Origin of the sequence: Microbacterium sp. Gd 4-13, assembly GCF_003095395.1 — a bacterium.
Lineage (GTDB): Bacteria > Actinomycetota > Actinomycetes > Actinomycetales > Microbacteriaceae > Microbacterium.
Genome location: NZ_QEIJ01000001.1, coordinates 115,344 through 229,757, shown reverse-complemented (window position 1 = coordinate 229,757; position 114,414 = coordinate 115,344). Strand labels below are relative to the sequence as shown.

Genomic DNA, 114,414 nt, shown 5'->3' with positions numbered 1-114,414 from the left:
TACGCGCTCAGATCCTGCGGCTCCTCGCCGAACTGCGCGCCACCGCGGGGCTCACACTCCTCCTGGTCTCCCACGACCTCGGCGTCGTGCAGAACCTGTGCGACGACGTCGTCGTGATGAAGGACGCACGCATCGTCGAGCGTGGACGCACCGCGTCGGTGCTGCAGCATCCGACCACCACGTACACGCGGTCGCTGCTCGACGCCATCCCGACACTCCCCCAGCCGTAGTCCTCACGACACGGAGGTGTCGGAACCGGCGGTTAGTGTTCGGGCATGTCCCCCGCGATCATCCCCCCGTTCCTGCTCGATCGGCTCGCCGAGACCGACCATCCCCGCTTCGCCCGCGCCGCGGCCGCCGCGCGTGCGACCCTCGCGGTCGGTCGTCCCGACCGGCCCGTCCGGGCGCGCCTGCGACTGTCGATCGACGAATCCGGAACCCTGGTCGCCGAGACCGCGCCGGGTCCCGATCGCATCGTGTTCGACGCCGGCAACACCGAGCGGCTGCCGGGGGCGATCGTGCGGTCCGAAGACGATGCGGCCACCGGCGACGCCGCGGCCGACGAAGCCTTCGACGGCCTCGGCGCCACCTTCGACTTCTTCTGGGATGCGTTCTCGAGAGACGGGATCGACGCCGCGGGCGGCGCGCTGCTGGCAACGGTGCACTTCGGCGAAGACTACGACAACGCGTTCTGGAACGGCGAGCGCATGGTCTTCGGCGACGGCGACGGCGAGGTGTTCATCGGCTTCACGCGGTCGCTCAGCGTCATCGCGCACGAGCTCGCGCACGGGGTGACCGAGGCGGAGGGCGGCCTCGAATACCAGGGACAGTCGGGGGCGATCAACGAATCGCTGTCCGACGTGTTCGGCGTGCTCGCCGAACAGCACCATCTCGGGCAGACGGCCGACAGCGCGACCTGGCTCGTCGGCGAGGGCATCTTCAGCGACGAGGTTCAGGGTCACGCCCTGCGTTCCTTGAAAGCGCCCGGCACGGCGTACGACGACGACGTGCTCGGGAAGGATCCGCAGCCCGGCCACATGCGCGACTACGTCGAGACGACCGACGACAACGGCGGGGTGCACATCAACTCGGGCATCCCGAACAAGGCCTTCTACCTCGCGGCGACCGCTCTCGGCGGCCGCGCATGGGAGCGCGCGGGACGGGTGTGGTACCGCACTCTCACGGGCGGCGCCCTCTCGCCCACCGCCGACTTCGTCGAGTTCGCAGCGGCGACCATCGCTGCGGCGACGGCGGAGTACGGTGAGGAGTCGGAGGAGGTCGCCGCCGTCCGCGCCGGGTGGGCCGGAGTCGGCGTCATCGAGGATGCAGCGAGCCACTGAGCCGACGAGGGTGGTCGTCACCGTCGTCCGATCCGGCGGGATCGCCGGGATGCGGCGCGAGTGGCGGGCAGAACCGGCACCCGACGCGGTGGCTCGGTGGACCGCGCTGATCGACGGGTGCCCGTGGGACGACCCGCCCGCCGTGAAGCACGGAGCTGATCGATACCAGTGGAGCATCCGCGCACGCAGAGACGACGCCCCCGTGCGCGAAGTCCGACTCGGAGACGACAGCCTGGCCGGGCCGTGGCGCACGCTCGTCGACGAGGTGCGCGCGCAGTCCCGCCCCCGTCGACCCGATCGCGCAGGCTGACGCGGCGCGTCAGCCGAAGAGGCGCTTCTTCTTCAGCTTCGGCACACTCAGCTGCAGGTAGACCACGCCCAGCCATCGGCCGAATTTGAAACCGACCCGCCCCATGCGGCCGACCTCGACAAAACCGAGCTTCTGGTGCAGGGCGATCGACGACTCCGCACCCCGGTCGCTGATGGCCGCGACGATCTCACGGATCCCGGCTTCCTGAGCGGCGGCGATGACGGCCTCCATTAGCGCCCGCCCGAGCCCCTTGCCCGCGGCCGCCTGCCCGAGGTAGATCGAGTTCTCCACCGTGTAGCGATAGGCGGACTTGCTCTTCCACGGCTGCAGTAGCGCGTAACCGAGGATCTGGCCCGAGGGTGACTGCGCGACCAGGAACGGCATGCCGAGCTTCTGCAGGTGCGCGTATTTCTCCCGCCACTGCGCGAGGGTCCAGCGCTTCTCGTCGAACGTCACCATCGAGTTCGTCACGTAGTAGTTGTAGATCTCGCGGATGTCGGGGATGTCGCCCTCGCGCACCGGCCGGATCTCGTACGTGAAGGGACGCTCGGGCTCGGGCGTGCGGCGCAGATGCCACGGAAGACGCCGACGGCTCTTGTCGTATTCGTCTTCCAGCATGCCCGCCATTTTATGTGGTCTTCCGGGCGAGCTCGGGCTGCGCGTGGTACCCGGCGGGCTGCGCGTCGTGCCCGGCGGTGACGCATGCCCGAGGCGCCGGCCTTCGGCCGTCGTCTCCCGCCAGTCCCGATGCCAGCGTCTCCGCCCGGCACGACACTCCGCCCGCACCATCGCCCACCCGGCGGTGACGCATGCCCGAGGCGCCGGCCCTCGGCCGTCGTCTCCCGCCAGTCCCGATGCCAGCGTCTCCGCCCGGCACGACGCTCCGCCCGCACCATCCCCCGGCCAGCGGTGACGCATGCCCGAGGCGCAGCCGCGGATCAGGCGGGCAGGCGCCAGTCCACCGGCGTCGCTCCCTGCTGCTCGAGCAGCGCGTTCGCCGTCGAGAACGGCTGGGAGCCGAAGAAGCCGCGCCGCGCCGACAGCGGGGAGGGATGAGCGGAGGCGACGATCGGCGTGTCGCCGAGGAGAGGGCGGAGGTTCGCCGCATCCTTCCCCCACAGGATCGCCACGAGCGGTGCGTCACGTTCGACCAGGCTGCGGATCGCGAGCTCGGTGACCTTCTCCCACCCCCAGCCTCGGTGCGAGCCCGCCTCGCCGGGCGCGACGGTCAGCACGCGGTTGAGCAGCATGACGCCCTGGTCGCTCCAGGCCGAGAGGTCGCCGTGCGGCGCGGGCGGGATGGCGAGATCGGACTCGAGCTCCGCGTAGATGTTCGACAGGCTCCGCGGGATCGGCCGCACATGCCGGTCGACGGCGAACGACAGCCCGATCGGGTTGCCCGGCGTCGGGTACGGGTCCTGCCCGACGATCAGCACCTTCACGTCATCGCGCGGCCGAGCGAAGGCGCGCAGCACGTTCTCCCCCGCGGGCAGGTAGGAGCGACCCGCCGCCACCTCGGCCCGGAGCCTCTCGCCGAGCGCGGCGATGTCGCCGGCGACGGGTTCGAGCGCGTCGGCCCACCCGTCGTCGAGGAGCCCGGCAGAAGATAGCTCGGGCAGCGTCATCGCCACGGTGTCAGGCCTCGTCCTCTTCGACGACGGTCCCCTGTGCCGACCATGGGAAGTCGATCCACAGCGACGTCTCCTTCCAGGAGTAGTCGGGCTGGATGATCGTCGTCGGCTTCGTGTAGATGACGACCGAGCGCATGTCGGCACCGCGCTCGCGCAGCATCGCCACCGCGAGGGCGAGCGTGCGCCCGCTGTCGGCGACGTCGTCGACGAGCAGCACCTTGCGACCACCGAGATACTCGGTATCGAGCGCCGGGCGCAGCACCTCGGGGGCGTCGAGCACGGTGCCGATGCCGGTGTAGAACTCGACGTTCAGCGCGCCGCAGTTCTTGACCCCCAACCCGTACGCGATCGCACCCGCCGGCAGCAGACCGCCGCGGGCGATCGCCACCACGACCTCGGGGACGAACCCGTCACCGAGGATCTCGCGGGCGAGGTCTCGGGATGCGGCGCCGAACCCGTCCCACGTCAGTGTCTCGCGCTCTTCGCTCATGGCCATGGGGTCCTCCTCGGGGACGGTTCGCTCCAGCCTAGGCATCCGGCCAGCCGTGCCCGTCTCCCGCCCTACGCCCGGTGTACTCTCGGGCCCATGTCACGCGCATCGTCCGCCGCTGAACGCCTGCGCGGGTCCTCGTTCGGCATCACCGCCGGGCTCATCGGCTGGTTCGTCGTCGTCGAGCTCACCAGCGGCATCCTGCAGGGCTACTACGTGCCTCTGCTCAGCGACATCGTGGTGCATCTCGGGGTCACCGACGCCGACGTCAACTGGTTCGAGGCGGCGCAGCTGCTGCTCTCGGCACTCGTTCTGCCGATCCTCGCCAAGCTCGGCGACATGTACGGGCACAAGAAGGTGCTCCTCGCCTCGGCGATCCTCACGGCCGGCGCGAGCTGGTGGCTCGTCTTCGCCGATTCGTTCACGACGTTCCTCATCGCGTGGGCGCTGCAGGGCTTCTACGTGGTGTGGCTGCCCCTCGAGATCGCGCTCGTGTTCGAGCGTGGGCGCCGCCAGGCCCGGGGCGTGTCGCAGACGCGGCGCGCTGCCGGCCTGCTCGTCGTGGGCCTCCAGGCCGGCGCGATTCTCGGCGCCCTCGCCGCCGGGCGCCTCTTCGCGGCGACGAGCGAGAACCTGCAGCTGACGCTCATGGTGCCGGCGGTGGCGGTCACGCTCGTCTGCGTGGTCATCTGGCTCGGCGTGCCCGAGTCCGAACCCGTGCCCGGGCGTCGTCTGGACATCGGCGGTTTCGTGCTCCTGGCTTTCGCGCTGCTGCTCGTCACCGGCGCCCTGTCGTTCCTCCGGGTGCCCGACGGGCCCGGCGCGGGTGTCGTCGTCGCCCTGCTCGTCGCCGGTCTCGCGGCCTTGGCCGTCTTCGTCTGGTACGAGCTGCGTCAGACCGACCCCGCGGTCGATATCCGCGTGCTCGCGCGTCCCGAGATGTGGCCGGTACAGGCGACCGCGTTCCTCGTGGGCATCAGCCTGCTCGGCGCGCAGGGTCCGCTGGCCACGTACGCCGGCACGGACGCATCGCTCGGGTACGGCCTCGGACTCGACGCGACAGACCGCTCCAACGTGATCGGCGTCTACCTCGTGTCGCTCATCGTCGGAGCCGTCCTCTTCGCGGTGTTCTCGCGCCGGGGCAATCCACGCCTCATCCTGATCGGCGCCTCGGCGCTCGTGGGTATCGGCTACGCGCTCTTCGTCCCGTTCCACGTCGAGCTGTGGCAGGTGCTGGCGAACCTGTCGATCGCGGGCATCGGCTCGGGGGCACTCGTGGCGGCCCTGCCCGCCGCCGCCGCCGCGGCTGCGCCCCGCGGCCAGACGGGCATCGCCTCCGCTCTGACGAACACGACGAAGACCATCGGCGGCACGTTCGCCTCGGCCGTCTTCGGTGTGGTGCTCGCCGCCGGCGTCGGAGCCGCGGTCGCCAGCACCGCCGCACCCCTGGTCGGCTACCTGACCGTGTGGACCGTCTGCGCGGTCGGTGGGTTCCTCGCCGCGGCGCTGCTCTTGTTCGTCCCGAAGGTCGCGTTCAGCGACGCCGACGCGGCGGATGCGGCCGCCGGACAGACACAGGTGATCTAGTCCTGACGCACCCGCAGCGGTCCGCGGGCGAGCGCGTGCTGCGCGGACTGCGCGACCGGACGCATCGTGACCAGGTCGAGGTTGACGTGGCCCGGAGCCTCCAACGCGTAGGCGATGACACCGGCGACGTCGTCGCCGGTGAGCGGGTTCTCGACATCCTCGTAGACGCGGTCGGCGGCATTCTGGTCGCCGCGCAGACGATTGAGCGAGAATTCCTCCGTGGCGACCATGCCCGGCGCGATCTCGATCACGCGCAGGGGCTCGCCGTTCAGCTCGAGGCGCAGCGCGTGCACGAGCATCGCCTCCGCGGCCTTCGCCGCGTTGTAGCCCGCACCGCCCGGATAAGCGGTCTGGGCGGCGGTGGAGGTCACGAAGACGGTGTCGGCATGGCCGTCGGATGCTGCGGCGTCGCGCAGCAACGGAAGCAGCGCGGCGACGAGCCGCTGGGTCGAGACGACGTTGACCTCGAACATCCACTGCCAGTCGACCGGATCGCCGTGCTCGACGAGGTCGGTGCCCCGAGCTCCCCCCGCCACCTGCACGAGCGCGTGCACGGGGCCGGTCTCGGCGAGCCATTCGGCGAGCGCGTCGATGTCCTCGCCGCGCGTGAGGTCGGCCGCGTACGCCACGATGCCGGTCTCGGCCTCGAGCGCTTCGAGGCGCTCGGCCCGCCGGGCCACCCCCACCACGTCCCATCCCAGGGAGCGCAGCATCCGAGCCGTCGCCTCACCGATTCCGGAACTTGCACCCGTCACCACAACACGTCGCGTCATTAGAGCAACGCTACCCGCGCCCGGCTCCCCCGACGGCTGTTACGCCGCGTGTCCGAAGCGGTGGCGTGTCCGATGCGACGTCCGTAGTCTCACAGCAGGTCACCGCACCCGCCTGACCCAATCCGACTGCAGGAGCCCGATCATGTCCGCACCCGAGAACTGGCGATTCGAGACCAAGCAGATCCACTCGGGCGCCCAGCCCGACCCGGTGACCAAGGCGCGGGCCACTCCGATCTACCAGACGACCTCTTACGTCTTCGACAACGCCGACCACGCCGCGAACCTCTTCTCGCTGGCCGAGTTCGGCAACATCTACACGCGCATCCAGAACCCGACCCAGGCGGTCGTGGAGGAGCGCGTGGCTGCTCTCGAGGGCGGTACGGGCGCGCTCCTCGTCGCCAGCGGTCAAGCCGCCGAGACCTTCGCGGTGCTCAACATCGCCGAGGCCGGCGACCACATCGTGTCGTCGTCGTCGATCTACGGCGGCACCTACAACCTCTTCAAGTACACGCTGAAGAAGCTCGGCATCGACGTGACGTTCGTGGAGAACCAGGACGACGCCGACGAATGGCGCGCCGCGGTGCGCCCGAACACCAAGCTGTTCTTCGCCGAGACGATCGGCAACCCCAAGATCAACGTGCTCGACATCCGCACGGTCGCCGACGTCGCGCACGCCGCCGGCGTGCCGCTGATCGTCGACAACACGATCGCGACGCCGTACCTCATCCGTCCGTTCGAGCACGGCGCCGACATCGTCGTGCACTCGGCGACGAAGTTCCTCGGCGGGCACGGCACGGTCATCGGCGGCGTCATCGTCGACGGTGGCTCGTTCAAGTGGTCGGAGAACGTCGAGCGCTTCCCCGGCCTCACCGAGCCCGACCCCTCGTACCACGGCGCGAGCTACACCGCAGCGGTCGGCGACGGTCTGGCCTACGTCATCAAGGCCCGCGTGCAGCTGCTGCGCGACCTCGGTGCGGCCATCTCGCCGCAGAGCGCGTGGCTGCTCATCCAGGGCATCGAGACGCTGTCGCTGCGCATCGAGCGCCACGTGCAGAACGCTCAGGAGATCGCCGAGTGGCTCGAGGGCCAGCCCGATGTCGCCACGGTCAACTACTCGGGCCTGCCCACCTCCCCGTGGTACGCCGCCGCCAACACCTACGCGCCCAAGGGTGTCGGCGCGGTGCTGTCGTTCGAGCTCAAGGGAGGGGTCGACGCCGGGCGGGAGTTCGTGAACTCGCTCACCCTCTTCAGCCACCTCGCCAACATCGGCGACGTGCGATCCCTGGTGATCCACCCCGCCTCGACCACCCACTCGCAGCTGACCCCCGAGCAGCAGCTCACCACCGGCGTGACGCCCGGCCTCGTGCGGCTGTCGCTGGGGCTCGAGAACATCGACGACCTCAAGGCCGATCTCTCGCAGGCACTCGCCGCGGCTCGCCGCAGTGTGGACGCCGCACGCGTCTGACCCGCAGCATCCGGATGCCCCGGCCGCCCTCACGGGCGCCGGGGCATCCGTCGTTCTTCCCGCGCGGGTGCGAGATCACCCGCGATCGGATGCTGGCGAGGTCATGCCCGCACCTTCGGGCGGAGGTGCCCGAGTCCTCCATCGATGCCGAGCACCTGGCCCGTGATCCAGTCGTTCGCCGGGTCGAGGAGGAACTGCACGCCGCGCGCGACATCGTCGGGGTCGCCGAGACGGCCGAGCGCGTGCATCGACTCTGACACCTTGCGAGACCCTTCGCTCGCGGTGAGCGCAGACGTCAGCGGCGTGCGGGTCAGGCCCGGCGCGACCGCGTTGATGCGGAGCCCCTGCGAGGCATAGCTCGCCGCCGACGAGAGCATCAGCCCGATGACGCCGGCCTTCGCCGCCGCGATCGCATCGTGGTTCGGCAAGCCCGCCATCGCGGCCGCCGAGGAGACCAGCACGACCGCGCCGCCCGACCGCAGCTGCCGGCCGGCGGCCCGGACGGTCGCGAACGCGGTCGTCAACGACGCGGCGACGATGCCGTCGTACTGTGCGCGCGAGGTGAGGTGAGCGGGTTTGAGCAGCATGGATCCCGCGAAGCACGCCACACCGTCCAGCGGCCCGGCCTCGACGAAAGCCTGCTCGACGGCCTCGAAGTCGGTCGCGTCGAGCACGATGTCGGGATCGCCGTTCCCGGCCTCACGAGCCGTCGTCACCACCTCGTGGCCCGCCGAGCGCAAGAGCTCGCACGTCGCCGCGCCGATACCGCTGGATGCGGCGATGATCAGATATCGCGCCATGGAGTACCTCCCCCGTCATTGTCTCCTCACCCGGGCCGCCCGCGGCGTACCGGCGCGATCGCACCCATACCGATCGTCGGTGTAACAGTTGGCGGGCCGGCGGGTCGGACCGCCTAGCCTGGAGGGGCGCGAAAGGTGGTGCCGATGGACTGGCAGACGTCGGAAGACACGGTGCCGTCGGCACCGATCACGGAGGCCGACGCGCGCATGCTCCTGGGGCGTCCACCGACCACGGGCGCCTGGCGCGACGGCGACCCCGTCGGCGACCGGCGGTTCGCGAGCTTCACCGGCTTCCGCACGGAGGGCGGCGAGGAGCTGCCCTCGTGGCGGCTGTCGTACGAGACCTGGGGTGAACTCTCCCCCGCCCGCGACAACGCCGTGCTGGTGCTCCACGCCCTCACCGGGGACAGCCACCTGCGCGGCCCCGCCGGCCCGGGGCACCCCACGGCCGGCTGGTGGGAGGACCTCGTCGGCCCCGGTGCGCCCATCGACACCGACGAGTGGTTCGTGGTGGCGCCCAACATGCTCGGCGGCTGTCAGGGGTCGACGGGCCCGGCGAGCGTGGCACCTGACGGCTACGAGTGGGCGGCGCGCTTCCCGTACCTCACCATCCGCGACCAGGTGAGCGCGCAGGCCCGTCTCGCCGACGCGCTCGGCATCGACGTGTGGGCGGGCGTCATCGGCGGCTCGATGGGCGGCATGCACGCACTCGAGTGGGCGATCGGCCATCCTGCGCGCGTCGAGCGTGCGGCCATCCTGTCGGCGCCTCCGGTGACCACCGCCGACCAGATCGCGCTGAACTCGGTGCAGCTCGAGGCCATCCGCATCGACCCACGCTTCGCGGGCGGGGAGTACTACGACGCGGGCGACGGCGACGGCCCGCACCGCGGCCTCGCGCTCGCCCGCAGGATGGCGTTGCTGAACTACCGCAGTCCCACCGAGCTCAACCAGCGCTTCCAGCGTTCCTGGCAGTCGGGGGTCAGTCCGCTCGGTCGCGGGGGGCGGTTCGCGGTGGCGTCGTACCTCGACTTCCACGGCAACAAGTTCACGCGCCGCTTCGACGCGAACAGCTACCTGACACTCGTCGACGCGATGAACTCCCACGACGTCGGGCGCGACCGCGACGGCATCGAAGATGCCCTCAAGCGCGTGACCGCGACGACGCTCGTGCTCGGGATCGACAGCGACCGCCTGTTCCCCATCGACGGACAGCATCGCATCGCCCGCAGCATCCCGAACACTCTCGACGGGCGCGAAGCGGTGACGATCTCGAGCGACTTCGGCCACGACGGCTTCCTCATCGAGACCGACGAGGTCGGCCGCCACCTGCGGCGCCTGCTTGCCGTCTAGACCGCGACGGGCTCCGCGGCCCGCGACTTCTCGACGCGGAAGCTCCAGACCGCGACGAACAGACCGCCGATCGCGAGCGCCGTCCCCACCCACGCGGGCGCGGCGAACCCGAGGCCGAGCGCGATGACGACACCGCCGAGGAACGCGCCGAGACTGTTGCCGATGTTGAGCGCGGAGTGGTTGAGCGCCGCGGCGATCGACTGGTTGTCGCCCGCGACGTCCATGAGCCGCGTCTGGATGGCGGGGCTCAGCGCCGATCCCACGAAGCTGACCGCGAAGGCGAAGAGGGCGAGGGTCACGACCCACCCCGCCGTCAGGGCGAGCAGTGCCGAGGCGGCCGCCATCGCGAGGAGGCCGATCAGCAGCCATTTCTTCAGGTTCACGTCGGCGAGGTGCCCGCCGACGATGTTGCCGATCGTCATGCCGATGCCCACGATGACGAGCACGATCGACACCGCCCACTCGGGCGATCCGGCGAGTTCGGTGACCATGGGGGCGATGTAGCTGTACATCGCGAAGAATCCTCCGAAGCCGACGGCCCCGATGCCGAGTGCGAACCAGACCTGACCGACCCGGAACACTCTCAGTTCGTCGCGCAGTCGTCGCCCGGGATCGCCGGGGTGCTCGGGAACGAAGAGCACGATCGCGAGGGTCGCGAGGGCGAACACTCCGCCGACGACGAGGAACGCGAGCCGCCACCCGAAGTTCTGGCCGAGCAGGGTTCCCAACGGGACGCCGACCACGTTCGCGACCGTCAGACCGGTGAGGACGAACGCGACGCCCTTCGCGCGGTTGCCGGGACCGAGCACGTCGGCGGCGACGAGAGCTCCGATGCCGAAGTAGGCGCCGTGCGGGAGGCCGGCGAGAAGACGGGATGCGGCGACCAGCTCGTACGTCGGAGCGATCACCGTGAGCAGGTTGAACACCGTCAGCGCGAGCGCCAGCACGATCATCACACGATGCCGGGGGAAGCGCGCGACGGAGCCCGCGATCGTGGGGGCCCCGATGACGACGCCGAGGGCGTAGAGGGAGATGAGCCAGCCGGCTTGAGCGATCGCGTCGTCGGGGTTCGCGGCCCAGGCGGTGGGCAGCAATTCCGCCGCGACGTTCGGGAGCAGGCCCATCATCACGAACTCGGTCATGCCGATGCCGAAGCTGCCTATGGCGAGCGAGAGGAGCGCCCGCATCGCCGCCCCCCTCGAGAGGATCGAGGAGGTCATTCCTCGATGCTAGACCCGCCCGCGTCGGTATGACGAATCGATTCGATGGCGCTTTCGAGCCGCTCGATCTTTCCGTCGATCTCACCCGTGCGTCCGGGGCGGATGTCGGCTTTCAGCACGAGCGACACCCGCGAGCCGAAGGGCATCACGGCCTCGGTCGCGCGGCGCACGACATCGAACACCTCGTCCCACTCCCCCTCGATCTCGGTGAACATCGAGGTCGTGCGGTTCGGCAGGCCCGACGCGCGGACGACCTCGACCGCCGCGGCCACGGCGTCGTGCACCGAGCCGTCGGCGTTGCCTGATCCGGACGGGGCAACAGAGAAGGCGATGAGCATGGGGTCAGCCTTTCACGGCGGCGGGCCGCCGGGAGCGAACGGATGCCGCGTGGGGGCGCGTCCGCACCCGGGCGAGCCGGTAGACGGTCCACGCGAACAGCACCACGAGGAGCACGTTGCGGAGGTTCACCAGGAGGACGGCGCCGATCTGCGCGACGAGGAGTCCGTCGTAGGCGAGCGGATACACGCCCTGCGTGAGTCCCGCGATGGCCAGCATGAGGATCGCGGGCTTGGCCCAGTGGGCACGATCGATGACGAGCCCGACGATCACGGGCGTCACGAGCCACACGATGTACTGGGGCGACCCGACCTTGTTGAACACGATGAACCCGAGCACGAGACCGAGGGTGAGTGCGGGGAAGACCGCCGCGAAACTCGCGCCCCGCAAGGATTTCACCGCTCCGATCACGAACACCGAGCCCATCGCCAGCAGCATGAGCGGAGTCATGGCGGCGATGACGGCGTCGACGTTCGGGCCCGTCACCTGGAAGGTGAGGATGTTGGGCTCGTAGTAGACGCTCGCGCCCTCGACGCCGAGCGAAGCCAGGAGCATGTAGAAGCCGCTCACCGGAGCCTCGATCTGCAAGCCCCGATTGGTCTGCTCCGTCACGAACGCGAACGCGTACGACCCGCCCCCGGCGAGGAACACGATCGCCAGAGTGACGGCCGAGACGACGAGAGCCCCGCCGACCACGGTGAAGCGCCGTCGCAGCGTCACGACGGCCGCGGCGAGCACGGCGGCCGGCCACACCTTGATCCACGTCGCCACGGCGAGCAGGATCGCGCCCAACCAGGGGCGACCGACGAGCCACAGCGAACCGGCGATGGCCAGCGGCACGGTCACCCCGTCGAGACGGTACATCCCGACCGGACCGAGGAGGAGGATCGCCGCGAGCCAGAACCACGCACCGGTGACACGGCCGCGCGAGCGCGCCGTGCCCACCAGCATCCGGAACACGACCGCATCGATGAGCGTGACGAAGACCGCCCACCCGGCGGTGTACGTGAGGAAGCCGAAAGCCCAGGCGAGCACGAGAGGAACGAGGGCCAGCTGCGGGTAGACCCACGGCTCGGTGATGCCGACGATGCCTTCGCCGGTCAGCGCCCGTGCCGACCAGGGTTCGTAGACGAGGTAGACATCGCCCATCGGCCCACTGGGCAGGATGTACCCGGCGACGGCGACGGCGACGTGGACCAGCACGAAGGCGACCCACAACACACCCCGCCTCGACACGGCGTCCATCCTAAGCGCGACGACCGGAGCGCCCGCATCGTGCGACGCGGGACGACTCTTCAGCTCATGCGGTGCGCGAGCACCGCGGCGACGGTTCCGGGGAGCTCCTCGGTGATGTCGAGGGCGGTGATCGGCCCTCCGGCCTCTCCGTACCGGTCGGCGGCCGCCGTCGCCGCCCGGCCGTGCAGCCACGCACCCGTGGCGGCGAGCGCGCCCAGGCTCTCCGCGTCGGTCACCGGCTCGACCGAGGCGGCTGCCACGACCGCGCCGATGATCCCGCCGAGCACGTCGCCCGTGCCGGCGGTCGCGAGCCACGGCGTGCCGGACGTCACGCGCGCCACCCATCCGCCGGGCGTGGCGACGATCGTGCGCGCACCCTTCAACAGCACCGTGGCACCGAGTGCGCGGGCCGTCTCGAGCGCCCCTCGCTGCCGCTCGGCATCGTCGGCGTCGCCCCCGACCGGCGCGAGTCCGATGCTCTCGCGAAGGCGGTCGTGCTCGCGCCCGTGCGGGGTCACGATGCGCGGCGCGGACCCGACGCCCGCGAGATCGAGAGCGCCCGCGTCGACGATGACCGGGGGGCCGGAGTCGAGGATGCGGCGCAGCGCCGCGTCTTCCGACGCCGGCCGGTCGGCAGCATCCGTCCCCGACCCGATGAGCCAGGCCTGCACCCGGCCGTCGGCGGTGACCGTCTCGGGGCGACGGGCGAGGATGAGGTCCTGCGCGCGCTCGGGGCCCAGATAGCGCACCATGCCGAGGCCCGTACGCCACGCGGCTTCGACGCCGAGCACGGCGGCACCCGGGTAGCGGGTCGAGCCGGTTCGAACCCCGAGCACCCCGCGGGAATACTTGTCGTCAGACGCCGTTGGCACCCGCAGGACACGCGACGCGCGCTCCACGGTCCACTCGCCGACCGTGGGATCGATCGCGGCTTCGAGCCCCTCACCAGACATGGCCCACACCCTACGCGCCGGAGGCACCATGAGCATCCTCTTCTCCCCCCTCACGATCGGTGCGACGACGTTCCGCAACCGGCTGTGGGTGGCCCCCATGTGCCAGTACAGCGCCACCGACGGCATGCCCGGCGAATGGCACCACGTGCACCTCGCCCAGTTCGCCTCCGGCGGTGCGGGCCTGGTCGTCTCCGAAGCGGCCGCGGTCTCGCCGGAGGGACGCATCTCGCCCGAGGACGTCGGCATCTGGAACGACGCGCAGCAGGCCGCCTGGGCCCCGATCGTCGCCGCGATCCGCTCCCGCGGCGCCGTCGCCGGCATCCAGCTCGCCCACGCCGGGCGCAAGGCCTCGACGTGGTCGCCGTTCGCCGGCGAGCGCGGAACCGTGCCGTCCGACCGGGGCGGCTGGCAGAGCGTCGCGCCGTCGGCCGTCGCCTTCGAGGGGTACGCGGCGCCCGCGGAACTCGATCACACGGGTATCGATCACGTCGTGGCGAACTTCGCCTCCGCCGCCCGCCGCGCGGTGGCCGCCGGCTTCGAGGTGCTCGAGATCCACGCCGCCCACGGATACCTGCTCCACCAGTTCCTCTCGCCGCTGTCGAACCTGCGCACCGACGAGTACGGCGGATCGTTCGAGAACCGCACGAGGCTGCTGCGCCGGGTGGTCACCGCGGTGAAGGATGCCGCGCCCGCGGCGGTCGTCGCCGTGCGGTTCTCCGCGACCGACTGGGCGGAGGGCGGCTGGGACGTCGAGGACACCGTGCGCGCAGCCGCGGTCGCAGAAGACCTCGGCGCAGAGCTCATCGACGTCTCCAGCGGCGGGCTCGTCGCCCACCAGCAGATCACCACCGGACCGGGCTACCAGGTCGCCTTCGCCGCGGCCGTCCGCGCGCGGGTCGCCATCGCGGTGAACGCCGTCGGCATGATCGACACGGGCGCGCTCGCCGAGGAGGTGCTCGCCCGCGGCGACGCCGACGCGATCATGTCGGCGCGCGAGTGGCTCCGCGACCCGCACTTCGCCCTCCGCGCCGCCGGCGAGCTGGGCGCCGATGTCACGTGGCCCCCGCAGTACGAGCGGGCCCGCCGCCGCTGACGCCCCGCAGCATCCGCCACCGCTCCCGCGGCGTTCTCCCTCGCAGGAAACGTCCTCCCTCGCAGGAATGTGACGCATTCCGGCGACTGACCCCACGAATTCGCAGGGTCAGTCGCCGGAAGGTGTGGCGATCACGCGAATCGCGCCACCGCGCGTCGCCTCAGCGTCGACGCGCGGTGGCGTCCTGCACCTCGCCGACGAGCTCTTCGATGATGTCTTCCAGGAACAGCACCGCCGTCGTCTCGCCCGATTCGTTGCGCACCTGAGCGAGGTGGCGGCCCGCGCGCCGCATGAGCGCGAGGGCGTCTTCGAGGTCGGTCGACTCCATCACCGGAACCATGTGGTGGATCCGCTTCGACGGCAGCGGACGGGCGACGTCGGTCACCGCTCCCTCCACCTCCGCGGCGCGCAGCACGTCTTTCAGGTGCACGTAGCCGACCGGCATGTTCTCGGCATCCACGATCACGTAGCGCGAGTACCCGTGCTTGGCGACGGCCCGCTCGATCTCGTCGGGCGTGGTCGTCTCGGGGAGGGTCACCAGGTCGGCCAGCGGCACCGCCACGTCGCGACTCTTCTTGTCGGTGAACTCCACGACCGCCGCCACCGTGCCGGCCAGGTCGTCGAGCACGCCCTCTCGGCGCGACTGGTTCACGATCGTCGCGACCTCATCGAGGGTGAAGGTGGATGCTGCCTCGTCCTTGGGCTCGACACGGAACAGGCGCAGCACGTGGTTGGCGATCCAGTTCAGCGTGACGATGATCGGGCGGAAGACCTTCGACACCGCCACCAGCGGCGGCGCCAGCATCAACACGGCCCGGTCGGGCAACGAGAACGCCAGGTTCTTCGGCACCATCTCACCGAACACGACGTGCAGATACGACACGATCAGCAGGGCGACGACGAACGCGGTCACGTCAACGGCGACCTCGCCCATGCCGGTCAGACCCAGAGGTTCGGCCAGCAGGTGGTGGATGGCCGGCTCCGACACGTTCAGGATCAGCAGCGAGCAGATCGTGATGCCCAGCTGGCAGGTCGCGAGCATGAGAGTAGCGTGCTCCATCGCCCACAGCGCGGTCTTGGCGGCGCGCGATCCGCGCTCCGCCAGCGGTTCGATCTGCGAGCGACGGGCCGAGATGACGGCGAATTCGGCACCGACGAAGAAGGCGTTGGCGACCAGAAGCACGACGAGCCAGGCGATTCCTGCCCAATCGTTCATCGTTGGTCACCCCCTTTCGCGGCGCGCACGAGGTCGCCGACGTTCTCCTCCACGGGCTTCGGGGTGAACGCCACGCGGTCGATGCGGCGGCCGTCCATCCGGATGACGGTGAGAGTGCCGTCCTCGACGGGCACGCTGTCGCCGACGACCGGGATGCGTTCGAGCTCGGCCATCATGAACCCACCCACGGTGTCGTAGACGTCACCCTCGGGAACGCGGACGCCCGCGCGGTCGAGCACCTCGTCGGGTCTCAGGTCGCCCGGAATGTTGATCGACCCCCCGGTGCGCACCACGCCGGCGCGCGAGCGGTCGTGCTCGTCGAGCACCTCGCCCACGATCTCCTCGACGAGGTCTTCGAGGGTGACGACGCCGGCGGTGCCGCCGTACTCGTCGACGACGACGGCCATCTGATACCCCCGGGCACGCAGCTCGGCCACGAGTGCGTCGAGGTGCACGGTCTCGGGAACGCGCAGCGGCTCGGTCGCCAGTGCCGCGGCGGGAACGTCGGCCCGGCGGTCGCGCGGAACGCCGATCGCGGCCTTCAGGTGCACAATGCCGACGATGTCGTCCATCGAGTCCTGGTAGACGGGGAACCGACTGTGCCCGGTGCGTCGGGCCAGCTGCACCACGTCGTCGGCGGAGTCGTCCGCCGACAGGGCGTGCACGCTCGGACGCGGCGTCATCACGTCGGCGGCGCTCAGCCGCGCGAACGTCAGGCTCCGGTCGAGCAGCGACGCGGTGTCTTCCTCGAGCATCCCCGCGCTCGCCGAGCGGCGTACGAGGCTCGAGAGCTCCTCGGCCGTGCGGGCGCCCGAGAGCTCCTCCTTCGGCTCCACGCCCATCGCCCGGAGGATGCCGTTCGCGCTGCCGTTGAGCACCGCGATCGCGGGACGGAAGACGGCGGTGAACGCGACCTGGAAGGGGATGACGAGCTTCGCCGTCTGCCGCGGGATCGCGAGGGCGAAGTTCTTCGGCACGAGCTCGCCCAGGATCATCGACAGGACGGTCGCGACCGACACGCCGAGGATCGCCGAGAACGGCGTGACGAATCCGTCGGGCCATCCCCACGAGGAGAAGATCGGGCGCACCAGACTTGAGATGGCCGGCTCCATCGTGTAACCGGTCAGCAGCGTCGTCAGCGTGATACCCAGCTGCGCGCTCGAGAGGTGGGTCGAGGTGATGCGCAGAGCCGCGATCGTCAACGACAGTCGCGACTCACCCGCATCCTGTCGCTTCTCGAGATCGGCGCGATCCAGATTGACCAGCGCGAACTCGCTCGCAACGAACAGACCCGTTCCGACCGTGAGCACAAGCCCCACGCCCAGCATGACGAATTCCATCACGCACCACCTCCGCTCGGGGCGGAGAGAGGACAGTGGGGCAAGGATCTACAACTGGGAGGGTCGTCCATCGTCCCGCCATTCTATCCCGAGCATTCCTGGCCCGGAGGGTCTTCTCGGGATCTGTCCCTTGCCGGAATGTGGCTCGTTCCGGCGAGTGATACCGCAGGTTCGCACCGTCATTCGCCGGACAATGGCGCAGTCGTATGCGAAGACCCACCGCGTGCTCTCCTCCACAGGCGTCGGCGCGGCGCCGTCTGTCCGCACCCCCGCTGTATCTGACGGGCGGATGCTGCGGCTGCACCACGCTCGACGGATGACATGGATGGACCACCCGCCCATCTCCGCCGTCTTCCGGCGGCGCGAACATGCGGAGGTGAACGAGCGCCGACTCCGCCGCATCGTGGACAGCGGCGAAGCCGTGCGGATCGCCCCCGGCTCGTACGCATGGAGGGATGCGTGGGACGCGGCCGACCCACTGCGAAAGCACGCGCAGCGGGTCTGGGAAGCCGCCGCACGCCTCCAGCCCGGCGCAGTATTCGTCCGTCACGCCGCAGCTGCGCTCTGGTCGATAGACACCCTCGGCCCGTGGCCCGGCCGCGTCGACGTCGCCGTCGACGACTCCGGCGGTGGCCGATCGACCGGTCTCATCGTGCGGCATTCACGGCGCGTTCCGGTGGACGGCATCGTTGCGTGGGGCGACCACTTCGTGACGACGCCCGCTCAGACGGTCGTCGACATCGCGGCCTCCCACCCGTTCACGATCGGGGTCGCCGCGGCAGACCAGGCACTCTGGGAACGCCGGATCGGCGGCGCACTCCTGAGCGCCGACGAGCTGGGGGATGCCGTTCACGCGTTCATCGGGCGCGGCAACGTGCGTGTCGATCGCGTCGCGCGGTTCGCCGATGCGCGGGCGGCGAACGTGCGGGAATCGCAGAGCCGGGTCTTGATCCACACCCTGGGGTTCCCCGCCCCCGAGCTGCAGCAGCGATTCGACCTACCCGGCGGAGGAGTCGCCTACTCCGACTTCTGGTGGCCGAAGTGGCGCGTGATCGGCGAGCTCGACGGCCTCACGAAGTACCTCGACGAACGGATGCGGGCGGGCCGCTCGCCCTCGCAGGTGCTCTCCGACGAGAAGGACCGTGAGGACGAGCTGCGACGGCTCGTCCATCGCGTGGCGAGGTGGCGCGTCAGCGCCCTCGACTCCCCCCGCGCCCTCTGGGACATTCTCACCGCCGCGGGCCTTCCCACCTCGATGCGTCGCCCCGGCTATTAGGGCGACTGCGACAGCATCCTGCTTCTGACGCTACGAATCGCTGGCGTCAGTTGCAGGAATGCGCCACAATCCGGCACATACCGATGCGGGGGTGCACCCGGCAGCGGCAGGGGCAGCGGTGGGGGTCACCAGGAGACGGGGAGCGCCTTGCCCTCCTCGTAGCCGGCGGCCGACTGCAGGCCGACGCGGGCCCGGTCGCGGAACTCGGCCACGGTGGCCGCGCCGGCGTAGGTGAACGACGAGCGCACGCCCGAGGTGATCATGTCGAGCAGGTCTTCCAGGCCCGGACGAAGCGGGTCGAGGTAGATGCGCGACGACGAGATGCCCTCGGCGAACAGCTCCTTTCGCGCCAGCTCGTACGGGTCGAGGCGCCCGAACCGCTCATGGACGGCCTTGGTCGAGGCCATGCCCCAGGACTCCTTGTAGATGCGCCCGTCGGCGTCGGTCAGCAGCTCGCCGGGCGCCTCGATGGTGCCCGCGAACCACGAGCCGATCATGACGGATGCGGCGCCCGCCGCGAGTGCGAGGGCGACGTCGCGCGGGTAGCGCACTCCCCCGTCGGCCCAGACGTGCGCGCCGCGCGCGCGAGCGGCCTCGGCGGTCTCGAGCACGGCCGAGAACTGCGGACGCCCGACGGCCGTCATCATGCGCGTGGTGCACATCGCCCCCGGCCCGACCCCGACCTTGAGGACCGTCGCACCGGCGTCGACCAGGTCGTCCACGCCGTCGGCGGTGACGATGTTCCCCGCGACGATCGGCAGTCCGAGCCCGAGCGACGCCACCTCGCGCAGGGCGCGCAGCATCCCGTCCTGGTGCCCGTGTGCGGTGTCGAGCACGAGCACGTCGACGCCGGCCGCGGCGAGAGCGCGCGCCTTGGCCGCGGCGTCGCCGTTGATGCCCACCGCGGCGGCGACGATCAGACGCCCGGAGGCGTCGACGGCCGGGGCGTAGAGCGTGGAGCGGAGGGCGCTGCGCCGCGACAGCGTGCCGACGAGATATCCGTGCTCGAGCACGCAGACCGTATCGGCGTCGGCGGCCACGATGAGGTCGAAGGCGTGCCGCGCGGTCTCCACGTCGTGGGCGTCGATCGCCGGCGGGCGTCCCCGCACGAGGTCGCCCAATCGCGCGTCGGGCAGGGCCGTGCCCAGCCGGGTGGCAGAGACCGTGCCCACCACATCGTCGATGTGCACCCGCTCGGCGTTCTCGGCCACGACGATTCCGTGCCCCTGCGTCGGCGGCAGGAGGCGCGCGGCGTCGGCGACCGTCGCATCGGGCGGGAGGACGAGGGCGCTGTCCCACCGCACCGGCTGGGCCTTCACCCATCGGATGGCGGCGTCGAGATCCTGCAGCGGAAGATCCTGCGGCAGCACTCCGAGCCCGCCCCTGCGGGCGAGGGTGGCGGCGAGTCGTCGACCGGTGACGGAGTTCATGTTCGCCGAGACCAGCGGGATGCGCGCGCCGGATCCGTCACCGGGCGAGAGGTCGACGTCGAGCCGGCTCGTGACCGCCGAACGGCGCGGAACGAGAAACACGTCGGAATAGGTCAGATCGACCTCGGGCCGCTCTCCGTAGAACTCCATGCCCCCTACGCTACGCGCGGGTCGGCCGCCGCGTGTTGCGCCCCGCCCCGAGGAGACCCCTCTGTCAACTGGGCTACGCTTGTGGGGCGGCGTGCAACAGGCAGCATCGACGCGCCGCCTCCATCTTCATCGAGGAAAGCAGGCGATCGACCGTGTCGAGCCAGGTGACGGGCGTCGGTACTTCGAACGAGGGCGAATTCGGCGCCAATGAATGGCTTGTCGACGAGCTCTACGAACAGTTCAAGTCCGACCGGAATTCCGTAGACAAGGCCTGGTGGCCGGTTCTCGAGGCCTACCACCCTGTCGTCGACGAGGCGAACCCGACGGGAGCAGCTCCCTCCGAGCCGAAGCCCGTGACGGCTCCGATCCCGGTGATCGGCGCCCCGCCGGTCGCACGCACGACGGCCAAGCCCGCCAAGCCGCAGCCCATCCCCGCGCAGGCGCCGAAGGCAGCGCCCGTCGAGGCGAAGCCCGAGGTCGAGCCGGAGGCCGACAAGGTCACCCCGCTCCGGGGTATGCCGAAGACCCTCGCCGCCAACATGGACGAGTCGCTGACCGTTCCGACGGCGACCAGCGTGCGAACCGTGCCCGCGAAGCTGATGATCGACAACCGCATCGTCATCAACAACCACATGGCGCGCACGCGCGGCGGCAAGGTCAGCTTCACGCACCTCATCGGGTGGGCGCTCGTCCAGGCGCTCAAGGAGTTCCCGAGCCAGAACGTGTTCTACGCGGAGGTCGACGGCAAGCCCTCGGTCGTCGCACCGGCCCACGTCAACCTCGGCATCGCGATCGACCTCCCCAAGCCCGACGGCACGCGTGCGCTGCTCGTCCCGAGCATCAAGCGCGCCGACACGCTGACGTTCGACGAGTTCCTCTCCTCCTACGAAGACCTCGTCAAGCGGGCGCGCAACAACAAGCTCACCGCGGCCGACTTCCAGGGCACGACCCTCTCGCTGACCAACCCCGGCGGTATCGGCACCGTGCACTCGGTGCCGCGCCTCATGAAGGGGCAGGGATGCATCATCGGCGCCGGCGCCCTCGAGTACCCCGCCGAGTTCCAGGGTTCGAGCGACACGATCCTGAACGAGCTCGCCGTCGGCAAGACGATCACCCTCACCAGCACCTACGACCACCGGGTCATCCAGGGCGCAGGGTCCGGCGAGTTCCTCAAGCGCGTGCACGAGCTGCTCACGGGTGAGCGCGGCTTCTACGACGACCTGTTCGCGGCGCTGCGCATTCCGTACTCCCCCATCCGCTGGGGCAAGGACATCCACGTCGACCTGTCCGAGCGCATCGACAAGGCAGCCCGGGTCCACGAACTCATCAACGCGTTCCGCGTACGCGGCCACCTCATGGCCGACATCGACCCGCTCGAGTACGTGCAGCGCACCCACCCCGACCTCGAGATCGAGTCGCACGGTCTGACCTTCTGGGACCTCGATCGCGAATTCGTCACCGCCGGCTTCGGCGGCAAGCGAGTGATGAAGCTGCGCGACGTGCTCGGCGTGCTCCGCGACTCCTACTGCCGCACCATCGGCCTGGAGTACATGCACATCCAGGATCCCGTGCAGCGCAAGTGGTTCCAGAACAACGTCGAGGTCAAGTACACCAAGCCCGGCCACGACGAGCAGCTGCGCATCCTGTCGAAGCTCAACGAGGCGGAGGCGTTCGAGACGTTCCTGCAGACGAAGTTCGTCGGACAGAAGCGCTTCAGCCTCGAGGGCGGCGAGTCGCTCATCCCCCTCCTCGACGAGATCCTGCGGGGCGCAGCATCCGCCGGTCTCGACGGGGCAGCCATCGGCATGGCCCACCGCGGTCGCCTCAACGTGCTGACCAACATCGCGGGCAAGACCTACGGTCAGGTCTTCCGCGAGTTCGAGGGATCGGTCGCTCTCGGAAACGAGCGCGGCTCGGGAGACGTGAAGTACCACCTCGGCACCGAGGGCACCTTCGCGACGGAGACGGGCACGGAGCTGCCGGTCTACCTCGCGGCCAACCCGTCTCACCTCGAAACCGTCGACGGCGTGCTCGAGGGCATCGTCCGCGCCAAGCAGGACCGCAAGCCGATCGGGAGCTTCTCGTGGCTTCCCGTCCTGGTGCACGGCGACGCGGCGTTCGCCGGACAGGGCGTCGTCGTCGAGACGCTGCAGATGTCGCTGTTGCGCGGATTCCGCACCGGCGGAACGATCCACGTCGTGGTCAACAACCAGGTCGGCTTCACCACGCAGCCCTCCGACGCACGATCGTCGGTCTACGCCACCGATGTGGCGAAGACCATCCAGGCGCCGATCTTCCACGTGAACGGCGATGACCCCGAGGCCGTCGTCCGCGTCGCGCAGCTCGCGTTCATGTACCGCGAAGAATTCCACCGCGACGTCGTCATCGACCTCGTCTGCTACCGCCGCCGCGGGCACAACGAGGGCGACGACCCCTCGATGACCCAGCCCCTGATGACGAACCTCATCGAGGCGAAGCGGTCGGTGCGTCGCCTCTACACCGAGTCGCTCATCGGTCGCGGTGACATCACGCAGGAGGAGTACGAGCAGGCCAAGGCCGACTTCCAGGGTCGGCTCGAGGTCGCCTTCGCCGAGACGCATGCCGCCGAGACCGGTGCGCTGCCCATCGCCGACCCGGATGCTTCGGACGAACCCGTCGCGGGCGAGCCCGAGACGACCGGTGTGTCGATCGAGGTCGTCCAGTCGATCGGTGACGCCTTCGTCAACAAGCCCGAGGGCTTCACCGTCCACACGAAGCTGCAGCAGCTGCTCGACAAGCGCCTCGAGATGAGCCGCAGCGGCAACATCGACTGGGGCTTCGGCGAACTGCTGGCCTTCGGCTCGCTGCTCCTGGAGGGCACGTCCGTGCGCCTCGAGGGTCAGGACTCCCGCCGCGGCACCTTCGTGCAGCGTCACTCCGTCCTCCACGACCGCGCCAACGGGCAGGAGTGGATCCCGCTGTCGAACCTCAGCCAAAACCAGGGACGGTTCTGGGTCTACGACTCGCTGCTGAGCGAGTACGCGGCCATGGCGTTCGAGTACGGCTACTCCGTGGAACGGGCCGATGCGCTCGTGCTCTGGGAGGCGCAGTTCGGCGACTTCGGCAACGGTGCGCAGTCGGTCATCGACGAGTTCATCTCGTCGGCCGACCAGAAGTGGGGCCAGCAGTCGAGCGTCGTGCTGCTGCTCCCCCACGGCTACGAAGGCCAGGGGCCCGATCACTCGTCGGCGCGCATCGAGCGCTATCTGCAGCTGTGCGCGCAGGACAACATGACCGTCGCGCGTCCGTCGACCCCGGCGTCGTACTTCCACCTGCTGCGTCGCCAGGCGTACCAGCGGCCGCGTCGTCCGCTCGTGGTGTTCACGCCGAAGGCCATGCTTCGTCTGCGCGGGGCGACGAGCCCGGTGGAGAACTTCACCACTGGCAGGTTCGAGCCCGTGCTCGACGACGATCGCGGCATCGACGCCTCGAAGGTGACCCGTGTCCTGCTACACGCGGGCAAGATCCATTGGGACCTCCGCGGCGAGCTCGAGAAGAACCCGCGCCCGGAGATCGCCCTGGTGCGCCTCGAGCAGTTCTACCCGTCACCGATCGCCGAGCTCAACACGGTGCTCGACCGCTACCCGAACGCCGAACTGGTGTGGGTGCAGGACGAGCCCGAGAACCAGGGCGCCTGGCCGTTCATCGCTCTCGAGCTGGTGAAGCACCTGCACGGTCGCACGATCCGCCGGATCTCGCGTTCCGCGGCCGCTTCTCCCGCGACCGGTTCGCCCAAGGTGCACGCTCGCGAGTCCGCGGCCATCCTCGCGGAGGCCGTCGCCCCGTAAGCGCACCACGAAGAAGGCCCCGCACGGTTCGCCGTGCGGGGCCTTCTTCGTGGTGCGGTGCGGCGCTCGCGGGCGTGCCGCACCGACCCGCGATGCTCAGCGAGCCGTGGCGGCCGCCGAGGGGTCAGCGACTGGTCTGCGCGGCGGCGAGGCGTGCGAGAACGAGGTCGCGCAGGTCTTCGGGCGCCGACTCCTTGCACGCACGGGCCACCACTTCTGTGAGGGTGCGCGCGACCAGGGCCTCGTCCTGACAGCCGGGACAACCCTCGAGATGCTGCTCGATGTCGTGGTGCGAGGTCTTGCAGACCTCGTGGCGGAGGTACTCCTCCAGGTCGCGTCGGGCCTTGTCGCAGCCGCAGTCGCTCATTTCTCTACTCCCGACGCGGCAGTGAAGCCGCGCTCCTTCGCGTAGCCGGCCAGCAGTTCACGCAGCATTCGCCTGCCTCGGTGCAGGCGGCTCATGACCGTGCCGATCGGAGTCTTCATGATGTCGGCGATCTCCTGGTAGGCGAAGCCCTCGACGTCGGCGAGGTACACCGCCAAACGGAAATCTTCGGGAATCGACTGGAGGGCGTCCTTCACGACGGATGCGGGCATCCTGTCGATCGCCTCCGCCTCGGCCGAGCGCGAACTCGTGGCCGTGGTCGATTCGGCTCCCCCGAGTTGCCAGTCTTCGAGGTCGTCGATGGTGCCCTGGTAGGGCTCGCGCTGCTTCTTGCGATACGTGTTGATGTAGGTGTTCGTCAGGATGCGGTAGAGCCACGCTTTGAGGTTGGTCCCCTGCGTGAACGACGACCACGACGAGAAAGCCTTCACGAACGTCTCTTGCACGAGGTCTGCCGCGTCGGCCGGATTGCGCGTCATACGCATGCCAGCCGCGTACAGCTGATCCATGAAGGGGAGCGCCTGCTCCTCGAACTGCGCGCGCGTTTCCGCTGCCGCGTCGACCTCGTCGTTCATCACCGGCCAGTCTATGTCGGGCCACGACGCAGACACCGGCACGGTCGCCTGCGGCGATCGTACGTACTCTCGTTCCAAGATTGCAGGCATCAGGCTCCTTTCGCCTTCAGTAGAGTTGAAACCGATGACCGCCGACGGCTATTCCCCGACCACCACGAACGCGACAGCTCCCCGTGGGGAGTGGACCGCGCCCGTCGCCGAGGGCGCCATCCGAGCGTCGCTGTCGGTGCCCGGTTCGAAATCGCTCACGAACCGCGAGCTGATCCTCGCGGCGATCGCCGACGGACCGGGGATGCTGCATTCCCCGCTTCACTCCGACGACTCGGCGCGCATGATCGACGCTCTGCGTGAACTGGGCGTCGGGATCGAGGCGGTCGCCACCTCGGGATCGTTCGGACCCGACCTCATGGTCACCCCCGTCGCCCCCTTCCGCGGCGGCACCTCGATCGATTGCGGGCAGGCCGGTACCGTCATGCGGTTCGTCGCCGGGCTCGCCGGACTCGCCGCGGGCGAAGTCGTCCTCACCGCTCACGAGAGCGCGTTGCACCGCCCGATGGGCGCGATGATCACGGCGCTCCGCGACGTGGGCGTCGACATCGACGACGGCGGCCGGTGGGCGCTCCCCTTCGCCGTTCGCGGCCACGGGCACGTCCGCGGCGGCGAGGTCGAGATCGACGCGAGCGCGTCGAGCCAGTTCGTCTCGGGCCTTCTGCTCGCCGCGCCGCGCTTCGACGTGGGCCTGCGGCTCCGACACGTGGGCGGCAGGCTCCCCAGCATCCCCCACATCGACATGACGGTCGAGGCGCTCGGTCATCGCGGCATCCACGTCGAGCAGCCCGCGCCCGGCGAGTGGCTCGTGCCGGCGGGTTCGGTACGCGCCAAAGACGTGACGATCGAACCCGACCTGTCGAACGCGGCCCCGTTCCTCGCGGCCGCGATGCTCACCGGGGGCAGTGTCTCCGTCGCCGGGTGGCCCCTGCACTCGACCCAGCCCGGGGCCCTGCTCACCGACATCCTGACGGAGATGGGCGGCCGGGCCTCGCGTCGCGGCGGCAGCCTCACCGTGACGGCGGGAGAGTCGATCGTCGGCGTCGATCTCGACCTCTCCGCGGCGGGAGAGCTCGCCCCCACCCTCTTCGGTCTCGCCGCGTTCGCCGACGCGCCCACCACGCTCTACGGCATCGGACACATCCGAGGTCACGAGACCGATCGCATCGCCGCCCTCGTCGGCAACCTCCGCGCGCTCGGCGGCGAGGCGGAGGAGCTCGAGGACGGCATCCGGATCGTTCCCCGCCCGCTCACCGGTGGCGTGTGGCGTGCGCACCACGACCACCGTCTCGCCACGACCGGCGCCCTCATCGGACTGCGCGTGCCCGGTGTGGTGGTCGACGACATCGGCACGACCGCCAAGACCATGCCCCAGTTCGCGCACTTGTGGCAGCGGATGCTCGACGGGTCTTCCGCGGATGCGGGATCCTGACCCCGTGACGGCCCGATGAGCTGGATCGACGACTCCGACGACGACGAGCCGGAGTTCGACGAGTCCGACTTCCGCGCCCGTCCCAACCCGCGGGCGAACCGGCCGCGGACGAAGCGGCGTCCGGCCCACGCCGACGCGACCATCGCGCGGGTGTTGGGGGTCGATCGCGGCCGTTACACGGTTCTCGTCGACGAGAACACCCCGGAGGAGCGACGCGTGACCACCACGCGGGCGCGGGAGCTGCGCCGCGAGCGGATCGTCACCGGCGATCTCGCCCGCGTCGTCGGCGACACCTCCGCGACCGAGGGCACGCTCGCACGGATCGTCGGGCTGGAACCGCGCACGTCCCTCCTCCGACGCAGCGCCGACGACACCGATCAGGTCGAGCGGATCATCGTCGCCAACGCCGACCAGATGCTCATCGTCGTGGCCGCAGCCGACCCCGAGCCGCGCGAGCGCCTCGTCGACCGCTATCTCGTGGCAGCACTCGACGCCGGGGTCCGCCCCCTTCTCGTCGTCACGAAGACCGACCTCGCCGATCCTGCGCGCTTCCTCTCGCACTTCGACGGCCTCGATCTCGAGGTGTTCACGAGCGGGCGCGACGAGATGCCGCTGGAACGCATCGGCGCCGCTCTGATCGATCACTCCACGGTCTTCGTCGGGCACTCCGGCGTCGGCAAGTCCACGCTCGTCAACGCCCTCACCGGCTCCGATCGGGCGACCGGGCACGTGAACGAGGTCACCGGCCGTGGACGGCACACCTCCTCCTCGACCGTGTCGCTGCGGTACCGCGGCGAGCGCGGGTCGGGCTGGGTCATCGACACGCCCGGCGTCCGCTCGTTCGGGTTGGGTCACGTCGACCCCGCGAACATCCTCGGCGCCTTCACCGAGCTGGCGCTGGTCGCCGAGGACTGCCCTCGCGGGTGTACGCATCTCCCCGATGCGCCCGACTGCGCGATCGTGGAGGCCGTGGGCGAAGGCCGACTGGCCCCGGAGGGCGCGGCCCGCTTGGATTCGCTGCAGCGGCTGTTGGCCACCTTCGCCGGATCGTAGGCTGGTCGGGTGACCCATCTCGAACCCGGCTCCGTTGCGCCCGACTTCACCCTCCTCGACCAGGACGAGCGACCGGTGTCGCTCTCGGACTTCCGCGGGCGTCGCGTCATCCTGTACTTCTACCCCGCCGCGATGACCCCCGGCTGCACGACGCAGGCCTGCGACTTCCGCGACAGCATGGCGTCGCTGCAGGGTGCGGGCTACACCGTGCTCGGCCTCTCGCGCGACGAACCCGCCAAGCTGCGCCAGTTCCGCGAGAACGACGGCATCACCTTCCCCCTGCTCAGCGACCCCGACCACGCCGTGCACGAGGCGTACGGGGCGTGGGGCGAGAAGCAGAACTACGGCAAGACGATCACCGGGGTGCTGAGGTCGACGTTCGTGCTCGACGAAGACGGTGTCGTGCGCGAAGCCCTGTACAACGTGAAGGCCACGGGACACGTCGCGCGCCTGCGCAAGACCCTCGGCGTCGACGCCGCCTGACGGTCGGCGTCTTCGTCACTCTCCGTCGGGGCGTTGCGGCGCGGCCCGCCTGACGGCCCCGACGAGGAGCACGAGACCGATCACGCCCGGCGCGGCGATCGCGAGCGCCGTCAGGGGATCGGCGCCGACCCCCGTGAGCGCACCCAGCGCAACGGCGAGGATGAGGATCTGCACCACGATCCCGCCCGAGCGCCCCCACGACTGGTCGCGCGCCGTGGCGACGGCGAACGCGGCCAAGGCACCGGCGGCGACCACAGTGAGCACGATCAGCGCGAGAGCGGTCGTGAGGAACACGGTGTCACCCTCAAAGAGGGCGACGATCTGCCACACCACGAGCGCGAGCGCACCCGCGGCTTCGAGGGCCAGCATGGCTGCAGCGAGAACGCGCACGGGCACGATGCGTCCTTTCGGGAACCGGATGCGGGCGGTAACTCCCTGGAAACCTGCCGGTTACCTCTTGATCGTCCGGGAGCGCTGTGGGAGCATGGTCGAAGCCGTGTGCTCCCACAGCGAAGTGGGGCGGGCCTCTGCCCGCATCTCCCACCAGGGTACCCGACACCCGAATACGGGATCCGAACCCATTCCGACTTACGTCACAAGGAGCACCACCATGGATTGGCGCGACAAATCCGCCTGCCTCACCGTCGACCCCGAGCTGTTCTTCCCCGTGGGGAACACCGGCCCGGCCGTCGACCAGATCGAGAAGGCGAAGTCCGTCTGCGCCCGGTGCACCGTCACCGAGGTGTGCCTGCAGTACGCGCTCGAGTCCGGACAGGACTCCGGTGTCTGGGGCGGCCTGTCAGAAGATGAGCGTCGCGCGCTGAAGCGACGCGCCGCGCGCGCCCGTCGCGCTTCCTGAGCGTCCACCGCCTGCGTCACACGCCCACGACCGGGCACACGACGCAGACCTGGTGAAGCCACTCGCGCGGTGAGCAACCGCAACTGAGCGGGGAGCGTCTTCGGATGCTCCCCGCTCAGGCGCGAGAGCGGTCGATGTAGCGCATGGGGATGTCGATCGTCACTTCGGTGCCGCTACCGACGAGAGTGTGCCAGTCGATCGTGCCGCCCAGTTCGCCCTGGATCAGGGTGCGGACGATCTGCGTTCCGAGTCCCTGGCCGACGTGCCCCTCCGGCATGCCGACACCGGAGTCGCGAACCCGCACCTCCAGTCTCTCGTCTGAGCGCTCGGCGGTGATCTCCACCTCGCCCTCGCGTCCGGCGAGTCCGTGCTCGACCGCGTTGGTGACGAGCTCGGTGAGAGCGAGCGCCAGCGGCGTCGCGTACTCGCTCGGCAGGGTTCCGAAACGGCCGGTGGAACGCGTACGTGCGCGGGTGTTGGGCGCGGCGGCGACCTCCGCGACCAGCTTCAGCACGCGGTCGAACACGTCATCGAAATCGACGTTCTGGGCGAGCCCCTCCGAGAGGGTGTCGTGCACCACGGCGATGGCCGACACGCGTCGCATGGCCTGGCTGAGAGCGTCCCGGGCTTCGTCGGAATGGGTGCGTCGCGCCTGGATCCGCAGCAGGGACGCGACGGTCTGCAGGTTGTTCTTGACCCGGTGATGGATCTCGCGGATCGTCGCATCCTTCGTGATGAGTTCCTGCTCCTGGTGGCGGATCTCGGTCACGTCACGGCACAGCACGATCGCACCGGTGCGCACCCCGTGATCGCGGAGCGGGATGGTGCGGAGAGACACCTGCACGCCACGGGCCTCGATGTCGGCCCGCCACGGAGCACGCCCGGTCACGACCACGGGCAGCGACTCGTCGACCTCGCGGTCGGCGGGGAGGATGCGGGTGGTGACGTCGACGAGCGCCTCGCCCTCGAGCTCGTCGTCGAAGCCCATGCGATTGAACGCCGAGAGGGCGTTCGGGCTGGCGAAGGTGGTGATCCCGTCGACGTCGAGTCGGATGAGGCCGTCGGAGGCCCGCGGCGCGCCGCGGCGAGGCGCGATCGGAGCCGCGAGATCGGGGAACTCCCCCGATGCGACCATCCCGAAGACGTCGTCGGCGCAGTCGTTGAAGGTGATCTGCTGACGCGAAGGGATGCGTGCTTCGCCGAGGTTCGTATGACGGGTGAGCACGCCGACCGTGACCGGTGCCTGACCGGCCTGCGTCGAGGTGCGGACGATCGGCACGGCGCGCACGCGCGTGGGAGTCTCCTCGAACCAGTCGGGCGACGCCGAATCGACGATGCGGCCGCTCTGGAAGGCCTCGAGCACCTGCGTGCGCCACTGCGGCCGCACGCGGTCACCGACGATGTCGCGGTAGAACAGGGTGGCGGCGCCGCCCGGGCGGGTGTGCGCGACGGCGACGAACGAGTCGTCGGCGGTCGGCACCCAGATCACGACGTCTGCGAACGCGAGGTCGGCGAGCAGCTGCCCGTCCCCGGCGAGACGATGGAGCCACTCGACGTCCGGTTCCGTGAATCGGCCCTGGGCATAGACGAGGTCGCTGAGCGTGGACACCCCCCTAGCGTACGGGGAGCCTCCCCCGTCCACCGACGCTCACGCGGTACGCGCCACGCGTCGCCCGACCGCGCGCCGGCGCGTTCGAGCAACCGCTGAGGCGGCCGCCGCGGGAGCGACCGCCTCACCGACGACACGACGCACGGCAGCGGCGAGGGGGGAGCGGGGAGACGTCTCTGCCACCGGTCGAGCCGCCAGCACCGCCGCGTCGGCCGAGCGGGGATCGAGGGGGACGAACCAGACGTCCTCGATCCCGGCGAAGCGCTCGAGTGTCCGACGCACCTGCCCTCGGGCATCCACCCCGAGAGTGCCCGGGCGCATCCTGTTCGCAACGACGACGACGCGCGTCGCCCCCACCGCCGCACGCAACTCGGCGTGCGCGCGAAGGAAGCGCGATACGCCCACGGGATCGGCCGACAGCACGGCGACGATCATGTCGGCCTCCTGCAGCACGCCGAGTGTCGCAGCGTTGCGTCGTGGCCCGTCGAGGTCGCTGACGATCTCCTCGTCGGTCTCGAGAGAGGCCGCGACGTCGACCACCACGTGGTCGGCCCAGCCCCGGCAGGCACGCAGCGCTCCTGTCACGCGTTCATGCGTCAGCTCGGGCCACCTCCCGGGACGGTTGATGCCCGTCAACACGTCGACGGCACCTGCGCCGGCCCCGATGGGCACGCTGATCCGGCTCAGCTCTTCATCGTCGAGCTCGGCGAGATCGACCTGGCGGCACGCCGCGGCGAACCCCGGCCCCTCGTCGGCGAGCCCGAGCATCACCGCGAGCGCGGGCGCGTGCGTGTCGGCGTCGACCAACGCGACCCTCGCGGCGCTGCGTCGCAGCTCGACCGCGAGCTCGATGGCGAGGGTCGAGCGGCCGGGCGCGCCGTGGGGGCCCCATACGGCGATCACCCCGTTCCCTCTCGGCGGCGCCGGTGCGGCGGCGAACGCCGCGGCGGGGCTGGCGAGAGCGTCGGCGAGCACCCACCCCTCGACGTCCAGCGGGAGCGGCCGTCCCAGTCCGAGCAGCCCTGCGTCGCGCCGGGCCGACGGGTCGTCACCGAGCACGACGACCCTGATTGCACGCCGATGGCACTCCTCCACGAGCATCCGCGACAGGCCTCGAGGAGACGACTGCACCACGAGCACGTCGGCACCCGCGGCGAGGATGTCGCGCGGCGTGCGCGCCGCAGCATCCGCGTCGACGACCGCGACGACGGTCAGACCTTCGCCGCGGAGCTCGGATGCGAGGCGGGAGCCCCGGGCCCCGTCGACCGCGACGACGACGGTCATCGCGTCGCTCCGGCGATCGGGACCACCGACAGCACCGAGCCGTCGGACTGCGCCCCGAGGATCGTTGCGACGTCGGCTCTCGCGATCACGAGCTCGAGCGTCGCGGTCGGGCGTCCGACCATCGCGTCGTCGCGGCTGACGCGGGCCACCGTGGCGTCGGCGACGAGGATGCGCGGCGCCTCGAAGGTGTCGCGATCGAGAGGGGGTGCGTACCAGACCTCCACACGCGTACCCACCCCGATCGCCTCGGAGACGTCGGTCGTCGAGCGGACGACGACGCTGGTCGTCCGGGCGTCGCCGGCACCGCCGACGGCGTCGACCGGCACCAGCTCTCCCTCCCCGATCGTCCTGGTCGCCACGAGTGCGTCTTCGAGCGCCGAAGCCGAGAGATAGGACCGGCGCGCCGGGCCGAGAGCGACGTCGACGACCCGGAGATCGGAAGGGGCCACCGCCTCCCCCGGCACGATCGTGCGCGTCGCAGCGTAGACCGGTTCGGTCTGCCGGGCCGCGGCCACGACGAACCAGACGCCGGCGATGGAGATCGCGATGAAGACGATCCCGACCAGGAATCGGGCGTCGGCCCAGAACGTTCGAGGTCGCCGGCGAGGAGAGTCGATGGCCGTCATGGCGACCATGGTGCAACGAACCGCGCCGTCGCGGTGGCGATTATCCACAACGGCGCGGGTCGAAGCGGAGCCGGCGTGGCGACGCTCATAATGAAGACATGCCAGATGTCCCCCCGACCGGCGCGCGGATGCTCGCGCCGTCGCAGGTGGCCGAACTGCTCGATGTGACCGTCGAGGAGGTCATCGCGCTCGTCCACGACGGACGCCTTCGAGGCGCCCGCGTCGGCACGCCCGCGAGATGGCGAGTCGACGAGGACAGCGTCGGGGGGTACCTCGACGATCAGGCGGAGGAGGCGCGGCGGATGGCGCTCTGGCGCCAATCGAACGCCGCCAGCTTCCCCGAGCTCTGGGGCCGAGGAAGCGTGCGCAACCCCGACTGACCGAGTCCCCTCGCTCACACCGCGATCGGCGCGACGATGCCGATCCAGGCGACCGAGGCGAAGGGGATGATCCGGTACGCCGAGACGTCCGCGCGACGGCGCGGCGAGCCCGGGTCGTGCAGTGCGAGATCGAGGTGGTCGGCGCCCGCCCGGTCGATCGTCCCCGAGAACACGCGCGCGGACGTCGCGTGGATGCTGACCCCCGCCCGGCGGCGCACGAGATCGCGCACCGCGAATCCGAACGTCGCGCGGCGGGAGACGGGCGCCTTCGCGGTCGCGCCGACGGGCCGCGCGGTGCGCAAAAGCTCGGCGTGAGACATGCGCACAGCTGTCACGGAGGCCAGCGGGACGAGCGCGGCTCCGGCACGGGTCTGCCAGGGAGACACGAGCAGCCAGTCCGCTCCGAGAGCGGTGACGGGGGCATCGAGCACGGTGCCGTCGACGAGTTCGAGCGCCGCGGAGGCGTCGGCGCCGACCATCGCGGCGACACGTTCGTGGAGGGTCAGCTTCGACAGCCGCAGGCGCTCCGCTTCGCTGTCGAGAGCGGCGCGCTCGGCCTCCCACTCCGACTCCAGCTGATCTTCGATGTCTTCGAAGAAACGGTCCCATCGCATGACGCCGACGTTAGGGCAGCCTCGAAGCAGCCCCGGCCTCTTATCCACATCCCGAAAAAGTTCGGCAGCCGTAGGAGATGTTGTGCTGTACTGAGCACAAAGTTCCCCGCTGGACTCAACGACACCCCCCGGTCGAGATAGGCGCACTGATGGCACCGATGTCTACGAGCACTGCCCGCGCATTCCCCCTCACGGTTCGATCGCTGGAGATCGACGAGTACTTCGCTCCCCAGCCCACTCGCTCCAGCGATCTGCCCGCCCCCGCACCGCTGCTGCGCAACCTCACGCTGGGCGTCCTCGAGGTGCTGGCCGGCGTTCGTGAGATCGAGCAGCTCTCGCGCTGGCTCACCGAAGACGCCTACCGCAGCCTCCTGACGCGCGCCAACCTCGCCACGCGGGCCCGCAGCGCACGCGGGGTGCCCGCCGCGCGCCCGGTTCACCGGATCCTGTCCGTGCGCGAGTGCGTGCCCGCCGACGGAGTCGTCGAGGCGGTCGTGATCGTCGCGGGCCCGGCGCGCACCCGCGCCGTGGCCATCCGGCTGGAGGGGATGGACCGTCGCTGGAGGGCGACGTCGCTCGCCCTCCTGTGACGCTAGGGGCGGTAGGAGGAGAGGAAGTTGCCGAGCCGCTCGATCGCGTCGGTCAGGACCCGCGCCTCCGGCAGCGTCACGATGCGGACGTGATCGGGCGTCGGCCAGTTGAACCCCGTGCCCTGCACGAGGAGCACGTGCTCGGCGATGAGGAAGTCGTGGACGAACTTTCCGTCGTCGGGGATCTCGTAGACCTCCGGGTCGAACCGCGGGAAGGCGTAGAGCGCTCCCTGCGGCATCACGCAGGAGACACCGGGGATCGCCTCGAGGCCCTGCCACGCCGCATCCCGCTGCTCATGGAGCCGACCCGTCGGGGCGATGAGCGCGTCGATCGACTGCACCCCCGAGAGCGCCGCCTGGACGGCGTACTGCGCCGGCACGTTCGGACACAGACGGGTCGAGGCGAGGAGGGTGATTCCCTCGATGAACCCCTTGGCGTGGTCCTTCGGTCCGGTGATGACGAGCCAGCCCGACCGGAACCCCGCCACCCGATAGGTCTTCGACAACCCGTTGAAGGTGAGGCACAGCAGGTCGGGCGCGACGGTCGCGAGCGGGATGTGCTGCGCGTCGTCGAAGAGGATGCGGTCGTAGATCTCGTCGGCGAGGAGCAGCAGCGAATGCTCGCGTGCGACGGCAGCGATCCCCTCCAGCACCTCCCGCGAGTAGACCGCACCCGTCGGGTTGTTCGGGTTGATGATGACGATCGCCTTGGTGCGCGGGGTGATCTTCGACCGGATGTCGTCGAGATCGGGCTGCCACCCGTCGAGCTCGTCGCAGATGTAGTGCACCGGCGTGCCGCCGCCGAGGCTCGTCATCGCCGTCCAGAGCGGGTAGTCGGGTGCTGGGATGAGCACCTCATCGCCCTCGTCGAGAAGCGCCTGCATGACCATCGTGATCAACTCGGACACACCGTTGCCGAGGTACACGTCATCGGGATCGAACAGCGGGAATCCGGGCACCTGCTCGTACCGCGAGACGACCGCGCGGCGCGCCGACATGATGCCCTTGCTGTCGCTGTAGCCGTGGGCATGCGGAACGGCGTCGATCATGTCGCGCACGATCTGGAAGGGTGCTTCGAAGCCGAACACGGCCGGGTTGCCGGTGTTCAGCTTGAGGATGCGGTGCCCCTCGCTCTCGAGCCGGTCGGCCTCGATGAGCGCCGAACCACGGATCTCGTAGAGGACGTCTTTCAGCTTCGACGACTGGTCGAGCGAGCGCGGCGAGGTCATCCAGTCAGAATAAACCCGCCCCGAACCGGCCAATGCTCATCGCGTGGACCGGTCCGGGGCCGCGGTCACTTCTTCTTCGGGGCGGCCCGCCGCTCCGCACGGTTCTGCGGGGCAGCCGACGGAGCACCCTGGCCGCCGTCGGTGCGCTGTCCGAAGGCACCGCGCGGCGCCTCGGCGACGGGGGCTGCGGCCGGGACGGATGCCGCGGCCGCTGCCTGACGCACGCGGTTCGTCGCCGCCTGCTGCACCTGCCCGCGGTCGTTGCGCACCTCTACCTCGCCGGCGTCGTTCGCGGCGGAGTACTCCAGGCGCTGACCCTCCACCGGCGGCGCGGCGAGACCCTTGGCCTCGACCTCGGCCTCGTCGCCTTCGGCGCGACGCACCTCGACCTCGAGGTTGTAGAGGTATCCGACGGACTCCTCCTTGATCTGGTCCATCATCGACTGGAACATCTGGTACCCCTCGCGCTGGTACTCGATGAGCGGGTCGCGCTGTGCCATCGCGCGCAGGCCGATGCCGTCCTTGAGGTAGTCCATCTCGTAGAGGTGGTCGCGCCAACGGCGGTCGAGCACCTGGAGCACGACGCGACGCTCGAGCTCGCGCATGGCGGGCGCGCCCAGTGTCTCCTCGCGGTTCTTGTACGCGATCATCGCGTCGGAGAGGATCTCGCGCTTGAGACCGGCCGCCGTCACCCGGCCCTTGTTGCCGGCTTCGGCGACGACCTCGTCGATGGTGACCGAGACGGGGTACATCGTCTTCAGCTCGGTCCAGAGCGCGTCGAAGTCCCAGCTCTCGGTGTGGCCGCTGCCGGTGTGGTCGTCGATCACCGTGCTGATGGCGTCTTCGATGAAGTGCTCGACGCGCCCGGCGATGTCGTCGCCGTGCAGCATCTGGCGACGATCGGCGTAGATCGCCTCACGCTGGCGGTTGAGGACGTCGTCGTACTTCAGCACGTTCTTGCGCACCTCGGCGTTGCGCGCCTCGACCTGGGTCTGAGCGCTGCGGATCGCGCGCGAGACCATGGTCGATTCGATCGCGACGTCGTCGGGGAAGTTCGTACGGGCGAGGATCGCCTCCGCCGCACCCGACTGGAACAGGCGCATGAGGTCGTCGGTCAGAGAGAGGTAGAAGCGGCTCTCGCCGGGGTCGCCCTGACGGCCCGAGCGACCGCGCAGCTGGTTGTCGATGCGGCGCGACTCGTGCCGCTCGGTACCGAGCACGTAGAGACCCCCGGCCTCGACGACCTTGGCGGCCTCCTCCGAGACCACGTCCTTCGTGCCCTGGTAGACCGTGTCCCACTCCGACTCGTACGCCTCGGGGGTCTCGACGGGGTCGAGGCCCTTGGCCTTCATCTCCTGCACGGCGAGGAACTCGGCGTTGCCGCCGAGCATGATGTCGGTACCGCGACCGGCCATGTTCGTGGCGACCGTGACCGCGCCCAGACGCCCGGCACGAGCGACGATCTCGGCCTCGCGCGCGTGGTTCTTCGCGTTGAGCACCTCGTGCTTGATGCCCTTCTTCGCCAGCAGCCGCGAGAGGTACTCGCTCTTCTCGACGCTGGTGGTTCCGACGAGCACCGGCTGGCCGGTCTCGTGGCGCTCCGCGATGTCTTCGACCACCTGGGCGAACTTGGCCGTCTCGTTCTTGTAGACGAGGTCGGACTGGTCCTTGCGGACCATCGGCTTGTTCGTCGGGATGGGCACCACGCCGAGCTTGTAGGTCGACATGAACTCCGCGGCCTCGGTCTCGGCCGTACCGGTCATGCCCGCGAGCTTGTCGTAGAGACGGAAGTAGTTCTGCAGCGTCACCGTGGCGAGGGTCTGGTTCTCGGCCTTGACCGGCACGTTCTCCTTGGCCTCGATGGCCTGGTGGATGCCCTCGTTGTACCGGCGACCCACGAGGATGCGGCCGGTGTGCTCGTCGACGATCATGACCTCGTCGTTCATCACGACGTAGTCGCTGTCGCGCTTGAACAGCGCGAGCGCCTTGATCGAGTTGTTGAGGAACGAGATGAGCGGGGTGTTGGCCGACTCGTAGAGGTTGTCGATGCCGAGGTAGTCCTCGACCTTCTCGATACCGGGCTCGAGCACACCGATCGTGCGCTTCTTCTCGTCGACCTCGTAGTCGACACCGACCTCGAGAGTGCGAGAGATCTTCGCGAACTCGGCGAACCAGCGGTTGGCCTCGCCCGACGAAGGACCGGAGATGATCAGCGGGGTGCGCGCCTCGTCGATGAGGATCGAGTCGACCTCGTCGACGATCGCGAAGAAGTGCTCGCGCTGCACGAGGTCTTCCTTGCGCCACGCCATGTTGTCGCGGAGGTAGTCGAACCCGAACTCGTTGTTCGTGCCGTACGTGATGTCGGCCGCGTACTGCTCGCGGCGCACCTGCGGCGTCTGACCGGCGACGATGACGCCCGTGGTCATGCCCAGCGCGCGGTAGACGCGGCCCATGAGCTCGGACTGGTAGCTCGCCAGGAAGTCGTTGACCGTGATGACGTGGACGCCCTTGCCAGCGATCGCGTTGAGGTAGACCGCGAACGTCGCCGTCAGGGTCTTGCCCTCACCGGTCTTCATCTCGGCGATGTTGCCGAGGTGCAGGGCCGCGCCGCCCATGATCTGCACGTCGTAGGGACGCTGGCCGAGGGTGCGCTTGGCCGCCTCGCGGATCGCGGCGAACGCCTCCGGCATGAGCTGGTCGAGCGTCTCGCCCGCTTCGTGACGCGATCGCAGCTCCGCGGTCTCGCCGCGCAGTTCGTCATCGGTCAGCTGCGCGTAGTCGTCTTCGAGTGCGTTGACCGCTTTGACCACCTGCTGGAGCCGGCGGAGGATGCGCCCCTCTCCGGCGCGGAGCAGTTTCTCGAGAGGATTGGCCACGGAGGATCTCCATCTGTCGGGTGCGGCGCGAAGGCCCGCCTGCGAACAGGCATATGACGCCCATGTTATCCGTTCGTGACCTCGGAGGAACCAGGGTGCGCACGTCCACTGCGCGCCCACGGCGAACAGTCGGCTTCGACACCGCACCGGGATCGTAGGATCGGAACATGGCCGGGTTCTGGGGAAAACGCAAGCGCGAAGAGCAGGATGCGGCGGATGCCGACCTGATGCGGCGAGCCGAGATGGCGATCGTCGCGGCCGATGAGCGGGTGCGCCTGACCGCGGATGAGCTCGACTTCGCGGTCGCCGAACTCGGCGAGTCGGCCACCGCAGACCTGCGCAACGCCCTTGACTCCGTGAAGACCCACCTGAGTGAGGCGTTCCACCTCCACCAGCTCAATCACGATGAGATCCCCGACACCCCGGAGGAGCTCCGCACCCGCAACGCCCGCATCATCCAGCTCTCCGAGTGGGCCGAAGACCTGCTCGAGGAGCGCACCGCGGTGCTGCAGGGCGCGATCGAGAAAGTGCGTCGCGCGCCCGAGGTGCTCGAACGTGTGCGCGCCGACCGCGAACGCCTCTCACTGCGCGTGCCCGCCGCCCGGGATGCCGTGCAGCGCCTGTCGACCAGATACAGCCCCGCAGCGCTGCAGCAGATCTCGGGCAACCCCGAGGAGATCGAGCAGCTGCTCAGCTTCGCCGGTCACACCGCCGACGTGTCGGAGCGCCGTCGCGAGGCCGGCCAGCGCGAGCAGGCCGGGGTCGCCCTCGAGGCGGCGACGGAGTCGATACGCCGTGCCGAGTCGCTGCTCGACGCCATCGACTCCTACGAGATCGAGGCCCTGCGCGCCGAGTCGACGCTCGCCGCCGTGGTCGAGGACTCCCGTGGCGACCTGGTCGATGCGCGCAGCGGTCCGCAGACCCCGGCCGTCCGCGAAGCGATGGTGGCGCTTGAGAGGGCCCTGGCCGAGCTCCCGGCCGGCGGAGTGCGCGACGACCCGTTCGGCGCGCTCTCGCGACTGCGTCAGGCGAACACCGAGCTCGACGCCGCCCGCGAGCGCGCCTCGCGGCCGGTCATCCCCCAGACCCACGTGACCCACGCCGTCGACGACGCCGATCGACAGCTCACGGTGGCCCGCAGCATCATCTCCGGCCACCGCGGCTGGATCGGAGCAGACGCGCGCACGCGCTTCGCGGAGGCCGAGCGCCTCCGCGCGGAGATCCCCCTCGGCCCGATCGACGAGGAGGCGCGCGAGCGCACGATCGCGCAGGCCCGCCGGGTGGCCGCCCTGGCGTCGGAGGCCCTCCAGCTCGCGCAGAACGACATCGACTCCTCGCGCCCGAACGACTGGGGCGGCGACGGGTGGGGCGGAGGCCGCGGCGGTGGACGCGGCGGCGGCATGGGCGGCGGCAACATGGTCGGCGGCATGCTCGGCGGCCTCGTCATCGGGTCGCTGCTCGGCGACATGTTCGACGGCTGATCGGCTCGTCGCAGCATCCGCTCGCCCACAGACCGCGAGACCCGATCCCCGCGGCGAGACCCTGACAGAAAGCCAGGGTCTCGCCGGTCGGATCGGGTCTCGCGGTCTTCGTCAGGGGGACGTCAGGATGCTGCGCGTGCCTCCGGAGCGGCCTGCGTCTCGAGGGAGATCACGCCGTAGTCCCAGCCCTTGCGGCGGTAGACGACACTCGGGTGATCGGAGCGGGCGTCGACGAAGAGGAAGAAGTCGTGTCCGACGAGCTCCATCCGGTCGACGGCCTCCTCGACCGTCATCCACTCGGCGTCGAACTGCTTCGTTCGGATGACGACCGGCGTGTAGTCGGCCTCGTCGTCCACCTGGACGACGGGCACCTCACCCGTCGCGACGGCGTGCAGCAGCTCGGCGGAAGCGGGCTCGATGTCGATGCCCGCGAGCGATCCGCTCTCCTTCTCGAACTTCGCACCCCGGGGGTGGTTGCGCGCGTCGACGCGCTTGTCTTTGGCTCGACGCAACTGCTCGGCCATCTTGTCGACGGCGAGATCGAGGGCGGTGAACTTGTCGCCGTCCGTTGCTTCGGCCCGTACGACCGGACCCTTACCGCCGAGGGTGAGCTCGACGGTCTCGTCTTCCATCCGCCCGTTGTGATAGGCGCGATGGGTGACTTTCACTTCGAGGCCCTGCGCGCGCGGCGCGAGGGTTTCGATGCGTGAGGCCTTCTCTTCGACGACTGTTCGGAATCGTTCCGTGATCCCTACTCCCACGCCGACGATGTTGGTGTCCATCCGTGACCTCCTTGTTCCGGGTTCGCCCAATCGGCTTGTTCGGTGCCAAGGGCGAACGGTCCGTCGCCTTGCTAGTCCCCCCACCGTAGTCGTGACGACCGGGCCTGTCACGCACGAAACTCGGATGCGATGAACCTCATCGGATTCGCCTAGCGAAGGCCCTCGCGACGCCTCGGCGTCGCCGCGGCCGTCGCCGCTCCCACCACGTCGGCTCCTGCCGCGCGCAGGGCCCGGACGGCCTCGCCGAGGGTCGCGCCGGTCGTGACGACGTCGTCCACCACGATCACCCGGCGGCCCGCGACGCCCCGCGCGACCAGACTGTGCTCGACATTCGCTCGGCGCTCGTCGATGCCCAGCGCGCGCTGGTCGCCCGTGGCCCTCACGATGCGCAGAGCCCTGTCGACGGGAACCCCCGCTCGGCGCAGCAGCAGCTCGGGCACGCGGTATCCGCGTCGTCGCATCGACGCGGTCGAGGTCGGAACCGGAACGAACGCGGCGCCCGCGGGGAGGACGGCGAGCGCCGCGCCGAGAGCCGCCCCGAGCGGGCGTGCGAGGGCCGTGCGCCCCTCCTCCTTCAGCGTGCGCACGACGCGGGCAGCTCTGCCCTCGAAGCGCACACCGCTCCAGACCTCCACGCCGTCGATCACGCGGCTATGCGGCTCGGGCTCGAGCGCGGCGAGGCACTCGGCGCACAGGGCCAGGTCTTCGGCCCCGCACCCGGCGCACTCGACGGGGAGGACGAAGGCGAGCGCGTCGGCGAGCGCGCGCCGGATGACAGCGGAGTCCATCGCGTCATCGTCGCGCGTCCAGCGTGCGCGGGAGCGCCCCGGACACGCAGGCGAGAACGGATGCTGCCTCCCGCCCGCCTGGGGAGGAGACGGGTTACTCCGCCGAGCCCTGCTGAACGCCGAGTACAGCGATGTCGCCGGCTGCTTCCTCCCAGTTCGCGCCGCGCTGGATGAGCAGCGCTCCGTCGAAGGTCCGCAGGCGGACGCTGGAGTTGCCGCCCGAGATGCTCACGGCGTCGGACGTCACCGCGTTGGACGACCCTCGCCCGCCCACCGGCTGCAGCAGCACGGTCGATCCCTGCTCCGAGGCGAGGAGCACCCCCACGCTGACGTCGTCGAGCCAGGCAAGGTCGAGTCCCAGCGACGACGTGGTGGCGAGCACCTGCGGTTCGCCGACGGCGACGGGCACCCCGCCTTCGCGCGTGATGGCGGCGACCCACACCTCGGTGCGGTCACTGGTGAGCACCAGGGCGGCGAGCCGCGTCCCGTCGCGCGAGACCTGGAACGCCGCGATCTCGACGGCGCTCGTCCAGAGAGAGGCCGACACCGCGACGGGCTCGCCCTCCAGGGGGTACACCGTGAAGGCGTCGGGGTTGCTCGCCGATGCCGACCACACCGCTCCCTGCGTGTCGAGCGACGGCACGACGAGGTCGACGGAGCTGCCGTCGAGAACCTCGTACGTGCCGTCCGCGAACGCACGCAGGATCGCGCCGTCCGTGTTCTGGACGGCAGCGGTGCGACGGTCGGCGGCGAGGACGACGGATGCGGCGTCGATCTCGCGCACGGCACCGGAGATGCCGGGGACGGCCTCTACGGTGTTCGAGCTGAGGAACCCGAACTCACCCCCGGCGATCTCGACGAGGGGGTTGGAGTTCACGCGGGTGGAGCGCACGGCGACGGCCTGCGCCGTGACGGGCGTCGTGCCGACGTTCATCTGCACCTCGGCGACGCCGACCGTCTCGAGGCTCTTCTCGAGCTGGGTCTGCATGCGATTGAGGGTGAGATCGTCGAGCGCGAGGACGGCCGGGGTGAACTCGACCTGCGCGGTGGTGCCGCCGTCTTCGAGCGGCACGGCGCTGCTGGCGAGGGTCACGTTCTCGGGGAAGGCGTTGGCGATGCCCCGCGCCAGCCACTCGCTCGGCGGGCCGTCGACGAGGGCCTGGGCGACCCTCGCCGCGATGAGGGTGTTCGGGAACCACCGCTCATCGGGCACGAGGTAGGTGTAGGTCGGATCGAAGTACATGATCGACGCCGGCCGGAAGACGCTCGCGAAGACCTCTTGGTAGAGCACGATGCCGTTCGGGGCGCGGTCGATGCGCCAGCCCTCGTCGGTCTGCACCAGGTGGAATGCCAGCGAGATCGGTCTGCCGTCGGCGGGTGTGTACTCCCCCGTCTCCGAGACGAACGCCTCCGCGGTCACGCGCTGGGTGATCTCGACGGAGTCGGACCCTTGCGACGGCGTCGGGGACGGCGATGAGGGCGCGGCGGCCCGCTCGCTGAGTCGGTCGATCGTCACCGACCTCGGCTGCCATTGGGGCGCGAAGTCCGTCGTGAGGTATTCGCGAGCGGTCTTCCAGTCGTTCTGCGCGCCGACGCCGGCACGGAGGAACCCGTCGACGATCTGCTGGGGCGACGCGCCGGCCTGCGGCGGATCGGGGACGAGGTCGAACGGCGGCGAGTCGTCGGCCTCGCGGGGAAGGAGTCCCGGCTGCACCGGCCCCGAGGTCGGCAGTCCCGTGCAGCCGGCCAGGAGCAGCAGCATCCCCACCGCGAGCGCGGCGATGACGCGCCTCACGAGGCACCGTCCGAGACGTGGATGGGCTGGGTGAGCCCCAGCGCACCGAACGGGGCGGCCTCGCCCTCCCGCGGCGCGAGCGGAATGGGCGAGCCCTCCACGTGCGAGCCGTCGCGCGGCAGCGTCAGCACGAAGTGCGATCCCCGGCCCGGCTCCGACCACACCGCCAGGGTGCCGCCGTGCAGACGCGCGTCGCCCAGGGCGATCGAGAGCCCGAGACCGGTGCCGCCGATCGTGCGTTTGCGAGAGGGGTCGGCGCGCCAGAACCGGTCGAAGACGCGCTCGGCGTCGGCCGGTAGCATCCCCATACCGTAGTCGAGCACGCCGAGGGCGACGGTGCGCTGATCGCTGTCGACCGTGATCACGATCGGTCGTCCCTCACCGTGCTCGATGGCGTTGCCGAGCAGGTTGCGCACGATGCGTCGAATGCGACGCGGGTCCATCTCGACCGGCGAGTAGCCGCCGGGTGCCACGAGCCGGACGTCCGATCCGTGCTGCTGGGCGAGCTGCGACATCGAGGCGATGACGTCTTCGGCGAGGTGGGCCAGGCTCGTGGGCTCGAGCTCGAGCTGCACCGACCCGGCGTCGTACCGGCTGATCTCGAGGAGGTCTGTCAGCAGCGTCTCGAAGCGCTGCACCTGGGCGTGGAGCAGCTCGGCCGCCCGCGCCGTCGCGGGGTCGAAGTCGTCACGGCGATCGTTGAGCATGTCGGCTGCGAGACGGATCGTCGTCAGCGGGGTACGCAACTCGTGCGAGACGTCGGAGACGAATCGCTGCTGCACGAGCGAGAGGTCGGCGAGCTCCTTGATCTGCGATTGGATGCTGTCGGCCATCGCATTGAACGAACGCCCGAGTGTGGCCAGCTCGTCGTCGCCCCGGACGTCCAGTCGCACCCCGAGGTCGCCCGACGCGAGCTTCGCGCTCGTGTCGGCGGCCTCGCCGATGGGGGTCGTCACCGAGCGCAGCACGTACCAGGCGATGCCGCCGATGAGGATGAGCAGCACGATGCCGACCATCCACAGCACGAACTGCACGAACGAGAGGGTCTGAGCGGGACTGGCGAAGTCGTAGGCGAGGTAGAGCTCGTAGGGCCCGACGTCGGGGATCTCGAGCTGCTGGCCGACCACGATGCCGGGAACCGTGCCGCCGCCCGACGTCGGAAGGGGCACCGACTGCCACCACTGCGAGCCGCTGTCGCCGTTCTGCACCTGCTCGCGGAGCCCCGACGACAGGATGCTCTCGTCGAACCCGCGAGACGTCTGGTTCTGGGGCGCGAGCGGTGAGATGTCGGTGCCGATGCGGTAGAAGGCGAACACGTCGCTCGAGGCCTGCTGCAGCAGAGGCTGCTGGATGCTGGTCAGGAGGTTCTGCCTCGCCACCGCGCTCTCACCGGTGTCCACGGTCGATTCGAGCGTCTTCTGCGCCGCGATCGTGGCGTTCTGGGAGCTCTCGAGCACCTGGTTCAGCCGCGATTGGAAGAGGTCGTTCTGGATCGCGAGGGCCATGCCGACGCACGCCACGAGGATGGCGAGAGCCGTCAGTCCTACCGTCAGCAGCACCGTGCGGAATCGCAGCGAACGACGCCACAGCGTCGCCAGTCGCGTCGGCCACGCCCGCCAGTCGCGGATGACGCGCACCGTCGAGGTGATGACCGGGCCGGTCATCAGGGCCTCACACGACCGCCCCGGCGCGGTATCCGACGCCGCGCACGGTGGTGACGATGCGCGGGTTGTCGGGGTCGTTCTCGACCTTGGCGCGGAGGCGCTGCACGTGGACGTTCACCAGGCGGGTGTCGGCCTTGTAGTGGTAGCCCCACACCTGCTCCAGGAGCATCTCGCGGGAGAACACCTGCTGCGGTTTCGACGCCAGCGCGACGAGGAGTTCGAACTCGAGCGGGGTCAGTCCGATCGGGGCGTCGCCGCGGCGCACCTCGTGCGCTGCGACGTCGACGGTGAGATCGCCGATGCGGAGGGTCTCGCTGCTCGGCTGGCCTGCGGGGCGCAGACGCGTGCGGATGCGCGCGACGAGCTCTTTCGGGTTGAAGGGCTTCATGATGTAGTCGTCGGCGCCCGACTCGAGCCCCTTCACCACGTCGGCGGTGTCGGTGCGGGCGGTCAGCATGATGATGGGCACGCCCGATTCCGCACGCACGCGGGTGCAGATCTCGATGCCGTCCATCCCGGGGAGCATGAGGTCGAGCAGGATCAGATCGGGCCGCTCGCGCCGCCAGGCGTCGACGGCCTGCGCTCCGTCCGCGCAGAAGGCCGTCTCGAATCCCTCGGTGCTCAGCACGATGCCGATCATCTCGGCGAGTGCGGTGTCGTCGTCGACCACCAGGATCCGTGAAGTCATATGCGCTTCGCCCTCCCGCGTCCGGCCCAGGCGCCATGGGCCCGCGCATCAGCCTCCCCGTGCGCTCCCCACAGAGTAGTCGACGTGTCGGAGAGGTAGCCGCATCCGCCGCGTGGCGTATGACACGATGGGATGACCGCCGCAGCACGAGGAGGCACCGACCGTGACCGCGTATCCGGCCTGGAGCCCCGCCCCGAGACCGGGCATCGTCCCGCTGCACCCCTTCGGCTTCGGCACGATCCTCGGCCGCTCGTTCGTGGCACTCCGGCAGAACCCGAAGGTGCTTCTGGGCTTCGCGCTGTGCGTGCAGGTCGTCTCCTACATCGTGCTCATCGTCGCCACGGGCGGGGTGGCGTTCGCGTCGTTCTCGCGTCTGGAGACCATCCCGTCGGGAACCGACGACTACGACGCCGTGATGATCGGATCGATCGCCGCGACGGGCATCACCGGCTTCGTCCTCGGTCTCGCCACCGCCGCCCTCGGAGTCATCGTTCAGGGTGTCGTGGTGAGCGAGGTCGCCTCGGCCGTCGTGGCCGAGAAGCCCACCCTCGGCGAGATCTGGCGACGCGTGAAGCCGGTCGCGTGGCGCCTCATCGGCTACACCTTCCTCGTGACGCTGGCGGCTCTGATCGCCATCGCGGTCGTCGGCGGGCTGCTGTTCGCGGTCGGTGTCGCGGTGCTCCCGCTGGCGATCCTGGGCGGCATCCTCGCCGTCCTCGGAGCGATCCCGCTGTCGCTCTGGCTCACCACGAAACTTCTGCTGGTGCCGGCGGTCATCATCCTCGAGCACGCGAGCATCCGCACGGCGATCGTCCGGTCGTGGCGGCTCACCCGCGGGCGGTTCTGGCCGACCCTCGGCATCGTGGTGATCATCTCGTTCACCTTCGGCGCGATCGCACAGCTCATCAGCATCCCGACCTCCTTCATCTCCCTGGGGTTCACCACCGCTCTGACGCCCACGGGCGATCCTGAGCCGACAGCGATCATCGGCTACATCGCGTCCACCCTGCTCACGCAGGTGCTCACCCTCTTCGTCCAGTGCGTGGCCGTCATCGTGCAGTCCACCGCGACCGCTCTCATCTACGTCGACTGCCGCATGCGGCACGAGGGACTCGACCTCGACCTGCAGACCTACGTCGAGCGCAGGGACGCCGGCGGAACCGGTCTGCCCGATCCCTACCGCGAGAACATCGGGCGCACCGTGGGCCCGCGACCTGCGCAGTACCCCTACCCGCCGCAGGGGTACGCTCCGCCGCAGGGGTACGCGCCCCCGCCGGGGTACGACCGCCCCGCGCCCGCGCAAGCCGGGCCGAACGAGGCCGCGCCCCCCGCTCCCCCGGCTCCGACCGCGCCCGCCGACCCCTCGCCGACCCGCTGGTCCGCGCCGGGCGACGGCTCGTGACGGCCCCCGCGATCCTGACCCACGTGCTCGCCGCGGCTCCGCTCTCGCCCGACCGCGATGCCGCACGCGAGTGGGCTGAGCGCGAGCTCTCCGACCCGCGATACGCCGCGGCGGAGCCGAACCTCCTCGATCGAGCCGCGCGCGCCGTGGTCGAGTTCGTCGGCGGCCTGTTCAACGGACAGCTCACGGGCGACTGGGGGCCGGTGGCCGCGATCGTCGTCGCCGTGATCGTCGCGGTGCTCATCGTGGCCGGACTCCTCGTCTGGGGTCGGCCGCGGCGCAGCGCCCGCCTCCCCGCCCTCACGACGCCGCTGTTCGGCGACGCCGATGCACGGACGGCGGCCGACCTGCGTCGAGACGCTGCCGCCGCCGCATCGGCCGGCGAGTGGAACGACGCCATCGTGCTGCGCTTCCGCGCGCTCGCCCGCGGGCTCGCCGAGCGCACCCTCGTCGAGGTGTCGGCCGGCACGACCGTGCACGGTTTCGCACGACGGGCAGCGCTCGTCTTCCCCGCCGAGTCTCAGCGGATGGAGGCGGCGGCCGCCGCCTTCGACGACGTGCGGTACCTGCGGCGCCCCGGAAGCGAGACCGCCTACCGCGCGATCAGCGCCCTCGACGACGATCTCGCTCGCGCGCGTCCGGCCCTGGCGGGCGTCTCATGACCGTCACGACCGAGCGCACCCGCGTCGCCGCCCCACCGAGCCGCCTCCGACGCGCCCTGCTCGGGTGGGGGGCGATCGTCGCGGCGGTGGTCGCGCTGGCCCTGATCGGCACGGTGCTGGCCGGCGACGGGTGGGCCGAGCGCGACGCCCTCGATCCGGAATCCGCGGGCCCTGCGGGCACCGGCGCACTCGCACGCATCCTCGTCGACCAGGGCATCGACGTGCGCGTGACCCGCGATCGCGCCTCGGCGCTGGCCGCCCTCGACGGCGAGGCGACACTGGTCATGCCCGACGCGCCCGCACTCTCGGACGAGGCGATCGCCGAGCTCGCATCGGCGGCCGGTGAGGTCGTCATGCTCGAACCGCGCAGCAGGACCCTCCGCCTCCTCCTTCCCGGCGCACAGCTCGCGGGATCGGCCGGCACCGACGAACTCGCCCCCGCCTGCGACCTCGCGGTGGCCCAACGCGCGGGAGGGGTGATCGGCGGCTCGCTCATGACCCCCGGCGACGGCATCACCGGCTGCTATCCGTCCGACGAGGGGTTCGCCCTGCTCGTCGGCGAGACGGGGCCGACGCGCGTGACGGCGGTGGACGGACGGGCGATGTTCGCGAACGACGTGCTCGCCGAGGCCGGAAACGCCGCTCTGGCCCTCGGCATCGTCGGAGCGCATCCGCGCGTCGTCTGGTACGTGCCTTCGCTCGCCGACTCCGACATGTCCACCGCCGCGCCCACTCTCGGAGAGTTGACGCCGCGCTGGGTGACACCGGCATTGGTGCTGCTCCTGCTCGCCGCCGTCGCCGCGGGGTTCTGGCGCGGGCGCCGATTCGGTCCGCTCGTGGTCGAGAACCTGCCCGTCATGGTGCGGGCCTCGGAGACGACGGCCGGGCGCGCTCGCCTGTACGCCCGTGCGCACGATCCGGGGCACGCTCTCGACCAGCTGCGACTCGGTGCGCTCGAACGCCTCGCGCGCACGCTCGGTCTGTCCGTCACCGCGCGTCCCGAGAGCATCGTCGACGCCGTCGCCGCGCGCCTGGGCAGCGACCGCGCGTCGGTGCGCAGCATCCTCATCGACACCACCCCGCGTAGCGACGGCGACCTCGTCGAGTGGGCCGCCCGCCTGCGCGACCTCGAGGCGCGCGTCCACGCCGCCGTTCGACCCGAAAGGAACACCCCATGAGCCACGAAGAGACGGTCGGATCCGACGACGCCGCCCTCCGCGAGGGGATGCACCGCGTGCGGCTCGAGGTGGGCAAGGCCGTGGTCGGCCAGGACGGCACCGTGACCGGGCTGCTCATCGCCCTGCTGGCGGGTGGCCACGTGCTGCTGGAGGGCGTGCCGGGCGTGGCGAAGACACTGCTCGTCCGCTCGTTCAGCCGCGCACTCGGGCTCGACACGAAGCGCATCCAGTTCACGCCCGACCTGATGCCCGGCGACGTGTCGGGATCGCTCGTGTACGACGCGCGCACCGGCGAATTCGAGTTCCGCGCCGGGCCGGTCTTCACCAACGTCGTGCTGGCCGACGAGATCAACCGCACCCCGCCCAAGACGCAGGCCGCGCTTCTGGAGGCCATGGAGGAGCGGCAGGTCTCCACCGACGGCATCACGCGCCCCCTCCCCGAGCCGTTCCTCGTCGCCGCCACCCAGAATCCGGTCGAGCACGAGGGCACCTACACCCTTCCCGAGGCGCAGCTCGACCGCTTCCTGCTCAAGCTCGTCGTGGGAATGCCCGATCGCGATGCGGAGGTCGCCGTGCTCCGCCGTCACGCCAACGGCTTCGACCCGCGCGAACTCGGCGACGCCGGAGTGCAGGCGGCCGTCACGCCGGCGCAGATCCTCGCCGCCCGCCAGGCCGCCGCATCCGTCGCCGTCGCCGACGACGTGCTCGCCTACGTCGTGGACCTCGCCCGGGCGACCCGCGAGAGCCCCTCCGTCGAACTGGGGGTGAGCCCGCGCGCCTCGACGGGCCTCCTCGCGGCGGCGAAGGCATGGGCGTGGCTCGGCGGGTACCCCGCGATCACCCCCGACCACGTGCAGACGATGCTCGTACCGACGTGGCGCCACCGCATCCGGCTGCGTCCGGAGGCCGAGATCGAAGGAGTGTCGGTCGACGCGATCCTGTCGTCCGTCGTCCAGCAGACCCGCGTCCCCATCTGATCGCGCGCATGTTCGTCACCGGTCGTCTCGCTCTTCTCGTCGCCCTCGGCGTCGTGCCCGTCGTGGTGCTCTCCGTCGCAGGGGTGAGCCCGTGGGCCGCCACCGGCGTGTGGGTGCTGCTCGCGGTCGCGGCGATGGGGGCGGATGCTGCGGCTGCGGCCGATCCGCGTCGTGTGTCGGTCGAACGGCGCGTCCCCTCGCGCGTGCTGCGCGACGAGCCGCTCGCCACCGAGCTGCTCCTGACGAACGCCGGCGACCGCCGGCTGCGCGGCCGGGTACGCGACGCGTGGCAGCCGACGGCCGGTGCATCGGCCGCTCGCCCCACCGTCGACCTCCCGCCGGGCGAGCGCCGATCGGTGCCGATCGCCCTCCGGCCGCGGCGTCGCGGCGAGCTCGGCACCGACGGAGTGGCCGTGCGCTCGAACGGACCGCTCGGTCTTGCGGGCCGTCAGGCGTGGATCGACGCCCCCGGCCACGTTCGCGTGCTCCCGCCGTTCACGTCGCGACGCCACCTGCCGTCGCGCCTCGCGCGCCTGCGCGAACTCGACGGCAACACGAGCGTGCAGGTGCGCGGCCAGGGAACGGAGTTCGACTCCCTGCGCGAGTACGTCCGCGGCGACGACGTGCGTGCGATCGATTGGCGTGCCACCGCCCGGGCGGGCACGACCATGCTGCGCACGTGGCGTCCCGAACGCGACCGCCACATCGTGATCGTGATCGACACCGGGCGCACGGCCGCCGCCCGCGTGGGAGACGGCGTGCGCCTCGACGCCGCGATGGAGTCGGCCCTGCTGCTCGCCGCCCTCGCCGTGCGCGCCGGCGACCACGTCCATCTCCTGCTGTTCGATCGCGCGGTACGAGGGCGGGTGACCCGTCTCGACGGCCCAGCGCTGCTGCCGGCGATGGTCGACGCCATGGCACCGGTCGAGCCGCAGCTCATCGACACCGACTGGGATGCCGCGTTCGCGCAGGTGCGCCGACTCACGGGTCGCCCGTCGCTGGTCGTGCTGCTCACCGCCCACGACGAGCCGCTCGCCGCCCGCGGGTTCCTCGCCAGTCTCTCCGGGCTCACCGATCGCACCCGCGTCCTCGTGGCCACCGCCACCGACGCCGATGCGTCGGACCCGACCTTCCACGACGCCTCCGACGTCTACACCGCCGCCGCGGTGGAGCGCGCACGGCGCGATGCCGGGCGCGTCGCGGGCGCCGTCCGCCGCGCCGGGGGCGAGGCTCTCGTGGCCGACGCCGAGGCCCTTCCGCCGCTCGTCGCCGACCGATATCTGGCGCTGAAGGCGGCCGGGCGTCTGTGATCCCTCCCTGGGGAGATTCCGCAAGAGGCGAATGCATACGCCCTCCGTCATACGGAGCGGATTAGGGTTGCAAGGATGTGGCCGCGAGCTCGCGCACACGCAGTGCCCCGCCCCGTCGACCGCCGTCACTACCGGAGATCTCTTGCACGGAAACGCCACGACCCGATTCGATGATGTCGCCCTCATCTCGGTCGCCAGCCAGCTACCCGGACGCGTCACCTCGTCCGACGATATCGAGCGCCGCCTCGCCTCGGCCCTGTCCCGGATGCACCTGAAGCCCGGACTCCTGCGTCGCGTCGCCGGCGTGCTCGAGCGGCGCAACTGGGCCGAGGGCGAATCCGCCGACACCTCGACCGTCATCGCCGCCCAACGCGCTCTCGCCGAGGCCGGCGTCGACCCCGGCGAGGTCGGGCTGATCATCAACACCTCCGTGACACGGAAGCACCTCGAGCCCTCGGTCGCGGTGCGTCTGCACCACGAGCTGGGCCTGCCGAGCTCGGCCGTGAACTTCGACGTCGCCAACGCCTGCCTGGGCTTCATCAACGGGATGAGCCTGGCGGCGGGCATGATCCAGTCGGGCCAGGTGCGCTACGCCCTCATCGTGAACGGTGAGGATGCGGACGACGTGCAGGTGAACACCGTCGCGCGCCTTCTGGGCAGCGACATCGACCGCGACTCCTTCATGAGCGAGTTCGCCACCCTCACGCTGGGCTCGGGATCGGCTGCCGCCGTGCTCGGGCGCGCCAGCGAGCACCCGGAGGGACACCGCATCCTCGGCGGCGTCACCCGCGCCGCGACCCAGTTCCACGAGCTCTGCGTCGGCAGCGTCGACGGCATGTTCACCGATGCCAAGGCACTGCTCAAGGGCGGCATGGAGCTCGTCATGTCTGCGTGGAAAGAGGCTCGGACGGACTGGTCGTGGTCGGACATGGACCGCTACATCACCCACCAGGTCTCGGCGGTGCACACCAACGCGATCGTCAAGGCGATCGGCCTCGACCGCAAGCGCGTACCCGTGACCTACCCGCATCTCGGCAACGTCGGGCCTGCCTCCATCCCGATCACCCTCGACGCGGAGAAGGCGACGTTGCGCTCGGGCGACCGGGTACTGCTCATGGGAGTCGGATCGGGTCTGAACACCGGCATGCTCGAGCTGGCCTGGTGAGTCGAGAGACCGGTCTCTCGGCGACCCTCCCGCCGGAGGGGCTGCCGGGCCTGGACCCCGATCTCTCCCGGGTCGTCGCCGTGCCGGGATTCGGCGTCGACGTCGGCCGCTCCCCGCGGTGGCACGTGCTCGACACCGGCGACGCACTGCGCCGCCTCGGGGCGGAGCCGCTCGGCACGATCATCGCCGTGCACGGCAACCCCACGTGGTCGTATCTCTGGCGCGACCTGCTCGCCGCGTCGCTGCGCCAGGCGGCCGACGGCGGCGACGCCTGGCGCATCATCGCGGTCGACCAGCTGGAGATGGGGTACTCCGAGCGCACCCCGCGATCCCGCGGGCTCGCGCAGCGCATCGGCGATCTCGCCGCGCTCGTGCGATCCCTCGCCCCCGAGGGGCCGATCGTCACCCTGGGGCACGACTGGGGCGGTCCGATCTCGCTCGGCTGGGCCGTCGAGAATCCGGCGAGACTGGCCGGCGCGATCGTTCTCAACACCGCCGTGCACCACCCGTCCGACGAGCGCATCCCGTTCCCGCTCCGCGTCGCCGGGGCCCGAGGCGTGCTCGGTGCCGCCACCACGGTCACCACGGCGTTCCTCGATACAACGCTGTCCCTCGCCGATCCGAAGCTCGACCCGGCCGTGTCGGCGGCCTACCGCTCGCCCTACGCGACCACCGCGCGCCGGCGAGGGATCGGCGAGTTCGTCGCCGACATCCCCGCGACCCCCGACCATCGCAGCACGCCCGCGCTCGAGCGGGTCTCGGGCGCACTGAGCGGGATCGGTGTGCCCGCTCTGCTGCTGCGGGGCCCGAAAGACCCGGTCTTCCTCGAGAAGCACCTCGAAGATCTCACGCGGCGGATGCCGTGGGCCGACGTGCATCGGTTCGAAGGCGCCGGCCACCTGCTCGTCGAAGAGCGGCCGTACGCCCAGACGGTGCTCGCCTGGCTGTCCGACCGTGTCGCCCCGACCCTCGGCTCCACCGGCGAGGCACCCCCCGACGCGCCGGTCGCCGCATCCGCCCCGTCCGACGTGTCGACTCCCCTGTGGGATCGGCTGTTCGCCCGCCGCGACGACGACGGCACCGCCGTCATCGACATGACCGCCGGCAGCGACGGCGCCGCGCTGCGCGTCAGCTGGCGCCAGCTCGCCGATCGCGTCGAGCAGCTCGCCGCCGGGTTCCACCGCATGGGCCTGCGACGCGGCGATCGCGTCTCGCTGCTCGTGCAGCCCGGGCCGACGCTGACGGCCGTGCTGTACGCCTGCCTGCGCATCGGTGCGGTCGTGGTCGTGGCCGATCGCGGGCTCGGCATCCGCGGCCTCTCCCGCGCCGTCCGCGGTGCGAGCCCTCGGTTCGTCGTCGGAGAGGTCGCCGGCCTCGCCGCCGCACGTGCCCTCGGCTGGTCGGGCACGCGGATCTCGGCCGCTCGGCTTCCGTCGGCCACAGCACGGCTGCTCGGGGTCTCGCACAGCCTCGCCGACGTCGCCGCCCGCGGCGCGTCGGGTGTGCTCCCCGAGCCCCCCGCATCGAGCGACGATGCGGCGGTGCTCTTCACCTCCGGTTCGACCGGGCCGGCGAAGGGCGTCGTCTACACGCACGGACAGCTCTCGGCCCTCCGCGACGCGCTCGGCGATCATTTCGACGTCCACGAGGATTCCGGTCTCGTGACGGGCTTCGCGCCCTTCGCGCTACTCGGTCCGGCGCTCGGCACCCGCTCAGCGACCCCCGAGATGGACGTCTCCGCGCCGCGCACGCTCACCGCCACCGCGGTCGCCCGCGCCGTGCGGGAGTCGGCGGCGAAGATCGTCTTCCTCTCCCCCGCCGCGGTCACCAACGTCGTGGCCACCTCCGGCGATCTCGACGACGCCGATCGCGCGGCCCTCGCCGACGTGCGCACGTTCCTCTCCACCGGTGCCCCCGTGAGCCTCGAGCTGCTCCGCGCCGCGCAGCAGCTCATGCCCCACGCGGTCGCGCACACGCCGTACGGCATGACCGAGTGCCTCTTGGTCACCGACATCACCCTGCCCGACGTCGAGGACGCCGCAGCATCCGGACAGCAGGGCGTGTGCGTCGGAGCCCCGATCGGGTCGGGCCGCGTGCGCATCATCCCGCTCGACGAGGTCGGCCGGGCGACCGGCGCTCTCACGATCGACCCCGGGGTCACGGGCGAGGTCGTCATCTCGGCACCGCACCTCAAGCGCGGCTACCACCGCCTCTGGGCGACCGACCGCGAGGCGGCCCGCGGCGTCGCATCCGATCCCTCCGCCCGATGGCACCGCACCGGCGACGTCGGGCATCTCGACGAGAAGGGAAGGCTCTGGATCGAGGGCCGCATGCCGCACGTCATCGCGACGAGCGACGGACCCGTCACCCCGGTCGGCGCCGAGCAGAGCATCGAGCGGGTGCACGGTGTCGCGCGAGCTGCGGTGGTCGGTGTCGGACCCGAGGGGCAGCGACAGTGCGTCGCGGTGATCGAGACCACCGCGGGTGCCCGACGGGCAGCCCTCGCCGACCCCGAGTTGACCACAGCGATCCGCGAGAGCACCGATCTGCCCATCGCGGCCGTGCTTCAGGTGCGGGCGCTCCCGACAGACGTGCGTCACAATTCCAAGATCGACCGCTCGCGCCTCTCGGCGTGGGCCGACGGCGTGCTGTCGGGCCGCACACCGAGCGCGCCGTGATCGTCCTCGCCACCGGTACGTCCGGTTTCCTCGGGCGTGCGGTCGCCTCAGCGCTCGTCGAGGCCGGGCACGAGGTCCGCTCGCTGCAGCGCCGGCCCTCGGGGGTTCCGGGCGTGACCGACGTGCTCGGGTCGGTCACGGACCGCGGCGTCGTCGACGGCGCCGCGCGAGATGTCGACGCCATCGTGCACCTCGCCGCGAAGGTCTCCCTCGCCGGCTCGCCCGCCGACTTCCGCGCGGTGAACGTCGACGGAACGCGGATGCTGCTCGACGCCGCAGAGGCGCACGGCATCGCCCGTTTCGTGCACGTCTCCTCCCCGTCGGTCGCGCACGCGGGAAGCGCCCTCGCGGGGGTCGGGGCGCAGCCCGCCGACCCGGTGGGCGCGCGCGGCGAATACGCGCGGACCAAGGCCGAGGCCGAGATCCTCGCGCTCTCGCGCAACCGCGACGGTCTCGCCGTGGTCGCCGTGCGGCCGCATCTGGTGTGGGGCCCGGGCGATACTCAGCTCGTCGAGCGCATCATCGACCGCGCCCGGCGCGGGCGACTGCCGCTGCTCAACGGGGGAACAGCGCTCATCGACTCGACGTACGTCGACAACGCCGCATCCGGCATCGTCGCCGCTCTTCATCGCGCGCCCGACGTCGGCGGACGGGCGTACGTGCTGACGAACGGCGAGCCGCGCCCGGTCGGCGACCTCCTCGCCGGCATGTGCCGCGCCGCCGGCGTGTCCGTTCCTCGCGTCAGCGTGCCCGCGCCCCTCGCCCGCGCCGCGGGCGGGCTGATCGAGCGCGTGTGGGCCGTGCGCCCGGGCTCGGACGAACCGCCGATGACCCGGTTCCTCGCCGAGCAGCTCTCCACCGCGCACTGGTTCGAGCAGCACAGCATCCGTCACGACCTCCGCTGGTCGCCCGCGGTGTCCCTCGACGCCGGCCTCGCCCGCCTCGCCTCCCACTACGCCCGCTGAGCCGCGCCCGCCCGGGCTGCGTGCGGGTGTGCGCTGCTCGCGCCGCACGCGGGCTTCCGGCCCACACGCGGGCAATCCACACCCCAAAGCCCGCGCCCCGACCGATCCCCCGCGTCTCGGGGACGGATGCAGCGACGCGGCCCGCCCCGGAGGGACGAGCCGCGTCGTGGTGAGTCTCAGACCAGGTCGAAGCGGTCGAGCTCGGTGACCTTCTGCCAGGCGGCGACGAAGTCGGCGACGAACTTTTCACGGGCGTCGTCGGAGGCGTAGACCTCGGCGAGGGCACGCAGCTCGGAGTTCGAGCCGAACACCAGGTCGGCGCGGGTGCCGATCCATGTCGCCTCACCGGTGGCGTCGTCGTGCGCCTGGAACGCGTGCGACCCGGGGTCGAGCGGCTTCCACGTGGTGCCGAGTTCGAGCAGGTTCACGAAGAAGTCGTTCGTGAGCGCGCCCGGCGTCTGGGTGAGCACACCGAACGACGAGCCGTCCCAGGTGGCACCGATCGCGCGGAGTCCGCCGACGAGCACCGTGGTCTCGGGCGCGGTCAGCGTGAGCTGGGCGGCCTTGTCGATCAGGTGGTACTCGGCGGGGAGCGACGCCGACCGGCTCTGGTAGTTGCGGAAGCCGTCGGCGACGGGCTCCAGCCACTCGAACGACTTCTCGTCGGTCTGCTCGGGGGTCGCGTCGACGCGTCCGGCGCGGAAAGGCACCTCGACCTCGACGCCGGCAGCACGGGCCGCCTCCTCGACGCCGGCGTTGCCCGCCAGCACGATGAGGTCGGCGATCGACACGCGCTTGCCTGTGGTCTGCGCCGCATCGAACGCGCTCTTGACGCCCTCGAGCGCCTCGAGCACGGTCGCGAGCTGGACGGGGTTGTTGACTTCCCAGTCCTTCTGCGGAGCCAGACGGATGCGCGCACCGTTGACGCCGCCGCGCTTGTCGCCGCCGCGGAACGTGGATGCTGCGGCCCACGCGGTCGACACGAGCTGAGCGGGCGTGAGGCCCGACTCGAGGATGCGGCGCTTGAGCTCCGCAGCATCCGACGCGTCGATCGGCTCGGATTCGGCCGCCGGGAGCGGGTCCTGCCAGATGAGGTCTTCCGCCGGGACCTCGGGTCCGAGGTAGCGCACCTTCGGACCGAGATCGCGGTGCGTGAGCTTGAACCAGGCACGGGCGAACGCGTCGGCGAACTCGTCGGGGTTCTCGAAGAACCGGCGCGAGATCTCACCGTACGACGGGTCGAACCGCAGGGCGAGGTCGGTGGTCAGCATCCGCGGTTCGCGGCGCGCCGAGGGGTCGTGAGCCAGCGGCACGAGGTCGGAGCCGGCGCCGTCCTTCGGACGCCACTGCCAGGCGCCCGCCGGGCTCTTGAACAGCTCCCACTCGTACGAGAAGAGGATGTGGAAGAACTCGTTGTCCCAGCGCGTCGGGTGGTAGGTCCAGGTGACCTCGAGCCCGCTCGTGATCTGGTCGTCGCCCTTGCCGGTGCCGTGGTTGTTCTTCCAACCCAGGCCCTGCTGCTCCATGCCCGCGGCTTCGACGTCGCCCTCGAGGTTCGAGTCGGGCGCCGCACCGTGCGTCTTGCCGAAGGTGTGGCCACCGGCGATCAGCGCGACGGTCTCTTCGTCGTTCATGGCCATGCGGCCGAACGTCTCACGGATGTCGTGCGCGGCGGCGACCGGGTCGGGGTTGCCGCCCGGGCCCTCGGGGTTCACGTAGATGAGTCCGAGGTGGGTCGCCGCGAGCGGCTTCTCGAGGTTCTTCGCCTCGCGGCCACCGGGGAAGCGCTTCTCGTCGCCGAGCCACTGGGTCTCCGAGCCCCAGTAGACGTTCTCGGGCTCCCAGACGTCCTTGCGGCCGCCGGCGTAGCCGAAGGTCTGGAAGCCCATCGACTCCAGTGCGACGTTGCCCGCGAGGATGAAGAGGTCGGCCCACGAGAGGCTCTGCCCGTACTTCTTCTTCAGCGGCCAGAGGATGCGGCGCCCCTTGTCGAGACCGACGTTGTCGGGCCAGCTGTTCAGCGGCGCGAAACGCTGCTGACCGCTTCCGGCACCGCCGCGGCCGTCCCACACCCGGTAGGTGCCGGCGCTGTGCCAGGCGAGACGGATCATGAGCGGGCCGTAGTGGCCGAAGTCGGCGGGCCACCAGGGCTGCGACGTCGTCAGCACCTCGAGGATCTCGGCCTTCACCGCGGCGAGGTCGAGGCCCTGGAAAGCGGCTGCGTAGTCGAACTCGGCGCCGAGGGGGTTGCGCTCGGCCGGGTTGAACGCCAGGAGGTCGATGTTGAGCTTGTTCGGCCACCACGTGTGGTTCGGGTCACCCGCGGTCGGACGAGGAAGGTCTTCGTGCAGCACGGGGCAGCTCGCGCCGGCGGCGGGCGACTCCTCGCCGGTGGTCGTGGTCGATTCGGTCTCCTCGTCGGTGACGACGGGGGTTTCGCTGTCGGTCATTCGGTTCCTTCCGCAAGGTGGGTGAGGGCAGAGGTCGAGTCGATGGGGGCGGATGCCGCGGCGCCGCTGCAGGGTCGGCACAGACCCCAGAACGTCACCTCCGCCGAGAAGACGGTGAAACCGTGGGTGTCGCCCGGCACGAGGCAGGGCGCCGCCCCGACCGTGCAGTCGACGTCTTCGATGCGACCGCAGGACGCGCACACGAGGTGATGATGGTTGTCGTCGACCCGCAGCTCGAAGAGTCCGGGGTGACCCGCCGGCTCGATCCGACGAACCAGGCCCGCCGCCGTGAGGTCGCCGAGCGCGTTGTACACCGACTGCAGGCTGGTGTGAGCGAGCGTGGGGCGCACCCGTTCGAAGACGTCATCGGCCCGCGCGTGGGGCAGGTCTCGCAGGGCGTCGAAGACCGCGACGCGCGTGCCCGTGACGCGGAGACCAGATCGGCGGATCACGCCTTCGGTCTCGGAGGTCGCGGGAAGATCGGGCACGACTCCAACCTAGCCGCTTCTTTTGATCTGCTCAAAAGAAGCAGGTCACCGGGCGTGTCAGCCGGCAACGAGGCGGGGCGTGCCCGCCTCGTACTCGGTGAGATCGCCCGACTCGCCCTCCTGGGCGGCGCGGCGCCCGAGCACGAGCATGTAGACGAGGAACACCGCGAGTGCTCCGGCGCCGATCGTGAGCTTGACCTGCCACGGCCACGCCTGCGGCGTGACGAACCCCTCGACCAGGCCCGACAACGCCAGGACGAACACGAGGCCCACCGCGATCGTGCCGAGCGAACGCCCCGCCGCGGCGAGGGCCTCCCCGCGCGATCGACGACCCGGCGCGATCCACGCCCAGAAGATGCCGAGGCCCGCCGCTGCCGCGACGAAGATCGCCGTGAGCTCGAGCAGCCCGTGCGGGAGGATGAACTGGAAGAAGATGTCGCCCCGGCCGAAAGCGAACATGATGGCGGCGGCCTGACCCACGCCCACGGCGTTCTGCATGACGACCATGACGGGCCAGAAGCCCGTGATGCCGAAGATCACGCACTGAGCGGCGATCCAGGCGTTGTTCGTCCACACGGTGCCGGCGAACACCGCCGCCGGGTTCTCGGTGTAGTAGCCGGTGAACTGGTCGTCGGCGTAGGCCTGCAGATCGACCTGCTCGCCCAGGGAGGCAAGAGCCGCAGCATCCGACGAGATCCATGATCCGACCAGGCTCGCCACCACGAGGAAGGCCACCGCGACGGCCAGGGTCGACCACCGCACGCGGTACAGCGCCGCGGGCAGCTGACGCACGAAGAAGCGGGGAACCTGACGCAGCACGTTCTCGCGCGCACCGGTCAGGCGCAGCCGCGTGCGGGCCAGCAGGGTCGAGACGTGGTCGCCCTGCGGGGTGCGACCCGCCGAGGTCTTGATGTCGGCGAGATCGGCGGATGCTGCGCGGTAGCGCGTGACCAGCTCGTCGACGTCGGCGCCGCTGAGACGGCGGCGGCGACCGAGTTCGTCCAGGCGCGCCCATTCCTCGCGTCGCGCGGCGGTGAGGGCATCGAGGTCCACTGGTTAACTGTATCCATGACGCAGGCGCCCGCCCCGGTACGGATCCCTCAGGAGGAGACCCTCACCGGCGAGGCCGTCGCCCTCGACGTGCAGCCCGTGGGGTTCTTCCTCCGCGGGGTCGGCCTCCTGATCGACATGGTCGTCTCGATCGTGGTGCTCGTGCTGTTCGCGCTCGCGACCTTCGCCCTCATCGACGCCGGGGCCCTGAGCGCGGAGGTGCTGCCGATCGTCGCGATCGTCGTGTTGGTGCTCGTCGCCGTCGTGCTGCCGACGACCGTCGAGACCATCACCCGCGGGCGGAGCCTGGGCAAGCTGGCCGTGGGCGGCCGGGTCGTCCGCGCCGACGGCGGAGCGGCGGGGTTCCGGCACGCGCTGCTGCGCGCCCTGGCGGGGGTGCTCGAGATCTGGCTCACCGTCGGCTCGGTCGCCGCCCTCGTCGGCGCGTTCACGCCGCGCGCACAGCGGCTGGGCGATCTGCTCGCCGGCACATACTCCGAGCGCACGCGCACGAAGCGCCTTCCACCGCCTGCCCCCGGGGTTCCCGATGCGCTCGTCGACTGGGCGCGCACCGCGGATGTCGACCGGCTTCCCGACCGGCTCTCGTCGCGCATCGCCCAGTTCGTGCGGCAGGCGTCCGATCTGCAGCCCGCACCCCGCGCCCGGCTCGCCGCGTCGCTCGCCGACGAGGCGCGTCGGCATGTCGCCCCCATCCCTCCGGTCGACGCCGAGACGCTGCTGCGGGGCGTGGCGGCGGTGCGTCGCGATCGTGAGTGGCGCGCGCTGAACCGTCAGAACCAGCGGGTGGACGCACTCCTCGCGGGCACGGGCGACGCGCTGCGCTGAGTCGTCGAACCCGGGGTCAGACCTGGAGGGTCTCGTGTCGCACGACGATCCACCCGCGCGGCACGGAGAGGCGCTCGGTATGGATGGCGCAGAGATCGTGTGCGTGCGGATCGTCGGCGCGCCCCAGTGGTCCGATCGCGGCCATCTGATCGCCGTAGTCGTACGTCAACGTCGACACGGCCTCACGGGCGCACGCCACCTTGGAACACAGTCTCTCGCGCATTGTCCCGAGCGTAGTCCGGGCCTCCCCCACGCCCGCGACGCCACCCCGCGCACCGCCGAACGCCGGGCCGCCGCCGCGTAGGATGGGCCGCATGGCGTGGCGACGGGTTCGAGAGACCGCGGCACCGCGTCCGTCTCGCCACGGGCGCCACGGGCGCGAGAATCGCAGCCCGGTGGTGCGCCCTCCGCTCCCGCCGCTCGATACGCGCGCGGAGCGTTTCGAGCTCACCGTCGGCACAGCGGCCGAGTTCCTCCGGTCGGCGTGGGACGAACTGCGCGACGTCTCGTTCGAGATCGGCATCATGCCGCCGCTCGCCGAGGACGCCGGCATCCCCCGGTGGCGGGTGCTGCGCGAGGAGAAGCGCATCATCCTGTTCCGCGTACCGATCGAGCGGCTCAGTCACCTGCACCGGGACGACGAGCTGCACCGTCGCATGGTGATCGAGGGGTGCGTGTTCCGCGCCGCCGCAGAATACCTCGACCGCGACCCGTGGGACCTCGGCCCCGAGCGCTTCCGCTTCTTCTGAGGCGCGCGTGAGGTCGATCGGCCCGACACGATGCGACGGGGCGCTCGCTGTGCCGGTCGTGGCCGATGACGGCGGCCGCGTCGATCAGGGGTAGACGGTGAGCGCGGGAGCCGCAGCATCCGCTGCCCACACGACGAACGAGGCGATCGCGCTCTCGGACGCGAAGTCGACACCGGCACGCACCGGCGCGGAGGGCTCGAGCCGGTAGACGCTGCCGGGCGAGACGGGGGCAGTGGTCGAACCGCCGGCCGCGACGGAGAGGGTGGTGGAGCCGCCGACGGTGGTGTCGACCAGCGTGACGGTCGCGGCCTCGGTCGCCGCGTTCGCGATCGTCAGGGCGGCACCGGCGCCGTCGGGCACCGCGAAGACGCTCGCGGTCGAGATCTCGGGGGCCGACGTGTACCAGGCGAAGTCGTCGCCCTCGCCGAAACCCGTCGCCTGGAAGGTGCCGGCGACGACGGGCACGGATGCGTCGACCGTGACCGTGTAACGCCCGGGCTCGAGATCGTCGTAGGCGAGCGAGGAGGGTAGCCCCGCCGCCAGAGGAACCGTCGAGGTGCGCGCAGGCGCGGAGCCGTCGACCGACGCGATCGTGACCGTCGCCTCGGCATCGCCCACCGGCGCGAGCAGGCGCACGATCGTCGCCGAGTTCGCGCCGTCGGGCTCGGACACCACTGATACGCCGGGCATCACCTGACGTGGTGAGGCGGCGGCGAGCGCGCCGACCTGGTCGACGCCGCCGGGCGTCAGCGCGCGGGCAAGACTCGCCTGGAGCGACGCGCGCACGGGCGCACCGCTGGAGGTGACCCGCACCACCGGGCTCTCCTCGCCGAGGAGGAGGCCGGCCAGCGGGATCACGACCTGCGATCCGGCTGCGACGACGCGGTTGCTGCCCCCGGGAGGCAGCTGCGGACCGTCGACGCCGTAGACGGTCAGCTGCACGGTCGCGGCGACGTCGCCCGGGTTGGACACGACGACGAGATCGTTCGAACCGGTGGTGGTCGCTCCCCCGACGAGCCACGACTCCATCAGCGGCGTCGTGCACGACGAGGCGGCGAATCCGGCGAGGTCGGCGTCGGCGAGCGACGCCGAGCCCGACGCCGCCAACTCTGCTCGGACTCCGCCCGACGGATCGGCCGAGAGCGCGACGGGTTCGGCTCCTGCGGGCCCCGTGACGCTCGCCGTCTCCGCGGCGGTGGTCGACGGCCCCGACACGACGGACTGCCCCGCGGCGATGCTGATCGCCGAGGAGTCCTCGATGGTGCGGCCCAGAGCGAGGATGGGGCCGTCGCAGACGACCGTGGCGGCCGACGGCGTCGGCGTCGCCGAGACCGTGACCGGTTCGGCCGACAGGCTCGGCCAGGGGGCGGCGATCCCGGCCCCGACCGCGACGACGGCGGCCGCGGCGATGCCCGTTCCCGCCACGAGACGTGCGCTCGTGGTGGCCCAGCGGCGTGCGCGTGAATCGGTCATCGGGTCTCCCCGGGGGTCGGCCCGACGATGCGCGGGGATCGGCGCGCCGTTCCTCGGCTGGCGGTCGTGGGGATGGCGAGCAGCAGGGCGATGACGACGACACCGATCTGCACGCCGGCGATGAGGAGCGCTGTGTCCCGCGTCATCCGCGAGGGTTCGGCGCGCGGGGCGATCGCCTCGGTCACGCGCCACAGCGTGCCGCGAGAGGTTTCACCGACCGTGTCGAGCCCGCCGAGCTGGTCGAGCGCGGTCGATGCCGACAGCTGCAGCGTCGCGGCCGCGTCGGCCGTGGCCGGATCACCCGGAGTCAACAGCACGAACGCGATCCCGCGCGTCGCGAGGCCTGAGACCGCGTCGCCCGCCGACGACGTGACGAGGCTCGCGGCGAGATCGGCCACCTCCCGATCCGACGCGTCGACGACGTCGCGCGTCGAGATGACGGTGCTCTGACCGCCCAAGGTCTCGCTGCCGCCCCACACCACGCGCACGTGGAGTCCGGTGTCGTCGGGGTCGAGCACGAGCGTGCCCAGCCGCGCGTCGTCGCGACCCTCGGCGGCGACGTAGGCCGGAAGGGTCGAGGCGGGGCCGTTGGTCAGCGCCAGCTCGTTGCGGAACGAGAGGGTGAGCACCGGGACCGCAGCGACCGCCAGCGCCGCCAGGGCGAGCACCGCGGCGACCGGGCGGACCACGCGCATGCGGTTCACCACACCCGCATCGAGGGTGACCATGGCGGCACCGATCGCGCCGAGCCACGCCAGGCTGAGAGCCGCACCGGGCCAGATCGCGACGGCGGTGGCATCGACGAACGACACCGCCACCCCGATCGCGGCGAACGCCGTCGCGAGCCCCGCGCCGGCGATGACGAGCAGCGCCGCGCCGCTGACCCATCGCGGGGTCAGCACCGCGAGAAGCGCGAGCACGGCGATCGGGGCGGCGAGCAGCGGCACCCACCATGTCGGAGCGCCCGCGAGCAACGACGACCATCCGCCCGGGTCGGAGAGCGGGAAACCCGTCGCGAGGAAGAAACGTCCGACCGCGTCGGCCGCGACCGTGCCGCCCGCGTAAGGCACACCCGGGTCGGCCAACAGAGCCCACGGGTTGCCGACGCGCACCTGATGCCAGACCAGGGGTGCGAAGGCGACCACCGAGGGCACGAAGAGCCAGACGATCTGTCCGAGTCCGCGACCGCGCGTGACGAGGGCGGCCAGGAGCAGCGTCGCCGACCACAGCAGCACGAACGCCGGAGCCAGCGACGGCGAGCACGCGATCACGGCGACCAGGAGCAGGGATGCTGCGCCCGCGGCAGCCCACGAGCGATGCGCCACGCTCGCGGTGTAGAAGAGCCACGGCAGGAGCAGGTGCACGAGCACGCCCGCCGCGCGACCCTCCGAGAGCGCCGCGAGGAACGTCGGGGCGAGCGCCCACGCGACGGCGGCGGTGAGCCGGAGCGAGGAGCGTTCGGTGACGCGCGTGCTCGCGAACCACGCGCCGAGCACGGCGAGAGGCAGCGCCGCGAGCCAGAGGAGCACCATCGCGCGGGCGGGCGCGAAGGGCCACAAGGTGCCCAGGAGCGCGATGACGGCGGAGAAGGGGTCGGCCGGACCGATCTCGGCGAGTCCGACGGAGCGCTGCCCGAAGCCGGCGTCGGCCCAGAGGCGGGCGACGGTGTCCTGCATCGGGGCGAGCGCGCCGCCCCCGAGAGCCGGCCACGCCAGCAGCGTGGGGAAGGCGGCGACCGACACGAGGATCGCGCCGAGCACCACCCAGGCCGCGCCGCCGGTGAAGAAGCGGAGGTCGGAGCGCACGGGCGCGGTGGGCTCGGCGTCGCCGTCGAGGCGCAGCCGCAACTGGGTGCGGCTCACGCGCAGCGAGGCCAGACGCGGCCAGCCGACGCGGCGCACCGCGCGGATCCGCCCGCGCGCGCGAGCGACGTGATCGAGGCGCACCAGAACGCGGAGCGTCGCGAGCCACTCCGGCCAGACGCGCCCCGGCTCCTTCGAGACCAGATGCATGATCGTGCGCCAGATCGCAAGGGGAAGCAGCGACAGCCAGTGCAGCGGCACCGCGAAGCCCGGGGCGTAGCTCAGACGACGATGGAGCTCGGCCGTACGCACCGCGAACGCGCGACGCGAGGCACGGTGACCTTCGGGGAGGGATGCGACGCCGTCTCCGGCGACGGCGACCCGCGCGCTGGGGACGACGGTGACGAGGTCGCCGGCGAGTCGCGCGCGGACTCCGAGGTCGAGGCCTTCGTCGGCACCCGCCAGCGCGGGGTCGAGCCCGCCCAGCACGCGCCAGTCCTCGCGTCGCACGAGCACGCCGCGGATATCGGAACCGAGCACGTCCGCCGCAGCGTCGTGCTGGCCCTGATCGAGTTCGTCGGCGGCCAGTTCGACGGAGCGGCCGAAGCCGCTCATGCTCACACCCAGCGAAACGATCTCGGTGCGGTCGTCCCAGCGGACGAGCTTGGGCGCGACCATCGCGAGCGACGGTGCGAGTTCGAGGGCGCCGGCCAACCGCGTCAGCGCCTGGGGCTCGGGCGCCGTGTCCTGGGCGAGCAGCCATACGGCGTCGCCGGTGAGCCGCGGCGTCGCGAGGGCGGTCGCCGCGGCGAAGCCCGTCGAGTGCGGGGCGGTGATGACGCCCTCGGCACCGGATGCTGCGGCGATCTCGGTCAGTGCGGCGTCGCCACCGCAGAGCACGATCGTCAGTGCGTCGACCGGCTGGGTCTGCGCACGGAGCGCGTCGATCGTGCGCTTCAGGTGCGCCGCAGCGGGCGTACGTCCCTCGGGACGCACGACGAGGATGGCATGGACTCGCGAGGGCATGGCGCGATCAGCCTAAGCGGGGCGGCGGCGAGGGCGAGCCGCACGCGCCGAAGCCGACGGGATCGACGATCAGCTGGCGCGACGCTTGAGCTTGCGTCGTTCGCGCTCGCTGAGGCCGCCCCAGATGCCGAAACGCTCGTCGTTCTGCAGCGCGTACTCGAGGCATTCCGTGCGGACGTCGCAGGTGGTGCAGACGCGCTTGGCGTCTCGCGTCGAACCGCCCTTCTCGGGGAAGAACGCTTCGGGGTCGGTCTGCGAGCAGAGCGCGTCGGTCTGCCAGGCGAGGGCGTTGTCTTCGACGTCGGCTTCGCGGCGGACACCGGGGACGCCGAGTTGCACCGGATCGACGAACCAGTTCTCGGGTGCACCGGAACGGTAATCTGACGCCATTTCGTCCCTTTCGCGATCCCCCGCGTGTCGGTCACGCGCTCATAATTACACCGGTGTTATTCGAGGAAATCAAGTCGCGGATACTAAAGCCTCAATCGCGCATTGAACCTTTACCCGGATTCATCGGCGTGTCGCGGGGGTGAATCCGGCAGGTCAGTCGTCGCCGGGCATGGCGATGAAGAGCTCGCCCGAGCCCGCGACCACGAGCGGCGCCTCGTCGACCGTCGCGAGAGCCGCCTGACCGGGCGAGAGCTCGATGCTCTCCCCCGACGCGCCCGTCACGCGAACCGTGCCCCGCGTCGCGAGGGCGATGGCGGTGCCCCGCAGCGCGGCATGGATCGGGGCGTCGGCCGCCTCGACGTGCAGCAGCGCGAAGTCGGGCACACCCGCGTCGAAGAGCTTCACACCGGCCTCGAGCTCGACCGGCGTGAGCGTCGGCGGCGGAGAGGGCGCAGCATCCACCAGCGAGAGCAGCTCGTCGACGTCGATGTGCTTCGGGGTCAGACCGCCCCGCAGAACGTTGTCGCTCGCAGCCATGAGCTCGACCCCCAGCCCAGCGACGTAGGCGTGCAGCACGCCGGCCGGCACGAAGACGGCCTCGCCCGGCCGCAGCGACACGAGGTTCATCAGCAGCGCGACGACCACCCCGGGGTCGCCGGGGTAGGCCTGCGCGAGGCGGGCCGCGAGCGCGACCTCGTCGGCGAACTCGTCCGACGATGCCGACGCGGCGGCGTCGATGATCCGGTCGACGTCGGCCTGCGCGTCGCCGCCGAGCAGCCAGCCGATCGTCGAGCGGAGGGCCTCTTCGGCATCCGTTCCGTCGAGATGCGCGCGCAGCGACACCGCGTCGGCTCCGAGGACGTCGACCAGGCGCCGCGTCGTGTCGAGGTCGCGCAGCCCTGCCAGAGCGACGAACGGGTCGCTCAGCGCGACGATGACCTCGGGCTTGTGATTGTCGTCGCGATAGTTCCGCTCGCCCGCGTCGCGCGGGACCCCCGCGGCCTCTTCCCGGGCGAACCCGGCCTCGGCCTGCGCCTTCGACGGATGCACCTGGATCGACAGCGGCGCACCGGCCGCGAGCAGCTTGAGCAGGTACGGCAGCTTCGCCGGAGAGTCGTCGGCGGCGGCCTCCGCCGGAAGCCAGTCGTCGAGCGTGCGACCGGTGCCGTCATGCACCTCGGAGGGCGAGCCAGGGTGATCGCCGAACCACACCTCGGCCTCGGGCCGGCCGCTCGGGGCGCGTCCCTCCAGCTCGGCGATCAGGGTGGTGGAACCCCAGGCGTAGTCGCGCGGTGTGTTCGAGATGCGGGTCAGCACGCTCCCATCGTAGGGCGGGGCGGCAGACGGCATCGCCTCTCGGAGCGGGAGCCCTGCTACCCGATGGGGATGCCGGGGATCGACGCGAGGGCGTCGCGCATCGCGGGCGTCAAGCTCGCCGCGTAGGTGGCGGAGAGGTGGCTCTGATCCAGGTACACCGCCACGTTGCCGATGACCGCGTGGCACGTCTCCTCGGGGCACAGGAAGTCGAGGAGATCCACGGCATGGACGCCCTGGCGAGAACCCAGCTCCGCAGCGGGATTGGTCTCGGCCGAGACGTCGACCCGAGCGCGGGTGCACTCGGCGGCCTCTCGCCCGTTGTCCTCGATGCAGCGATACATGTTGGTCTCGTACCGCGGATTGTCTCGAATGAGGAGCACGTCGGATCCGGATGCGACGATCTGATCCACTCGCTCCGCGATCCCGAGCGGCAGACGCTCGTCCGGCGACTCCGCGACGGCGCGGCTGCCGATCAGCACCACGAGATCTGCGGGGAAATCCTCCGCGTAGGACGCCGCCGCCCGTTCCCAGTCCTCGCATTCCGCGTCGACCTGGGCGGCCTCGCCCGGGGCGAAGAAGCACCCGCCTTTGAGGAGGGCGACGGCGTTCCAGCCCTCGTCCTGCAGGATCGGCACCAACGCCCCCGACCACTGCTGCGCGTGGGAGTCGCCGATGATGAGAGCGGTCTGCGCGGCGCCTTCCGCGCTCAGGGTCTCGAGGCAGGTCGCAGCCAGCGAACGATCACGGGGCACCCTGTCCCCCGTGCACCTCGAATCGAACTCCACCCAGTCGGTGTCGACCGCGGTGCCGACCGGAACGATGTCGGCGTCGGCGATGACGTTGGCGGCGTTCCGCGGGAGGAGGACGGCAGCACCGGGGTTCGCCTGCGGGTCGGCCATCGCAGACCGGACCCTGTCGGCGGCCTGCCACCCCGTGAGCGGCACGAGCACGATGAGCAGCCACCCGACGGTGACGCCGACGCTCGTGCGCACAGAGGAGGACGACACCTTCTCGGTCCGACGCTCCACGAGGCGATTGAGGGTCATCGCCAACGCCAGCGAGCCGGCGACGACCGCGAGCCCGCCGACGAACGAGACCGAGGGCGAATCGGTGACCACGAGGTACGCCACCAGCACGGGCCAGTGGACCAGGTAGAGGCTGTAGGCGATGGTCCCGAGCCTGACCATCCAGGGGGAGCCGAGGAATCGCACGGGGGCGCTCGTCGCCTCGGCCTGTCCCGCCAGGATGAGGAAGGCTGCGCTCAGCGTGGGCCACAGCGCCGCTGCTCCGGGGAACCCCGACTCGACGTCCAGGACGATCCCGCACAGCAGCACCCCGGCGATGCCGATCCACGCCAGGATCGCGCCGGAGCGGGCGCGGATGTGCAACGACGGCGCGACGATCGCGAGCAACGACCCGAGGGCGAACTCCCAGAGCCGCGACCACGTGTCGAAGTACGCCAGCTGCTGATCGGCGGCGGTGTAGATGATGGAGCGGATGAAGGATGCGGCGAAGACCGCGCCGAACACGATCAGCAGCACCCGTCGCGGGTCGAGGCGCAGCCTGCGGGCCGCCCAGAGACCCCCCGCGATGATCACCGGCCACAGAAGGAAGACCTGGCCCTGGATGGACAGCGACCAGAAGTGCAGGAGCGGCGACGGGAAGGCCTCGGTGCGTGCGTAGTAGTCCACCGACTCGGCCGACAACTGCCAGTTCTGCGCGTAGAAGAGCGATGCGAACGATTGCGACCAGATCGTGTTCCATGACGACGTGGGGAACACCGCCGCAGCCAGCAGCAGCACCCCGAGCACCGTGACAGCGGCGGCGGGGATCAAGCGGGCGAATCTGCGCAGCCAGAACCGCCCGAGATAGGGAGCATCGACGCTGTCGGCGCGGCGGAGGAACGACGAGGTCAAGAAGTACGCCGAGACCATCAGGAAGACGTCGACGCCGCCCGAGACCCGCCCGACCCAGACGTGGTAGATGACGACGAGAGCGATCGCGAACGCTCTCAGGCCGTCGATGTCGGCTCTGCGCTCTGCGGACCGCGACACGGTCCTCGTCGTCGTCCGGAGCCCGGAGAGTGCTCCGGAGGCAGAGCTCGCCCGACTCATCCTGGCCGCAGCGAGGTGAGGGAGAGACGACCGCACATCCATCTAGCGTAGGGTCGCTGCCGCACTACCCTGGAAGGCACGATGGCGATCTCGACGAAGCATCCCGCGTCCGCTCCCCCGGAGGCACCGGCGCGCGAGACGACCGGCCACCTACTGCTGCGCGGGTGGTGCGTGTTCGTCATCGTCGCAGCACTCATCGGGTCGGGCTGGGTGTTCGCCCTCGGCCCCGTCGGCACGGGCGTGTTCGTGGCGGCGACCGTGATCGTCACGATCGTGCTGTGGGTCACGATCCGGCCTCCGCTCCAGTGGCGTCGGCTTCCGTGGGTCGCGCTCGCCTTCCTTTTCTGGGCCGCGGTGCCGATGGTCTGGAGTCCCCGACCCGCAGAGGCAGCGGTGGTGTGGCTGCTGCTGGCGGCCGCCGCGGTGCACGCGATGTTCATCGCCGCCGCCCTCACCTGGCGCGATGTCGTGCGCACCGTCGCGTCAGCGCTGAAGTGGCTGATCGGGCTCTCCATCGTCTTCGAACTCGCGGTCGGCGTCTTCGTGGGCGGGCCGCTCCTCCCGGGATTCGTCGTCGCCTCGGCCGACTCCGACCCCGCGACGTTCTGGTCCAGCGGCGACTTCTTCGGCGCCAGTCCTCTCGAGGGTCTCGTCGGCGACCCCGGCGTGCTCGGAGCCCTCATGGTGCTCGCCATGGTCGTCTTCGTCATCCGCTTCGCTGCCCGGGCTCCGCGGCGCCCCGCCCTGCTCGGTTGGATCGTGATCGCGGCGTTCATCCTCATCCGCTCAGGATCGACCGTGTCGCTCCTCGCTCTGGCCGGGGTGACCCTCGTCCTCACGACCGTGCTCCTCATGCGCACCGCCACCCACCCCGGCGAGCGCACCCGCTACTACCTCCTGTACGCCACGGCGGGTCTCGCCGGCGGCGCGGTCGTCTGGATCGCCTTCGGCGCCGAGCTCTCGCGTGCCGAGGGCGCGTGGGCCCAGGTCTTCGCGCACCTCGGCCCGGTCGGGGTGGTGCTCCTGGCTCTCACCCTGCTCGCCTTCATCTGGCGCGCCTGGTTCTTCGCGATCGATCGTCCCCGCTTCGACCTGCGCGCCGACCGCCCCTACTCCCCCCTTTCGCTCCTCCCGACTCTGCTGGCGGCGCTCCTTCTCGTGGAGGGGGTGGCCGAACCGGGAGTGCTCCTCCTCTGGGGATGGATGCTGCTCGTGCTGCTCGGCGCGAAGATCAAGCAGGCGCCCCTGATCGGGGTCGGACCCGCCGAGCAGAGCATGGCGATCGAACGCGGAGAGGCGCCCGGACAGGTCTCCTGAGGTCCCTCGGATAGGATCGAGCACGATATGAACGCCTCCTCCCGCTCGTCCGTGCCCGAGTCCGAAGCGTTCGATCCGTCGTCCGTGACGATCGCGATCGTCACCTACAACCGCTCGCACCTGCTCACCCGGCTTCTCGAGAGCATCGGGCGGATGGAGCCCAAGCCGGGTCACGTCGTCGTCATCGACAATGCGTCCACCGACGACACGACCGAGGTCGTCGAGTCCCTGCGCGCCCAGCTCGGCACGGAGCTCGTCTACCGTCGGCTCGACACCAACACCGGCGGGTCCGGCGGATTCAGCGAGGGCATGCGCGTCGCCTACGAGCTGGGATCCGAGTGGATGTGGCTCATGGACGACGACGTCGAGGTCATCTCCGACGGCCTCGCCCGCATGGGCGGATGGACGCCCCGCTTCCGCAGCATCCAGGGCCGGCGTTACGACTACGACGGCAGCGCGTTCTACTGGCAGTACCGCGTGGCGGAGTCGATGGCGATCCCGATCCCGTTCGCGCCCGCGGGGTTCGACGCATCCGGATTCAAGGAGATGAACTCCGGATGCTTCGAGGGGATGTTCATCCACCGCGACATCGTGCGCGAGATCGGGCTGCCCGATCCCCGGTTCTTCATCTACTGGGACGACCAGATGTACGGCTGGCTGGCGTCCCGAGTGACGACGTCCGTGATCGTCGACGACTTCGTGCTGCGCCGCACGCGCGAGATCAAGCAGCACGACTTCGGCGTGCGGCACATGAACGCGTCGAGCAACGCTTACCGGTACTACATCATGCGCAACCGCGCCTACCTGAAGCAGTACTACCGAGCGCACAGCGCGTACAAACCTCTGCCGTTCGCCGCCGGCACCGCACTCACGCTCGCCAAGGAGCTGATCCGTCTCGTGCTGGTCGAGAGAACGATCCGCGGCACGAGTCATCTGGCGCGAGGTCTGCGCGACGGGCGCAAGATCGCGCGCGATCGGTCGTGGCGGCCGATGCCTCCTCTCGCCGACGCCGTCGAGTCTTCCGCCTGATCGCCCGTCAGGTGCCGGGCGCGCGATCCACGGCGCTTTCGAACCGGTCGGCAAGCATGCGCGAGTAGCGCCGGCTCACGTGGTCGGCGTCGTAGTACACCGGTTCTCCACCGATCACGGCGAAGCACGACCGGTCGTCGCAGAACGCATCCGTGAGGTCGATCAGGCGCACCTCCGGCCTGTCCGCTTTCTCGACGGCCAGCGGAAGCGGATCGCCCGGAGGCAGTGCCACCGCGCGGGGCCGAGCGCACTCGAGCGGATGCTGCGGATTGAGCAGAACGCAGTCGGGATCGCGGACGTCGCCGTTGAGCGGCGGATCGACGATGGCGAAGACGCGCGACCCCGCGTCGGCCCAGGCGTCCCAATCCGCGACGAGGCCGTCGGCGAACCGCTCCTGGGCGAGTTCGGGTGAAAGGTCGCCCTCGAGCAGCTCGAGACGGCCCGCCATGGATGTGAACACCAGATCGGGGCGGCTCTCCACGACCGCCGCCGACACATCCCTCGACCAGGTGCGGCAGACCGCGACCTCCGGCGGCCCCCAGGGCGTCCGGAACCCCGCGAAGGGTACGTCCGCGGGTGGACAGCCGCCGAAGTGGCTGATCGTCAGGCGCCATCCTCGCTTCTCTGCGATGTCGAGGAGAGGACCTTGCCACTGCTCGGCGTGCGAGTCGCCGACGAGCCAGACGTCGGTGGCGTCGCTCCCCCCGCGCGAGAAGTCGCACAGCGTCGTCGTCGCGCGGTCGTCGTAGACCATCCAGTCGAGAGGCCGGCAGACCTCGGGAGCCCACCAGTAGACGTGCGCGCCGGTGATGACGGCCGACTCCGGGGGTCCGAACGCATCGGGGCAGGACGCCGCATCCGCGATCGCCGCCGGTCCTACGCACGCTCCCGCCCGGAGCGGGCCGTCGGGCAGATCGTACGAGCTCTGCTGGGCGTAGGCGGCGTGCAACGAGCCCGCGGCGGCGAGAACCACGATCATCCCCACCACCATCCCGGCGAACGCCCGGCGGGTCGACGTCGACCACCACCGCCACCGCTGAGCGGGTCGTTCCACGAGACGATGCGTCACCCAGGCGAGCAACAGCGAGATGACGAGCACGCCGATCTTCGACACCGTCGACAGGGGGCCCGCGAGCACGAACGGCGCCACGACGATGAGGGGCCAGTGCCAGAGGTAGAGCGAGTACGAGACGTCGCCCACCCACTGCACGGGCCTCGCCCCCGTGACCGCGGAATGGACGAGCCGATCGTGGCCGGTCCCCGCCACGATCACGGCGACGGTCGAGAGCACCGGGAGGAGAGCCGTCCATCCCGGGAACGGAGTCTCGGGGCCGAAGAGCACGACGGAGACCAGGATGCCCGCGAATCCCACCAGCGACAACAGGTCGGCAGCCCTCCGCGGTAGGCGGATGCGCGAAGCGGAGACCGCGACCAGCCCGCCCAGCGCGAACTCCCACATTCTGGTGAAGGTGACGAAGTAGGCCGCGCTCGGCGCCAGCTGCGTGTAGACGACGCTCGCCGCGAAGGACGCGACCGCGATGACGCAGATCAGCAGGAGCGCCCGGCGACGGCGGTCGCCCGCGCGGCGAACACCCCACCCGGCGAGCGCCAGCAGCAGCACGGGCCAGACGACGTAGAACTGCTCCTCCACCGACAGCGACCAGTAGTGCTGCACCGCGCTGGCCGCCTCGTTCGCGGCGGAATAGTTCACGGAGAAGCCCGTCAGCACCCAGTTCTCGACATAGAGCGCCGCCGCGGCGATCTCGGCCGCATTACGCTCCCACCGCGGATACGGCAGGAAGACGTACACGAGCGCGGCGGCGGCGGCGAGCACCAGGAGGGCTGCCGGGAGGAGACGGCGGACGCGGCGGGCATAGAACCGGCCGAGGCGCACGCGCCCCGTGCGGTCGATCTCCGCGAGGAGATGCCCGGTGATGAGAAAGCCGGAGATCACGAAGAAGACATCGACCCCGACGTAACCGCCGGTGAAGCGCAGCGGCCAGAGGTGGTTGAGCACGACCCCCGCGATGGCGAGGGCGCGAAGCGCTTGGATATCGGTGCGGAAGATCCGGGTGCGCTCAGCGGGCTCGTTCGACGGCGCTTCGACGGCCGGTGTCGCCATGCTCGATCCCTCTACTCCGAAGGCGGCGTTCCGCCTCGGAAGAGGCTAGCCTGCCGCGACACGCGGCCGCCGCAGGCGCCCGTGCCTCACTTCGTGGTGGTCACGTCTCCCGCGAAGATCGACCGCCACTGCTCGGGAGACGTGATCTTCGGCGCCTCCCGACCGTACTCCTCGGCGAGCCGCGCCCAACGACGGGCCAACCGCATGTTCAGGCGAACGCTGTCGAAGAGGAACCGTCGCATCGCGGAACGGTCGCGCTGGTACCAGGCGACGCCCACTCCGTCCGGCGAGGTGACGAGGGCGGAGTCGATGTCGGCGAACCGCCACCAGGTGATGTCCGGCGCAGCGATGATGCGCTCCGGGTTGCGATGGCTGCCCTCCGATTCGCGGATGAAGAGCTGCCTCACCGCCACGCGCAGGGCGAGGACGACCGCCGCGACGGGGTTGGTCGGGCGGCGGACGGCGCCCAGCATGACCCGTGACGAACGGCGTACGGGTGGCAGGGTCGAGAAATCCTCGACGACGGTCGCGTCGACGTAGTCTGCGCGAAGTCGTCGCGCGTCGCCCTGCTTGGTCGCGAGCCAACCCGGCAAGGCATCCGGGCCCGCGAACGCGTCGCGCAGCGCCTGGTGACGCAGCCGCACGGTCGAGTACTGCAGCATGAACAGAAGCTTGACGTCACCGAGGAACGAATGCAGCGGCAGGTAGCCGCCGCGCGGCACCGGCGAGCGGAGCAGGCCGGTGATGACGCGGTTGCGGTGGATGAAGTACTCCTCCCACGTCCTGGTCGGGTCCTTGTCGTGCCAGGCCATGTGCCACACGGCGACGCCGGGTAGACAGACGGTCGGGTAGCCGCTCTGTGCCGCCCGCAGGGAGTATTCGATGTCGTCGAACTTCAGGAACACGGGCAGGGAGAGGCCGATGTCGCGCAGGATATGCGTCGGGATCAGGCACATCCACCAGCCGTTGAAGTCGGCCGCGAGACGACGGTGGAGCTCGGGTGTCTCGCGAAGGGTGTCTTCGGCGAAGTCGTGGTCGTATTCGCTCTCGCCCGAGGCCGACATCCACGACTTGCGGGTGTCCCAGACCTCTCCCTGGGTGTAGAGGACAGACCGCTCGTCGAGGTGGAGCATTCCCCCTCCCACGATCGTCGGCACCGTCGCGAAGTCGGCGAAGCGCACCGCCCTCATGATCGCTTCGGGCTCGGAGATCGCGTCGTCGTCGAGCAGGAGGACGTAGTCGCTGCGGCCCTCCGTCAGCGTCTCGAGCATCGCTCGCGAGAACCCGCCGGACCCGCCCAGGTTGGCCTGGCGCAGCACCGACAGGTGCTCACCGAGCTGCTCGGCGGCCTCGCCGAAACGGGGCTGATCCTCGACGAGATCGGTTCCTTGATCGATCACGTACACGGTGTCGAGGACGCCCGCGATGTCGGTGTCGGCACCGATCGTAAGGAGCTGGTTCAGGCAGTACGAGGGCCGGTTGTACGTCGTGATGCCCACCGAAACAGTGCCGGGCGCCTTCGCCTCGGGGGCGGCCACCTGCCATTCGGCACTCTCGAGGGTCGCCTCGGACTGCGCACACGCGATGTCGAACCAGTAGTTCCCACCATCGACGAACGAGAGCACCGGGAGATCGAATGACACGGTCTCGTCGTCGAACTGCTGCGAAGCGACGGCGGAGGCTCGACCGCGCGCGCTCGACTTGTACACGGAGAGGAGTCCCTGACCGCGAAGCGTCACGATCAGCCGAACAGACCGGACGCTCGTCCAGCGCTGCCAGTAGCTGGCGGGGAAAGCGTTGAAGTAGGTGCTCAGTGAGATCCGGCGGTGGGCGTACACCGTGATCGACCGTCGCCCGTTGATCTCGTAGTCGGCGCCCGGCTGCGACCCGTCGCCCGCCCCCGTATCGACGTAGAGCGCCGAGACCTCCGCGACCCCCTCAGTGGGGAACACGACGCGATTGACGGTGACATAGTTCTCTGCGATGTCCATCGATGCTCTCCCCGGCTTCACGCCAGCGTGTTGTTCCACATCGACAGCGCTGACCCGATCGCCATGTGCATGTCGAGGTACTGATAAGTGCCGAGGCGCCCGCCGAAGTGGACGTCCTTCTCCCCCTGGGTGAGTTCACGGTAGGCGAGCACACCGGTGCGGTCTTCAGGAGTGTTGACCGGGTAGTACGGCTCGTCCTCGCGAGTAGCGAAACGCGAGAACTCCTTCATGATGACGGTCTTGTCCGTCGGGTAACGGTCGGCCCGCTCCGGGTGGAAGTGCTTGAACTCGTGGATTCGGGTGTAGGGCACGTCGGCATCGGCGTAGTTCATCACGCTCGTTCCCTGGAAGTCGCCGACCGGCAGCACTTCTTCCTCGAAATCGAGGGTTCGCCAGTTGAGCTCCCCCGCCGTGTAGTCGAAGTAGCGGTCGACGGGGCCCGTGTAGACGATCGGGAGCTGCCCGACAGTCGCTCGCTTGTTCAACGGCTGCGACTCGTCGAAGAAGTCCACATTGAGCTTGACGTCGATGTTCGGGTGGTCGGCCATGCGCTCCAGCCACGCGGTGTAGCCGTCGACGGGGAGGCCCTCCCACGTGTCGTTGAAGTACCGGTTGTCATAGGTGTATCGCACCGGGAGACGCGAGATCACCTCGGCGGGCAGATTGCTCGGGTCGGTCTGCCACTGCTTCGCCGTGTAATCGCGGATGAACGCTTCATACAGAGGACGACCGATCAGACCGATACCCCGTTGCTCGAGGTTCTGGGCAGCTTTGGGGTCGAACTCCCCCGCCTGCTCCGCCACGAGCGCGCGCGCCTCACTGGGTGAATATGCCGCGTTGAAGAACTGGTTGATCGTGCCGAGGCTGATCGGCAGCGGGAACACGACGTTCTTGTGGTTCGTGTAGACGCGGTGCACGTAGCTTGTGAACTCGGTGAACCTGTTGACGTACTCCCACACCGTCGGATTCGACGTGTGGAACAGGTGCGCACCGTAACGGTGCACCTCGATGCCCGTCTCGGGCTCGTTCTCGCTGAAGGCATTTCCGCCGATGTGGTGGCGGCGATCGATGACCGTCACCTTTCGACCGGAGGCGGCGGCTCGTTCGGCGATCGTGAGGCCGAAGAAGCCGGAGCCGACGATGAGAAGATCCATGCAGTGCACTTTCGTCGAGATGGGGAACGGATTGAGTCTATCGGGGACACCTTCCGTAGCCTGGAGGAGCCATGACTCTAGAAATCTTCGTGCCGTTCTGGGGCGACCCCGCGCTGCTTCGCCTCACGGTCGGCTCGGTGCTCGCCCAGCGCAACCCCGACTGGACCTTGACGGTCCTCGACGATCAGTACCCGGACGACAGTGTCGCGGGGTGGTTCGCCGAGCTCGACGACCCCCGCGTCCTCTATCTTCGCAACGAGAAGAACCTCGGAATCACGGGGAACTACCGCGAGGCGGTGCGGCGGACGAGCGAATCGCACGTCACATTGCTGGGGTGCGATGACCTCCTACACCCCAACTACGTCGATGTCGTCCTTCGTGCAATTGCTCAGGCTCCCGATGCGGACGTCATTCAGCCGAAGGTCGAGGTCATCGACGAGTCGGGCAAGGTGGTCCACCCCCTCGTAGACCGGGTGAAGCAGGGATTGTTGACGCCCAAGAGCGGACGCGGTCTGACTCTGCTGCGCGGGGAGCGGATGGCGACGAGTCTCATCCGCGGCAACTGGCTGTACTGGCCCGCCCTGACTTTCCGCTCGGAGACGCTCAAGCGCACCGATTTCCGCGACGGGCTGCCGATCATTCAGGATCTCGCGCTCCTGATGGACATCGCGTTCGACGGCGGGTCCCTCGCCTATACCCCGGAGCTAGCGTTCTCTTACAGACGCCACAGCGGCTCCGCATCCCAGAAGACCCTTCTCAACGGCCAGCGGTTCCGCGACGAGCGTGCGTACTACGCGCAGGCCCGTGCGATTGCACGCGGGAAGGGGTGGACGCGCACGGCACGGGCCGCCGCGCTACGCCTGCTGTCCCGACTTCATGCCGTGGCAGAGCTCCCGGCTGTGATCCGGCGTGGAACGAAGGCGGGGATAAGATCGACGCTGGCTCATATCTTCGTGTGAGGGCCGGAACCGAAGACCAACCGGCTGCGGAGGTATCGCCGATGACCGAACATGTCCTGATCACTGGCGGGGCCGGCTTCATCGGCTCGCGGCTTGCCGCGCGGATGCACTCCGCCGGCCACCGGGTGACCGTCCTCGACGCTCTGATCCCCCAGGTCCACGGGACCGACCCGGAGACCACCTCCCCGCTGCTCCGTGCCACCCGCGAGGCAGCTCAGGTTCTGCGCGGCTCTGTCACCGAGGCCGAAGATATACGGGGCGCTCTTTCGGGAGTAACCGTCATCGTGCACCTCGCTGCCGAAACCGGCACTGGTCAGTCGATGTACGAGATCGACAGATACACCGAGGCGAACATCGGCGGGACCGCCAAGCTGCTCGACGTTCTCGCGAATGAAACCCATTCGGTGCGACGTATTGTTGTCGCTTCCTCGCGCTCGATCTACGGCGAAGGCGCCTACCGCACCCAGGACGGATCGACCCTCTACCCTCCGCACCGGAGCGACGAAGACATGGCGGCCGGTGATTTCGAGGTTCATGTACCAGGTGCGGGCCCCCTGGAGCTCATCCCCACCGATGAGGATGCGAAGCTGCACCCGTCGAGTGTCTACGGGATCACCAAACAGATGCAGGAGGCCCTCGTGATGACCGTGGCGCCGACCATCGGAGTCGAAGCTGTCGCACTGCGTTATCAGAACGTCTATGGGCCCGGACAGTCGCTGAAGAATCCGTACACCGGCATCCTCTCGATCTTCTCAACTCTCATCCGGCAGAACAAAGAGATCGACGTGTTCGAAGATGGCGAGGAGTCGCGTGACTTCGTTTTCATCGACGATGTGGTCGAGGCCACGTATCTCGCTTCGACTCGAGCAGAGGCCGCCGGGAACATCTTGAATGTCGGATCCGGAGTCGCCACGACCGTCACGGAGGTCGTCGACGCGCTCGCGGCGGCCTTCGGCGTCGAGGTCGCACGCAAGGTGTCCGGACGGTACCGGCTCGGCGACATTCGGCACAACGTCGCAGACACGCGTCGACTCGTCGATGTGTTGGGCTACCGCCCGCGCGTGCCGTTCGCCGAAGGCGTCGCACAGTTCGTCGACTGGGTGCGCACCCAGCCGTTGGAAGAGGACGGTTATAAGCGTTCCCTCGAAGAGATGGCCGCCCGAAACCTCTTGAAATGAGGTGGAACCCGAAGGGGAGCGCCTACCCCTACCGTAAGAACAGCCTGAACCTCGTCCGGCTTCTCCTGGCCGTCGTGGTCCTGGTCACACACGCCTTTTACATCGCGGGGGTTCCGGGAGCTCCCGGATTCAACGGCGAGAATTTGGCCGGATGGGCGGTCTGCGGATTCTTCGTCGTGAGTGGTTTCCTCATCACCCGCAGCAGGTTCCGCACCTCGGCAGGCGACTACCTCCTGCACCGTGCCGCGCGAATCTTCCCGGCGTTTCTCGTCTGCCTTGTTGTCACGGCAGTGGTGTTCGGCCCGCTTTCGCTGATCATGCAAGGAAAAGGTGTCGACGGGTATCTGTCGACGCCGCCCGCTCCCCTGCAATATATCTGGACCAACCTCTCCCTCTACATCCGTCAATACTCCATTGGGGAAACGCTCGCTAGCGTGCCCTATCCCGGGGCATGGAACGGATCGTTGTGGACGCTGTATTTCGAGTTCGTCTGCTACGTGGTTACCTGGGTTCTCGGCGCATTCGCTATCTACCGGCGCTCCATTGCTGCCATCGCCGCAGTGTGGGCGATCAGCGTGGGCGCGAGGTTCCTCACCACGATGGGCGTAACCGGCGGATTGGACGGAGACTTCCTGCAGCTGGTGCGACTGTTTGGGTTCTTTGCCGGCGGGGCGCTTGTGTATGCGATCGTGGACCGGTTCGGGCTTCAGACGGTGATCGGTGTCGCGTGTGTTCCGATCGCAGGTGCTCTGATGGCATTCGTCCCCGACGTCGGGGGTCAGCTCGCCGCACCGTTCTTGGGCTACGCGCTGATCTTCCTGGCGACGGTGGTGCCTCAACCGACGTGGATATCCCGGAACGACGTCTCGTACGGCTTCTACATCTATGCGTGGCCAGTGCAACAACTGACGATCCTCGCCGGGGGCATGGCACTCGGATTCCCCGGCTACGTCGCCCTCACCGTTGCGATCACCTTCGTTCTTGCATGGGCGAGCTGGGTTGCCGTCGAACGACCCGTCATGCGACGGGTACGAGAGCGCCCCTCGCCCGTCGTGCCTGTCGTGGAGGGCCAGCGAGCCTGACCGCCATCTCGCGATGGACGCCGATGCTCCGGGTGCTTCTCACGCCCGCAGATCGGGATCCTCTTCGCGTGAAGGGGGCACCTCGCCCGCGTCGAGACGGTCCACGCGCGCACTGAGGATGGCCACTTCTTCGGCGAGTCGTCGCGACTCGTCCTCGCTCAGGGACAGCTCCCACGACAGATGCAGCGAGACCCCTAGAAGCACTGCGATCGCCGTCGCGAAAAGAAGATTGACGGGCAACTGCACTCCGAGAGCAACAGTGGCCGCCTCCAGGAGCCCGGGAAAGATCCCCAGGACGAGCACAACAGCACCCAGGATCAGCCAAAGAACCGCATACTTCTCGCGAATACGTCGAAGGATGAGCAGCCTGATGACGATCACCAAGATGATCAAGGAGAGCGCTACGCCGGCGAAGACGATCATGCCTGCCCGCCTCTCCCCGCCCGAACGGAACGCGGGTGCGGACGCACGAGAGCCAATGTGAGTGCGAATACCGAGCGCACCAGATAGATCGCCGATCCGACGGGACTCGTGCTCGGCGTACCGTGCTGACGCGGCCTCATCGCCACCGGCACTTGACAGACGCTCAGGCCGCTGTGGACCGCCGCGACGAGCGAATCGATCGTGTCACCGAGGTACTCCGCCGGGTAGTAACGGACGTACTGATCGATCGCCCGGGGACCGGCCGCCCGAAAACCGCTGGTGACGTCAGTAAGACGCACCCGCGCGACCCGCGAGAGGACAGCTGCCAGCGCGACCATGGCCCATCGTCGCGGGCCGCGCACGGAGTAGTCACCGACCTCCGCGAATCGGGCACCGATCGAGATGTCCGCCCTATCGAGCCCGGCGAGCACAGTCTCGATGTCTCGTGGATTGTGCTGACCATCCGCATCGACCTGAATCGCACGACGATAACCTTGCCGCTGGGCGTACGTGAAGCCGGTTCGCATCGCGCCGCCTACTCCCAGGTTGAATGCCAGCGGCAGAACCAGCGCACCGGCCTGGCGTGCGACCGCCTGAGTGGCATCTGCGGACCCGTCATCGACCACGATGACGTCGTACAGGTCACTGGCCGAACGTATCTCCCGGATAGTGGTTGCAATGCCCTCGGCTTCGTTCCAGGCGGGTACCAGGACCGCCACGCGGTCCCCTGCAACGACCCTCACTCCTTCAGCTCGCGCAGATATGAGTGCAGGCGCGTGGCCCAGTCGCTCGGCTCGAATCCCGTCGCGATGACCTTACTCAGATCCAAGACGCTGTTGAGCGGGCGCGGCGCCACCGGATCAGCCCTGGCGGAGAAATAGTCTTCGGTCGTGACGCCGCGGACGCGTCCGCTGTCATGTCCGCTGAGCCGGAACGTCTCACGAGCGATGTCCGCCCATGTGGCCGGCTCGCCCGCGCTCGTAACGTTGTAGACCCCGTAGGGGGCGTGGGTGGAGAGCAGGTGACGAACCGCTCGCGCCAAGTCGTCCGTAAAGGTAAGACGGCCGGTCTGATCGTCGACCACCGCTGGATCGATGCCTCTGGCCGCCAGCGACGCCATCGTCCGAACGAAATTATTGCCCTCACCGATGACCCAGCTGGTACGCAGAATGTAGCAGTGCGGCACTGTGCTCACCACAGCATCACCGGCGGCTTTGGTCTGCCCGTACACACCGAGAGGGGCAACGGGATCGTCTTCGAGGTAGGCCATCGCCTTGTGGCCGTCGAAGACGTAATCACTGGAGATGTGCACCAGCGTGAGCCTGTGACGAGACGCGATTGCCGCAAGCTTGGCCACACCCGTCACGTTCGCCGCCCACGCCATGCTGCGCCCGTCGTCGACCTCCGCGAGATCGACAGATGTGTAGGCGGCAGCATTGATGATGGTGCCGTAATCGTGCCAATCGCGCGCTTGCTCGAGGTCAGCGTCCGCGAGATCAAGCGTGCCACGGTCCGCGTACTCGACCTCGGAATCGTCGCCGAATTCACGGCGCAGCGCTCTCCCGAGCTGCCCATTGGACCCGATTACCAGCGTCTTCCTAGGCGGGATAGGAACGACGTCACCGAGGCGTGGATGGTTCTGATCCTTCTCGCTGATCTCTACTTCATTGAGCGGTATCGGCCAGTCGATGGCGACGGTCTCGTCGGCGAGATTGAGGAAGGAGTATTGCGCCTCAGGCGACCAATGGTCATTGACGAGGTAGGTATATGCGGTATTGGCCTCGAGGGTCTGGTATGAGTTGCCGACACCGCGCGGTACGAAAATGGCCTGCGCGGGGCCGAGTTCGGTTGTGTACACCTGACCGAACGTCGGACCGCCGCGCAGGTCGACCCACGCCCCGAAGATACGACCCGTCGCAACCGATACGTACTTGTCCCACGGCTCGGCGTGTATTCCTCGCGTCGTACCGATCGAGTCGTTGAAAGAGATGTTGTTCTGCACCGGGCCGAAGTCCGCCAGGCCTAGCGAAACCATCTTCTCTCGCTGCCAGTTCTCTTTGAACCATCCGCGGGAGTCACCGTGTACGGGCAGATCAAGGACGACGAGACCCGGGATCGGCGTCTGTCGCAGAGAGAGTGGTTTTCCGAATTCTGCAGACACCGTCACTGGCCCTTCGAGGCGTAGAACGCCTCTACACCGTCCTTGGACGGCGCCCACCACGCTTCGTTCGCTCGGTACCAGTCCACGGCGGCGGACAGGCCCGCTTCGAAGTCAACGTACTTCGGGGCCCACCCGAGCTCCGTGCGGAGCTTGGTCGAATCAATCGCGTAGCGCAGGTCGTGTCCCGGGCGGTCCTTCACGTGGTCGTACGCGCCAGCATCCTGTCCCATCAGCGTCAGGATGAGTTCGATCACCGTCTTGTTGTCCTTCTCGCCATCCGCACCGATGAGATATGTCTCACCCATGACGCCGCGGTCGAGAATCGTCAAGACCGCGGCCGAGTGATCCTCGGCGTGTATCCAGTCGCGGACGTTCTCGCCCGTCCCGTAGAGCTTGGGCCTGATGCCGCGGATGACGTTGGTGATCTGACGAGGAATGAACTTCTCGATGTGCTGATACGGCCCGTAGTTGTTGGAACAGTTCGAGATGGTCGCCTCCACCCCGAACGAACGCACCCACGCTCGCACGAGCAGATCGGACCCGGCTTTGGTAGAGCTATACGGCGACGACGGATTGTAAGGAGTTGTCTCCGTGAACCGAGCTGGATCGTCCAACTCGAGATCGCCGTACACCTCGTCGGTCGATATGTGGTGGAATCGCCGACCGTGTCGGCGTGCTGCCTCGAGAAGCGTGTAGGTTCCGACGATGTTGGTGTCGAGGAACGGGCGAGGATTGTCGAGGCTGTTGTCGTTGTGGGACTCGGCTGCGTAGTGCACAACCGCGTCGACGTTCTCGAACAGCTCGTCGACAAGCGGAGCGTCCGTGATATCGCCGACGACGAGCTCCACCCGGCCGGTCGGACATCCTTCCAGCGAAGCCTTGTTGCTGGCGTACGTGAGTTTGTCGAGCACGACGACGTGATCATCCGTGTGCTCCATCACGTGGTGCACGAAGTTCGAACCAATGAAACCGGCGCCACCGGTGACGAGAAGCCTCCGTGCCATCACTTGCCCCTCTCGATCAGGTCCCTCAGATACAGTCCATAACCCGACTTGGCCAGAGCGTGTGCCCGCGCTTCGAGATCGGCGTCCTGGAGGAATCCCTGCCGCCACGCCACCTCTTCCGGCACGCCGATGCGCATCCCGGTGCGACGCTCGATCGTGCGAACGTACTCGCCTGCATCGAGCATCTGGTCGAACGTGCCGGTGTCCAACCATGCCGTGCCACGGGGCAGCACTTCGACCTGCAGTTTCCCCGCTTCCAGGTACGCCTTGTTGATGTCGGTGATCTCGTACTCACCCCGGGCTGACGGGCGCAGCTCTTTCGCGATCTCTACGACATCGTTGTCGTAGAAATACAGCCCCGGGACCGCGTAGTTGCTCTTCGGCCGCGAGGGCTTCTCCTCAAGGGAAACCGCACGCCCCGCCTCGTCGAACTCGACGACACCGTAGGCAGATGGCTCGGCGACCCAATACGCGAACACCGCACCGCCGTCCACATCGGTGTACCGCTTCAGCTGAGAGCCCAGTCCCGGCCCGTAGAGCAAGTTGTCCCCCAGTACCAGCGCCACCTTGTCGGCCCCGATGTGCTTCTCACCGATGGTGAAAGCCTGAGCCAACCCATCCGGAGATGGCTGTCGCGCGAAGGTGATCGATATGCCGAACTGCGAACCATCCCCGAGGAGGGCTTCGAAGTGTGGAGCGTCGTGGGGCGTGGTGATGACGAGCACATCGTCGATGCCCGCCAACATGAGCGTGGAAAGCGGGTAGTAGACCATCGGCTTGTCGTAAACCGGGATGAGCTGCTTCGATACGCCCAAAGTGATGGGGTGCAGTCGCGTACCCGACCCGCCGGCGAGAATGATGCCCTTCATCCTTCAATCGTGCCACACGCAATCTCGTCTACCGGACCCTCCAGCTCGCCTGACGATCAGGGGGCGCAGGCCACGATCCGGTAGAGGCGAGCGTCACCCTCCTTATCGGCCAACTCCACCGCACCCGAGCTCTCGAGGTCGGCGAAACCGGGGAACTCGTGCCGTCCCCAGTTGACCTCCTGATCACCGAAGTCCAGGACGTACCGTGTCCCTGTCTCCAGGATCGCATCGCAGACTGCCGGCTCCTCATCGGCGACATCCAGGTCGTCGTTGATGAGATCGGTCTCCTCGCTGGTGTCCGTCAAGGTGTGCCTCATGAGCACTTTCCGATCTGCGATCGCGTACGCGAGGGCGGCGCCCGTCCACGGGCTCCCGGCGACGGTATCGCCCTCGGCGACTTCGTCGGGGAGGCGTTGAAGGAGCGCCATCTCGTCGGCGGTGAGGAGCGGCGAGTCGCCGTCCAAGGCGAAGGCGCGATGCGCGGAGGAGATGGCCTGTCGCATGCTCGTGACCTGCGGCACGACGACGAGGACGAGGAGCGAAACTACCGCGAACCCCACGACACGGCGGCGAATACCGTGAGTCCAGTGCCGCTGGATCAGCCGCCAGAGCGTCTCGCCACCCAAAGCTGCAAGGGGCACCCAGACCAGAGGCATGATCGCGGCGAGACGTGGCGTGTTGTTGTACCAGGCGCCCGTCACGACGTCGCGAAGCACCGGGTACGGGAGGCCGGCAGCGACGACGTACAGAGCGGCCGCCGCCGCGAACATAGCCAGGGCGATCCAGTGGTTGCGCGTGCGGACCCGTATCGCCGCGACGATGCCCACCGCCACGACGACGGCCATCACTACGTTGACCGGTGCTGAATTGACCGACAGCGTCAGGACTTCTCCTATCGCTTGTCCGGCCGTCTCCACCGGCAACCAACTCCGCGCCAGCTCAGGGGGCCTGAGGAGATACCAAGCGATGCCCACGACGACGAGATATGCCGCGATGGCCCCGACCATCCACACGCGATGGAGTGGCGTCGACAGCGAGCGCCAAACCCTGGGCATCTGAACGACCAGTGCAGCCGTCGTCAGCACGACGAGGGCGATGAATGCGCCGGGGTGGCTGACGACAAGTCCTGGCAAAGCGCCCACGAAAAGCACCAGCAGCCCGAAGCGCTCACGAGGCGGGCAGTCGCTCGACGTCGCGGCGACAACCGCGGCGACCGCCGCCGGAACCAGACTCAATCCGGCCATGTATGGGAAGAGCACTCCGTAGTCGATCATCAGGAGCGGGAACGCGGCCATCGCCACGATGGCTGCCGCACCACTGATCGTTGCCGCCGGCGAGCGCCCCCACAGAGCGCGCACCAAAAGCAATGCGGAAGCCGGCCAGACGATGACGACGAAGAGCCCCATCACCGCGTTCGAAGCGACGGGTATGGACACGCCGACTACCTGCACCACGAGTGCACCGAGCGCGTGCCAGAGCGATGGGTAGAACGGAACCCCTGCCGCGCTCGTCATCGTGCCGACGAACAGCGGCGATGCGTTCCCGGTGTCGAGGACGTAGCGGACGGCGTTCAGGTGAAACACGTTGTCGAACGTCTGGGAGATGTTCGACGGAGACCCGATAGTAAGGAGCAGCTGAGCGCCCATGACGATCCCCGCGACGAGAAGCACCACCGCCGGGAGAGTCTTCGCCACGCCTACGGAGCTGTCGGACGCCCGAGGAGCCCTGCGCCAGAAGGAAAGTCGCAGAGCGAACGCACACGCCGCGAATACGGCACCGACAATCAGTACGGGGACGACTGACCATGTGACGCCGAGGATGGGCATCACGACTGCGGCAGTCGAAACGATAGTCACACCCGCTGGTGCTGCTGCGCCCCAGCGCCACAGTCCCCTGAGGCCGAGCGCCCAGGCCGTCAGGTAGCCCGGACCGAGAACCAAGATGCCCACGACACAAAAGGCTGCAAGCAGGTCAATCCACATTCGCCGGTACGCCCCATTCGACTCATCTGTCCCCTGAATCCTACCGACCGGCATCACCCCGTCCCCCCAACGAGGGGCGCTGCGCGGTCGCCCGGCGGGTGGGGACTCGCGCGCTGCAGTCCCGGAGTTGACTACTCTTGAAGAGGCCTGAGCGCCGGAACCCGACAGGAAGAACACGTGGCGAAACCCAACATCACCCTCGGCGACGAGCTGTCTGCGCCGGGGACGAACCGCGTGCTCGTCGACGTCTTCCGACGCCGCTACCTCCTCTCGCTGATCATCCGCAAGGAAGTAGGGATCCGTTACCGAGGATCGGTCCTGGGGTGGCTGTGGTCGTACGTCAAGCCGCTGGTCCAGTTCGTCGTCTTCTTCGTGGCGTTAGGCGTGTTCCTCGGCCTGAACCGAAGCATCGACTACTACCCCATCTACCTTCTCGCCGGAATCACCGCCGTCACCTTCTTCAACGAGGCCTTCGCCAACGGGACGCGTTCCCTCGTCGATAACAGCGCCCTCATCAAGAAGATCTACCTGCCCCGCGAGATGTTTCCGATCGCGAGCATGTTCGTTGCTGCGGTCAACACACTCCCCCAAATCGCGGTCATCGTCACTATCGCGCTGTTCTTCGGCTGGGTCCCCACAGTTCTCCACGTCGCTGCGCTGCTGCTCGCTTTCGCCATCATCGCCATTCTGGCGACGGGGTTGGGCTTGCTCTTCGGAGCGATAAACGTCACGTTCCGTGACGCGCAGAGTTTCGTGGAGATCATTGCGATGATGTCCGTGTGGGCGTCACCAGTGATGTACCAGTGGCAGATGGTGGCCCGCGAGCTTCCTGAGTGGGCGTTCACTGTCTACCGGCTCAACCCGCTCACCCCCACGGTTGAGCTCTTCCACTATGGACTGTGGATGCCCTTGAATCCTCGTGATGCCGCCGTTCTCCCCGACCTCGGGGTGTTCGCGCTGTACTCCCTTGTCGCCTCGCTGGTGATTCTCGCTATTGGTCAAGCCGTGTTCCGGCGTCTGGAGGGACGATTTGCCCAGGACCTCTGAGATCCGACCCGTTCCACGCATCGTCGTGGACGACATCAGGAAGACTTTCCGACTCAGGCACACGCACTCCATCAAAGAGACGTTCGTGGCGGCCGTGCGCAGGAAGCCCCTCACGACGGAGTTCCACGCCCTGGATGGGGTGTCCTTCGAGATCGCGGAGGGCGAGGCGGTGGCTCTCCTCGGGTTCAATGGCTCAGGCAAATCGACCACTTTGAAGATGATCTCCGGGGTGCTCCGCCCAGATTCGGGCCAAGTGCTGACCCGAGGGCGCGTCGCGGGACTCATCGAGGTCGGCGCGGGGTTCCACCCCGATCTATCCGGGCGCGAGAACATCTTCTTGAACGCGGCAATCCTCGGGATGAGCAAGAAAGAGACCGAAGACCGTTTCGACGAGATCGTCGCGTTCAGCGAGATCGAACAGTTCATCGACACCGAGGTGAAGCACTACTCGTCGGGCATGTTCCTTCGGTTGGCCTTCTCCGTGGCGATCCACACCGAGGTTGAGATCCTGCTCATCGACGAGATCCTTTCGGTCGGCGACGAGCCCTTCCAGCAGAAGTGCCTTGCGCGAATCCGCGAGCTCCACGCGGCCGGAAAGACTCTCGTGGTTGTCTCCCACGACCTGGACATGGTGTCCGACCTGTGCGATCGGGGCATCTTCTTGCGCGACGGGAAGGTGCAGTTCGACGGCCTGAGCGCGGACGCCGTGGCCCGCATGCGCTCCTGAGAGTCCCTCAGGGCAGCGCGGGCGCCGATCTCACCGCGACGACAGAGCCGCAGCCGCCAAGCGGCGACGTCGTGCCTCGAAGAAGAGTCGTACGAGGAGCCATCGTGAACGTAGAGCGGCACCAATTCCGCGGGGCCTGGATGTCGATGCGTTGTCGGCGTGGATCCGGCGTCGGACGGTCACATCTTCAACATGGTGGAGGATACCCGCCTCGTTGGCGACGGTCGCTATCCACAAGTCGTGCGATTCCGTGAGATAGGCGGGGAAGGGAAGAACTCTACCCAAGCTCTCTCGGTCGATCGCCATCGCGCATCCGAAATAAGGCGCGACACCGGAAAGAATCCGCAACTCGTTTCCCAGTTTTTGTGCGGATGATGATGAGCTGCGCAGCATCCACGGCCTTCCCGTGACAGGGCTTCGCAGCGGGGCGTCATCAGGGAGGAGGCTGAGGTTGGATGCAGCAACCCCGCCACTTCTGAGGCCACCCAAGAGGGCTGCTCTTCGACCGGGAACCCAGAGGTCGTCTTGGTCGGCAAGAAAGATCACGTCGCCACGTGCGAGACGGAGTGCGTGCTCGAAGGTGCGCACGTACCCCAGATTGCGCTCCTGGCGCACCAACCGTACTCGAGAATCTTCGATTCCGGCCACGATCTCCGCGGTGCCATCTACGCTCGCATCGTCCACGATCACGATCTCGTCCTGAGGGTGCAATTCCGTCAGAATCGACCGAATCTGGTCACGGATATAGAGCGACCCGTTGTACGCGGCCATGCACACCGATACTGCTTTGTCATCCATCGTCATGAGGGGTCACCGATCACGGAGAACTTTCGCGCCTTCACATCCGACGCGATCTGTAGAAGACGACTCGCGTTGCCTTCGTATGTCGTTTCGAGCAATCGTCTCCTTGCACGTTCCACGCGAAGCTGAGCCTCTTCGGGCGCATCTACAACGCGGATGGCGAGCTCTGCGAGTCCGACCGCGTCGCCTGCGGGCACGTAGAGAGCGTCATCCGCCATAGATGCGCGAACACCGCCGATGTCCGTGGACACGACGGCCGCACCGCACAGGGTCGCCTCGGCGGGCGGCAGGTGCCACCCCTCGGCGTCGCTGCCGCAGAGGTACACCCGGGTCGCCGCGTACAGACCACGTAATTGATCCGGGCTCGGGTTGGGACTGTATGAAATCGAGTCGGACGCGATCGGCATCTGAGGATCTTGACCGAAGGCTCGGACCGTGATGTCTGGTCTCCTCCGGACGATCTCCTCCAAGGCTTCCGTCACCACGTCAGGGCGCTTGTATTCGTGCGGCGACAAGAGCGAGAGGACTTCCTTCCTCCGATCAGGAAGCGGCGATCCAGGCGGGAACGAAGAAGCATCCAGAGCGTTCGGCAACAGAACACTCGACAGGCCGGCGGCGGCGCACTCATCGGCAAGCCACGGAGCGATCACGATGCGTTCATCCACCCGCGCCCAGTCCGATCGGATCGCCTGCGCAGGTGACGCCCACGTCTCGAAATGCTGTATGAGTCCCAACGAGATCGCTCCCGCCCTGCGCGCCTGCTGCGCAGCAGAACGAAAAGTCTGAACTGCCGTCGCGATGACGAGATCTCCACGACCGAGAGGCATGCGCGGCATCAGAGCACCCGACCGCACACGGATCCGCGAGTCGAGTGTGAACCACGTTGGACCGGCGTATTGACCTGACGTCGACCGGACGCGCACGGCCCACCCTGCTGCGAGCCGCAGACGACGTAACGCCCTCCTCAGACCAACGCCTGGGGCATTGAAGATCTGCGAGTGCCATATCGTCACGTCGACGCCCTGCTCGGCGAGTGCGTTGGCGTATTCGTAGACCACCTTGTAGCCGCCGACCGGCCGGGTCGTCGCTCCTGGAAGCAGAAAATGAACGCGCCGCGTGGTTCCCGGTCTCGTCATGACGCACCGTCTCCCCTCGATCGATTCCGGCTGCTCAGACGCGCGTCCACCACCGCGAGACCACACTTCCTCGCGGCGATCCCACATGCGATCAACGTGAACAGCTCGCTGACGGCTAGACCGGCGGCAACGCCCGGTGGCCCCCAGACAACACTCGCGAGCACCATGGCTGCCAGTCCGAGGACAGCGCTGGCAAGCGTAATGGCGAGAACTGCCTTCTCTCTTCGCGCGGGCATCAGGACGTTACGGATGAGCGGAGTGGACGCAGCCACAGCGAAGAAAGAGATCCCCAACCAGACAAGACTCGGCAGCTGCGCTTCCAACTCGGCGCCGAAGAGCAAGCGTGAGAGTGGAATACCGAGAACGATCAGCCCAGCGAGTCCTGCGATACCTAGTCCGGTCATAAGGATGATCCCCACGGTATTCCGTCGGGCACGTCGGTCGTCATCGACCTCCAATACCCACCCCTGGAGCGCATTGCCGGCGGCGGCGACCGCCAGAAGTGAATACCGGTACAGCCGATCGGAGGATCCGTATGCGGCCGCCGCCGGAACGGGCGACACCACACTGACCAAAGGAACAGGGGCATTGGCGTACAGATTGCCGACGACCTCCACGCCCCAGGCACTCCTCAGATCGAATAGATCGCGGCTCACTTGTCGCCAACCCAACCACGGCGGAATGAGGCGCCCGCAATACACGAGATGGAAGGCGGCCAGGCCTGCGAGAGGCGCGACGATCAAGAGGATGCCGTACCAAAGGACATCGCCGGTCAGAAGGATGAGCGCGATGGCGAGAGCCGTGGCGATGGCTCGCGGCACGATCTCGTACCAGATGATGACCCAGATGGACGAGATTCCGATGGCGAACCAGCTCAGCCCCAACGCGGACACCGCCCCGGCGAGCGCGAAAGAGACCGCGACTGCTCGAGATGGTGCCGGCGCGACCGCGTAGGCGAGCGATGAAGCAGCCGCGGCGATGAAGAGTGCTGACACTGCACGCACGTAGAAAGACCGTGCGTAGACACGAATGCGTTCGTCCTTCGTCTTCGCCGCCGCCACGAGCGGCGTACCCAGGACGTTCCAGCCCACGTAACCGACCGCGGCCGCGTAGGTGCCGATCGCCTGGCCGACGTTGAATGCGCTCCACCCGTCGACACCGCCCGCGCGCGCGACGATTGGCAACGCCAGGAGGGGAAGCACGGCGGACAGGAACGGAAGTGTCGAGAACCCGAGAAGTCGCCGCACGAGGTCCATCACCGCTCCAGGCTAGTTCACGCCCTTCGCGCGTCAGGACATCGATGCCGGCGCAGCACTTTCTCTGACGCCGCGTCTCTACCTACCCTTAGCGCGCCGCGCCATTCACGCCGCGATCCACCGGCCGTGCGGCCCACCGCACAGTGCGCGACGCCTCGAGAAGGACAAGCGGCATGCGCCCCATGCGGTTCTGTCGAGCCGCTGACCACCCCGATCTCATCACTCGCGCGAGCGTGCGTCGAGGACGAGCGACCATCAGCGCGTTCGCGAAATGGACGACGTCGAGCAGCGTGTCGCGCGCAATCTGGGCGGTCGCCGAGGACCAGTACTCCTTGTTGAGGATCACGCGATTACGCACCCGATAGAAATAACGGAACGGTGTGCTGACCGTGATGACGGGAGGCACTCCCGGCAGCGAAAGGCGCAGGCCGAGGATTCTCCTCTCGTACTGCTGTCCGAGCTGGTGGTCCAGGTGGGCGGACGGGGCCGCAACCGTCAGAAGTCCGGCCCGCCGCACGCGGAGTTCGAACTCGGTGTCGACGAGGTCGATGAAGAAGTCGGCGCGGAATGGACCAATCTCGTCGAGAACCGTCGCAGGAATGAGCATGCCCGACTGGATGACGTTTCGGGCCAGAAGTGTGCCGTCTGGTAGCGCCGAGTGCGCCTGACGCACGTCGGAGAAGAACTCGGGGACGACGAAAGCGACTCGATGACCGAGCCCGACCGCGCGGTTCCACGCGGTCTCCATCGCCTCGCGGAACCCGTCCTGCGGCCGCGAATCCTGATCGAACGTATAGATGAGGAGCGCGCCGTCCGCAACAGCGCGGGCCACCCCTTTGTTCAAGGCGGCCGCGATCCCGCTGTTTTCCGGAAGACGCTCCAGGACCGCCCCTAGGCCCTCTGCGGCGACCAGAATCTCGTCGGCTGAGGCTCCGCTCCCATCGTCGACGACGATCACCGCGTCCATCACTTGCAACAAGCCCTCCACCGCCTCGAGGAGGGCGGGCCCCGGGTGGAACACGGTTACGACTGCCCAGGCACCGGTGCTCAACAACACGTCCCTTTCCGTGGCCGAGATTTCACCCTATCCGGACTCTCTCGGTCTCCGGTCACGCGCCAACTCGTCGGATAGGTTGGACCGGTGCCTGCTGAGTCGTACGCGAATCTCCCCGGGGCGATCGTGCTCGCCGCGTACTCTCCCGAACCCGAGATGTTCGCCCGGCAGCTGCGGTCCATCGCCGCGCAGACGCTGGTCGATTGGACCTGCATCGTCGTGGTAGACGGAGATGTCGCCCCGGTACGCGCCCTCGTCGTCGAGAGTGTCGCCGACGACAACCGCTTCACTGTCATCGGCGACGGATCGCGGCTCGGTTTTTACTTGAACTTCGAGCGAGGACTGTACGAGGTGCCGGTGGAGGCCGCGTGGGTCGCCCTCAGTGATCAAGACGACTTTTGGTACCCGACGAAATTGCAGACCCTCGTTCCGAGCCTCGACACCGTCGCGCTCGCCACGGGCGGGGTACGGCTTGTGGAGTACCCCTCTGGCGCCATCCTTGGGGAAGCGGAACGTCGGGCAAGCGATCCGTTGTTCACTATGTTGAACAATGAGTACACGGGCTCTGCGACCGTTTTCCGCTCATCTATCTTGCAGGTCGCGCTCCCATTTCCACGCGCCAGTACACGCACTGCGGCGCACGATCACTGGCTCGCCGTAGTGTCGGGCGCGGTCGGAGGAACGGCGCTTGTTTCTGATTCCGTCCAGGACTACGTACAGCACACCGGAAACGTGTTCGGTGATCCCCGCCAGTCGGCAGCTCCGTGGTCGCTTCCGCGAGCCGTCCGCAACGTTCGTGAGATGACAGCCCGTTACGAAGGGACGAGCGGTCCCCTAGCAATGTTGCGAATGATGTTCTGGCTCAACGTCGGGTGGCGCCAACTGCTGACAGAAACCCTGACCGCGAGAGTCGGTTCCGACCGAGTGGATCCGAGAATCAAAGGTGCGTTCGGGCGTGATCGGAAATTCACGGAGATCGCTCACCTTATCCGCCGCGCACGCCAGACAGGGGTGGTCGGGACTCAGTTCGCCCTTGAATACGTGGTCAGCTGGGTCGCAGGCATCCTCATCGCCGGTAGGTCATCAGTCTCCCGCCAACGGCCGCGCGAGCGCGCCTGAGACCATCCCCCGCTACTGAGCGACCGGCTCACCGAGCACGTACTGTGCAAGTTCGTCGGCGGGTCGCTTCTCCACCGGCACCGGCCAGCGAGGCCCGGCGAGCCGCAGCAGAGCAGCAGTCGTCAACACGTGACGAAGGGTTCCGCTCTGAGCGACATAGATGTCGGCGGTGCCGAACGACACGAACGAATTGTCGGCGAAGTGCGGAGCCCCCAGGGGGAACGACTTCACGGTATCCGGCGACCAGGTGAGCTGTTTGACAGGGCGGTTTCCGTTGATCGAGTAGAGGCGCTCAGCACTCCGGATGTGGCGGAGTTTGCCAGCATCCAAGACGTACACCGCGTCAGCCCCGATGCCCTTCGTCAATATCGGCGCCGTGATCGAGGCGCCTCGGATGTTCATGACAGCGCACAACGCGCTCGGAAGAGCGGCCGGACGAGGTTGGAGCGTCTCTGCACCTGCGATGGGGGTGAGCGCGCCGCCGTCGACAACGACCGTCTGGGAGCCGCACTGCATGATCGGGGCGAGCTCCCCGCTGGGACGATAGCCGGCAAGAACACCGTCTGACACAACGCGATAGGCCTGCACGCCCGCATCGGCCGCCGTGCCGAACGAAGGAATTCGTGCGATCTCGAGACCCGTGCCGACGAGATACACATCTCCACTACTGGCCTCCCGCGTGAGTGAGCCCGGCGCGAGCAGCGGGACACCGACGGGAGCCTTGTATGCGTTGCCTTCAGGCATGACTGCAACGAAATCTCTCGCGGCAGACCGCTGGGACAACCAGGACAGGTCATTCACGATGAGCCGTCGGCTACCCGCCTCCCACTTGTAGTAGTCCGGGGAGGTCTCGGCACGGAAGAAATCGCCGACGGCCTCGCCGGTGGGGAACTTGTCTACGAGAGAAGGGGACAACGCGAGGTAGTCGTCCATTCGGAAGCCGTAACGTTCGACGAGCTCGACAGATCGGAGGTGATGCTTCGTGCCCCCGGGTTGCAACAGGTACATCGCACCGTCGCGAGCGTCCCGGGCGAGCCGCAGCGCGGAATTGCCCAGGGGAAGTGACGAGACATAGTTGGAAGGGACCACGCGGAAGGTACCAAGACGAGCTTCGAAAATGGCGAGGTCGGCCGAGTTCACAACGTGATGTCTCACCCCGCCGGAGATGAGGTAGATCTCGTTTGCGTCGGTGGCCTTGATCAGCGCGGCGGCTGGGGTCTCCGTTGACCCGAACCAGTCGGTGAAATAGTTGTAGAAGTTGCGGTTTCCGTAGCTCGAGCACCCGTCGCCCTCACCGTACCCAGCGCGAAGAGCTGCGGCATTGGGCTGATAAGGGGTGTAGTAGTACAGGTCGGCGGTCGCCTGATTATCGATGCGCACCGGGGACGAGCCGCAGTCCCGGTTCGGGTGGTAGAGAACATTCCACGTCCTCCCTGGCGCGTACCACGTGAAGAACTGGCTTGTACCGGACGGATTGGCATAACGCTTCAGTTGCCATGCCGCTCCATACACCTGATTGAAGAAGCCGTAGTATCGCGCGTCGCATGCGGCCGTGTCGGGGCACCCCTGCCCCATTGCCGCTCGGTAGCGGAAGTCGCTCGGCCATGTGTGAGTGACAAGCCCTTGCTCCTTCTCCAGCATGACGAGGATCACTTGCGGATTGATGCCGCATGCGCGAGCGACGTTGTAGATGATGCGGGATGCTCGTTCACGGCCACCCCCTGCGTAAGCGCCGCACATTGCATCAGCGGAAGTCACCCGAGTCGTGTCATACGTGTCCTTAAGACACGTGTAGCCCGATCTGCACGTACGCACCTTGCTGTCGAGGAAATCTTGGATCTCTTGCTCACCCATGGTCGAGCTGTCGAAAAAGACCGCGTCGCTCACGATACGACCCGGGTTGAAGTTCGCGAGATTCGCCGCGAGCACCGGTGTCACCGCCGCAACGGCTGGCGACGGCACGGCGCCACCTGACGCTGAGGCGGCGGGACTTGCGCCTAGCGAACCGATCGCCATGAGACCCACCACGACGATGGACACGATGAGGCGCGCACCTGCGCCCACCGACGTGCGACTTCCCGACATGGTGCCAGTGTGGCGGATGTTACGTATGAGTACCAACATTTCCTCGGCGCCATCGGTGTGTGCGCGTGCCCGAGCTCCAAAGACGGGCGCGGGCTCACGGCGGCTACCTCACCTTCGCGAAGACGAAGATGCGCAACTGATCCGCGGAGGCAGATCAGAGGTCGGCGTGGAGCGCCCAGATGCGCTCGGCCGATTCGCGCCACGAGAAGGCCTGCGCCCGATCGCGCGACAGCACCCGGAGCCGGTCGGCCGCGCCGCCGGTGGCCCGCATCAACGCCGCACCCAGCACTTCCTGCCCCACGACGATTCCCGCGTCGACGAGCACCTCGCGATGCACGGGCGCGTCCGCCGCGACAATCGGCACGCCCAGGACCAGCGCCTCGACGACGCGCCAGGGCCAGTCCGACCGCGTCGACGGCGCGAGGAACACGCTCGCGCCTCCCAGGACGGCAGCGCGATCCCACGTGTCGAGTGCGCCGCGGACGTGCACGCGCGAGGCGGACAGCCCCGCGCGCGAGGCGATCTCGACGACTGCCGGCTCCTCGCCCTCGGGGCAGTCCAGCACCACGATGTCGGCCGTCTCGCCCGACTCGACGACGGCGCGGAACGCGTGCGCGAGTGCGTCCGACTCCGTGGCGCCGCCCGCCGTGGCGAGGAAGAACGAGGGCAGATCCAGGGCGCGGAGGCGCCCGACGTGGTCGTTCGGCACCCGGAACCCCGCGGGCGCGGCGCCGGAGATGACGCGCACACGTCGGCCGAACCGGCCCAGGTCGCCGAGCCTGGCGGCGAGCGCATGAGTGGGAACGACGATCGCATCGGCGTGCTTCTCGGCGCGCTTGAGCATCGCCTTGTACCAGACGACCTCGGTGCGCGAGAGGGTGTCGGGTGCCTCCCAGGCGCGGAGGTCCCACACGGTGGCGACAAGCTGGTGCGTGTCGTTGACCCGGTCGTGCCGCACGAGCGGCGCGAGCAGCGTCGGTGCGTGGATCATGCCCTTCCCGACCCCGGGGGCGATTCCGAGCTGCCATGATGCGGCGAGCTCGCGGCGCGCGAGGGCGAGCCGGTGCACGTCGGCCAGACCCGCGGCATCCGCGTCGTCGAGTCCGGGAGAGGGCACGATCCCCTCGACGACGCAGCCCGACGGCGCGGTCTCGGCCAGGGCACGGACGAGCTCGCCCGACGCCTCGGCGAGCGCGGGGGCCGTCGGGGCGACGAGCTGGTCGAGGACGACGCGCAGCGCGACCGTCACTCGGTCGGCTCCGGGGCCGGCGGATGCAACGTGCTGTCGATGAGCTGCTGGATGTACGCGACATCGGGCGCATCCTGAACGATCTGGTGAGCCTCGGGGGTCAGCTCGATCGTCGTGACGGGCTGCTCCTTCGCTTTCAGGGCGAGATCGACGAGGGCCGGCAGCAGCCCCTGCGGAAGGTCGGTCTTCACGAGGTTCGTGCCGGCGGCCGCGACGCTCTGGAAGCGCGTGAGCACGGTCTCGGGGGTGAACTGCGCGAGGATCGCCTCCTGCAGCTGACGCTGGCGAAGCATCCGGTCCCAGTCACTCGTGGTGTAACGGGAACGGGCGTACCACTGGGCGGTGTCGCCGTCCATGTGCTGCGGACCGGCTTCGATCCAGCCGATGGCCCAGTCCTCGGCGGGCTCGCCGGTGTACTGCGGCCCGCCGCCCTTGGGCAGGCGCTGGGCGACGTCGATGTCGACACCGCCGAGCGCGTCGATCATGGCGGCGAAGCCGTGCATGTCGACGAAGACGTAGTACGGGATCGTGATGCCGAGAAGCCCTTCGGCGGCGTCCTTTGTCGCCTCGACACCGGGCTCGGAGCCGTTGGCTACGGCGTCGGGGTACAGGGCGTTGCCGTCGCGGCACACCTCGACCTCGGTGCGCAGCTGATTGATGCCGCTCCCCCATCCGCATGTGGCGCTGGACTTGCCCTCGTGCACGTCGGAATAGAGGTCCTGCATCGGCCCCGGCGCGAACGGGAAGTGCCCGAGGTCGCGAGGGATGCCGGTGATGGTGGTGGCGCCGGTCTCGGCGTTGACCGACACCACCGAGATGCTGTCGAACCGCATCGAGTCGCGGCCTTCGCCGCTGTCGGCGCCGAGGAGGAGGATGTTGTAGTAGCCGTCCGACGGCGGGACGACCGCGGCCGAGGAGCCGAAGATCGCTCCCAGAGCGTCACGCGTCGAGCCTGCGACCTGCGCACCGTACGCCGCCGTGGTCGACGACGCGGCGGCCAGGATGATCGCGAGGACGGGGATTCCGATGCGCGAGAGCGTCTTGACCCTGACGAGCCGCACCAGCCGCAGCGTGTCGACGGTGAGAACGATCCAGAGCACCGCGTACGCGATGAAGAGCCCCTGCACGATGAGGAGCGGGATCGGACGCAGGAGCGACAGCGGTGCGGGCAGCCAGGCGCCCGACGCGATGCTGAAGGTGCCGGAGGGCCAGAGCAGCGCTCCGAGACCCGCGAAGATCAGGAGCAGCCACATGAAGACCGTGGCACCGAGGCCGAAGCGCCCCAGCTTGCGGCTTCCGGCGAGCACTTGGGCGGAGCCCGGCAGCAAGAAGTTGAGTGCGACGAGCCACCATCCGCGTGTGGTCATCATGCCGGCGGAGGTCACGTCGGGGTTGCGGATCGGACGCGACTCGATGACGCTCTTGCGCACGGGGCGCTGGAGCGGCGGGCTCGCAACGCTCACAGCGACTCCTTCAACCGGCGGTTCTTCTCCTCGACCTGCGCTTCGAGGTCGCGGGCGAAGGCCTCCACACGGTCGGCGATCGCGGGATCCCCTGCTCCGAGGATGCGGGCGGCGAGCAGTCCGGCGTTCTTGGCCCCGTTGATCGACACGGTGGCGACCGGAATACCCGCGGGCATCTGCACGATGCTCAGCAGCGAATCGAGGCCGTCGAGCGTCGCGAGCTGCACCGGCACACCGATGACGGGAAGAGCCGTGACGGACGCGAGCATGCCCGGGAGGTGCGCCGCGCCGCCGGCCCCGGCGATGATGACGCGAAGACCGCGCTCGCGCGCCTCACGGCCGTACCTCAGCAGCTTGTCGGGCGTGCGGTGGGCCGAGACGACCTCGACCTCGTGCGCGATCCCGAAGTCGGTGAGGGCCTGCGAAGCATCCGCCATCACCCTCCAATCGGAATCGGAGCCCATGACGACGCCGACCACGGGCGCGTCGGAAGAATGCAGCGGTCGGGTCACGCCCATAAGGCTAGAACGCATCGCTGGAAGATCACCGCAACGCGCGGCAGTCGGGAGCGACTCGGATGCTGCGCACCCCCGCGCCGCCGTCGATGGGCTCGGGCGCGGAGGCCCCTGTCGCCGCCCCGTGGAGCGGTCAGGCTCCCAGGGTGGCGAGGATGTCTTCGACGTACCCGTCGAGAGGGCGGTTCAGCCAGGAGGTCGCCACCCAGACGCTGCCCCGGAGCGCATGCGTCTCTCCGCGGACGTACGGGACGTCGTCGAGGCTCACCCCGCGTTGTTCGATGCTGCAGATGCGCGCGCCGCCCTGGTCGCCGCAGCCGAACCCGCCTTCGGCGAGCTCCGTCTCGATCGCTGCGGCCTGCGCCGCGTCGACGACGGTGACGTTCGTCGTGATCCCGACGGTGCCGGGAGCGCCCCACGAGCAGCGGAGGGTGGGCAGGGTCTCGAGGTCGCCCAGGAGTACTGCGTTCTGGGTCGCCAGCATCGTCACGGCCGGATCGTTCAGCGGCAGGCCCTCCTGCTCCAACGACGACATCATCGCCGGCGAGTAGACCTGCGCACAGTCGTCGGGCACGGCGATGCCGGCAGGCGTCTCGGAGGCGGTGGCGGTCGGCGTCGGGTCTGCGGTCGCAGACGATGTCGGCGTCGACGAGGCCGGCGCTCCGGACGGGGTGGTCGCCGATTCGGCGACGCATCCGGAGAGCACGACGGCGAGCAGCAGGGTGGTCACACCGATCGTCGAACGGCTGCGGAACATGGCGCCTCCTGGGGTCGTGCTCGACAGTAGTCGACCGGCCCGACCCACCCGCGTCGACGCACCGGCCCGCCCTCCGGTCGCCGAGCTCGCACGAGCATCCGGCTCGATCGTCGGGTCGGCTGCCTAGACTGCTCGGCGATGGATACCCGCGTCGCGCCCCTCGATGGGGCATTCGTCGATGTCGGCGGCCGGCGGGTCGAGGTCTTCGACGCGGGCGCGGGCGGTACACCGGTCGTGGTGCTCCTCACCGGGGCGGGCGACACCGCCCGATCGTGGCTGCCTCTCCAAACGCTCCTCGCGCGCACGGCCCGGGTGATCTCGTACGAGCGCTCGGGGATCGGAGCGAGCGCCCCCGGATCCCCGCGCACGATCGACGGCCTCGTCGCGGAGCTCGACGGCGTGCTCGCCGCGCTCGCGCCGGAACCTCGCGTGCTGCTGGTCGGCCACTCGTTCGGCGCTCTCATCGCACGCGTCTACGCCGCGCGGCACCCCGCGCGGGTCGCCGGGCTCGTGATGCTCGACGCGACGCCCGACCTTCTCGCCTCCGACCCGGTGCGCCGCCGGGGGTACCGCCTCTACGCCGAGAGCATCGCCACGGCGCGGCGGATGCTGCCCCCTCCTCTTTTCGCGCGCCTGGTACGCCGGAACGCCCTGCCGCTCTACCCCGGCCGCGGGCCGTTCCTGGAGGCCCTCACGCCGCGGGCACGCGACGAATGGCACAGCGCGGTGGCCGCCCTCTTCCTCGGCGACGCGGTCGACGAGATGCGCGCGGTGCTCCCCGGAACCGTGGCGGCGGCGTCCGAACTCGCAGACGCGGTGCACGGCGACCTGCCGGTGGCGCTGCTCACCACCGGCACCTACGGCCGAGGGTGGATCACGATGCACGATGCGGTCGCGCGGCGCTACCCGAACGCGACGCATCGACTGTCGGGCGACCGCTTCCACAACGTCCACATGCGCCATTTCGGGCGGATCGCCGAAACGGTGCGCGCGATGCACGATTGCGCGTCGGGCGATCTTCACGCCCGGTGAGGGCTCAGACTGAGAGCCCACTCTTCGAGGAGACCCGATGACACTGCCCGATGCCCTGCTCGACCTGCTGCGCCAGCCGAGCCCCTGCTTCCTGTCCACGATCATGCCCGACGGGTCGCCCCAGGTGACCGAGACGTGGGTCGACACCGACGGCGAGCATGTCGTGATCAACACGGTCGTCGGTTTCGTGAAGGTGCGCAACGTCGAGCGCGACCCGCGCGTGGCGGTCGCGATCCAGGATCCGTCGAACCCGTTCCGCTACATCCAGGTGCGCGGCAGGGTCGTCGAGATGACGACCGAGGGCGGGGCCGAGAGCATCGAGGCCCTGTCGCAGAAGTACACCGGTCAGCCCTACCCCTGGTACGGCGGACGCGACCAGCAGCGCATCATCCTCACGATCGCCGCCGACAGCATCAGCGGCCAGGGGTAGCGGGGTCAGTCCAGGAACACGGATGCTGCGGCGCGGGCCTCGTACACGACGTCGTCGAGGTCGTCGCCGGCCACCGTGACGTGCCCCACCTTGCGACCGGGCCGTGGGGCCTTGCCGTAGGTGTGGATCTTGGCCGCGGGGTGCGATGACATCGCCGCGTCGAAGCGCTCGTCGAGCCCGCCCTGCGCGGGGCCGCCGAGGATGTTGACCATCACGGTCCAGGGACGGGTCGCCTCGGTCGCCCCGAACGGCAGATCGAGCACGGCACGCAGATGCTGCTCGAACTGGCTCGTCACGGCGCCGTCCTGGGTCCAGTGGCCGCTGTTGTGCGGGCGCATCGCGAGCTCGTTGACGAGGATGCGGCCGTCGACGGTCTCGAACAGCTCGACCGCCAGCATCCCGGTGACCCCGATCCCCTCGGCGATCGCCATCCCGATGTCCTCCGCCGCGAGCGCCAAACGCTCGCTCGCCCCGGGCGCCGGGGCGACGACCTCCACGCACACGCCGTCGCGTTGCACCGTCTCGACGAGCGGGAACGCCCGCATGCCCCCGGACGGGCGACGCGCGATCTGCTGGGCGAGCTCGCGCGAGAAGTCGACGAGCTCCTCCACGAGCAGGTCGCCGCCGCGCGCGTCTTCGGCGAGTGCGGCGAACCAGTCCGCCGCCTCGGTCGCGGCCGAGACGACGCGCACCCCCTTGCCGTCGTATCCGCCGCGGGGGGTCTTCACGACCGCACGCCCGCCGTGGGCGTCGATGAACTCCTGCAGCTGAGCGGCGTCGGACACCGCTGCCCAATCGGGCTGCGGCATACCGAGCTCGGCCATCCGCGCCCGCAGCACCAGCTTGTCCTGGGCGACCGCCAGGGCACTCGGACCGGGGTGCACGGCGACGCCGGCGTCGACCAGGGCAGCGAGCACCTCCTGCGGCACGTGCTCGTGGTCGAACGTGATGACGTCGACGTCGCGGGCGAACGCGAGCACCGTCTCGGTGTCGCGGTAATCGCCGACGGCCGTGGCCGCGAGCGCCGCGGCCATACCGGTCTCCTCGGCGAGCACGCGCACCTCGATGCCGAGTTCGACCGCGGGCGCGATCATCATCCGTGCCAACTGGCCACCGCCGACCACACCCACACGCAGCGTCATGCCACTCCCTCGTTCGAGTCCGTCGTTCCCATCTTGGCGCACTCGCGCGCGGTGGTCAGGAGGGCAGCGGCGGAGGCGTCAGGCTCTGCGAGTCGCGGTGGGCCAGGATCTGGTTGACCTCTACCTGGTCGACCAGCACTTCGTAGACGAGGGCGACGTTCGCGATGCGACGCAGCCGCACGGGTGCGTCGACGCCGTTCGAGAGCACCAGGGTTCCCCCACCGCCGATGCGCTGCAGGATTCCGCGCTTGAGCTGCACGGTATAGCCGCGCACGTGGGACAGCTCGGCGCGGCGACGGCCGAACGGGCCCGACCGGGCGATCACGCGGCGCGTGGTGATCGTGTAGCGCTGCGCCCACCAGCTGAGGAACGGGAGCACGACGAGAAGGAACACGACCGCACCGGCCGCGCTCAGCAGCATCCAATCGGCGAACGGCTCGCGCAGGTTGTCGTAGAAGTACCCGACACCGCCCGCGACGGCGATGAGCACGACGGCCGACCAGAACAGCCGGGTCGCGCGCGGCCGGAGTCGCGCCACACGCAGCTCGGGCGTCGGTGCGCCGGGCGCCGGCATCAGCGGGCGCCCCCCGAGGGTCGTCGGCTGGGTCACGCTCTCATTGTCACCCTCCCCGCCGACGTCGGGGTGATCCCACGCGGCACGCCGCTCAACGCGGCGGCGGACCGCTCAGCGCACGTGCTGCACGTCGCCGGCCGCGACCGGCGTCTCCACACCGTCGACCACCACGACGAGGCGCCCGTCGGGGTCGATGCGCTGCGCGCGGCCCTCGAGCGCCCTGTCGTCGGGCAGCGACACGACGACGTCGCGTCCGACCGTCGCGCAGAGGCTCTCGACCTCGCCCCGCACGTTCGCCGCGGAGGCATCACCGCCGGCGCCGATGAGCGCCTGCAGCTGCTCGTCGAGCGCGCGGAGGAAATCGGCCAGTAGCCGGTCGTCGTCGCACTCCGCCCCGATGGCGGCGAACGACGTCGCCGTCGAGACGGGGAGGTCGGCGCGCGTCATATGGGTGTTGACGCCGGCGCCGACGACGACGGCATCCATCGTGCCGGGAAGCGCTTCGGCGAGGATGCCGCAGATCTTCGCGCCGTCGACGAGCACGTCGTTCGGCCACTTCAGCTGGGCGGTGTTGCCGGTGCCCTTCAGCTGCGCGGCCACCGCACGGGTCATGGCCGCCCCCGCGATGAGCGGGATCCACCCGCGCGACGCGGCGGGGAGCCCCTCGACCCGCACGAGCACCGAGACGGCGAGGGCGGTGCCCGGCGGCGCGGTCCAGGTGCGACCCAGCCGCCCGCGTCCGGCGCGCTGGTCGGTCGTGACGAGCGCGGCCAGGTGCGGCCATCCCTCGGGGTCGGCGGATGCGGCGGCGACCGCATCGGCGTTGGTCGAATCGGTGGTCTCGACCACCTGCAGGCGCGGACTGACGGCGGCGGCGAGCGGGTAGCCCTCGGCGGGGATCGGCATGGCCACACCCTACGCGGACGAGCGCCGCGCAGCATCCGCGGTTGACAGTCCGCGGCCGCCGTCGCCGCCCGAATCGGTGAAATCGGCCGGAGTCGGTGCGCGTCCAGGTAGACACGCACCGAATCGGGCCGATTTCACCGCAGAGTGGAAAGAGGGGACGTGTCCTCCCCAGCCGATCTGTGAGGGGATCTCTCCCCATTCACCCCCTCCTGCATCCCCACACCGCGAGCACGCCGCAACGGTGGGCGGATGGGTTCGAGCACGAGATCATTACGGCCACTCGTCGCCGCGCGCGGTTACATCCATCTTGCGGAGGTCCGCGAGGCGGGGTGGCGCCCCGACGCCATTCGTGCGGCCGTCCAGAGGGAAGGGCTGGTGCGAGCGGGCCGCGACTGGGTGCTGATTCCCGGCGCACCCCCGGAACTGCTGGTCGCCGCCCGAACCGGCTGCGCGGTGACGTGCGTCTCCGCGGCATCGCTGCGCACGCTCTGGCGGGCCGACGACGACCCCACGGTCCACCTGGCGGTGCCAAGAGGAGCGCGCAGGTCACCACCCGCCGCACACGGACACTGGGGCGCCGGCATCGTTGCGCGCCCCCGGCGGCTTCTCATCGATGCGGTCGAGAACATGCTCGCCGCCGTCGCGGTCTGTCGTCCTCACGAACAAGCCCTCGCGATCTGGGAATCGGCGGTGCGCGCCCGCCTCATCACTGTCGAGAGCATCGGGGCGATCGACTGGCGCGGCGAGCGGGCTCGGGCGCTCCGCGACGAGACCACCGCTCTGTCGCACTCCGGCCTCGAGACCTACTTCGTCTCACGGATGCGGAGGCGAGGCGTCCTGGTACGACAGCAGGTCAAGATCGACGGCCATCATGTCGACGGCCTCATCGGTGCGAGGCTCGTCGTGCAGATCGATGGCTTCGCCCACCACTCCGATCCGAGACAACGTCGATCCGACATCGCCCACGACCGCCGGCTGCGGTTGCTCGGATACACCGTGCTGCGTTTCGATTACCGCGATCGTCGACGACTGGCCCCGGGTGGAGGCCACCATCCTGGCCGCCATGGCGCAGAATCTTCACCTCGCGCGGTGACCCGCCCCACCCGAATCGGTCAGTTCGGCGCTCTTCGGTGACCGTGAACAGCAATACGCACCGAATCGCGCCGAACTCACCGACATGCGCTGGGCGACAGGGGATTCGGCGAGTCGTTGTGCGCACCCTCCAAGGCCGACAGGGAGCCCGCCGCTAGTGTGGAACGCGTGACAGAGCAGCCCGACCACGCGACCACCGCCGGCAAGATCGCCGACCTCCGCACGAGGTACCAGGAGGCGGTCGTCGACGCCGAGGCCGCGGCCCAAGCCAAGCAGCACGCGAAGGGCAAGTTCACCGCCCGCGAGCGCATCGCCCTGCTCGTCGATCCGGGCTCGTTCGTCGAGCTCGACGAGTACGTCCGCCACCGCACGACGGCGTTCGGCATGGACAAGTCGCGCCCGTACGGCGACTCCGTCGTGACCGGCACGGGAACGATCCACGGCCGCACCGTCGCCGTCTACGCGCAGGACTTCTCCACCTTCGGCGGCTCCCTCGGCGAGGCGGCCGGCGACAAGATCATCAAGGTCATGGAACTCGCGCTGCGCAGCGGCATCCCGATCATCGGCATCCTCGACTCCGGCGGCGCCCGCATCCAGGAGGGCGTCGTCGCTCTCGGCAAGTACGGCGAGATCTTCCGCCTGAACACCGCGGCCTCCGGCGTCATCCCCCAGATCTCGCTCATCATGGGTCCGGCAGCCGGCGGTGCGGTCTACTCCCCCGCCCTCACCGACTTCGTGATCATGGTCGACAAGACGAGCCAGATGTTCGTCACCGGTCCCGACGTCATCAAGACCGTCACCGGCGAGGACGTCGGCATGGAAGAGCTCGGCGGCGCCTACACGCACAACACCCGTTCGGGCGTCGCGCACTACCTCGCCGAAGACGAAGACGACGCGATCGACTACGCGCGCACCCTGCTCGGGTTCCTCCCCGACAACAACATGGCCGAGATCCCCGTGTTCGACTCCGGTTTCGAGTTCGAGACGACGGATGCTGACCGGTCGCTCAACACCGTCATCCCCGACTCCCCCAACCAGCCCTACGACATCAACACCGTGATCGGTCACCTGATGGACGACGGCGAGTTCCTCGAGGTGCAGCCGCTCTTCGCCCCCAACATCGTCATCGGGTTCGGTCGCGTCGAGGGGCGGACGGTCGGCATCATCGCGAACCAGCCGTCGCAGATGGCCGGCACACTCAACATCGAGGCAGGCGAGAAGGCCAGCCGCTTCGTGCGGTTCTGCGACGCGTTCTCAGTGCCGATCGTCACCCTCGTCGACGTGCCCGGCTACCTGCCCGGCACCGACCAGGAGTGGACCGGCGTCATCCGCCGCGGCGCGAAGCTGCTCTACGCGTACGCCGAGGCGACCGTGCCCCTGGTGACCGTCATCCTCCGCAAGGCGTATGGCGGCGCGTACATCGTCATGGGCTCGAAGCAGCTGGGCGCCGACATCAACCTCGCGTGGCCGACCGCCGAGATCGCCGTCATGGGCGGGCAGGGTGCTGTCAACATCCTCTACCGCGGCGAGATCAAGCGCGCCGAGGAGGCCGGCGAAGACGTCGCCGCCGTGCGGGCGCGTCTCGCGAGCGAGTACACCTACAACGTGGCCTCGCCGTTCCTCGCCGCCGAGCGCGGCGAGCTCGACGGCATCATCGAACCCGCCCAGACGCGCGTGTCGATCGCGAAGGCTCTGCGTGCCCTCCGCAACAAGCGTGCGACCCAGCCTGCCAAGAAGCACGGGAACATCCCCCTGTGAGTGAGAGCACGGCGGCCGGCGATGCGACGCCGCCCGACATCCGGGTGCGGCGCGGAAACCCGACCGACGAAGAGCTCGCCGCCCTGATCGCGGTCGTCGGCGGCGCCTACCTCGAGGAGTCTGCGGAACCCGTTGTCGCACCCCCCGCCCGTTCGCGGTGGGAACTGTCGGCACGGGGCCTGCGTCGTCCCCTCGACCGCGAACGCCGTTGGGGCGGCTTCAGCGGCTGAACCGGCGACAGGCTAAGCATTTGTCCCCCGAAATACCTACAGACGCGGGCGTTCGGGTCGCAGATACTGAATGAGCTGGAACGCATTACGCGTTCGGCCGACCTGCTCATTAGAGCCAGGATCGGTCCCGCGGACGGTTTTCGGGTAACCGTTCGCACGGCGAGGGGCGGGCGGCTTCGCCGCCCCTCGCCTTCTCTTTCTTCTCTTCCACCGTCCTGGACCCCTCCCCTACCAGGACGGTGGAGGAGAAGACTCCTCGTGTGTCAGGGTCTGCGGATCTCGCGCCAGAGATCGACGCTGTCCTCGTCGGACAGGCTCTCCCCGTCGCCCGACCGCCCGACGACGGTGATGGCGATCTGCGCGTGCGGCGAAGTGCGGATGATCAGACGGGTGGATGCGGCGTCACGCAGCGTCTCGGCGAGCTCGGCGCGGACGATCGCCAACGCGGCGTCGTCGAGGTCTTCGAGACCGCCCTCGTCGAACATGGTCACCGCGGAGCCCCGACGACGCACGGCCTCCAGCTCGGCCCGCACGGCGTCGTCGAGAAGACGGCGGCCCCGCAGTTCGTCGCGCAGGCGGCCCTCCGCCAGACGGGCGTCGACCCGCTCGTCCGGCCGAAGGTTGCCCCCGGTCTCGATCGTGCGGCCCAGCACGGGGCCGGCGGCCTGGAGGGCACGCTGCACCTGCACCCGGCGCTCGCGCTGGCGCCCCACCTGTGAGGCCTGCCACGCGGACGCCGCCTGTTGCAGGCTCGCCAGCTGCTCGGTGTCGCGGGCGGCCCGATCGAGGGCGTACATGAGCAGCTGAGCGGCGGCGACCCACACGATCGAGCCCGGCAGGCCGAGGCTCAGCGCGGCGAGCGGGCCGAGCCACAGGATGGCCGACACCGACATGAGCCCCACGCCGATCCACGCGGTCACCGGACGACGGCGCACCATGACGACCGTCATCAGCGCACCGATGCCCCCGATGAACGAGGTCGCGAACGGGAGACTGCGCGATTCGACCGGCACGGCCGAGAGGATCGCGTTGGGGACGACGATCGCCGCGACCAGGGAGAGCAGGGCGAGCCACAGCGGCAGGGTGGCGCGCGGGACGGCGCCGGTCGACGCCGCGCCCGGCCGGTACCCCCAGAAGATCACGGTCCAGGTGACGACGAGATAGAACGTCAGCGCGAGGTAGGTCAACCAGGGCGTGTCGACGGCTCCGGTGAACAGCAGCCCGCGAGCGGCCAGGTAGGCCGTGAAAGCCACTCCGATGACGGAGACGATTCCGCGGACGGTCACCAGCGATCACCGCTCTCCCAGTGGAGGGTGACCGTCGTGCCGTTCGTCCCCGATTCGATCTCGGTGCGACCTCCGACCGCGGTCACACGCGCCTGGATCGACCCGCGGATGCCCAGGCGGTCGTCGGGGATGCGGTCGATGTCGAACCCGCCGCCCGCGTCGCGCACCCGCACGGTGACGCCACCGGGCTCCGCACGCCCGCGCAACTCCACACCGAGCCCCGCGGCGTCGGCGTGCTGCACGGCGTTCGCGACGGCCTGCATCGCGGCGAGCACCAGCGCGCGCGCGACGCGCCCCGGCACACGCGGCGTCTCATCGTCGAGTCGCCGCACGACGGCGGTCTCGACGCCCATCTCGCGCGCGGCCGCCTCGATCTCGTCGGCCAGGTGCGCAGCATCCACCGGCTCGTCACTGCCCTCCCACGCGTTCTTCTCCGCGTTGGCGAGGCGGGTCAGGGCCTCCCGGGCCATGCTGACGGCGAGCGTGCGCTCGCGCGGCGTGCCGGCGCGTTCAGCGGCGAGGAGCGCCCCGAGCACGCTGTCGTGCATGAGGGCTGCGACAGCGACGCGCTCGCGCTCGGTGGCCGCCGCGGCCGCCGCCGCCGCGTAGCTCGCGACGGCGCGCGCCCGGGTCTCGTCGACGTTCGCCGCGACCGAGCGATACGTCCACCCCAGCACCACCAGAACACTGCCGAGGATGATCGCGAACGACACGTCGAGCCCCACGGGCACGAAGAAGGCGTCATCGAAGCCGCCCTGGATGAGGCGGGTGAGTCCGAAAAGCAGCGGCGCCGCGATGGTCACGGCGATCTGCAGGGAGAGCGGGGACGCGACGACGGTGGCGGCGGTGGCCACCGTCAGCAGATAGAAGGTCCAGGGCTCCTCGGTCGGCGACGGCTGCGACCCCACCGTCGCGATCGGCCAGAGCGCGAGCACCGCGATGTAGACGACGACGAAGACCCCCGCGAAGACCCGCGCGAATCGGCCCACCACACACGCCACGATCATCGCGGCAAGGGGAAGGAAGACGGCCGCGACCAGCGGCGTGTGCCAGCCCTCGCGCTCGTCGCCCGGACCCAGGGCCGCGACGAACGCCTGCAGCGCGAAGACGAAACTGCCCGAGCCGATCAGCAGCTCGCTGACGCGCTCGATGCGGGTGCGGGTGAAGGATCCGTATCCTTCCGCGGTCTCACGAGTGTGGGGGACGCGCCCCCACGCCTCGTCGAGCACCGACCTGCCCGCTTCAGCCATGGCGCTCTCCGTCGGACGGCCCGATGATGCCGTCCTCCATGGCCCGCAATCGCAGGTCGATCTTCGTCGGGGCGGGCCTGCCGACCTCGACGTACTTGACCCTGACCCGAGTGATGTTCTCCTTGGCCGTCGAATACGCCACACCCAGCCGATCGGCGACGACCTTGAGCGGAAGCCCGGCCGCGTAGAGCCGCAACACCTCGCGCTCGCGCACGGACAGCTGCGCGTCGGCGAACTCGCGGTCGCCCTCGACGGCGCTCGCCCACTCGACGTTGTTGAGCAGCTCGCCACGGGCGACCGTGAGGATCGCACCGATCACTTCGTGGATCGGTGACGCCTTGCTCACGATTCCGGCGGCGCCCGACGACAACGCCTCGCGCACGGCGGCGGGGCGGTCGGCGACGCTGTGGATCAGCACACTCGATCCGTCGCCGACGAGACGCTGCACGTTCTCGGCGACCGTCGTGCCGTCGCCGAGCGTGAGGTCGAGCACGACGACATCGGCGGGCGATTCATCGGCCGCCAGACGCCACTGCAGGTACTCGGTCACGTTGCTTCCCGAGAAGACGACCGCGGTCGATTCCTCGCCGGCGCAGGCGGCCTCGAGTCCGAGTCGCACCGACTCGTGATCGTCAATCAGCGCGACTCGCGTCATGTCGACATCGTATCCGTGTCGCGTTCCAGCACAGCGAGCGCCTCGACGTGGTGCGAGTTCGGGAACAGATCGACGGCACGCACACCGCGACGCGCCGAGTAGCCGAGGTCGGCGAACGTGCGGAGGTCGCGGGCGAGGGCCACCGGGTCGCACGCGACGTAGGCGACGACCGCGGGCGACAGCGCGGCGATTCCTCGCACGACCTCGCGACCGGCGCCGGCGCGCGGCGGGTCGAGGAGCACCACGCCCTGCGAGAGCCGGTCACGCTCGCGGGGGGATGCTTCGGCCGAGAGCTTCGAGACGAAACGGTCGACGCGCGCGGTCTCGGCCCGGGCTCCCACCCACTCTGCGAGGTTCTCACCGGCGTGCTCGGTGGCGCGTGCGTCGGACTCGACCGATGTCACGCGCGTCGCCGGGCCGCCCAGGTCGCCGAGCGTCGCGGCGAAGAGTCCGACCCCGCCGTAGAGGTCGAGGTGCCAGGCGTCGGGATCGATCCGGCCGAGCTCTTCGGTCACCATGCGGGTGAGGGTGTGCGCGGCCAGGCGGTGCACCTGCCAGAACCCCCGGTCGTCGACACGGAACTCGCGGTCTCCGACGCGCTCGACGACGACCTCCGGCATGCCCGACGCTCGGCGCTCGGAGTCGGGTCGGGCGAGCACGCGGACGCGTCCGTCCGCGGGTTGCACCAGGTCGATGCGCCCGGGGGCTCCGGAGCGCAGGCCCAGGGCGGCACGTTCGACGGCCGCGGTCGCGAGAGGGAGGTCATCGACCTCGACGACGGTGTTGCTGCGCGGAGCGTAGGGGCCGACACGGCCCTCGTCGTCGACGTGGAGGCTGACGCGGGTGCGCCACCCGGTGCCGTCGGCGGTCTCGGCCGGGAGTGTGCCGGCCGAGGGCTCCTCCATCGTCACGGGGAAGTCGGTGAACCGCCCGATGCGCTGCAGAGCGTCGGCGAAGACGTCGAGCTTCAGCTGCCTCTGACGGGCGAGGGCGACGTGACCGAAGTCGGCGCCACCGGCTCGGCGCTCCGGGGCGACGGAGATGTCGGCCGCGCCCCAGATGTGCGGGCGACGGTCAGGCGACGCATCCAGGATCTCGAGGGCCTCGGCCCGCCAGAACGACGACTTCGACGTATCGGTGAGCCGCGCACGCACCCGCTCGCCGGGGATGGCGTCGGGGACGAACACGACCCGGCCTTCGTGTCTGGCCACGAACACGCCGCCGTGAGCGACCCCCGTGACGTCGAGGTCGACGAGATCTCCTGATTGCATCCCCCGAGCTTTTCACGTCGCGACCGCCGCGGCGACCGCGACGCGATGCAGAATCGGCCCGGTACCGTCGAGGCATGCGCGTCTGCCTCGCCTCCACCTCCCCGGCCCGACTGATGCTCCTGCGTCAGTCGGGGATCGAACCCGAGACCATGGCTCCGGAGGTCGATGAGGAGGTGGCCGTCGCCCAGGTAGAGGCGGCCGAGGGACGACGCCTGCCCGCACCCGAGCACGTTCTGCTGCTCGCACGCCGCAAGGCCGCGGATGTGGCCGAGAGAATTGACCCCGCGTTCGACGGCATCGTGATCGGCGGCGACTCGATGTTCGCGCTCGGCGACGAGATCCTCGGGAAGCCCTACACCGCCGATAACGCGATCGCCCGGTGGAATCGGATGCGGGGGGCCACCGGTGTGCTGCACTCGGGCCACAGCGTCCTCCGCGTCGTGCCCGGCGAAGAGCCGCGGGAGGCCTTCGCGGTGGCCGAAGCATCCGTGACCTTCTCCGCCGACATCACCGACGACGAGGTGGCCGCCTACGTCGCGACCGGCGAACCGCTGCACGTCGCCGGGGCCTTCACCGTCGACAGCCTGGGCGGTGCGTTCATCGATCGGATCGACGGCGACCCCTCCACCGTGGTCGGGATGTCGCTGTCGACACTGCGCGTGCTCGTGCGCCGACTCGACGTGGAATGGACTTCTCTCTGGAATCGGTGAGAGACACCCGACACGTTTCACGCATTTTCTTGTGGAGTGGCGCTAAAGGCGTACCCCCGACCGTCGATAGGCTGACTCTTATGCCGAAGATCGCCAAGGTGCTCATCGCGAACCGCGGCGAGATCGCCGTTCGTGTCATCCGCGCGGCGCGCGACTCGGGCAAAGCGTCCGTCGCCGTCTACGCCGACCAAGACCGCGACGCCCTCCACGCGCGTCTCGCCGACGAGGCCTATGCCCTCGAGGGCGCGACCAGCGCCGAGACCTACCTCTCGATCGAGAAGATCCTCTCGATCGCCCGACGCTCCGGTGCCGACGCCGTCCACCCCGGCTACGGCTTCCTCGCCGAGAACGCCGACTTCGCCCGAGCCGTCATCGGCGCGGGCCTCGTGTGGATCGGCCCCTCACCCGACGCCATTGAAGCCCTTGGCGACAAGGTCACCGCGCGCCACGTCGCCGAGAAGGTCGGCGCGCCCCTGGCTCCGGGCACGCCCGGTCCCGTGGCCGATGCCTCCGAGGTCGTCGCCTTCGCCGACGTGCACGGGCTCCCGATCGCCATCAAGGCGGCGTACGGCGGCGGCGGGCGCGGCCTGAAGGTGGCGCGCACCGCCGAAGAGATCCCCGAGATGTTCGACTCGGCCACCCGCGAGGCGATCAGCGCCTTCGGGCGCGGCGAGTGCTTCGTCGAGAAGTACCTCGACAAGCCGCGCCACGTCGAGACGCAGTGCCTGGCGGATGCCGCGGGCAACGTCGTCGTCGTCTCCACGCGCGACTGCTCGCTGCAGCGCCGTCACCAGAAGCTCGTCGAGGAGGCGCCCGCGCCCTTCCTCACCCCCGAACAGAACGACATCCTCTACACCGCGTCGAAGGCGATCCTCCGGGAGGTCGGATACGTCGGGGCGGGAACGTGCGAGTTCCTCATCGGCGCCGACGGCACGATCTCGTTCCTCGAGGTCAACACGCGCCTGCAGGTCGAGCACCCGGTCTCCGAGGAGATCACGGGCATCGACCTCGTGCGCGAGCAGTTCCGTCTCGCCGAGGGCGGGGAGCTCGACTACGACGACCCTGTGCCGACCGGCCACTCGATCGAGTTCCGCATCAACGGCGAAGACCCGGGCCGAGGCTTCCTCCCCCAGCCGGGTCCCATCCACGTCTTCAAGACCTTCGGCGGCCCCGGCATCCGCCTCGACTCCGGCGTCACCGCCGGTGGCAGCGTCAGCGGAGCATTCGACTCGCTCCTCGGCAAGATCATCGTCACCGGCCGCGACCGCGACGAGGCCCTCGAGCGGGCACGTCGCGCGCTCGACGAGTTCGAGGTCGCGGGTCTGCCGACGGTGCTCCCCTTCCACCGCAAGGTCGTGCGCGAACCCGCGTTCACGGCCGAGGACGGCCGGTTCGGCGTCTACACCCGCTGGATCGAGACCGAGTTCGTCAACGACATCCCGGCGTGGGACGGCGAGCTCGACGCTCCCGCCGTCGCCGCTGCGCGGCACACGGTCGTCGTCGAGGTCGGCGGCAAGCGCCTCGAGGTGAGCCTTCCCGACCGCGTGGCCGCGGCTCCGGCCGGCCGCCCGGTGGCGACTCCTCCCTCGCGGCGCGCGCACGCAGCATCCGGTGTCTCGGGCGCGACCGGCGACACGGTCAAATCGCCCATGCAAGCCACGATCGTGAAGATCGCCGTCGAGGAGGGGCAGCAGGTCGTCAAGGGCGACCTCGTCGTCGTGCTCGAGGCGATGAAGATGGAGCAGCCGATCCAGGCCCACAAGGACGGCGTCATCGGCTCGATCGACGCCACCCCCGGCGCCACCGTCTCGGCAGGCCACGCGCTGCTCACGATCGCGTAGCCCGGCCTCCCCGCGCTACCCGCTTCCCCCTCGTCGCCGAGCCCGAACTCAGGATGGATGCTGCGCTGCCCCGCCGGCACGTGCATCTTTCCGCTCGCGCGGTGCGATCAGCCTGAGTTCGTGCCGTGCCGGCCTGCGTACCGAGGCGGTCTGGCCGCCGAACCGGGTGCGGCTGCGCAGGCGGGCGTGCGGAGCCGGGGTACGCGCCGGGCCGCCCCAACCCCCGGGCTGTCCCACGCGCCGGGCTGGAGTGCGCGCCGGGCTGGAGTGCGCGCCGGGCTGGAGTGCGCGCCGGCTGGGCGCGGCTGCGCGGGTGGGCGTGCGGAGCCGGCCGAGGCCAGCCGGCCGGCGGCCGGGAGAAGACCTCTCCCCGCACGAACTCAGGATGAACGCGGCGACACAACCGCCCACGCGGCGTGTCGCGCATAGGGCAGCCCTCTCATCCTGAGTTGGTGCGACGGGTGGGCGGACCCGGGAGGGGCCGCCCACGCGGCGTGTCGCGCACAAGGCAGCCCTCTCATCCTGAGTTAGTGCGACGGGCGGCGCGAAGGGCGGAACGCCCACGCGCCGCACGGCGCGGAACGCAGCGACGGCGGGTGCGGCGCGCGGCCGCCTCGCGTCAGGAGTCGAGGTCGTTGCGGTCGACGACGT

The 114,414-nt window shown here is 69.4% G+C and carries 102 protein-coding genes (2 of these 102 running past the window's edge); 41 read left to right on the top strand and 61 right to left on the bottom strand.

What is annotated here, in order from left to right:
* The 3 genes in view from DEA06_RS01000 to DEA06_RS00990 are tightly spaced (at most 45 nt apart) and all read left to right on the top strand, a layout consistent with a single transcriptional unit that may run on beyond the window.
* Nucleotides 1-230: the 3' portion of an ATP-binding cassette domain-containing protein gene (locus DEA06_RS01000; RefSeq protein WP_116646105.1), read on the top strand. 565 nt of this gene lie to the left of the window's left edge; 230 of the gene's 795 nt are visible here — the last part of the coding sequence; the start codon falls outside the window, past its left edge; the stop codon is at nucleotides 228-230.
* Nucleotides 231-275: 45 nt separating this feature from the next.
* Nucleotides 276-1,340: a M4 family metallopeptidase gene (locus DEA06_RS00995; protein WP_116646104.1), complete on the top strand. Its 1,065-nt coding sequence runs from the start codon at nucleotides 276-278 to the stop codon at nucleotides 1,338-1,340.
* Nucleotides 1,324-1,650, top strand: coding sequence for a hypothetical protein (locus tag DEA06_RS00990; protein WP_205781194.1), 327 nt, complete (start codon nucleotides 1,324-1,326; stop codon nucleotides 1,648-1,650). Before DEA06_RS00995 ends, DEA06_RS00990 begins: the two co-directional genes overlap by 17 nt.
* Before the next feature lie 9 nt (nucleotides 1,651-1,659).
* Here DEA06_RS00990 and DEA06_RS00985 read toward each other — a convergent pair whose 3' ends face one another.
* The 3 genes from DEA06_RS00985 to DEA06_RS00975 all read right to left on the bottom strand — a co-directional run bounded on the left by DEA06_RS00985 (nucleotide 1,660) and on the right by DEA06_RS00975 (nucleotide 3,771).
* Nucleotides 1,660-2,268, bottom strand: a complete 609-nt coding sequence (locus tag DEA06_RS00985) for a GNAT family N-acetyltransferase (protein WP_116646762.1) — start codon at nucleotides 2,266-2,268, stop codon at nucleotides 1,660-1,662.
* Between the two features lie 320 nt (nucleotides 2,269-2,588).
* A complete protein-coding gene (locus DEA06_RS00980) occupies nucleotides 2,589-3,281 on the bottom strand; it encodes a uracil-DNA glycosylase (RefSeq protein WP_205781193.1) in 693 nt (230 codons plus the stop codon).
* Nucleotides 3,282-3,285: 4 nt separating this feature from the next.
* The gene (locus DEA06_RS00975) at nucleotides 3,286-3,771 is read right to left on the bottom strand and encodes a phosphoribosyltransferase (protein ID WP_116646761.1); all 486 of its coding nucleotides are present in this window, start codon (nucleotides 3,769-3,771) and stop codon (nucleotides 3,286-3,288) included.
* Nucleotides 3,772-3,867: 96 nt separating this feature from the next.
* Between DEA06_RS00975 and DEA06_RS00970 the strand changes: the two genes are divergently transcribed.
* Nucleotides 3,868-5,358: an MFS transporter gene (locus tag DEA06_RS00970; RefSeq protein ID WP_205781192.1), complete on the top strand. Its 1,491-nt coding sequence runs from the start codon at nucleotides 3,868-3,870 to the stop codon at nucleotides 5,356-5,358.
* Here DEA06_RS00970 and DEA06_RS00965 read toward each other — a convergent pair.
* Nucleotides 5,355-6,131 carry an SDR family oxidoreductase gene (locus tag DEA06_RS00965; protein WP_205781191.1) on the bottom strand — a complete coding sequence of 259 codons (777 nt, stop codon included), beginning with the start codon at nucleotides 6,129-6,131 and terminating at the stop codon, nucleotides 5,355-5,357. The two genes, DEA06_RS00970 and DEA06_RS00965, sit on opposite strands and share 4 nt — an antisense overlap.
* Before the next feature lie 142 nt (nucleotides 6,132-6,273).
* Here DEA06_RS00965 and DEA06_RS00960 point away from each other — a divergent pair, with 142 nt between their 5' ends.
* Nucleotides 6,274-7,596 carry a bifunctional o-acetylhomoserine/o-acetylserine sulfhydrylase gene (locus DEA06_RS00960; RefSeq protein ID WP_116646100.1) on the top strand — a complete coding sequence of 441 codons (1,323 nt, stop codon included), beginning with the start codon at nucleotides 6,274-6,276 and terminating at the stop codon, nucleotides 7,594-7,596.
* Between the two features lie 101 nt (nucleotides 7,597-7,697).
* Here the strand turns inward: DEA06_RS00960 and DEA06_RS00955 are convergent, their stop codons facing one another.
* Entirely contained in the window at nucleotides 7,698-8,396 is a 699-nt protein-coding gene (locus DEA06_RS00955) for an SDR family oxidoreductase (protein ID WP_116646099.1), read from the bottom strand.
* A gap of 144 nt (nucleotides 8,397-8,540) precedes the next feature.
* Between DEA06_RS00955 and DEA06_RS00950 the strand changes: the two genes are divergently transcribed.
* Nucleotides 8,541-9,746: a homoserine O-acetyltransferase gene (locus DEA06_RS00950; protein WP_116646098.1), complete on the top strand. Its 1,206-nt coding sequence runs from the start codon at nucleotides 8,541-8,543 to the stop codon at nucleotides 9,744-9,746.
* Here the strand turns inward: DEA06_RS00950 and DEA06_RS00945 are convergent.
* From DEA06_RS00945 to DEA06_RS00930, 4 genes are read right to left on the bottom strand one after another with little or no spacing between them, the layout of a single operon-like run.
* A complete protein-coding gene (locus tag DEA06_RS00945) occupies nucleotides 9,743-10,933 on the bottom strand; it encodes an MFS transporter (RefSeq protein WP_205781208.1) in 1,191 nt (396 codons plus the stop codon). The two genes, DEA06_RS00950 and DEA06_RS00945, sit on opposite strands and share 4 nt — an antisense overlap.
* A gap of 29 nt (nucleotides 10,934-10,962) precedes the next feature.
* Nucleotides 10,963-11,304 carry a thiamine-binding protein gene (locus tag DEA06_RS00940; RefSeq protein WP_116646096.1) on the bottom strand — a complete coding sequence of 114 codons (342 nt, stop codon included), beginning with the start codon at nucleotides 11,302-11,304 and terminating at the stop codon, nucleotides 10,963-10,965.
* A gap of 4 nt (nucleotides 11,305-11,308) precedes the next feature.
* Nucleotides 11,309-12,538, bottom strand: coding sequence for a DUF2029 domain-containing protein (locus tag DEA06_RS00935; RefSeq protein WP_165817894.1), 1,230 nt, complete (start codon nucleotides 12,536-12,538; stop codon nucleotides 11,309-11,311).
* 59 nt (nucleotides 12,539-12,597) lie between these two features.
* Entirely contained in the window at nucleotides 12,598-13,491 is an 894-nt protein-coding gene (locus DEA06_RS00930; RefSeq protein WP_116646094.1) for an ADP/ATP-dependent (S)-NAD(P)H-hydrate dehydratase, read from the bottom strand.
* A 28-nt stretch (nucleotides 13,492-13,519) separates the two neighbouring features.
* Between DEA06_RS00930 and DEA06_RS00925 the strand changes: the two genes are divergently transcribed.
* Nucleotides 13,520-14,584 (top strand): NADH:flavin oxidoreductase/NADH oxidase, encoded by a 1,065-nt coding sequence (locus DEA06_RS00925; protein ID WP_116646759.1) that lies wholly within the window; start codon nucleotides 13,520-13,522, stop codon nucleotides 14,582-14,584.
* A 160-nt stretch (nucleotides 14,585-14,744) separates the two neighbouring features.
* Here the strand turns inward: DEA06_RS00925 and DEA06_RS00920 are convergent, their stop codons facing one another.
* Together DEA06_RS00920 and DEA06_RS00915 are read right to left on the bottom strand one after the other, a co-directional pair.
* A complete protein-coding gene (locus tag DEA06_RS00920; protein WP_116646093.1) occupies nucleotides 14,745-15,800 on the bottom strand; it encodes a hemolysin family protein in 1,056 nt (351 codons plus the stop codon).
* Entirely contained in the window at nucleotides 15,797-17,140 is a 1,344-nt protein-coding gene (locus tag DEA06_RS00915) for a hemolysin family protein (RefSeq protein WP_116646092.1), read from the bottom strand. The genes DEA06_RS00920 and DEA06_RS00915 overlap by 4 nt, the downstream gene beginning before the upstream one ends.
* 325 nt (nucleotides 17,141-17,465) lie before the next feature.
* Between DEA06_RS00915 and DEA06_RS00910 the strand changes: the two genes are divergently transcribed.
* Complete coding sequence (locus DEA06_RS00910; protein WP_116646091.1) at nucleotides 17,466-18,416, top strand: hypothetical protein; 951 nt, start codon at nucleotides 17,466-17,468, stop codon at nucleotides 18,414-18,416.
* A 125-nt stretch (nucleotides 18,417-18,541) separates the two neighbouring features.
* Here the strand turns inward: DEA06_RS00910 and DEA06_RS00905 are convergent, their stop codons facing one another.
* Nucleotides 18,542-19,996 (bottom strand): GuaB1 family IMP dehydrogenase-related protein, encoded by a 1,455-nt coding sequence (locus DEA06_RS00905; protein WP_116646090.1) that lies wholly within the window; start codon nucleotides 19,994-19,996, stop codon nucleotides 18,542-18,544.
* Nucleotides 19,997-20,148: 152 nt separating this feature from the next.
* Between DEA06_RS00905 and DEA06_RS00900 the strand changes: the two genes are divergently transcribed.
* A complete protein-coding gene (locus tag DEA06_RS00900) occupies nucleotides 20,149-23,823 on the top strand; it encodes a multifunctional oxoglutarate decarboxylase/oxoglutarate dehydrogenase thiamine pyrophosphate-binding subunit/dihydrolipoyllysine-residue succinyltransferase subunit (RefSeq protein WP_116646089.1) in 3,675 nt (1,224 codons plus the stop codon).
* A gap of 124 nt (nucleotides 23,824-23,947) precedes the next feature.
* Here the strand turns inward: DEA06_RS00900 and DEA06_RS00895 are convergent, their stop codons facing one another.
* Complete coding sequence (locus DEA06_RS00895; RefSeq protein ID WP_116646088.1) at nucleotides 23,948-24,190, bottom strand: zf-HC2 domain-containing protein; 243 nt, start codon at nucleotides 24,188-24,190, stop codon at nucleotides 23,948-23,950.
* Nucleotides 24,187-24,783, bottom strand: a complete 597-nt coding sequence (locus DEA06_RS00890) for a sigma-70 family RNA polymerase sigma factor (RefSeq protein WP_205781207.1) — start codon at nucleotides 24,781-24,783, stop codon at nucleotides 24,187-24,189. The genes DEA06_RS00895 and DEA06_RS00890 overlap by 4 nt, the downstream gene beginning before the upstream one ends.
* A gap of 124 nt (nucleotides 24,784-24,907) precedes the next feature.
* Between DEA06_RS00890 and aroA the strand changes: the two genes are divergently transcribed.
* The 3 genes from aroA to bcp are packed head-to-tail and all read left to right on the top strand — an operon-like array spanning nucleotide 24,908 to nucleotide 27,799.
* Entirely contained in the window at nucleotides 24,908-26,263 is a 1,356-nt protein-coding gene (gene aroA / locus DEA06_RS00885) for a 3-phosphoshikimate 1-carboxyvinyltransferase (RefSeq protein ID WP_116646086.1), read from the top strand.
* A gap of 15 nt (nucleotides 26,264-26,278) precedes the next feature.
* On the top strand, nucleotides 26,279-27,316 hold the full coding sequence (gene rsgA / locus DEA06_RS00880; protein ID WP_116646085.1) for a ribosome small subunit-dependent GTPase A: 1,038 nt from the start codon (nucleotides 26,279-26,281) through the stop codon (nucleotides 27,314-27,316).
* Nucleotides 27,317-27,325: 9 nt separating this feature from the next.
* Nucleotides 27,326-27,799, top strand: coding sequence for a thioredoxin-dependent thiol peroxidase (gene bcp / locus DEA06_RS00875; protein ID WP_116646084.1), 474 nt, complete (start codon nucleotides 27,326-27,328; stop codon nucleotides 27,797-27,799).
* Between the two features lie 15 nt (nucleotides 27,800-27,814).
* Here the strand turns inward: bcp and DEA06_RS00870 are convergent, their stop codons facing one another.
* Nucleotides 27,815-28,195 (bottom strand): histidine kinase, encoded by a 381-nt coding sequence (locus DEA06_RS00870; protein WP_240606750.1) that lies wholly within the window; start codon nucleotides 28,193-28,195, stop codon nucleotides 27,815-27,817.
* A gap of 214 nt (nucleotides 28,196-28,409) precedes the next feature.
* Between DEA06_RS00870 and DEA06_RS00865 the strand changes: the two genes are divergently transcribed.
* Nucleotides 28,410-28,658, top strand: coding sequence for a WhiB family transcriptional regulator (locus DEA06_RS00865; protein ID WP_116646083.1), 249 nt, complete (start codon nucleotides 28,410-28,412; stop codon nucleotides 28,656-28,658).
* 115 nt (nucleotides 28,659-28,773) lie between these two features.
* Here DEA06_RS00865 and DEA06_RS00860 read toward each other — a convergent pair whose 3' ends face one another.
* From DEA06_RS00860 to DEA06_RS00850, 3 genes are read right to left on the bottom strand one after another with little or no spacing between them, the layout of a single operon-like run.
* Entirely contained in the window at nucleotides 28,774-30,267 is a 1,494-nt protein-coding gene (locus DEA06_RS00860; RefSeq protein ID WP_116646082.1) for a histidine kinase N-terminal domain-containing protein, read from the bottom strand.
* A 39-nt stretch (nucleotides 30,268-30,306) separates the two neighbouring features.
* Nucleotides 30,307-31,551 (bottom strand): P-loop NTPase, encoded by a 1,245-nt coding sequence (locus tag DEA06_RS00855; protein ID WP_116646081.1) that lies wholly within the window; start codon nucleotides 31,549-31,551, stop codon nucleotides 30,307-30,309.
* Complete coding sequence (locus tag DEA06_RS00850) at nucleotides 31,548-32,177, bottom strand: hypothetical protein (protein WP_116646757.1); 630 nt, start codon at nucleotides 32,175-32,177, stop codon at nucleotides 31,548-31,550. Before DEA06_RS00850 ends, DEA06_RS00855 begins: the two co-directional genes overlap by 4 nt.
* A gap of 98 nt (nucleotides 32,178-32,275) precedes the next feature.
* On the opposite strand from DEA06_RS00850, the gene DEA06_RS00845 reads away from it, so the two are divergent.
* Nucleotides 32,276-32,557, top strand: a complete 282-nt coding sequence (locus DEA06_RS00845) for a helix-turn-helix domain-containing protein (protein WP_205781190.1) — start codon at nucleotides 32,276-32,278, stop codon at nucleotides 32,555-32,557.
* Between the two features lie 14 nt (nucleotides 32,558-32,571).
* Here DEA06_RS00845 and DEA06_RS00840 read toward each other — a convergent pair whose 3' ends face one another.
* Nucleotides 32,572-33,171, bottom strand: a complete 600-nt coding sequence (locus tag DEA06_RS00840; protein ID WP_116646079.1) for a hypothetical protein — start codon at nucleotides 33,169-33,171, stop codon at nucleotides 32,572-32,574.
* Between the two features lie 158 nt (nucleotides 33,172-33,329).
* Here DEA06_RS00840 and DEA06_RS00835 point away from each other — a divergent pair, with 158 nt between their 5' ends.
* A complete protein-coding gene (locus tag DEA06_RS00835; protein WP_116646756.1) occupies nucleotides 33,330-33,761 on the top strand; it encodes an Rv3235 family protein in 432 nt (143 codons plus the stop codon).
* 2 nt (nucleotides 33,762-33,763) lie between these two features.
* On the opposite strand, the gene DEA06_RS00830 is transcribed toward DEA06_RS00835, so the two are convergent.
* Nucleotides 33,764-34,990 (bottom strand): pyridoxal phosphate-dependent aminotransferase, encoded by a 1,227-nt coding sequence (locus DEA06_RS00830; protein ID WP_116646078.1) that lies wholly within the window; start codon nucleotides 34,988-34,990, stop codon nucleotides 33,764-33,766.
* Between the two features lie 65 nt (nucleotides 34,991-35,055).
* A complete protein-coding gene (secA, locus tag DEA06_RS00825) occupies nucleotides 35,056-37,866 on the bottom strand; it encodes a preprotein translocase subunit SecA (protein ID WP_116646077.1) in 2,811 nt (936 codons plus the stop codon).
* A gap of 167 nt (nucleotides 37,867-38,033) precedes the next feature.
* On the opposite strand from secA, the gene DEA06_RS00820 reads away from it, so the two are divergent.
* Nucleotides 38,034-39,347 (top strand): hypothetical protein, encoded by a 1,314-nt coding sequence (locus DEA06_RS00820; RefSeq protein ID WP_116646076.1) that lies wholly within the window; start codon nucleotides 38,034-38,036, stop codon nucleotides 39,345-39,347.
* A 122-nt stretch (nucleotides 39,348-39,469) separates the two neighbouring features.
* Here the strand turns inward: DEA06_RS00820 and raiA are convergent, their stop codons facing one another.
* From raiA to mtrA, 5 genes are all read right to left on the bottom strand, one after another.
* Nucleotides 39,470-40,129, bottom strand: coding sequence for a ribosome-associated translation inhibitor RaiA (gene raiA / locus DEA06_RS00815; RefSeq protein ID WP_116646075.1), 660 nt, complete (start codon nucleotides 40,127-40,129; stop codon nucleotides 39,470-39,472).
* Nucleotides 40,130-40,278: 149 nt separating this feature from the next.
* Entirely contained in the window at nucleotides 40,279-40,917 is a 639-nt protein-coding gene (locus DEA06_RS00810) for a phosphoribosyltransferase family protein (protein ID WP_116646074.1), read from the bottom strand.
* Nucleotides 40,918-41,011: 94 nt separating this feature from the next.
* On the bottom strand, nucleotides 41,012-42,712 hold the full coding sequence (locus tag DEA06_RS00805; protein ID WP_116646073.1) for an LpqB family beta-propeller domain-containing protein: 1,701 nt from the start codon (nucleotides 42,710-42,712) through the stop codon (nucleotides 41,012-41,014).
* On the bottom strand, nucleotides 42,709-44,376 hold the full coding sequence (mtrB, locus tag DEA06_RS00800) for an MtrAB system histidine kinase MtrB (RefSeq protein ID WP_116646072.1): 1,668 nt from the start codon (nucleotides 44,374-44,376) through the stop codon (nucleotides 42,709-42,711). The genes DEA06_RS00805 and mtrB overlap by 4 nt, the downstream gene beginning before the upstream one ends.
* A 7-nt stretch (nucleotides 44,377-44,383) precedes the next feature.
* Entirely contained in the window at nucleotides 44,384-45,064 is a 681-nt protein-coding gene (gene mtrA / locus DEA06_RS00795) for an MtrAB system response regulator MtrA (RefSeq protein WP_116646071.1), read from the bottom strand.
* Nucleotides 45,065-45,227: 163 nt separating this feature from the next.
* Between mtrA and DEA06_RS00790 the strand changes: the two genes are divergently transcribed.
* From DEA06_RS00790 to DEA06_RS00755, 8 genes are all read left to right on the top strand, one after another.
* A complete protein-coding gene (locus tag DEA06_RS00790; protein ID WP_116646070.1) occupies nucleotides 45,228-46,466 on the top strand; it encodes a glycerophosphoryl diester phosphodiesterase membrane domain-containing protein in 1,239 nt (412 codons plus the stop codon).
* Complete coding sequence (locus DEA06_RS00785; RefSeq protein ID WP_116646069.1) at nucleotides 46,463-47,128, top strand: DUF4129 domain-containing protein; 666 nt, start codon at nucleotides 46,463-46,465, stop codon at nucleotides 47,126-47,128. The genes DEA06_RS00790 and DEA06_RS00785 overlap by 4 nt, the downstream gene beginning before the upstream one ends.
* Nucleotides 47,125-48,306 (top strand): DUF4350 domain-containing protein, encoded by a 1,182-nt coding sequence (locus DEA06_RS00780; RefSeq protein ID WP_116646068.1) that lies wholly within the window; start codon nucleotides 47,125-47,127, stop codon nucleotides 48,304-48,306. The genes DEA06_RS00785 and DEA06_RS00780 overlap by 4 nt, the downstream gene beginning before the upstream one ends.
* Nucleotides 48,303-49,283 carry a MoxR family ATPase gene (locus DEA06_RS00775; protein ID WP_116646067.1) on the top strand — a complete coding sequence of 327 codons (981 nt, stop codon included), beginning with the start codon at nucleotides 48,303-48,305 and terminating at the stop codon, nucleotides 49,281-49,283. The genes DEA06_RS00780 and DEA06_RS00775 overlap by 4 nt, the downstream gene beginning before the upstream one ends.
* An 8-nt stretch (nucleotides 49,284-49,291) precedes the next feature.
* Entirely contained in the window at nucleotides 49,292-50,593 is a 1,302-nt protein-coding gene (locus DEA06_RS00770; protein ID WP_116646066.1) for a DUF58 domain-containing protein, read from the top strand.
* Nucleotides 50,594-50,735: 142 nt separating this feature from the next.
* Complete coding sequence (locus tag DEA06_RS00765) at nucleotides 50,736-51,758, top strand: 3-oxoacyl-ACP synthase III (protein ID WP_240606749.1); 1,023 nt, start codon at nucleotides 50,736-50,738, stop codon at nucleotides 51,756-51,758.
* Complete coding sequence (locus tag DEA06_RS00760) at nucleotides 51,755-54,436, top strand: alpha/beta fold hydrolase (protein WP_116646064.1); 2,682 nt, start codon at nucleotides 51,755-51,757, stop codon at nucleotides 54,434-54,436. The genes DEA06_RS00765 and DEA06_RS00760 overlap by 4 nt, the downstream gene beginning before the upstream one ends.
* Nucleotides 54,433-55,401, top strand: coding sequence for an NAD-dependent epimerase/dehydratase family protein (locus DEA06_RS00755; protein WP_116646755.1), 969 nt, complete (start codon nucleotides 54,433-54,435; stop codon nucleotides 55,399-55,401). The genes DEA06_RS00760 and DEA06_RS00755 overlap by 4 nt, the downstream gene beginning before the upstream one ends.
* Before the next feature lie 176 nt (nucleotides 55,402-55,577).
* Here DEA06_RS00755 and katG read toward each other — a convergent pair whose 3' ends face one another.
* From katG to DEA06_RS00740, 3 genes are read right to left on the bottom strand one after another with little or no spacing between them, the layout of a single operon-like run.
* On the bottom strand, nucleotides 55,578-57,851 hold the full coding sequence (gene katG, locus DEA06_RS00750) for a catalase/peroxidase HPI (RefSeq protein ID WP_116646063.1): 2,274 nt from the start codon (nucleotides 57,849-57,851) through the stop codon (nucleotides 55,578-55,580).
* Nucleotides 57,848-58,339: a transcriptional repressor gene (locus DEA06_RS00745; protein WP_116646062.1), complete on the bottom strand. Its 492-nt coding sequence runs from the start codon at nucleotides 58,337-58,339 to the stop codon at nucleotides 57,848-57,850. The genes katG and DEA06_RS00745 overlap by 4 nt, the downstream gene beginning before the upstream one ends.
* Nucleotides 58,340-58,396: 57 nt before the next feature.
* Nucleotides 58,397-59,392: a stage II sporulation protein M gene (locus DEA06_RS00740; protein ID WP_116646061.1), complete on the bottom strand. Its 996-nt coding sequence runs from the start codon at nucleotides 59,390-59,392 to the stop codon at nucleotides 58,397-58,399.
* Nucleotides 59,393-59,407: 15 nt separating this feature from the next.
* On the opposite strand from DEA06_RS00740, the gene DEA06_RS00735 reads away from it, so the two are divergent.
* Nucleotides 59,408-60,235, top strand: coding sequence for an RDD family protein (locus DEA06_RS00735; protein WP_116646060.1), 828 nt, complete (start codon nucleotides 59,408-59,410; stop codon nucleotides 60,233-60,235).
* A gap of 16 nt (nucleotides 60,236-60,251) precedes the next feature.
* Here the strand turns inward: DEA06_RS00735 and DEA06_RS00730 are convergent, their stop codons facing one another.
* The gene (locus DEA06_RS00730; protein WP_116646754.1) at nucleotides 60,252-60,458 is read right to left on the bottom strand and encodes a DUF3499 family protein; all 207 of its coding nucleotides are present in this window, start codon (nucleotides 60,456-60,458) and stop codon (nucleotides 60,252-60,254) included.
* A 172-nt stretch (nucleotides 60,459-60,630) separates the two neighbouring features.
* Here DEA06_RS00730 and DEA06_RS00725 point away from each other — a divergent pair, with 172 nt between their 5' ends.
* Complete coding sequence (locus DEA06_RS00725; protein WP_116646059.1) at nucleotides 60,631-60,984, top strand: metallopeptidase family protein; 354 nt, start codon at nucleotides 60,631-60,633, stop codon at nucleotides 60,982-60,984.
* 84 nt (nucleotides 60,985-61,068) lie between these two features.
* Here DEA06_RS00725 and DEA06_RS00720 read toward each other — a convergent pair whose 3' ends face one another.
* The 5 genes from DEA06_RS00720 to DEA06_RS00700 all read right to left on the bottom strand — a co-directional run bounded on the left by DEA06_RS00720 (nucleotide 61,069) and on the right by DEA06_RS00700 (nucleotide 69,046).
* Nucleotides 61,069-62,457, bottom strand: a complete 1,389-nt coding sequence (locus DEA06_RS00720) for a DUF5719 family protein (RefSeq protein WP_116646058.1) — start codon at nucleotides 62,455-62,457, stop codon at nucleotides 61,069-61,071.
* On the bottom strand, nucleotides 62,454-65,285 hold the full coding sequence (locus DEA06_RS00715) for a glycosyltransferase (RefSeq protein WP_116646057.1): 2,832 nt from the start codon (nucleotides 65,283-65,285) through the stop codon (nucleotides 62,454-62,456). The genes DEA06_RS00720 and DEA06_RS00715 overlap by 4 nt, the downstream gene beginning before the upstream one ends.
* Nucleotides 65,286-65,354: 69 nt before the next feature.
* Entirely contained in the window at nucleotides 65,355-65,675 is a 321-nt protein-coding gene (locus DEA06_RS00710) for a WhiB family transcriptional regulator (RefSeq protein ID WP_116646056.1), read from the bottom strand.
* A 153-nt stretch (nucleotides 65,676-65,828) separates the two neighbouring features.
* Nucleotides 65,829-66,992 (bottom strand): mannose-6-phosphate isomerase, class I, encoded by a 1,164-nt coding sequence (gene manA, locus DEA06_RS00705; RefSeq protein WP_116646055.1) that lies wholly within the window; start codon nucleotides 66,990-66,992, stop codon nucleotides 65,829-65,831.
* A gap of 56 nt (nucleotides 66,993-67,048) precedes the next feature.
* Entirely contained in the window at nucleotides 67,049-69,046 is a 1,998-nt protein-coding gene (locus DEA06_RS00700; RefSeq protein ID WP_165817893.1) for an acyltransferase family protein, read from the bottom strand.
* Between the two features lie 141 nt (nucleotides 69,047-69,187).
* Between DEA06_RS00700 and DEA06_RS00695 the strand changes: the two genes are divergently transcribed.
* Nucleotides 69,188-70,423, top strand: coding sequence for an O-antigen ligase family protein (locus tag DEA06_RS00695; protein WP_116646053.1), 1,236 nt, complete (start codon nucleotides 69,188-69,190; stop codon nucleotides 70,421-70,423).
* A gap of 27 nt (nucleotides 70,424-70,450) precedes the next feature.
* Complete coding sequence (locus tag DEA06_RS00690) at nucleotides 70,451-71,452, top strand: glycosyltransferase family 2 protein (protein ID WP_116646052.1); 1,002 nt, start codon at nucleotides 70,451-70,453, stop codon at nucleotides 71,450-71,452.
* A 7-nt stretch (nucleotides 71,453-71,459) separates the two neighbouring features.
* On the opposite strand, the gene DEA06_RS00685 is transcribed toward DEA06_RS00690, so the two are convergent.
* The 3 genes from DEA06_RS00685 to glf form a co-directional block, all read right to left on the bottom strand.
* Complete coding sequence (locus DEA06_RS00685; protein ID WP_116646051.1) at nucleotides 71,460-73,574, bottom strand: acyltransferase family protein; 2,115 nt, start codon at nucleotides 73,572-73,574, stop codon at nucleotides 71,460-71,462.
* Nucleotides 73,575-73,660: 86 nt separating this feature from the next.
* Nucleotides 73,661-75,565, bottom strand: a complete 1,905-nt coding sequence (locus tag DEA06_RS00680; protein ID WP_116646050.1) for a glycosyltransferase — start codon at nucleotides 75,563-75,565, stop codon at nucleotides 73,661-73,663.
* Between the two features lie 17 nt (nucleotides 75,566-75,582).
* Entirely contained in the window at nucleotides 75,583-76,719 is a 1,137-nt protein-coding gene (gene glf / locus DEA06_RS00675) for a UDP-galactopyranose mutase (protein WP_116646049.1), read from the bottom strand.
* A 71-nt stretch (nucleotides 76,720-76,790) separates the two neighbouring features.
* Here glf and DEA06_RS00670 point away from each other — a divergent pair, with 71 nt between their 5' ends.
* From DEA06_RS00670 to DEA06_RS00660, 3 genes are read left to right on the top strand one after another with little or no spacing between them, the layout of a single operon-like run.
* The gene (locus DEA06_RS00670) at nucleotides 76,791-77,678 is read left to right on the top strand and encodes a glycosyltransferase (protein WP_116646048.1); all 888 of its coding nucleotides are present in this window, start codon (nucleotides 76,791-76,793) and stop codon (nucleotides 77,676-77,678) included.
* Between the two features lie 41 nt (nucleotides 77,679-77,719).
* On the top strand, nucleotides 77,720-78,856 hold the full coding sequence (locus tag DEA06_RS00665) for an NAD-dependent epimerase/dehydratase family protein (RefSeq protein ID WP_116646047.1): 1,137 nt from the start codon (nucleotides 77,720-77,722) through the stop codon (nucleotides 78,854-78,856).
* Nucleotides 78,853-79,938, top strand: a complete 1,086-nt coding sequence (locus DEA06_RS00660) for an acyltransferase (RefSeq protein ID WP_116646046.1) — start codon at nucleotides 78,853-78,855, stop codon at nucleotides 79,936-79,938. The genes DEA06_RS00665 and DEA06_RS00660 overlap by 4 nt, the downstream gene beginning before the upstream one ends.
* 39 nt (nucleotides 79,939-79,977) lie before the next feature.
* On the opposite strand, the gene DEA06_RS00655 is transcribed toward DEA06_RS00660, so the two are convergent.
* Genes DEA06_RS00655 through DEA06_RS00630 form a run of 6 tightly spaced genes read right to left on the bottom strand, consistent with a single transcriptional unit; the run spans nucleotide 79,978 to nucleotide 86,431 of the window.
* Entirely contained in the window at nucleotides 79,978-80,361 is a 384-nt protein-coding gene (locus tag DEA06_RS00655) for a DUF2304 domain-containing protein (protein WP_116646045.1), read from the bottom strand.
* On the bottom strand, nucleotides 80,358-81,080 hold the full coding sequence (locus tag DEA06_RS00650) for a glycosyltransferase family 2 protein (protein ID WP_116646044.1): 723 nt from the start codon (nucleotides 81,078-81,080) through the stop codon (nucleotides 80,358-80,360). The genes DEA06_RS00655 and DEA06_RS00650 overlap by 4 nt, the downstream gene beginning before the upstream one ends.
* 20 nt (nucleotides 81,081-81,100) lie before the next feature.
* The gene (locus tag DEA06_RS00645; RefSeq protein ID WP_205781188.1) at nucleotides 81,101-82,522 is read right to left on the bottom strand and encodes a bifunctional dTDP-4-dehydrorhamnose 3,5-epimerase family protein/NAD(P)-dependent oxidoreductase; all 1,422 of its coding nucleotides are present in this window, start codon (nucleotides 82,520-82,522) and stop codon (nucleotides 81,101-81,103) included.
* Nucleotides 82,523-82,524: 2 nt separating this feature from the next.
* Nucleotides 82,525-83,526 (bottom strand): dTDP-glucose 4,6-dehydratase, encoded by a 1,002-nt coding sequence (rfbB, locus tag DEA06_RS00640; RefSeq protein ID WP_116646042.1) that lies wholly within the window; start codon nucleotides 83,524-83,526, stop codon nucleotides 82,525-82,527.
* Nucleotides 83,526-84,395, bottom strand: a complete 870-nt coding sequence (gene rfbA / locus DEA06_RS00635) for a glucose-1-phosphate thymidylyltransferase RfbA (protein WP_116646041.1) — start codon at nucleotides 84,393-84,395, stop codon at nucleotides 83,526-83,528. The genes rfbB and rfbA overlap by 1 nt, the downstream gene beginning before the upstream one ends.
* A 56-nt stretch (nucleotides 84,396-84,451) precedes the next feature.
* Nucleotides 84,452-86,431, bottom strand: coding sequence for a DUF6541 family protein (locus DEA06_RS00630; protein ID WP_346427025.1), 1,980 nt, complete (start codon nucleotides 86,429-86,431; stop codon nucleotides 84,452-84,454).
* Nucleotides 86,432-86,554: 123 nt separating this feature from the next.
* Between DEA06_RS00630 and DEA06_RS00625 the strand changes: the two genes are divergently transcribed.
* Nucleotides 86,555-87,424: an ABC transporter permease gene (locus DEA06_RS00625; protein ID WP_116646039.1), complete on the top strand. Its 870-nt coding sequence runs from the start codon at nucleotides 86,555-86,557 to the stop codon at nucleotides 87,422-87,424.
* Nucleotides 87,408-88,151, top strand: a complete 744-nt coding sequence (locus DEA06_RS00620) for an ABC transporter ATP-binding protein (RefSeq protein ID WP_116646038.1) — start codon at nucleotides 87,408-87,410, stop codon at nucleotides 88,149-88,151. Before DEA06_RS00625 ends, DEA06_RS00620 begins: the two co-directional genes overlap by 17 nt.
* A 30-nt stretch (nucleotides 88,152-88,181) precedes the next feature.
* Here the strand turns inward: DEA06_RS00620 and DEA06_RS00615 are convergent, their stop codons facing one another.
* The 4 genes from DEA06_RS00615 to DEA06_RS00600 all read right to left on the bottom strand — a co-directional run bounded on the left by DEA06_RS00615 (nucleotide 88,182) and on the right by DEA06_RS00600 (nucleotide 92,401).
* Nucleotides 88,182-88,955, bottom strand: coding sequence for a glycosyltransferase (locus DEA06_RS00615; protein ID WP_240606748.1), 774 nt, complete (start codon nucleotides 88,953-88,955; stop codon nucleotides 88,182-88,184).
* Complete coding sequence (locus DEA06_RS00610) at nucleotides 88,952-90,088, bottom strand: glycosyltransferase family 4 protein (protein WP_165817891.1); 1,137 nt, start codon at nucleotides 90,086-90,088, stop codon at nucleotides 88,952-88,954. Before DEA06_RS00610 ends, DEA06_RS00615 begins: the two co-directional genes overlap by 4 nt.
* Complete coding sequence (locus DEA06_RS00605; RefSeq protein WP_133241688.1) at nucleotides 90,085-91,347, bottom strand: hypothetical protein; 1,263 nt, start codon at nucleotides 91,345-91,347, stop codon at nucleotides 90,085-90,087. Before DEA06_RS00605 ends, DEA06_RS00610 begins: the two co-directional genes overlap by 4 nt.
* A gap of 85 nt (nucleotides 91,348-91,432) precedes the next feature.
* Nucleotides 91,433-92,401 (bottom strand): glycosyltransferase, encoded by a 969-nt coding sequence (locus DEA06_RS00600; RefSeq protein WP_165817890.1) that lies wholly within the window; start codon nucleotides 92,399-92,401, stop codon nucleotides 91,433-91,435.
* 84 nt (nucleotides 92,402-92,485) lie between these two features.
* Between DEA06_RS00600 and DEA06_RS00595 the strand changes: the two genes are divergently transcribed.
* Entirely contained in the window at nucleotides 92,486-93,517 is a 1,032-nt protein-coding gene (locus tag DEA06_RS00595; RefSeq protein ID WP_116646033.1) for a glycosyltransferase, read from the top strand.
* 12 nt (nucleotides 93,518-93,529) lie between these two features.
* Here DEA06_RS00595 and DEA06_RS00590 read toward each other — a convergent pair whose 3' ends face one another.
* From DEA06_RS00590 to DEA06_RS00570, 5 genes are all read right to left on the bottom strand, one after another.
* Nucleotides 93,530-95,602, bottom strand: coding sequence for a hypothetical protein (locus tag DEA06_RS00590; RefSeq protein ID WP_133241687.1), 2,073 nt, complete (start codon nucleotides 95,600-95,602; stop codon nucleotides 93,530-93,532).
* A gap of 154 nt (nucleotides 95,603-95,756) precedes the next feature.
* Nucleotides 95,757-96,851, bottom strand: a complete 1,095-nt coding sequence (locus DEA06_RS00585) for a glycosyltransferase (protein WP_116646031.1) — start codon at nucleotides 96,849-96,851, stop codon at nucleotides 95,757-95,759.
* Entirely contained in the window at nucleotides 96,848-98,314 is a 1,467-nt protein-coding gene (locus tag DEA06_RS00580; RefSeq protein ID WP_116646030.1) for an LCP family protein, read from the bottom strand. Before DEA06_RS00580 ends, DEA06_RS00585 begins: the two co-directional genes overlap by 4 nt.
* On the bottom strand, nucleotides 98,311-98,778 hold the full coding sequence (gene purE / locus DEA06_RS00575) for a 5-(carboxyamino)imidazole ribonucleotide mutase (protein WP_116646753.1): 468 nt from the start codon (nucleotides 98,776-98,778) through the stop codon (nucleotides 98,311-98,313). The genes DEA06_RS00580 and purE overlap by 4 nt, the downstream gene beginning before the upstream one ends.
* A 184-nt stretch (nucleotides 98,779-98,962) precedes the next feature.
* Entirely contained in the window at nucleotides 98,963-99,586 is a 624-nt protein-coding gene (locus DEA06_RS00570) for a hypothetical protein (RefSeq protein ID WP_116646029.1), read from the bottom strand.
* 138 nt (nucleotides 99,587-99,724) lie between these two features.
* On the opposite strand from DEA06_RS00570, the gene DEA06_RS00565 reads away from it, so the two are divergent.
* Nucleotides 99,725-100,618 carry an alpha/beta hydrolase gene (locus DEA06_RS00565; protein ID WP_116646028.1) on the top strand — a complete coding sequence of 298 codons (894 nt, stop codon included), beginning with the start codon at nucleotides 99,725-99,727 and terminating at the stop codon, nucleotides 100,616-100,618.
* 37 nt (nucleotides 100,619-100,655) lie between these two features.
* Nucleotides 100,656-101,048 (top strand): PPOX class F420-dependent oxidoreductase, encoded by a 393-nt coding sequence (locus DEA06_RS00560; protein ID WP_116646027.1) that lies wholly within the window; start codon nucleotides 100,656-100,658, stop codon nucleotides 101,046-101,048.
* Between the two features lie 5 nt (nucleotides 101,049-101,053).
* On the opposite strand, the gene DEA06_RS00555 is transcribed toward DEA06_RS00560, so the two are convergent.
* From DEA06_RS00555 to DEA06_RS00545, 3 genes are all read right to left on the bottom strand, one after another.
* Nucleotides 101,054-102,190 (bottom strand): 5-(carboxyamino)imidazole ribonucleotide synthase, encoded by a 1,137-nt coding sequence (locus tag DEA06_RS00555; RefSeq protein ID WP_116646026.1) that lies wholly within the window; start codon nucleotides 102,188-102,190, stop codon nucleotides 101,054-101,056.
* Between the two features lie 55 nt (nucleotides 102,191-102,245).
* The gene (locus tag DEA06_RS00550) at nucleotides 102,246-102,800 is read right to left on the bottom strand and encodes a PH domain-containing protein (protein WP_116646025.1); all 555 of its coding nucleotides are present in this window, start codon (nucleotides 102,798-102,800) and stop codon (nucleotides 102,246-102,248) included.
* 75 nt (nucleotides 102,801-102,875) lie between these two features.
* The gene (locus DEA06_RS00545) at nucleotides 102,876-103,670 is read right to left on the bottom strand and encodes a biotin--[acetyl-CoA-carboxylase] ligase (protein WP_116646024.1); all 795 of its coding nucleotides are present in this window, start codon (nucleotides 103,668-103,670) and stop codon (nucleotides 102,876-102,878) included.
* A 249-nt stretch (nucleotides 103,671-103,919) separates the two neighbouring features.
* On the opposite strand from DEA06_RS00545, the gene DEA06_RS00540 reads away from it, so the two are divergent.
* The 3 genes from DEA06_RS00540 to DEA06_RS00530 all read left to right on the top strand — a co-directional run bounded on the left by DEA06_RS00540 (nucleotide 103,920) and on the right by DEA06_RS00530 (nucleotide 106,750).
* Nucleotides 103,920-104,804, top strand: coding sequence for a DUF559 domain-containing protein (locus DEA06_RS00540; protein WP_116646023.1), 885 nt, complete (start codon nucleotides 103,920-103,922; stop codon nucleotides 104,802-104,804).
* Between the two features lie 117 nt (nucleotides 104,805-104,921).
* Nucleotides 104,922-106,520 carry an acyl-CoA carboxylase subunit beta gene (locus tag DEA06_RS00535; RefSeq protein WP_116646022.1) on the top strand — a complete coding sequence of 533 codons (1,599 nt, stop codon included), beginning with the start codon at nucleotides 104,922-104,924 and terminating at the stop codon, nucleotides 106,518-106,520.
* On the top strand, nucleotides 106,517-106,750 hold the full coding sequence (locus DEA06_RS00530; RefSeq protein WP_116646021.1) for an acyl-CoA carboxylase subunit epsilon: 234 nt from the start codon (nucleotides 106,517-106,519) through the stop codon (nucleotides 106,748-106,750). The genes DEA06_RS00535 and DEA06_RS00530 overlap by 4 nt, the downstream gene beginning before the upstream one ends.
* Before the next feature lie 263 nt (nucleotides 106,751-107,013).
* Here DEA06_RS00530 and DEA06_RS00525 read toward each other — a convergent pair whose 3' ends face one another.
* The 4 genes from DEA06_RS00525 to DEA06_RS00510 are packed head-to-tail and all read right to left on the bottom strand — an operon-like array spanning nucleotide 107,014 to nucleotide 111,212.
* Nucleotides 107,014-108,036, bottom strand: coding sequence for a hypothetical protein (locus DEA06_RS00525; RefSeq protein WP_240606747.1), 1,023 nt, complete (start codon nucleotides 108,034-108,036; stop codon nucleotides 107,014-107,016).
* Nucleotides 108,033-109,286 carry an ATP-binding protein gene (locus tag DEA06_RS00520; RefSeq protein ID WP_116646019.1) on the bottom strand — a complete coding sequence of 418 codons (1,254 nt, stop codon included), beginning with the start codon at nucleotides 109,284-109,286 and terminating at the stop codon, nucleotides 108,033-108,035. Before DEA06_RS00520 ends, DEA06_RS00525 begins: the two co-directional genes overlap by 4 nt.
* Entirely contained in the window at nucleotides 109,279-109,941 is a 663-nt protein-coding gene (locus DEA06_RS00515; protein ID WP_116646018.1) for a response regulator transcription factor, read from the bottom strand. Before DEA06_RS00515 ends, DEA06_RS00520 begins: the two co-directional genes overlap by 8 nt.
* Nucleotides 109,938-111,212, bottom strand: a complete 1,275-nt coding sequence (locus DEA06_RS00510; protein WP_116646017.1) for a TRAM domain-containing protein — start codon at nucleotides 111,210-111,212, stop codon at nucleotides 109,938-109,940. Before DEA06_RS00510 ends, DEA06_RS00515 begins: the two co-directional genes overlap by 4 nt.
* A 74-nt stretch (nucleotides 111,213-111,286) precedes the next feature.
* Between DEA06_RS00510 and DEA06_RS00505 the strand changes: the two genes are divergently transcribed.
* Both DEA06_RS00505 and DEA06_RS00500 read left to right on the top strand, forming a co-directional pair.
* Nucleotides 111,287-111,922 carry a Maf family protein gene (locus DEA06_RS00505; protein ID WP_116646016.1) on the top strand — a complete coding sequence of 212 codons (636 nt, stop codon included), beginning with the start codon at nucleotides 111,287-111,289 and terminating at the stop codon, nucleotides 111,920-111,922.
* An 80-nt stretch (nucleotides 111,923-112,002) separates the two neighbouring features.
* The gene (locus tag DEA06_RS00500) at nucleotides 112,003-113,763 is read left to right on the top strand and encodes a biotin carboxylase N-terminal domain-containing protein (protein ID WP_116646015.1); all 1,761 of its coding nucleotides are present in this window, start codon (nucleotides 112,003-112,005) and stop codon (nucleotides 113,761-113,763) included.
* A 619-nt stretch (nucleotides 113,764-114,382) separates the two neighbouring features.
* Here DEA06_RS00500 and DEA06_RS00495 read toward each other — a convergent pair.
* On the bottom strand, nucleotides 114,383-114,414 hold the 3' portion of the coding sequence (locus DEA06_RS00495) for an NAD(P)H-quinone dehydrogenase (RefSeq protein WP_116646014.1). Its footprint extends 1,429 nt past the window's final position; only the last 32 of its 1,461 coding nucleotides appear in the window; its start codon lies off the right edge, out of view; the stop codon is at nucleotides 114,383-114,385.

Bases quoted from the DNA above. Each gene is read 5' to 3' on its own strand.
- DEA06_RS00570 (WP_116646029.1), bottom strand. From the start codon at position 99,586: ATGTTCCGCAGCCGTTCGACGATCGGTGTGACCACCCTGCTGCTCGCC.
- DEA06_RS00950 (WP_116646098.1), top strand. From the start codon at position 8,541: ATGGACTGGCAGACGTCGGAAGACACGGTGCCGTCGGCACCGATCACG.
- DEA06_RS00855 (WP_116646081.1), bottom strand. From the start codon at position 31,551: ATGACCGTCGTCGTCGCGGTCGACGGGGCCCGGGGCTCCCGCCTCGCA.
- DEA06_RS00905 (WP_116646090.1), bottom strand. From the start codon at position 19,996: ATGGAGTTCTACGGAGAGCGGCCCGAGGTCGATCTGACCTATTCCGAC.
- DEA06_RS00840 (WP_116646079.1), bottom strand. From the start codon at position 33,171: ATGCGATGGGACCGTTTCTTCGAAGACATCGAAGATCAGCTGGAGTCG.
- DEA06_RS00835 (WP_116646756.1), top strand. From the start codon at position 33,330: ATGTCTACGAGCACTGCCCGCGCATTCCCCCTCACGGTTCGATCGCTG.
- DEA06_RS00500 (WP_116646015.1), top strand. From the start codon at position 112,003: ATGCCGAAGATCGCCAAGGTGCTCATCGCGAACCGCGGCGAGATCGCC.
- DEA06_RS00965 (WP_205781191.1), bottom strand. From the start codon at position 6,131: ATGACGCGACGTGTTGTGGTGACGGGTGCAAGTTCCGGAATCGGTGAG.
- DEA06_RS00985 (WP_116646762.1), bottom strand. From the start codon at position 2,268: ATGCTGGAAGACGAATACGACAAGAGCCGTCGGCGTCTTCCGTGGCAT.
- DEA06_RS00560 (WP_116646027.1), top strand. From the start codon at position 100,656: ATGACACTGCCCGATGCCCTGCTCGACCTGCTGCGCCAGCCGAGCCCC.
- DEA06_RS00660 (WP_116646046.1), top strand. From the start codon at position 78,853: ATGAGGTGGAACCCGAAGGGGAGCGCCTACCCCTACCGTAAGAACAGC.
- DEA06_RS00540 (WP_116646023.1), top strand. From the start codon at position 103,920: ATGGGTTCGAGCACGAGATCATTACGGCCACTCGTCGCCGCGCGCGGT.
- DEA06_RS00630 (WP_346427025.1), bottom strand. From the start codon at position 86,431: ATGCCGGTCGGTAGGATTCAGGGGACAGATGAGTCGAATGGGGCGTAC.
- rfbA (WP_116646041.1), bottom strand. From the start codon at position 84,395: ATGAAGGGCATCATTCTCGCCGGCGGGTCGGGTACGCGACTGCACCCC.
- DEA06_RS00910 (WP_116646091.1), top strand. From the start codon at position 17,466: ATGGACCACCCGCCCATCTCCGCCGTCTTCCGGCGGCGCGAACATGCG.
- DEA06_RS00895 (WP_116646088.1), bottom strand. From the start codon at position 24,190: ATGAGCGACTGCGGCTGCGACAAGGCCCGACGCGACCTGGAGGAGTAC.
- DEA06_RS00515 (WP_116646018.1), bottom strand. From the start codon at position 109,941: ATGACGCGAGTCGCGCTGATTGACGATCACGAGTCGGTGCGACTCGGA.
- DEA06_RS00710 (WP_116646056.1), bottom strand. From the start codon at position 65,675: ATGGCGTCAGATTACCGTTCCGGTGCACCCGAGAACTGGTTCGTCGAT.
- mtrA (WP_116646071.1), bottom strand. From the start codon at position 45,064: ATGACTTCACGGATCCTGGTGGTCGACGACGACACCGCACTCGCCGAG.
- DEA06_RS00565 (WP_116646028.1), top strand. From the start codon at position 99,725: ATGGATACCCGCGTCGCGCCCCTCGATGGGGCATTCGTCGATGTCGGC.
- glf (WP_116646049.1), bottom strand. From the start codon at position 76,719: ATGGATCTTCTCATCGTCGGCTCCGGCTTCTTCGGCCTCACGATCGCC.
- aroA (WP_116646086.1), top strand. From the start codon at position 24,908: ATGACCGCCGACGGCTATTCCCCGACCACCACGAACGCGACAGCTCCC.
- DEA06_RS00865 (WP_116646083.1), top strand. From the start codon at position 28,410: ATGGATTGGCGCGACAAATCCGCCTGCCTCACCGTCGACCCCGAGCTG.
- DEA06_RS00915 (WP_116646092.1), bottom strand. From the start codon at position 17,140: ATGGAATTCGTCATGCTGGGCGTGGGGCTTGTGCTCACGGTCGGAACG.
- DEA06_RS00670 (WP_116646048.1), top strand. From the start codon at position 76,791: ATGACTCTAGAAATCTTCGTGCCGTTCTGGGGCGACCCCGCGCTGCTT.
- rsgA (WP_116646085.1), top strand. From the start codon at position 26,279: ATGAGCTGGATCGACGACTCCGACGACGACGAGCCGGAGTTCGACGAG.
- DEA06_RS00920 (WP_116646093.1), bottom strand. From the start codon at position 15,800: ATGAACGATTGGGCAGGAATCGCCTGGCTCGTCGTGCTTCTGGTCGCC.
- DEA06_RS00960 (WP_116646100.1), top strand. From the start codon at position 6,274: ATGTCCGCACCCGAGAACTGGCGATTCGAGACCAAGCAGATCCACTCG.
- DEA06_RS00930 (WP_116646094.1), bottom strand. From the start codon at position 13,491: ATGTCTGGTGAGGGGCTCGAAGCCGCGATCGATCCCACGGTCGGCGAG.
- DEA06_RS00555 (WP_116646026.1), bottom strand. From the start codon at position 102,190: ATGACGCTGCGTGTGGGTGTGGTCGGCGGTGGCCAGTTGGCACGGATG.
- DEA06_RS00990 (WP_205781194.1), top strand. From the start codon at position 1,324: ATGCAGCGAGCCACTGAGCCGACGAGGGTGGTCGTCACCGTCGTCCGA.
- DEA06_RS00615 (WP_240606748.1), bottom strand. From the start codon at position 88,955: ATGACGATGGATGACAAAGCAGTATCGGTGTGCATGGCCGCGTACAAC.
- DEA06_RS00680 (WP_116646050.1), bottom strand. From the start codon at position 75,565: ATGGACATCGCAGAGAACTATGTCACCGTCAATCGCGTCGTGTTCCCC.
- katG (WP_116646063.1), bottom strand. From the start codon at position 57,851: ATGACCGACAGCGAAACCCCCGTCGTCACCGACGAGGAGACCGAATCG.
- DEA06_RS00995 (WP_116646104.1), top strand. From the start codon at position 276: ATGTCCCCCGCGATCATCCCCCCGTTCCTGCTCGATCGGCTCGCCGAG.
- DEA06_RS00685 (WP_116646051.1), bottom strand. From the start codon at position 73,574: ATGGCGACACCGGCCGTCGAAGCGCCGTCGAACGAGCCCGCTGAGCGC.
- DEA06_RS00845 (WP_205781190.1), top strand. From the start codon at position 32,276: ATGCCAGATGTCCCCCCGACCGGCGCGCGGATGCTCGCGCCGTCGCAG.
- DEA06_RS00590 (WP_133241687.1), bottom strand. From the start codon at position 95,602: ATGTCGGGAAGTCGCACGTCGGTGGGCGCAGGTGCGCGCCTCATCGTG.
- DEA06_RS00940 (WP_116646096.1), bottom strand. From the start codon at position 11,304: ATGCTCATCGCCTTCTCTGTTGCCCCGTCCGGATCAGGCAACGCCGAC.
- DEA06_RS00720 (WP_116646058.1), bottom strand. From the start codon at position 62,457: ATGACCGATTCACGCGCACGCCGCTGGGCCACCACGAGCGCACGTCTC.
- DEA06_RS00610 (WP_165817891.1), bottom strand. From the start codon at position 90,088: ATGACGAGACCGGGAACCACGCGGCGCGTTCATTTTCTGCTTCCAGGA.
- DEA06_RS00780 (WP_116646068.1), top strand. From the start codon at position 47,125: ATGACCGTCACGACCGAGCGCACCCGCGTCGCCGCCCCACCGAGCCGC.
- rfbB (WP_116646042.1), bottom strand. From the start codon at position 83,526: ATGGCACGGAGGCTTCTCGTCACCGGTGGCGCCGGTTTCATTGGTTCG.
- DEA06_RS00695 (WP_116646053.1), top strand. From the start codon at position 69,188: ATGGCGATCTCGACGAAGCATCCCGCGTCCGCTCCCCCGGAGGCACCG.
- DEA06_RS00715 (WP_116646057.1), bottom strand. From the start codon at position 65,285: ATGCCCTCGCGAGTCCATGCCATCCTCGTCGTGCGTCCCGAGGGACGT.
- DEA06_RS00955 (WP_116646099.1), bottom strand. From the start codon at position 8,396: ATGGCGCGATATCTGATCATCGCCGCATCCAGCGGTATCGGCGCGGCG.
- DEA06_RS00520 (WP_116646019.1), bottom strand. From the start codon at position 109,286: ATGGCTGAAGCGGGCAGGTCGGTGCTCGACGAGGCGTGGGGGCGCGTC.
- DEA06_RS00810 (WP_116646074.1), bottom strand. From the start codon at position 40,917: ATGGACTCCGCTGTCATCCGGCGCGCGCTCGCCGACGCGCTCGCCTTC.
- raiA (WP_116646075.1), bottom strand. From the start codon at position 40,129: ATGGACACCAACATCGTCGGCGTGGGAGTAGGGATCACGGAACGATTC.
- DEA06_RS00925 (WP_116646759.1), top strand. From the start codon at position 13,520: ATGAGCATCCTCTTCTCCCCCCTCACGATCGGTGCGACGACGTTCCGC.
- DEA06_RS00850 (WP_116646757.1), bottom strand. From the start codon at position 32,177: ATGACGGCCATCGACTCTCCTCGCCGGCGACCTCGAACGTTCTGGGCC.
- DEA06_RS00690 (WP_116646052.1), top strand. From the start codon at position 70,451: ATGAACGCCTCCTCCCGCTCGTCCGTGCCCGAGTCCGAAGCGTTCGAT.
- DEA06_RS00665 (WP_116646047.1), top strand. From the start codon at position 77,720: ATGACCGAACATGTCCTGATCACTGGCGGGGCCGGCTTCATCGGCTCG.
- DEA06_RS00945 (WP_205781208.1), bottom strand. From the start codon at position 10,933: ATGCGGGCGCTCCTCTCGCTCGCCATAGGCAGCTTCGGCATCGGCATG.
- mtrB (WP_116646072.1), bottom strand. From the start codon at position 44,376: ATGACCGGCCCGGTCATCACCTCGACGGTGCGCGTCATCCGCGACTGG.
- DEA06_RS00830 (WP_116646078.1), bottom strand. From the start codon at position 34,990: ATGACCTCGCCGCGCTCGCTCGACCAGTCGTCGAAGCTGAAAGACGTC.
- DEA06_RS00545 (WP_116646024.1), bottom strand. From the start codon at position 103,670: ATGCCGATCCCCGCCGAGGGCTACCCGCTCGCCGCCGCCGTCAGTCCG.
- DEA06_RS00975 (WP_116646761.1), bottom strand. From the start codon at position 3,771: ATGAGCGAAGAGCGCGAGACACTGACGTGGGACGGGTTCGGCGCCGCA.
- DEA06_RS00505 (WP_116646016.1), top strand. From the start codon at position 111,287: ATGCGCGTCTGCCTCGCCTCCACCTCCCCGGCCCGACTGATGCTCCTG.
- DEA06_RS00970 (WP_205781192.1), top strand. From the start codon at position 3,868: ATGTCACGCGCATCGTCCGCCGCTGAACGCCTGCGCGGGTCCTCGTTC.
- DEA06_RS00770 (WP_116646066.1), top strand. From the start codon at position 49,292: ATGTTCGTCACCGGTCGTCTCGCTCTTCTCGTCGCCCTCGGCGTCGTG.
- DEA06_RS00775 (WP_116646067.1), top strand. From the start codon at position 48,303: ATGAGCCACGAAGAGACGGTCGGATCCGACGACGCCGCCCTCCGCGAG.
- DEA06_RS00730 (WP_116646754.1), bottom strand. From the start codon at position 60,458: ATGCGCGAGAGACTGTGTTCCAAGGTGGCGTGCGCCCGTGAGGCCGTG.
- DEA06_RS00820 (WP_116646076.1), top strand. From the start codon at position 38,034: ATGGCCGGGTTCTGGGGAAAACGCAAGCGCGAAGAGCAGGATGCGGCG.
- DEA06_RS00890 (WP_205781207.1), bottom strand. From the start codon at position 24,783: ATGAACGACGAGGTCGACGCGGCAGCGGAAACGCGCGCGCAGTTCGAG.
- DEA06_RS00510 (WP_116646017.1), bottom strand. From the start codon at position 111,212: ATGCAATCAGGAGATCTCGTCGACCTCGACGTCACGGGGGTCGCTCAC.
- DEA06_RS00655 (WP_116646045.1), bottom strand. From the start codon at position 80,361: ATGATCGTCTTCGCCGGCGTAGCGCTCTCCTTGATCATCTTGGTGATC.
- DEA06_RS00735 (WP_116646060.1), top strand. From the start codon at position 59,408: ATGACGCAGGCGCCCGCCCCGGTACGGATCCCTCAGGAGGAGACCCTC.
- purE (WP_116646753.1), bottom strand. From the start codon at position 98,778: ATGGGCTCCGATTCCGATTGGAGGGTGATGGCGGATGCTTCGCAGGCC.